The sequence below is a fragment of the Deinococcus sp. YIM 77859 genome, assembly GCF_000745175.1.
GTDB lineage: Bacteria > Deinococcota > Deinococci > Deinococcales > Deinococcaceae > Deinococcus.
The window spans coordinates 480001-592915 of record NZ_JQNI01000002.1 but is presented as its reverse complement, the minus strand read 5'-3'; the positions used below and the strand labels follow the sequence as shown (position 1 = coordinate 592915).

At 68.0% G+C, this 112915-nt stretch carries 106 protein-coding genes, 1 tRNA gene and 1 pseudogene (2 of these 108 running past the window's edge); 58 read left to right on the top strand and 50 right to left on the bottom strand.

What is annotated here, in order from left to right; translation table 11 throughout:
- A protein-coding gene (locus EI73_RS03030) for a DegV family protein (RefSeq protein ID WP_034384093.1) crosses the window boundary here: on the bottom strand, positions 1-32 show its 5' end (the start). 814 nt of this gene lie to the left of the window's left edge; 32 of the gene's 846 nt are visible here — the first part of the coding sequence; its start codon is at positions 30-32; its stop codon lies beyond the left edge, outside the window.
- A gap of 79 nt (positions 33-111) precedes the next feature.
- On the opposite strand from EI73_RS03030, the gene bshA reads away from it, so the two are divergent.
- The gene (gene bshA, locus EI73_RS03025) at positions 112-1260 is read left to right on the top strand and encodes an N-acetyl-alpha-D-glucosaminyl L-malate synthase BshA (RefSeq protein WP_034387624.1); all 1149 of its coding nucleotides are present in this window, start codon (positions 112-114) and stop codon (positions 1258-1260) included.
- A 17-nt stretch (positions 1261-1277) separates the two neighbouring features.
- On the opposite strand, the gene EI73_RS03020 is transcribed toward bshA, so the two are convergent.
- The 3 genes from EI73_RS03020 to sucC form a co-directional block, all read right to left on the bottom strand.
- Positions 1278-1850: a hypothetical protein gene (locus EI73_RS03020; RefSeq protein WP_034384090.1), complete on the bottom strand. Its 573-nt coding sequence runs from the start codon at positions 1848-1850 to the stop codon at positions 1278-1280.
- Positions 1851-1944: 94 nt separating this feature from the next.
- Positions 1945-2856, bottom strand: coding sequence for a succinate--CoA ligase subunit alpha (gene sucD, locus EI73_RS03015; protein ID WP_034384089.1), 912 nt, complete (start codon positions 2854-2856; stop codon positions 1945-1947).
- A complete protein-coding gene (gene sucC, locus EI73_RS03010) occupies positions 2856-4001 on the bottom strand; it encodes an ADP-forming succinate--CoA ligase subunit beta (RefSeq protein WP_034384086.1) in 1146 nt (381 codons plus the stop codon). Before sucC ends, sucD begins: the two co-directional genes overlap by 1 nt.
- 179 nt (positions 4002-4180) lie before the next feature.
- Here sucC and EI73_RS03005 point away from each other — a divergent pair, with 179 nt between their 5' ends.
- From EI73_RS03005 to EI73_RS02995, 3 genes are read left to right on the top strand one after another with little or no spacing between them, the layout of a single operon-like run.
- Positions 4181-5227 carry a Xaa-Pro peptidase family protein gene (locus EI73_RS03005; protein WP_034384083.1) on the top strand — a complete coding sequence of 349 codons (1047 nt, stop codon included), beginning with the start codon at positions 4181-4183 and terminating at the stop codon, positions 5225-5227.
- On the top strand, positions 5224-5547 hold the full coding sequence (locus EI73_RS03000; protein ID WP_034384080.1) for a septal ring lytic transglycosylase RlpA family protein: 324 nt from the start codon (positions 5224-5226) through the stop codon (positions 5545-5547). The genes EI73_RS03005 and EI73_RS03000 overlap by 4 nt, the downstream gene beginning before the upstream one ends.
- 50 nt (positions 5548-5597) lie before the next feature.
- Entirely contained in the window at positions 5598-6059 is a 462-nt protein-coding gene (locus EI73_RS02995; RefSeq protein ID WP_034384077.1) for a YbjN domain-containing protein, read from the top strand.
- Positions 6060-6232: 173 nt separating this feature from the next.
- On the opposite strand, the gene pepF is transcribed toward EI73_RS02995, so the two are convergent.
- Entirely contained in the window at positions 6233-8056 is a 1824-nt protein-coding gene (gene pepF / locus EI73_RS02990) for an oligoendopeptidase F (RefSeq protein ID WP_034384074.1), read from the bottom strand.
- A gap of 131 nt (positions 8057-8187) precedes the next feature.
- On the opposite strand from pepF, the gene EI73_RS15580 reads away from it, so the two are divergent.
- Positions 8188-9723 (top strand): MHYT domain-containing protein, encoded by a 1536-nt coding sequence (locus EI73_RS15580; protein WP_051935395.1) that lies wholly within the window; start codon positions 8188-8190, stop codon positions 9721-9723.
- Positions 9724-9733: 10 nt separating this feature from the next.
- On the opposite strand, the gene EI73_RS02980 is transcribed toward EI73_RS15580, so the two are convergent.
- Together EI73_RS02980 and EI73_RS02975 are read right to left on the bottom strand one after the other, a co-directional pair.
- Positions 9734-10516, bottom strand: coding sequence for an RNA methyltransferase (locus tag EI73_RS02980; RefSeq protein WP_034384071.1), 783 nt, complete (start codon positions 10514-10516; stop codon positions 9734-9736).
- 24 nt (positions 10517-10540) lie between these two features.
- A complete protein-coding gene (locus EI73_RS02975; protein ID WP_034384068.1) occupies positions 10541-11449 on the bottom strand; it encodes an AEC family transporter in 909 nt (302 codons plus the stop codon).
- Positions 11450-11531: 82 nt separating this feature from the next.
- Between EI73_RS02975 and EI73_RS02970 the strand changes: the two genes are divergently transcribed.
- Together EI73_RS02970 and EI73_RS02965 are read left to right on the top strand one after the other, a co-directional pair.
- On the top strand, positions 11532-12419 hold the full coding sequence (locus EI73_RS02970; protein ID WP_034384065.1) for an NAD(P)-dependent oxidoreductase: 888 nt from the start codon (positions 11532-11534) through the stop codon (positions 12417-12419).
- Positions 12416-13282, top strand: a complete 867-nt coding sequence (locus EI73_RS02965; protein ID WP_034384062.1) for a DegV family protein — start codon at positions 12416-12418, stop codon at positions 13280-13282. Before EI73_RS02970 ends, EI73_RS02965 begins: the two co-directional genes overlap by 4 nt.
- 9 nt (positions 13283-13291) lie before the next feature.
- Here the strand turns inward: EI73_RS02965 and EI73_RS02960 are convergent, their stop codons facing one another.
- The 4 genes from EI73_RS02960 to EI73_RS02945 form a co-directional block, all read right to left on the bottom strand.
- Positions 13292-14752 (bottom strand): glycoside hydrolase family 3 protein, encoded by a 1461-nt coding sequence (locus tag EI73_RS02960; RefSeq protein ID WP_369699452.1) that lies wholly within the window; start codon positions 14750-14752, stop codon positions 13292-13294.
- A gap of 36 nt (positions 14753-14788) precedes the next feature.
- A complete protein-coding gene (gene ilvD, locus EI73_RS02955) occupies positions 14789-16483 on the bottom strand; it encodes a dihydroxy-acid dehydratase (RefSeq protein ID WP_034384059.1) in 1695 nt (564 codons plus the stop codon).
- Between the two features lie 99 nt (positions 16484-16582).
- Complete coding sequence (gene secD / locus EI73_RS02950; RefSeq protein ID WP_034384056.1) at positions 16583-18871, bottom strand: protein translocase subunit SecD; 2289 nt, start codon at positions 18869-18871, stop codon at positions 16583-16585.
- A gap of 63 nt (positions 18872-18934) precedes the next feature.
- Positions 18935-19297 (bottom strand): hypothetical protein, encoded by a 363-nt coding sequence (locus EI73_RS02945; protein ID WP_034384053.1) that lies wholly within the window; start codon positions 19295-19297, stop codon positions 18935-18937.
- 217 nt (positions 19298-19514) lie between these two features.
- On the opposite strand from EI73_RS02945, the gene EI73_RS02940 reads away from it, so the two are divergent.
- Positions 19515-19958, top strand: a complete 444-nt coding sequence (locus EI73_RS02940; RefSeq protein WP_051935394.1) for a hypothetical protein — start codon at positions 19515-19517, stop codon at positions 19956-19958.
- A gap of 64 nt (positions 19959-20022) precedes the next feature.
- On the opposite strand, the gene infB is transcribed toward EI73_RS02940, so the two are convergent.
- The 10 genes from infB to EI73_RS02890 form a co-directional block, all read right to left on the bottom strand.
- Complete coding sequence (gene infB, locus EI73_RS02935; protein WP_034384049.1) at positions 20023-21825, bottom strand: translation initiation factor IF-2; 1803 nt, start codon at positions 21823-21825, stop codon at positions 20023-20025.
- A 65-nt stretch (positions 21826-21890) separates the two neighbouring features.
- The gene (locus EI73_RS02930) at positions 21891-22172 is read right to left on the bottom strand and encodes a YlxR family protein (RefSeq protein WP_034384047.1); all 282 of its coding nucleotides are present in this window, start codon (positions 22170-22172) and stop codon (positions 21891-21893) included.
- A gap of 6 nt (positions 22173-22178) precedes the next feature.
- Positions 22179-23369: a transcription termination factor NusA gene (gene nusA / locus EI73_RS02925; protein WP_034384044.1), complete on the bottom strand. Its 1191-nt coding sequence runs from the start codon at positions 23367-23369 to the stop codon at positions 22179-22181.
- Between the two features lie 34 nt (positions 23370-23403).
- Entirely contained in the window at positions 23404-23871 is a 468-nt protein-coding gene (gene rimP, locus EI73_RS02920) for a ribosome maturation factor RimP (RefSeq protein ID WP_034387613.1), read from the bottom strand.
- Positions 23872-24020: 149 nt separating this feature from the next.
- Positions 24021-25172, bottom strand: coding sequence for an LCP family protein (locus EI73_RS02915; RefSeq protein ID WP_034384039.1), 1152 nt, complete (start codon positions 25170-25172; stop codon positions 24021-24023).
- 52 nt (positions 25173-25224) lie between these two features.
- A complete protein-coding gene (locus EI73_RS02910; protein WP_034384035.1) occupies positions 25225-27453 on the bottom strand; it encodes a phospholipase D-like domain-containing protein in 2229 nt (742 codons plus the stop codon).
- A 34-nt stretch (positions 27454-27487) separates the two neighbouring features.
- Positions 27488-28720 (bottom strand): ABC transporter ATP-binding protein, encoded by a 1233-nt coding sequence (locus EI73_RS02905; RefSeq protein ID WP_034384032.1) that lies wholly within the window; start codon positions 28718-28720, stop codon positions 27488-27490.
- Entirely contained in the window at positions 28721-29506 is a 786-nt protein-coding gene (locus tag EI73_RS02900; RefSeq protein ID WP_034384029.1) for an ABC transporter permease, read from the bottom strand.
- On the bottom strand, positions 29503-32163 hold the full coding sequence (locus EI73_RS02895; protein WP_197050736.1) for a glycosyltransferase family 2 protein: 2661 nt from the start codon (positions 32161-32163) through the stop codon (positions 29503-29505). Before EI73_RS02895 ends, EI73_RS02900 begins: the two co-directional genes overlap by 4 nt.
- A gap of 135 nt (positions 32164-32298) precedes the next feature.
- Entirely contained in the window at positions 32299-33453 is a 1155-nt protein-coding gene (locus EI73_RS02890) for an acyl-CoA dehydrogenase family protein (protein WP_034384026.1), read from the bottom strand.
- Positions 33454-33536: 83 nt separating this feature from the next.
- On the opposite strand from EI73_RS02890, the gene EI73_RS02885 reads away from it, so the two are divergent.
- The 6 genes and pseudogenes from EI73_RS02885 (at position 33537) to EI73_RS02860 (ending at position 39277) form a co-directional block, all read left to right on the top strand.
- Complete coding sequence (locus EI73_RS02885; protein WP_034384023.1) at positions 33537-33983, top strand: hypothetical protein; 447 nt, start codon at positions 33537-33539, stop codon at positions 33981-33983.
- Between the two features lie 91 nt (positions 33984-34074).
- A complete protein-coding gene (locus EI73_RS02880; RefSeq protein WP_034384021.1) occupies positions 34075-35109 on the top strand; it encodes an MDR family oxidoreductase in 1035 nt (344 codons plus the stop codon).
- Entirely contained in the window at positions 35106-35798 is a 693-nt protein-coding gene (locus tag EI73_RS02875) for a hypothetical protein (protein WP_034384018.1), read from the top strand. Before EI73_RS02880 ends, EI73_RS02875 begins: the two co-directional genes overlap by 4 nt.
- A 111-nt stretch (positions 35799-35909) precedes the next feature.
- Positions 35910-38155, top strand: a pseudogene (recQ, locus tag EI73_RS02870) (DNA helicase RecQ).
- Between the two features lie 7 nt (positions 38156-38162).
- Complete coding sequence (locus tag EI73_RS02865; RefSeq protein ID WP_034384015.1) at positions 38163-38606, top strand: Rrf2 family transcriptional regulator; 444 nt, start codon at positions 38163-38165, stop codon at positions 38604-38606.
- A 65-nt stretch (positions 38607-38671) separates the two neighbouring features.
- Positions 38672-39277 (top strand): NAD(P)-dependent oxidoreductase, encoded by a 606-nt coding sequence (locus tag EI73_RS02860; RefSeq protein ID WP_034384013.1) that lies wholly within the window; start codon positions 38672-38674, stop codon positions 39275-39277.
- 7 nt (positions 39278-39284) lie between these two features.
- On the opposite strand, the gene EI73_RS02855 is transcribed toward EI73_RS02860, so the two are convergent.
- Positions 39285-40664: an MFS transporter gene (locus tag EI73_RS02855; protein WP_034384010.1), complete on the bottom strand. Its 1380-nt coding sequence runs from the start codon at positions 40662-40664 to the stop codon at positions 39285-39287.
- A gap of 88 nt (positions 40665-40752) precedes the next feature.
- On the opposite strand from EI73_RS02855, the gene EI73_RS02850 reads away from it, so the two are divergent.
- The 3 genes from EI73_RS02850 to EI73_RS02840 are packed head-to-tail and all read left to right on the top strand — an operon-like array spanning position 40753 to position 42861.
- Positions 40753-41436 carry a cytochrome c biogenesis CcdA family protein gene (locus EI73_RS02850; RefSeq protein ID WP_034384007.1) on the top strand — a complete coding sequence of 228 codons (684 nt, stop codon included), beginning with the start codon at positions 40753-40755 and terminating at the stop codon, positions 41434-41436.
- Between the two features lie 11 nt (positions 41437-41447).
- Positions 41448-42122: an ABC transporter ATP-binding protein gene (locus EI73_RS02845; RefSeq protein WP_051935392.1), complete on the top strand. Its 675-nt coding sequence runs from the start codon at positions 41448-41450 to the stop codon at positions 42120-42122.
- The gene (locus EI73_RS02840; protein WP_051935391.1) at positions 42112-42861 is read left to right on the top strand and encodes a heme exporter protein CcmB; all 750 of its coding nucleotides are present in this window, start codon (positions 42112-42114) and stop codon (positions 42859-42861) included. Before EI73_RS02845 ends, EI73_RS02840 begins: the two co-directional genes overlap by 11 nt.
- Positions 42862-42869: 8 nt before the next feature.
- On the opposite strand, the gene EI73_RS02835 is transcribed toward EI73_RS02840, so the two are convergent.
- A complete protein-coding gene (locus EI73_RS02835) occupies positions 42870-43595 on the bottom strand; it encodes a hypothetical protein (RefSeq protein WP_034384004.1) in 726 nt (241 codons plus the stop codon).
- 62 nt (positions 43596-43657) lie between these two features.
- The gene (locus EI73_RS02830) at positions 43658-43876 is read right to left on the bottom strand and encodes a hypothetical protein (protein ID WP_034384002.1); all 219 of its coding nucleotides are present in this window, start codon (positions 43874-43876) and stop codon (positions 43658-43660) included.
- Between the two features lie 53 nt (positions 43877-43929).
- Here EI73_RS02830 and EI73_RS02825 point away from each other — a divergent pair, with 53 nt between their 5' ends.
- The 9 genes from EI73_RS02825 (at position 43930) to EI73_RS02790 (ending at position 51213) form a co-directional block, all read left to right on the top strand.
- Complete coding sequence (locus EI73_RS02825) at positions 43930-45048, top strand: RNA-guided endonuclease TnpB family protein (protein WP_051935390.1); 1119 nt, start codon at positions 43930-43932, stop codon at positions 45046-45048.
- 217 nt (positions 45049-45265) lie between these two features.
- Entirely contained in the window at positions 45266-45979 is a 714-nt protein-coding gene (ccsA, locus tag EI73_RS02820) for a cytochrome c biogenesis protein CcsA (RefSeq protein WP_034387592.1), read from the top strand.
- Entirely contained in the window at positions 45972-46091 is a 120-nt protein-coding gene (gene ccmD / locus EI73_RS15830) for a heme exporter protein CcmD (RefSeq protein WP_081908945.1), read from the top strand. Before ccsA ends, ccmD begins: the two co-directional genes overlap by 8 nt.
- Positions 46088-46546 (top strand): cytochrome c maturation protein CcmE, encoded by a 459-nt coding sequence (ccmE, locus tag EI73_RS02815; RefSeq protein WP_034383999.1) that lies wholly within the window; start codon positions 46088-46090, stop codon positions 46544-46546. The genes ccmD and ccmE overlap by 4 nt, the downstream gene beginning before the upstream one ends.
- A 13-nt stretch (positions 46547-46559) precedes the next feature.
- Positions 46560-48542 (top strand): heme lyase CcmF/NrfE family subunit, encoded by a 1983-nt coding sequence (locus EI73_RS02810; protein WP_034383997.1) that lies wholly within the window; start codon positions 46560-46562, stop codon positions 48540-48542.
- 10 nt (positions 48543-48552) lie between these two features.
- Complete coding sequence (locus EI73_RS02805; RefSeq protein ID WP_034383993.1) at positions 48553-49131, top strand: TlpA family protein disulfide reductase; 579 nt, start codon at positions 48553-48555, stop codon at positions 49129-49131.
- Positions 49128-49616 carry a cytochrome c-type biogenesis protein gene (locus EI73_RS02800; RefSeq protein WP_156103441.1) on the top strand — a complete coding sequence of 163 codons (489 nt, stop codon included), beginning with the start codon at positions 49128-49130 and terminating at the stop codon, positions 49614-49616. The genes EI73_RS02805 and EI73_RS02800 overlap by 4 nt, the downstream gene beginning before the upstream one ends.
- Positions 49613-50653 (top strand): c-type cytochrome, encoded by a 1041-nt coding sequence (locus tag EI73_RS02795; protein WP_034383990.1) that lies wholly within the window; start codon positions 49613-49615, stop codon positions 50651-50653. The genes EI73_RS02800 and EI73_RS02795 overlap by 4 nt, the downstream gene beginning before the upstream one ends.
- Entirely contained in the window at positions 50650-51213 is a 564-nt protein-coding gene (locus EI73_RS02790) for a Rieske 2Fe-2S domain-containing protein (protein WP_034383987.1), read from the top strand. Before EI73_RS02795 ends, EI73_RS02790 begins: the two co-directional genes overlap by 4 nt.
- Positions 51214-51240: 27 nt before the next feature.
- Here the strand turns inward: EI73_RS02790 and EI73_RS02785 are convergent, their stop codons facing one another.
- A complete protein-coding gene (locus EI73_RS02785) occupies positions 51241-52317 on the bottom strand; it encodes an LLM class flavin-dependent oxidoreductase (RefSeq protein WP_034383984.1) in 1077 nt (358 codons plus the stop codon).
- A gap of 210 nt (positions 52318-52527) precedes the next feature.
- On the opposite strand from EI73_RS02785, the gene EI73_RS02780 reads away from it, so the two are divergent.
- Positions 52528-53391 carry a CoA ester lyase gene (locus tag EI73_RS02780; protein WP_034383981.1) on the top strand — a complete coding sequence of 288 codons (864 nt, stop codon included), beginning with the start codon at positions 52528-52530 and terminating at the stop codon, positions 53389-53391.
- Positions 53388-53873: a MaoC family dehydratase gene (locus tag EI73_RS02775; protein WP_034383978.1), complete on the top strand. Its 486-nt coding sequence runs from the start codon at positions 53388-53390 to the stop codon at positions 53871-53873. The genes EI73_RS02780 and EI73_RS02775 overlap by 4 nt, the downstream gene beginning before the upstream one ends.
- Before the next feature lie 17 nt (positions 53874-53890).
- Here the strand turns inward: EI73_RS02775 and EI73_RS02770 are convergent, their stop codons facing one another.
- Positions 53891-54862, bottom strand: coding sequence for an aldo/keto reductase (locus EI73_RS02770; RefSeq protein WP_034383976.1), 972 nt, complete (start codon positions 54860-54862; stop codon positions 53891-53893).
- A gap of 153 nt (positions 54863-55015) precedes the next feature.
- Between EI73_RS02770 and lysS the strand changes: the two genes are divergently transcribed.
- The 6 genes from lysS (at position 55016) to EI73_RS02745 (ending at position 61607) form a co-directional block, all read left to right on the top strand.
- Positions 55016-56185 (top strand): homocitrate synthase, encoded by a 1170-nt coding sequence (gene lysS, locus EI73_RS02765; RefSeq protein ID WP_034383974.1) that lies wholly within the window; start codon positions 55016-55018, stop codon positions 56183-56185.
- 59 nt (positions 56186-56244) lie between these two features.
- A complete protein-coding gene (locus EI73_RS02760; protein ID WP_034383972.1) occupies positions 56245-57057 on the top strand; it encodes a PhzF family phenazine biosynthesis protein in 813 nt (270 codons plus the stop codon).
- A complete protein-coding gene (locus EI73_RS16820) occupies positions 57054-57644 on the top strand; it encodes a benzoate/H(+) symporter BenE family transporter (RefSeq protein WP_255344494.1) in 591 nt (196 codons plus the stop codon). Before EI73_RS02760 ends, EI73_RS16820 begins: the two co-directional genes overlap by 4 nt.
- Positions 57632-58237 (top strand): benzoate/H(+) symporter BenE family transporter, encoded by a 606-nt coding sequence (locus tag EI73_RS16815; protein ID WP_255344493.1) that lies wholly within the window; start codon positions 57632-57634, stop codon positions 58235-58237. The genes EI73_RS16820 and EI73_RS16815 overlap by 13 nt, the downstream gene beginning before the upstream one ends.
- Before the next feature lie 55 nt (positions 58238-58292).
- Positions 58293-59489 carry a cysteine desulfurase-like protein gene (locus EI73_RS02750; RefSeq protein WP_034383970.1) on the top strand — a complete coding sequence of 399 codons (1197 nt, stop codon included), beginning with the start codon at positions 58293-58295 and terminating at the stop codon, positions 59487-59489.
- Between the two features lie 81 nt (positions 59490-59570).
- Positions 59571-61607 (top strand): thioredoxin domain-containing protein, encoded by a 2037-nt coding sequence (locus EI73_RS02745; RefSeq protein WP_034383968.1) that lies wholly within the window; start codon positions 59571-59573, stop codon positions 61605-61607.
- Positions 61608-61680: 73 nt separating this feature from the next.
- On the opposite strand, the gene EI73_RS02740 is transcribed toward EI73_RS02745, so the two are convergent.
- From EI73_RS02740 to EI73_RS02730, 3 genes are all read right to left on the bottom strand, one after another.
- Entirely contained in the window at positions 61681-62508 is an 828-nt protein-coding gene (locus EI73_RS02740) for a PIG-L deacetylase family protein (protein ID WP_231557270.1), read from the bottom strand.
- A 119-nt stretch (positions 62509-62627) separates the two neighbouring features.
- On the bottom strand, positions 62628-63314 hold the full coding sequence (gene rpiA, locus EI73_RS02735; protein ID WP_034383963.1) for a ribose 5-phosphate isomerase A: 687 nt from the start codon (positions 63312-63314) through the stop codon (positions 62628-62630).
- Entirely contained in the window at positions 63307-63804 is a 498-nt protein-coding gene (locus tag EI73_RS02730; protein WP_034383961.1) for a peroxiredoxin, read from the bottom strand. Before EI73_RS02730 ends, rpiA begins: the two co-directional genes overlap by 8 nt.
- Positions 63805-63865: 61 nt before the next feature.
- Here EI73_RS02730 and deoC point away from each other — a divergent pair, with 61 nt between their 5' ends.
- Both deoC and EI73_RS02720 read left to right on the top strand, forming a co-directional pair.
- Positions 63866-64528 carry a deoxyribose-phosphate aldolase gene (gene deoC, locus EI73_RS02725; protein WP_034383959.1) on the top strand — a complete coding sequence of 221 codons (663 nt, stop codon included), beginning with the start codon at positions 63866-63868 and terminating at the stop codon, positions 64526-64528.
- 10 nt (positions 64529-64538) lie between these two features.
- Positions 64539-65153 carry a Maf family nucleotide pyrophosphatase gene (locus tag EI73_RS02720; RefSeq protein ID WP_051935550.1) on the top strand — a complete coding sequence of 205 codons (615 nt, stop codon included), beginning with the start codon at positions 64539-64541 and terminating at the stop codon, positions 65151-65153.
- On the opposite strand, the gene EI73_RS02715 is transcribed toward EI73_RS02720, so the two are convergent.
- The 4 genes from EI73_RS02715 to aroE are packed head-to-tail and all read right to left on the bottom strand — an operon-like array spanning position 65116 to position 70859.
- A complete protein-coding gene (locus EI73_RS02715; RefSeq protein ID WP_034383956.1) occupies positions 65116-65526 on the bottom strand; it encodes an OsmC family protein in 411 nt (136 codons plus the stop codon). The genes EI73_RS02720 and EI73_RS02715 overlap by 38 nt on opposite strands.
- 19 nt (positions 65527-65545) lie before the next feature.
- The gene (locus EI73_RS02710) at positions 65546-66790 is read right to left on the bottom strand and encodes a hybrid sensor histidine kinase/response regulator (RefSeq protein WP_051935389.1); all 1245 of its coding nucleotides are present in this window, start codon (positions 66788-66790) and stop codon (positions 65546-65548) included.
- Positions 66787-70026 (bottom strand): PAS domain S-box protein, encoded by a 3240-nt coding sequence (locus EI73_RS02705; RefSeq protein WP_051935388.1) that lies wholly within the window; start codon positions 70024-70026, stop codon positions 66787-66789. The genes EI73_RS02710 and EI73_RS02705 overlap by 4 nt, the downstream gene beginning before the upstream one ends.
- Positions 70026-70859 carry a shikimate dehydrogenase gene (aroE, locus tag EI73_RS02700; protein WP_051935387.1) on the bottom strand — a complete coding sequence of 278 codons (834 nt, stop codon included), beginning with the start codon at positions 70857-70859 and terminating at the stop codon, positions 70026-70028. Before aroE ends, EI73_RS02705 begins: the two co-directional genes overlap by 1 nt.
- A gap of 258 nt (positions 70860-71117) precedes the next feature.
- Here aroE and EI73_RS02695 point away from each other — a divergent pair, with 258 nt between their 5' ends.
- The 5 genes from EI73_RS02695 to cdd all read left to right on the top strand — a co-directional run bounded on the left by EI73_RS02695 (position 71118) and on the right by cdd (position 75148).
- Positions 71118-72182, top strand: coding sequence for a PhoH family protein (locus EI73_RS02695; RefSeq protein WP_034383952.1), 1065 nt, complete (start codon positions 71118-71120; stop codon positions 72180-72182).
- A 94-nt stretch (positions 72183-72276) separates the two neighbouring features.
- A complete protein-coding gene (gene ybeY / locus EI73_RS02690) occupies positions 72277-72744 on the top strand; it encodes an rRNA maturation RNase YbeY (RefSeq protein WP_034387582.1) in 468 nt (155 codons plus the stop codon).
- Positions 72741-73115, top strand: a complete 375-nt coding sequence (locus EI73_RS02685) for a diacylglycerol kinase (RefSeq protein WP_034383950.1) — start codon at positions 72741-72743, stop codon at positions 73113-73115. The genes ybeY and EI73_RS02685 overlap by 4 nt, the downstream gene beginning before the upstream one ends.
- A 262-nt stretch (positions 73116-73377) precedes the next feature.
- The gene (locus tag EI73_RS02680; RefSeq protein ID WP_034383947.1) at positions 73378-74718 is read left to right on the top strand and encodes a hemolysin family protein; all 1341 of its coding nucleotides are present in this window, start codon (positions 73378-73380) and stop codon (positions 74716-74718) included.
- Entirely contained in the window at positions 74711-75148 is a 438-nt protein-coding gene (gene cdd, locus EI73_RS02675) for a cytidine deaminase (RefSeq protein ID WP_034383944.1), read from the top strand. Before EI73_RS02680 ends, cdd begins: the two co-directional genes overlap by 8 nt.
- 112 nt (positions 75149-75260) lie before the next feature.
- Here cdd and aceA read toward each other — a convergent pair whose 3' ends face one another.
- The 3 genes from aceA to EI73_RS02660 all read right to left on the bottom strand — a co-directional run bounded on the left by aceA (position 75261) and on the right by EI73_RS02660 (position 78170).
- A complete protein-coding gene (gene aceA / locus EI73_RS02670) occupies positions 75261-76574 on the bottom strand; it encodes an isocitrate lyase (protein WP_034383942.1) in 1314 nt (437 codons plus the stop codon).
- Between the two features lie 247 nt (positions 76575-76821).
- Positions 76822-77454, bottom strand: a complete 633-nt coding sequence (locus EI73_RS02665; protein ID WP_034383940.1) for an HAD family phosphatase — start codon at positions 77452-77454, stop codon at positions 76822-76824.
- Between the two features lie 44 nt (positions 77455-77498).
- Positions 77499-78170 (bottom strand): hypothetical protein, encoded by a 672-nt coding sequence (locus EI73_RS02660; RefSeq protein WP_231557269.1) that lies wholly within the window; start codon positions 78168-78170, stop codon positions 77499-77501.
- A 147-nt stretch (positions 78171-78317) separates the two neighbouring features.
- Between EI73_RS02660 and EI73_RS02655 the strand changes: the two genes are divergently transcribed.
- Positions 78318-79340, top strand: coding sequence for a bifunctional oligoribonuclease/PAP phosphatase NrnA (locus tag EI73_RS02655; RefSeq protein ID WP_034383935.1), 1023 nt, complete (start codon positions 78318-78320; stop codon positions 79338-79340).
- Between the two features lie 8 nt (positions 79341-79348).
- Here EI73_RS02655 and EI73_RS02650 read toward each other — a convergent pair whose 3' ends face one another.
- Together EI73_RS02650 and EI73_RS02645 are read right to left on the bottom strand one after the other, a co-directional pair.
- The gene (locus EI73_RS02650; protein WP_034383933.1) at positions 79349-80545 is read right to left on the bottom strand and encodes a serine hydrolase; all 1197 of its coding nucleotides are present in this window, start codon (positions 80543-80545) and stop codon (positions 79349-79351) included.
- Positions 80546-80549: 4 nt separating this feature from the next.
- Positions 80550-81395, bottom strand: a complete 846-nt coding sequence (locus tag EI73_RS02645) for a DegV family protein (RefSeq protein WP_034387580.1) — start codon at positions 81393-81395, stop codon at positions 80550-80552.
- A gap of 345 nt (positions 81396-81740) precedes the next feature.
- Between EI73_RS02645 and ribD the strand changes: the two genes are divergently transcribed.
- The 4 genes from ribD to ribE are packed head-to-tail and all read left to right on the top strand — an operon-like array spanning position 81741 to position 85117.
- Complete coding sequence (ribD, locus tag EI73_RS02640; RefSeq protein ID WP_034383931.1) at positions 81741-82820, top strand: bifunctional diaminohydroxyphosphoribosylaminopyrimidine deaminase/5-amino-6-(5-phosphoribosylamino)uracil reductase RibD; 1080 nt, start codon at positions 81741-81743, stop codon at positions 82818-82820.
- Complete coding sequence (locus EI73_RS02635; RefSeq protein ID WP_034383930.1) at positions 82820-83461, top strand: riboflavin synthase; 642 nt, start codon at positions 82820-82822, stop codon at positions 83459-83461. Before ribD ends, EI73_RS02635 begins: the two co-directional genes overlap by 1 nt.
- Positions 83458-84669, top strand: a complete 1212-nt coding sequence (locus EI73_RS02630) for a bifunctional 3,4-dihydroxy-2-butanone-4-phosphate synthase/GTP cyclohydrolase II (RefSeq protein ID WP_034383929.1) — start codon at positions 83458-83460, stop codon at positions 84667-84669. The genes EI73_RS02635 and EI73_RS02630 overlap by 4 nt, the downstream gene beginning before the upstream one ends.
- Complete coding sequence (gene ribE, locus EI73_RS02625) at positions 84656-85117, top strand: 6,7-dimethyl-8-ribityllumazine synthase (RefSeq protein ID WP_034383927.1); 462 nt, start codon at positions 84656-84658, stop codon at positions 85115-85117. Before EI73_RS02630 ends, ribE begins: the two co-directional genes overlap by 14 nt.
- 60 nt (positions 85118-85177) lie before the next feature.
- Here ribE and EI73_RS02620 read toward each other — a convergent pair whose 3' ends face one another.
- Complete coding sequence (locus tag EI73_RS02620; protein ID WP_034387577.1) at positions 85178-88000, bottom strand: (Fe-S)-binding protein; 2823 nt, start codon at positions 87998-88000, stop codon at positions 85178-85180.
- 218 nt (positions 88001-88218) lie between these two features.
- Here EI73_RS02620 and EI73_RS02615 point away from each other — a divergent pair, with 218 nt between their 5' ends.
- Together EI73_RS02615 and EI73_RS02610 are read left to right on the top strand one after the other, a co-directional pair.
- On the top strand, positions 88219-89241 hold the full coding sequence (locus EI73_RS02615; RefSeq protein WP_034387575.1) for an ATP-binding protein: 1023 nt from the start codon (positions 88219-88221) through the stop codon (positions 89239-89241).
- Positions 89238-90371 (top strand): VWA-like domain-containing protein, encoded by a 1134-nt coding sequence (locus EI73_RS02610; protein WP_034383924.1) that lies wholly within the window; start codon positions 89238-89240, stop codon positions 90369-90371. Before EI73_RS02615 ends, EI73_RS02610 begins: the two co-directional genes overlap by 4 nt.
- 1 nt (position 90372) lies before the next feature.
- Here the strand turns inward: EI73_RS02610 and EI73_RS02605 are convergent, their stop codons facing one another.
- Positions 90373-91086 carry a metallophosphoesterase gene (locus EI73_RS02605; RefSeq protein ID WP_034387572.1) on the bottom strand — a complete coding sequence of 238 codons (714 nt, stop codon included), beginning with the start codon at positions 91084-91086 and terminating at the stop codon, positions 90373-90375.
- A 40-nt stretch (positions 91087-91126) separates the two neighbouring features.
- Here EI73_RS02605 and EI73_RS02600 point away from each other — a divergent pair, with 40 nt between their 5' ends.
- Positions 91127-92530: a hypothetical protein gene (locus EI73_RS02600; protein WP_034387570.1), complete on the top strand. Its 1404-nt coding sequence runs from the start codon at positions 91127-91129 to the stop codon at positions 92528-92530.
- 135 nt (positions 92531-92665) lie between these two features.
- On the opposite strand, the gene EI73_RS02595 is transcribed toward EI73_RS02600, so the two are convergent.
- Positions 92666-94900, bottom strand: coding sequence for an ATP-dependent helicase (locus EI73_RS02595; RefSeq protein ID WP_034383922.1), 2235 nt, complete (start codon positions 94898-94900; stop codon positions 92666-92668).
- 108 nt (positions 94901-95008) lie between these two features.
- On the opposite strand from EI73_RS02595, the gene EI73_RS02590 reads away from it, so the two are divergent.
- Positions 95009-95896 carry a cation diffusion facilitator family transporter gene (locus EI73_RS02590; RefSeq protein WP_034383918.1) on the top strand — a complete coding sequence of 296 codons (888 nt, stop codon included), beginning with the start codon at positions 95009-95011 and terminating at the stop codon, positions 95894-95896.
- A 65-nt stretch (positions 95897-95961) separates the two neighbouring features.
- On the opposite strand, the gene EI73_RS02585 is transcribed toward EI73_RS02590, so the two are convergent.
- The 5 genes from EI73_RS02585 to EI73_RS02565 form a co-directional block, all read right to left on the bottom strand.
- Positions 95962-96156, bottom strand: a complete 195-nt coding sequence (locus EI73_RS02585; RefSeq protein ID WP_034383915.1) for a DUF1540 domain-containing protein — start codon at positions 96154-96156, stop codon at positions 95962-95964.
- 110 nt (positions 96157-96266) lie between these two features.
- On the bottom strand, positions 96267-96785 hold the full coding sequence (locus EI73_RS02580; RefSeq protein WP_034383910.1) for a hypothetical protein: 519 nt from the start codon (positions 96783-96785) through the stop codon (positions 96267-96269).
- Between the two features lie 93 nt (positions 96786-96878).
- A complete protein-coding gene (locus EI73_RS02575) occupies positions 96879-97775 on the bottom strand; it encodes a hypothetical protein (RefSeq protein ID WP_034383900.1) in 897 nt (298 codons plus the stop codon).
- A 70-nt stretch (positions 97776-97845) separates the two neighbouring features.
- Positions 97846-99627: a translational GTPase TypA gene (gene typA / locus EI73_RS02570; RefSeq protein WP_034383898.1), complete on the bottom strand. Its 1782-nt coding sequence runs from the start codon at positions 99625-99627 to the stop codon at positions 97846-97848.
- A 163-nt stretch (positions 99628-99790) separates the two neighbouring features.
- Positions 99791-100387 carry a type 1 glutamine amidotransferase domain-containing protein gene (locus tag EI73_RS02565; protein ID WP_034383895.1) on the bottom strand — a complete coding sequence of 199 codons (597 nt, stop codon included), beginning with the start codon at positions 100385-100387 and terminating at the stop codon, positions 99791-99793.
- Between the two features lie 142 nt (positions 100388-100529).
- Here EI73_RS02565 and EI73_RS02560 point away from each other — a divergent pair, with 142 nt between their 5' ends.
- Positions 100530-102176 carry a methylmalonyl-CoA mutase family protein gene (locus EI73_RS02560; RefSeq protein WP_034383892.1) on the top strand — a complete coding sequence of 549 codons (1647 nt, stop codon included), beginning with the start codon at positions 100530-100532 and terminating at the stop codon, positions 102174-102176.
- Positions 102177-102261: 85 nt separating this feature from the next.
- Here EI73_RS02560 and glgC read toward each other — a convergent pair whose 3' ends face one another.
- Both glgC and miaA read right to left on the bottom strand, forming a co-directional pair.
- Positions 102262-103503: a glucose-1-phosphate adenylyltransferase gene (gene glgC, locus EI73_RS02555; protein WP_034383890.1), complete on the bottom strand. Its 1242-nt coding sequence runs from the start codon at positions 103501-103503 to the stop codon at positions 102262-102264.
- 186 nt (positions 103504-103689) lie between these two features.
- Positions 103690-104601 carry a tRNA (adenosine(37)-N6)-dimethylallyltransferase MiaA gene (gene miaA, locus EI73_RS02550; protein ID WP_034383889.1) on the bottom strand — a complete coding sequence of 304 codons (912 nt, stop codon included), beginning with the start codon at positions 104599-104601 and terminating at the stop codon, positions 103690-103692.
- A 102-nt stretch (positions 104602-104703) separates the two neighbouring features.
- On the opposite strand from miaA, the gene EI73_RS02545 reads away from it, so the two are divergent.
- Together EI73_RS02545 and EI73_RS02540 are read left to right on the top strand one after the other, a co-directional pair.
- The gene (locus tag EI73_RS02545) at positions 104704-105099 is read left to right on the top strand and encodes an Hsp20/alpha crystallin family protein (RefSeq protein ID WP_034383886.1); all 396 of its coding nucleotides are present in this window, start codon (positions 104704-104706) and stop codon (positions 105097-105099) included.
- Positions 105100-105164: 65 nt separating this feature from the next.
- Positions 105165-105239, top strand: a tRNA-Val gene (locus EI73_RS02540).
- 71 nt (positions 105240-105310) lie between these two features.
- On the opposite strand, the gene EI73_RS02535 is transcribed toward EI73_RS02540, so the two are convergent.
- Complete coding sequence (locus tag EI73_RS02535) at positions 105311-106096, bottom strand: substrate-binding domain-containing protein (RefSeq protein WP_231557268.1); 786 nt, start codon at positions 106094-106096, stop codon at positions 105311-105313.
- Here EI73_RS02535 and EI73_RS02530 point away from each other — a divergent pair.
- Entirely contained in the window at positions 106067-106819 is a 753-nt protein-coding gene (locus tag EI73_RS02530; RefSeq protein WP_231557267.1) for a hypothetical protein, read from the top strand. The two genes, EI73_RS02535 and EI73_RS02530, sit on opposite strands and share 30 nt — an antisense overlap.
- Positions 106820-106909: 90 nt before the next feature.
- On the opposite strand, the gene EI73_RS02525 is transcribed toward EI73_RS02530, so the two are convergent.
- The gene (locus EI73_RS02525) at positions 106910-107272 is read right to left on the bottom strand and encodes a hypothetical protein (protein ID WP_197050735.1); all 363 of its coding nucleotides are present in this window, start codon (positions 107270-107272) and stop codon (positions 106910-106912) included.
- A 156-nt stretch (positions 107273-107428) separates the two neighbouring features.
- Between EI73_RS02525 and fdhF the strand changes: the two genes are divergently transcribed.
- The 4 genes from fdhF to EI73_RS02505 all read left to right on the top strand — a co-directional run.
- Positions 107429-110428, top strand: coding sequence for a formate dehydrogenase subunit alpha (gene fdhF / locus EI73_RS02520; RefSeq protein WP_034383883.1), 3000 nt, complete (start codon positions 107429-107431; stop codon positions 110426-110428).
- On the top strand, positions 110428-110919 hold the full coding sequence (locus EI73_RS02515) for a DUF1641 domain-containing protein (RefSeq protein ID WP_034383882.1): 492 nt from the start codon (positions 110428-110430) through the stop codon (positions 110917-110919). Before fdhF ends, EI73_RS02515 begins: the two co-directional genes overlap by 1 nt.
- Before the next feature lie 77 nt (positions 110920-110996).
- Positions 110997-111764: a formate dehydrogenase accessory sulfurtransferase FdhD gene (gene fdhD, locus EI73_RS02510; protein ID WP_231557266.1), complete on the top strand. Its 768-nt coding sequence runs from the start codon at positions 110997-110999 to the stop codon at positions 111762-111764.
- A gap of 34 nt (positions 111765-111798) precedes the next feature.
- Positions 111799-112915, top strand: partial view of an OFA family MFS transporter gene (locus EI73_RS02505; RefSeq protein WP_034383880.1) — the 5' portion only. Its footprint extends 284 nt past the window's final position; the window shows 1117 of its 1401 coding nt (coding positions 1-1117); its start codon is at positions 111799-111801; its stop codon lies off the right edge, out of view.

Genomic DNA, 112915 nt, shown 5'->3' with positions numbered 1-112915 from the left:
TCGCAGGTGGAATCGGTGACGACGGCAAGCATGCTGGTCAGCAGCGTAGCGGTGAGGTTCCAACAGGTTCATGACAGCGGCGCGCGCCGCCTGCGCCTATACTCCGCTCTCATGGGCGTGCCGCCAGAAAAGATTGCCGTGCTGTGCCACACCGGGGCCGGGGGTTCCGGCGTCGTCGCGACCGAACTGGGCTTGATGGTCGCGCGCTCGGGCCTGGAAGTTCACTTCGTGGGCTCCGCCGTGCCTTTTCGGCTGGCGGGACACCAGGGTGTTCGCGGGCCCTTCTACCACCAGGTGAGCGGGTTCGCGTATGCCCTCTTCGATCAGCCCTACCCCGAGCTCGCCGCGGCCAATACCCTGACAGAGGTGATTTTGGAGCACGGCGTTGAGCTCACGCACGCCCACTACGCGATTCCTCATGCGACTGCCGCCATTCACGCCCGGGCGATCACCGGGCGCAGCCGGGTGGTGACCACCCTGCACGGCACAGACGTGACGCTGGTGGGCGCCGAACCCGCCTTCCGGCACACCACGCGGCACGCCATCGAGTGCAGCGACCACGTGACCGCCGTCTCACACTTTCTGGCGGAGCAGACGCGCGAAGTCTTTGGCGTCGACCGGCCCATCGAGGTGATTCACAACTTCGTGGACGCCGCGCGCTTTGTGCGCATTCCCGATCCTCAGGCGCGCGCGCGTTTCGCCCACCCGGATGAGGCGCTGATCGTGCACGTCAGCAACTTCCGCCCGGTCAAGCGTGTCGAAGACGTGGTGCAGGTCTTTGCGCGGGTCGCCAGCGAGATCCCGGCGCGGCTGCTGATGATCGGGGACGGCCCGGAGCGGCCCCGCGCCTTTGAACTCGCCGGACAACTGGGCGTGCTGGGCCGCACCCAGTTCCTGGGGTCCTTTCCCGACGTTCAGACGGTGCTGGGCATCAGTGACCTCTTTCTGTTGCCCAGCAGCAACGAGAGTTTCGGCTTGGCCGCCCTGGAGGCCATGAGTTGTGAGGTGCCGATTGTCGCGGCCCGAGCGGGCGGCATTCCCGAGGTGGTCGAGGACGGCGTGACCGGCTTCCTCGCCCCGGTGGGCGATGTGGACGCGATGGCTGACGCAGCGCTGCGCGTGTTGCGTGACTCCCAGCTGTATTTGAGCATGGGGGCGGCAGGCCGGCAGGCCGCGCTGACCCGCTTTCACCCCGACCGGATCGTGCCGCGGTACCTCGCCGCCTACGCGCAGACGCTGGCCCAGGGCGGCGGAACCTAGCCCCAGGCGTTCTCCCCTCAGCGCCCCAGGCTCAGGCTGACGTCCACCGCGTCCCCGGTGACGGGCGTGACCCTGACCGCGCGGCCCACCTCGACGACCAAGGCATTCCAGCCGCGCTTGAGGGTCGCCTCGTAGCCGCGGCCCGCCCGGACAGTCACGTCGGCACTCACCCAGACGGTCAGGAGCGTGCCGCGCCCGGCGTTCGGGGTCACCTCGCGCAGGGGCTCGCCCTCGTCGCGTTGCCCGTTGCGGTTGGCGTCGCGGTAGATGAAGAGCCGAAGTTCGGTGGCCAGAGCGGAGCCGCTCACCGTCACGGGGTCGAGGACGCCGGGCCAGGCCACATTTTGGGCGGTGAGGGGCACCTGAACGCGGGGGCTGGGTGGAGCGGTCGGAAGGTTTAGGCGGAACTCTCCCCCGCTCTGGACGGGGGCGCTGAGGAGTTCCTGGACCGGCTGGCCGGAGGCGCTGACCGCCCAGGCACCAACGCGGGCCTCTGCGGGGACGCTGCCCGTCACGTTCCCCGTCACCGTGAGGGCGTGGCCTCTGCCCAGAAGCAGGAGAGCCAGCAGGGGAAGGAGGCGCTTGTGCATGGGTTCAGTCTACGCGTTCGCCTGACGCGGATGTGACCGGCACAACAAGAGGAGAGGAGTGCCCAAAGCACTCCTCTCCCCGGCTCGCCCGGCTTCAGGCGGTGACGTTGAGGGCCTTTTTCACCAGCTCCACGATCTCGGGCATGGTGTCTGCCACGGGAACACCGGCGGCTTGAAAGGCGGCGAGCTTGCTTTCCGGCGTACCGACGTTGCCCATGATGATGGCACCCGCGTGGCCCATGCGCTTGCCCTTGGGAGCAGAGCGGCCGGAAATAAAGGCCACGACCGGCTTTTTCATATTCTGCGCGATGTACTCGGCGGCGGCTTCCTCGTCGGCACCACCGATCTCGCCGATCACGACGACGGCATCCGTCTCGGGGTCGGCCTCGAACATGGGGAGCACGTCCGCAAAGGTGGTGCCGATCACCGGGTCACCGCCGATGCCGACGGTGGTGGAGGTGCCCAGCCCCGCGTCCAGCAGCAGCTTGGCCGCCTCGTAGGTCAGTGTTCCCGAGCGGGAGATCAGGCCGACGCGGCCCTTCTCCTGGTAGATCCGGTTGGGCATGATGCCCACCTTGCACTCGCCGCTCGTGACCAGGCCGGGGCAGTTGCCGCCGATCAGGCGAATGCCCTGGCCGCCCTGCGCGCGGCTCTGCGCGTCGAGCGCCTTGACCTCCTGCACGGCACGCATCATGTCCACGGTCGGAACGCCCTCGGTGATCAGCACGATCAGGGGTACGCCCGCGTGGGCGCTTTCCAAGACGGCGTCAGCGGCCCCGGCGGGCGGCACAAAGATGATGGAGACGTCGATGCGGTGCGCGGCCTGCGCCTCCTTGACGCTGTTGTACACGGGAAGGCCCTCGTGTGTCTGTCCGCCCTTGCCGGGGGTGACACCCGCGACGACCTTGGTGCCGAATTCGCGCATCGCCTTGGTGTGGTTGGAGCCCTCGCGGCCGGTAATGCCGACCACGAGTACCTGGCTGTCCTTGTTGACGAGGATGCCCATTACTTGTTCGCCTCCTTGGCGGCCTCGTCGGCGGCCTCGAACATCGTGGGGTACATCTGAATCAGGGGGCTATTCGTGGTCGCCAGCAGCGCCTTGGCTTCCTCCTCGGCGGTCCCGGCGATCCGCATGCGAACGGGCTTGGTGAGAATGCCTTCTTCCAGCGCCTGGATGACGCCCTTGGCGACCTCGTCGGCCCGCGTGATGCCGCCGAAGATGTTGATGAAGATGGACTTGACGTCGGGGTCTTTGCTGACCAGCTTGACCGCGTTGTAGACGATGTCGGCCTTGGCGCCGCCGCCGATGTCGAGGAAGTTGGCGGGCTTGGCTCCGGCGCGGTTCACCACGTCCAGCGAAGTCATCACGATGCCCGCCCCGTTGCCCAGCACGCCGACGTTGCCGTCAAGCTTGACGTAGGCAAAGCCGTACTTGCTCGCCTCGATCTCCAGGGGGTGTTCGGCTTCCAGCTCGCGCCAGTCCGCGAGGTCCTTGTGGCGGAACATCGCGTTGTCGTCGATCTCAAACTTGGTATCAAGCGCGACCGGTGTGCCGTCTGCGTCCACGAACAGAGGATTGATCTCGACGAGAACGGCGTCCATCTTAAAGGCCGCTTCGCTCATCTTGACCATCATGTCAGCGATCTTGTTCAGGTTGCCCTTGAAGCCCGCCTGGATGGCGACCTCGCGCGCCTCGAAGGGACGCAGGCCGGTCACGGGATCAACGCGGTGCTTAATGATCTTTTCGGGGGTCGCGGCGGCGACCTCCTCGATCTCCATACCGCCTTCTGCCGAAGCCATCAGGGTGTAGCTCTGAACATTGCGGTCCACGATCATGCCGACGTAGTACTCGGTGCCCGCATCGATGTCGACGGCCTTGGTGACGAGGACCTTTTTCACGGTGAGGCCCTTGATGTCCATGCCGAGGATGTTCTGGCCATTCTCGTAGGCCTTGTCCGGGGTGGGGCTGAACTTCACGCCGCCCGCCTTGCCGCGGCCACCAACGTGGACCTGGGCCTTGACGACGACCGGTTGCCCGTACTCGCGAGCGATGTCACGCACCTCGTCGGGCGTGTAGGCCACCCTGCCTTCCTGCACGTTAACGCCGAAGCGGCGCAACAGTTCCTTGCCCTGATACTCGTGAAGTTTCACGGACTCTCTCCTCCTTGGGGGCGGCCCCTTCGCGGCTTGCTCTTTGTCCCAAGAGAAAAGTATAAGCCGCCTCACCTTCCGCCGGGCGTTCTGTTCCTGTTCTGGGGACAAGGCGAGTCGAGGACAAAGGCCCGAGCGAAGCGAGCACTCCGGAAGGAAAGCGGTATAACATCGCCCCCATGACCACACTCGACGGACTAAGAGGCGCGATGAACGCCGCGGGCGTAGATGCCCTATGGGTGAGTGATCCCGCGAACGTGCGCGCCCTGAGTGGCTTTTCCAGCGGCGAGGACGGCAAGGTGCTCGTCACCCCGGAGGGCGCCACGCTCTACACCGATGCACGCTATACGGTGCAGGCACAGGAAGAGGCGCGCGTCCCGGTTCATATCGCCCGCCCGCCCGAGACGTACCGAGACGCGGCGGCGCGGGTCAAAGGCCAGCGCGTCGGCTTCGAGGCCGAGCACCTGACCGTAGCGGGTCTGGAGGCACTGCGCGAGCACTGGGACGCCCAGCTTGTGCCCACGCGCGGGCTGGTGGAGCGCGTGCGGCTGGTCAAGACGCCCGAGGAGGTGCAGTTGATCCGGGAGGCACAGGCGCTCGCGGATCGGGTGTTCGCCGAAGTGCGGCCCAACATTCAAGCCGGGGTGCGCGAACTGGACGTAGCCCTGGAACTGGAACAGGGCCTGCGCCGCGCCGGGGCCGAGGTGGGTTTTGCCGTGATCGTGGCGAGCGGGCCGCGCGGGGCAATGCCGCACGGCGTGGCGAGCGATCGGGTGATCGAGGACGGCGAGCTGGTGACGATCGACTTCGGGGCGCGTCTGAACGGGTACCACAGTGACATGACCCGGACGGTGGCGGTGGGAACGCCGTCCGAAGAGCTGCGCCGCGTCTACAACGCTGTGCTGGAGGCCGAGGAGGCGGCGGTGGCGGCGGTGCGCCCCGGCGTCAAGGGCGGCGACCTTGACGCCCTGGCCCGCGAGATACTCAACCGGCACCACCTGGGGGAGGCCTTTGCGCACTCTCTGGGGCACGGGGTGGGCCTGAAGATTCACGAGGGGCCTAGCCTGCGCGCGGGCAGCGAAGATGTGCTGGAACCCGGAATGGTGGTGACGGTCGAGCCCGGCGCCTACCTGCCGGGCGTGGGCGGCGTCCGTATCGAGGATCTGGTGCTTGTTACGGAAGGCGGGTACGAGGTCCTCAGCCGCACCCCCAAGGAGCGCCTGTGAGGGGGACCGTTTTGGCGCTTCTGCTGCTCACCGGGGCCGCGCAGGCCGCGCAGCACGGCCAGGCCGTGTACTACAGCGGCAAGTGGCACCAGTCTACCCGTATGACCGCGGCCCACCGTACCCTTCCGCTGGGAACCTGGGTCCGCGTGAGGCACGTCCGAACGGGCCGCAGCGTCGACGTGCTGATCAATGACCGGGGGCCCTTTGGGAACCGGTCAAGAATCATCGACCTGTCACGGGCTGCCGCCGCACGGCTGGGCATCCTGTCTGAAGGCGTTGCGCCCGTACAGCTTACCGTGCTGTCTCGGCCCCGAGGGTAAACTCGGGTGTTACAATCGTGCGCGGGTTTCACCCTAGAGGAGGAGTTTCAATGACGATGGAAACGGCGCTTCTGACGCTGGACACGCTCGCGAAGTACCTGCGCGACAAGGAAGTTCAGCTCGATATTGAAGAGAACGGCGGCCAGCGCTTTATCCGGATGGGCTGGCGCTTCGAGATGGGCGACGCGGCGGTACTGATCTCCGTCAACGACGGCCCGCAAAACACCAGCCGGCTCGAGATCACCTGCGTTACCCAGAAGCAGTACGCGGACCGCCGCCAGGAAGTGATGGCGCTCCTGAACGACCGCAACCGCGAGCGCGCCTTTAGCCGCTCCATCGACGCGGACGGCAACGTCTGGCTGGAGTACGTGGGCTTCTACCCCACCCTGGCCGAGATGCCCCAGGAAACCTTCGATACCCTGTTCGGCGGCGTCCTGATGCACTTCCAGGATGATTACGCGGCCCTTGAGGGCTACGTGCCGGGGCCGCAACTTCAGCAGCCGCAGGCGTAGCAGAGGGGGCGGGGAGACTCGCCCCTCTTCTGACCATGCCCACTGTGCTTGACCCGCTCCATCCATCTCGTTGGTTGGAGCGGCTTTGTCGTGTTCGTCTGTCGCGAGTGCGATAGCGCTGGGATATGTTCTCTAGACGCTGATCCCCTAACCCGCAGGGCTCAAGGCACCCTTCAGCAGGAGCCACGTGCGGCCAGCAGCTCCTCCAAGCGGTCTACGTACCCAGCGAGCGTGCGGAAGGTGGCCTCTACCGGCTTGGGGCTGAGCATGTCAACGCCCGCTTCCCGCAGGGCGTCGATGGGATCGAGGCTGCCGCCGGACTTCAGGAAGGCGAGGTACCGCTCACGGGCGGCTTCCGGGTCCGCGCCGAACTGCTCGAGGAGTTGGTGGGCGGCGCTGATGCCGGTCGCGTACTGGTAGGCGTAGAAGTTGGCGTAGAGGTGGGTCGAAAACTGTGCCCAGAGGATGCCGCTGCGCTCGCGGTCCATCGTGACGCCTTCGCCGTAGCCCTGCTTGAGGAGGTCAGCGGTGAGGGCGATCAGGTCGGGGGCGCTGAGCGTTCCACCCGCCTCGATGCGGCGGTAACACTCCAGCTCGAAGGCGGCCAGCGTCGGCATGATGAAGAAGTAGCGGTGGAAGTTGGCAAGGGCTTCCTCGATGATCGCGACCTCGAAGGTGGTGTCTTCCGCCTCGCGCGCCCGCCTCAGCAGGTGCTGGCGGACCATCGCCTGGTTAAAGTTGGAGGCGACTTCAGCGTGAAAGAGCGTGTAGCGGGGCACTGCGGCAGGGTGTTCGCGCTGCGAGAGCAGCGAGTGCATGGAATGCCCGATCTCATGGGCCAGGGTAGAGTAGCTGCCCATGGTGCCGTTCCAGGTCATGAAGATGTAGGGCTTGACGCGGGCGCTGCCGTTGGAATAGGCGCCCTGGCGTTTGCCGTCGTTTTCGGCGTAGTCGACCCAGCGCTCGGTCGTCAAACCAGCTCGCATCTCTTGTATATATTCAGAGCCAAGGGGGGCCATGCCCTCACAGATCCACTCCACGGCCTGGGCGTAGCTCACCTCGCGGGGTGGCACGAGAGCAGCCTTGACGTCGTACTCGCGCAGCTCCGCCAGGCCCAGCCACTGCCGGCGGACGTTCCAGTAGCGGTGCCAGGTTGGGGTGTGGGCGCGGTAGGTCTCCAGCAGAGTGGTCACGACCTCCAGCGGGATGCGGTCGGGCGCGAGGGTTGCGGTGATCGCATCGGGGTAGCGGCGGGCGCGAGCAAGAAAGACGTTTTGGCGCACATTCGTGGTGTACATGGCCGCCTGGGCATGACGCACGGCAAGGTGCGCGTCGGCGTAGTGCTCCCAAGCTTCCCGGCGCACCTCGCGGTCAGGGTGGCTGGTGAGGCGGTCCACATTGCCCTGGGTGACTGGTTCACCCCCTGCCGTGCCAAAGCGCAGGTCCATATTGGCGAGGGTGGGGTGAATGCTGCGCTCGGAGGCGAAGGGGGCCTGTAGGGCGCCGAGGAGTTCTTCGACCTCCGCCGAACGGATGTGGGGGCGCAAACGCCAGAGGCGCTCGAGGCGGACCCGGTAGTCCTTGAGGTCAGGACGGGTGAGCCACCCCCGCACCTGGGCCTCGTCCAGCGTGAGGAGTTCCGGGCGGGCAAAGGCGGTGACGCTGGCGAAACGGGCGGCGATGCCACTCGCCCGGTCACGGCGAGCCGCGGCCTCCGCGTCGTGGCCGTCCACACTGGAAGACATGCTGGCGTAGGAGAGCAGGCGCGTGAGGCGCAGTTCCACCGCGCCTTCCTCACGGAGGTAGGCGGAGAGCGCCTCCGGGCTGCTGCCGAGCCGTCCGGCGTGGGCGGCCAGGGCGTCAATCGCGGCGGGCAGGGCCTCCGCCTCGGCCTCCCAGGCTTGAGGCGTCGCAAAGAGGGCTTCGATGTCCCAGGTTTGTTCGCGGGGAACAGCGGCGCGTGACGGCAAAGCAGCCTTCCTCAGGGTTGTGGTCATGCCGCAGGCTAGCACCGCGGGCACCCCGCCTCTGGATCCGCCATTTGACGTAGCTGGAAGGCAACCAAAGGGGGATTGCCGATTTTTTCCCTTTGTGTGAGGAGATACAGCGGTACGCTCAAGGAGCGTTCATGAGCCTCATGCCTGCCCTGTACCGACCCGAACTCGTGGCGCTTTCTGTCGCCGTCGCCTGCCTGGCCTCCTACGCGACCCTCAGCGTCGCGACCCGCGCCTCGAGCAAGGAGGGGCGAGCGCCGCTGTATTGGGCGGTCGGCGGAGCGCTGGTGCTGGGATTTGGCATCTGGGCGATGCACTTCATCGGCATGCTGGCCCTTAGCCTCCCCGTCCCGATCTACTATTCCCTGTCGACTACGCTGCTCTCGTGGCTGGCCGCCGTTCTGGCGGCAGCTCTGGCGCTTCGCAGCATCAACCGTCATGAGGTGGGCCTCCGGGCACTTCTCGTGGGTGGCCTCCTGCTCGGCCTGAGCATCAGCAGCATGCACTACCTGGGGATGCAGGCGATGCGCTTTGCCGGAAAGGTGACCTACGAGCCGTTGGGGGTTGCGCTGTCCGTCCTTGTCGCCTTTAGTGCCGCCACGCTGGCCCTCGGACTGGGCCTGCGGGTGCGGGTCGCTCCCCCCGGACAGCAGGAACGCTGGCGGCTGGCGGGCGCCCTGCTGCTGGGCGGTGCCATTGCCGCCATGCACTACACGGCCATGCACGCCGCGCACTTCCATACCACGGAACAGCCCACCGCCCCCCTAGCGCACGGAATTCTCTCCAGCGCCGGGCTGGCCCGGGGTGTGGCGCTGATCGCGGTGACGCTGCTGGGAGCAGCGGTATGGGCCCTGCTGATGAATGAGCGGGTCGCGCGCTCCACCGCACGCTCGGCCGAGCTGCAACGGCTCAACACTGAACTGGAGTGCCGCGTGGCCGAACGAACAGCCGCCCTCGAGCAGGCCCATGCCGAACTGCTCGCCTATGCGGTAGCGGTCTCGCATGATCTGGCCGAACCCACACGCCGCGCCACCGGTGTCACGCACCTGCTTGAACGGGCCCTGGCGGCCAACACCGATCCCAAGGTCAAGCGGTACCTGGCGCTCCTGCGGCAGGAGGTGGCCCTCGTCGACACCCACGTGACGCAGCTCCGGCAACTGCCGTTTTTCCGGGGACGACCCGTGCAGTTCGCGCCTGTGTCCCTGAACGTTCTCGTCGTTCAGGTGCGCAGCGACCTCGAACCCCTGCTGCGTGGCCGCCGCGTGCAGTGGGTGATGACGGACCTGCCGGGCGTTCGGGGTGACGCGATGCTGCTGCGGCTGGTCTTGACCGAAGTGCTGGCCGGAGCCCTGGAAGCGGCCGGTCAGGAACCGCGCCTAGAGATCAGCGGATGGCAGCAGGGCAATCAGGTGGTGGTCCAGCTGCGGCACAGTGCCCCCGGCACACCGGCGGTCAGACCTTCGCCCCTCTTGCCCTCACGTCCGGGCGAGCGCATCGGCCTGACCACCGCCCGGCGTGTGCTGCAACAGCACGGCGGCAGCCTGCAGGTGGAAGGCAACGTGGTCACGCTGCGCCTGCCGTCCGCGCAGGCCGCTCCGGGCCTTCCTGCCTCCCGGGAGAGCGCAGCGGAGGAACGGGACCTTAAAGCGGTACAGCACCAGCCGACCTGAGCAAGTGGGGTCAGCGGCGCTGGCGCAGGCACTCGTACAGGACGAGCGCGGCGGCTGTGGCGACGTTGAGGCTGTCGGCAGCCCCCCGCATGGGCACGCGCACCGGCAACTCCGCTGCGCGCCACGCCGAGGGTAGCCCCGCGTGCTCGGCGCCCAGAATCAGCGCAACGCGCCCTGTGAGCGGCGCGTCCCAGTACACCCGGGAGGCGTCCGGCGTGCAGGCCACACGGGTAAAGCCGTGCTCGGCCAACCAGGCCAGGGCCTCCTCCTCGGAGAGGGCCGCGACGGGCAGGGTAAAGACGCTGCCCTGCGAGGCGCGAATCACATTGGGGGAATACACGTCCGCACCGCGTCCAAGCACCAGCACACCCGCTGCGCCCGCCGCGTCCGCCGTGCGCAGAATCGCCCCGATGTTCCCGGGCTTTTCGAGGCCATGCAGAACGACGACCACCGCGTCGTCCTGAGGTTGGGGCAGGCGCGCAGGGGGCGCGGGCACCACCGCCAGCAACCCGTCAGGATTCTCGCGGCCACTCACTTTCTCAAAGGCCTCGCGGGCGAGCGCGAGGCGGGGACCAGGCAGCGCAGGCGCCAGCGCACGCGCCTCCGGGCTGTAGAGCGCCTCGCAGGTGTAGAGGGTCGCCGGCCTCAGACCCGCCTGTGTCGCGCGGGCGAGCTCACGGGCCCCCTCGATCAGGATCACGCCCTCGCGGTCGCGCTCGCGGCGGGAACGCAGGCGCACAAGCCGTTTGACGTGCGGGTTTTGCAGGGAGGTGATGGCGCCGGGCACATTCATCAGGGGCCAGTATGGCGGCTTTTCCTACCCCAGCCGCCCGATCAGCGGCAAGGCCGCCACCACCAGCGCCACCGTGAGCAGGCTGGCCAGCGTACTCAGCGCAACGGCGCTCGCCACCGTGTCGGCGTCGGCGTGGTACTCGCGGGCAAGAAGAAAGGCATTCACGGCGGTGGGCATGGCGGAGGCAAGCACCAGCCCCTGGAGGGGCAAGCCACGCAGACCCAGCCCCAGGCCAAGGGCCAGCGCGAGGGCGGGCATGGCGAGGACGCGCAGGCCTGTGGCGGTCAGGACCGGCGGGGTCAGGGCGAGGCGGCCCGCTTGTCCGAGCTGGATGCCCAGCGAGAGCAGCACCATCGGCAGGGCGGCCTGTCCAAGAAGGTCGATGCCGCGGCGCACACCCAGCGGAACAGGCAGATGCAGCACCCGGACCAGAAGGGCAGCGGCGATACACCACACCACCGGGAGGCGCAGGACCGCCCTCAGCCCGGCTCGCGCACCACCCGCCGAGCCGTACAGCAGCGGCCCCAGGGTGAAGGTAAGCAGGACCGAACACAGGAAGATCACGACGGCCTGGTCGAGTCCCGGCTGTCCGAGCGCGAACAGGGCGATGGGCAATCCGAAGTTGCCGTTGTTGCCGATCGCCACACTCGCCATCACGGCGCGGCGGGTGGCGCTGGGCACGCGGGCGGCGGCCAGGCGGGCCAGCAGCGCCCCGGACAGCGCCAGCACGAAGTAGGCGGTGGCCAGGTGCAGGCCCTCGCCCAGGCGGACGGTCGTGCCCAACAGGCTGCTGAGGGCGAGAGCAGGCGTCAGACCGTTGAGGCTCACCTTGCCCAGCGTGTCCTGACTCAGGGTGAAGCGGCGGGCGAGCAGGGCACCGACGCCCGCGACGAGCACAACGGGCAACACCACGTTCAGCAGGGCTTGAACCACGGAGGGCAGGATAGCGCCGCACCTTTCTGGACTCGGTTCAGAGTCGCGGCCTGCTGCGTGGCCGAGCCGTAGGCTGGGCGAAATGAGCAGAACGACAGCATTTCTGGGCCTGGGCGCGATGGGCTGGCCCATGGCGGCGCAGCTCGCGCGGCACGCGAGGGAAACGGGGGGGCGAGCGCTCGTCTGGAACCGCACCCCAGCAAAGGCGCAGGCACACGCCCGCGAGTTCGGGAGCGAGGCCGCCGAGCTGAGCGGGGTAGCGGATGCCGATGTGATCTTTTCTTGCCTCCCCACCAGCGCGGAGGTCGATGAGGTGTTGGGAGCGCTGGAGGGCCAGCTTCGGCCCGGAACAGTCTGGGTGGACTGCACGAGCGGGCACCCGGAGGCGGCCCCGCGGCAGGCGGCGCGGCTGGAAGCGCGGGGGGTGGCCTTTTTGGACGCGCCGGTCAGCGGCGGGCCCATGGGAGCCGAGCGGGCCAGCCTGACGGTGATGGTTGGCGGGGACGCGGCCGCGCTTGGCCGGGTGCGCGCCGATCTGGCCTTTGCCGGGAAGATCGTGTACGTCGGCGAGAGCGGCGCGGGCTTCGCGGTCAAGGCGATCAACAACACCCTGATGGCGGTCAACATGTGGGCGGCGGGGGAAGGGCTTGCCGTCCTGGCACGGCGCGGCGTCGACCTACAGGCGGCGCTGGACGTCATCAACGCGAGCAGCGGGCGCTCCTACCCCACCGAGGCCCTGATCCCGCAGCGGGTGCTGACCCGCGCATTTCCCGTCACCTTTGAGCTGGGCCTGCTCGCCAAAGATGCGGGGATCGCCGCCGACATGGTGCAGGATGCTCGGGCGAGCGCACCCCTGCTGCTGCAGGGCGCGGCGCTGTACCGGGCGGCGGCGCGCCTTATCGGTTCGGACGCGGACTACAGCGCGGCCCTGAAACTGGTGGAACAGATGAACGGCCAGGAGATCAGATGACCTCTCCCCTTTTTGCCGTCGCCACAGATGGGGGCCTAGACGCTTTCGAGGGCCTCAGCAACAACGTGCCGGTTGCGCCCTTTAGCCTGAACTTCGGCACGAAGACGTACCGTATGAACGAGCTCACGCGCGAGGAGCTGTACCGGGAACTCCAGACGAACCCGGTGCACCCAACCTCCAGTCAGCCCACACCCCAGGACTGGGCGCAGGCGGAGCGGGCGGCAAGCGGGGACGGCCTGCCGGTGCTGGCCCTCACGATCAGCAGTGGGCTTTCGGGAAGCCGCAACGCGGCCGAGCAGGCGCGGGCGCTCGTGCCGGAGCTGCCGGTGACCATTCACGACACGCGCACGCTGAGCGCGGCGCAGGCCTTTCAGGTCCATGCCGCCGTCACTGCCGCACAGCGGGGCGAGACGCTGGAAACGGCCCTGGACTGGGTGCGGCGCACCCACGAGGAGACCGAACTCTATTTCACCATCGAGACCCTGGAGTACCTGCGCCGGGGCGGGCGCATCGGGCGGGTACAGGCCACGTTGGGAGGCCTGCTGAACCTCAAGCCGGTGATCACGGTGGACAAGCAGGCCGGCATCTACACGAACGTGGGGCGGGCGCGCTCCTACCGCGGAGCCATCGATGCGGTCGCGGCGCAGGTAACCAGCCGCTACGGCGAGGGCACGCCGCTGCGGGTGGGCCTGCTGTACGGCAGCGTGCGCGAGGATGCTGACGCGCTCCTCGCAGCGCTTCAGGCCCGTCATCCCCTCGTGTGGGTCGGGATGACCGGCGTGAACCCGGTGCTCAATGTCCACACCGGGCCACGGGCGCTGGGTGTGGCCGCCGCCCCAGGCCGCTGGGTCTGGGAACGCTGAGGAAAAGCCCTAGGGGGGAAAGGGAAGGCGGCCCGGGGCACCCGCGTCACCGCGCAGCCAGGCGACCAGGGCGGCCCGGGCTTCGGGGCGAAAGCCGTAGGTGAGGACCGCAGGGGCCTGGACGTCCAGCACGGCGGAAGGGTTGTACAGGGCGAGGTGTAGATCCGGCTGGGCCCCACGCAGGTCGGGCTGCCGGTGCCGGGTGGTGGTCGCGAGGATGACGGGGAGGCCGGACGCCCGGATGGCTCGCCAGTCGAGCTGTGCCGGGTGATCAAAAGCGTGTAGCCGCACGTCGTACACGGCCCCGAGTTCACGGGCGAGCGTGGCGGCGTCCACGCTGGCTTCGCTGACCGTCTCACGCTCCACCCGGTGCTGCGCGACGAGCAGAATGGCCGTTCCGGGAGCGGGAGGCCGCGGGTTGCCGCAGGTGGTCAGGGCACAGGCCCAGGCGCGCGCGAACAGCGCAGCGTCGGCCCAGGGGTCTCGCTCGAGCGCAACCTCTGCTGGATGGGCGGCGGCCAACGCGTGCAGCCGAGCGAGGCTCGCTTCGACCTCCCGCGCGTCCAGTTCGTCCCGCAGAGCGTGCGCCACCGCCTCCAGGGTGGCCTCTTGCGCCTCGCGGCGGCCCAGGGCCATCACCAGATCAGCTCCGGCACGCAGCGCGAGCACCGCCGCCTCGCCCCGGCCGTAGTGAGCGTCGATGGCCTGCATCCCCATGCTATCGGTAACGGTGACCCCCCCGTAGCCCCACTCGCCGCGCAGCAGGTCCGTCAGCACGGCGCGCGAGAGCGTGGCGGGACGCGCGGGGTCAAGCGCGTCATACACGATGTGCGCCGTCATCACGGCGGGCGCAAGGGGCAGGCAGGCGCGGAAGGGCGCCAGCTCTGCTGCGTCCAGCGCCGCACGGCTCTTGGCGACGCGGGGCAGGGCGCGGTGAGTGTCGAGGTGGGTGTCACCGTGCCCCGGAAAGTGCTTCACGCAGCCTGCGACGCCCTCCCGCCGGTGTCCCCGCAGGGCCGCGACACCGTGGCGCGTCACCAGGGCGGGATCAGCGCCGTAGGCCCGCTCACTGATCACCGGATTGGCCGGATTAACGTTCACGTCCAGCACAGGTGCAAAGTTCCAGTTCACGCCGACCGACCGCAACTGCCGCGCCAGGGCTGCGTTCACCTCCTCGGTGAGCACCGGATCATCCGCCGCGCCCAGGGCCATGGCCGAAGGCGCACACGGCCAGAAGCTCGGGCGCACAATTGCGCCACCCTCGTGGTCGAGGGCAATCAGGGCGTTCTCACCCAGCACCTCGCGCAGGTCAGCGCAGAGCCGCCGCAGTTGCTCCGCATCCTGCACGTTCTTCCCAAACAGACAGACGGCCCGAATCCCGTTGCGGCGCAGGTAAGCGGCGGTTGACACGTCGAGCGTGGGGCCGGGGATGTCCACCATCACCAGGGCGCCGGGAAGAGGTTGGTTCACGTCCCTCAGGGTAAGCGAGAAGAGCCCCGCCGTTCCTCAGTCCGTCACGGCGCCCTGCGCGGCGCTGCTGACCAACCGTGCGTACTTGGCGAGCACGCCCCGCTTGTAGCGCGGCTCCGGAGCCACCCAGGCGGCGCGGCGGCGCTCCAGTTCCGCCTCGTCCACAAGCAGGTTGAGCTGACAGGTTTCGGCATTGAGCTCGATGAGGTCACCCTCCTGCACCAGGGCGATAGGACCGCCCACGTAGGCTTCGGGGGCCACGTGACCGACAACGAGACCGTACGTGCCGCCCGAAAAGCGGCCGTCGGTGATCAGCCCCACGCTGTCTCCTAGCCCCTTACCGATGATCGCCGAGGTGGGAGACAGCATCTCGCGCATGCCGGGGCCGCCCTTGGGCCCCTCGTAGCGAATCACCACCACATCACCGGCCTTGATTCGGTCCCCCATGATGGCCGCCATACACTCCTCTTCCGAGTCGAAGACGCGGGCGGGACCGGTGATTTTAATCTGCCGCAGGCCGCTGATCTTGGCCACCGCGCCTTCTGGAGCCAGGTTCCCGCGCAGGATGGCGAGGTGCCCCTGTGGGTAGAGCGGCTGGTCAAAGGGCAGAATAACGTCCTGGCCGGGATCGGGCTGATCGGGCACGCCCGCGAGGTTCTCGGCGACCGTTTGGCCGGTCACCGTGAGGCAGTCGCCGTGCAGCAGGCCCGCTTTGAGCAGCATCTTCATCACGCGCGGGATGCCGCCCACCTCGTGCAGGTCGGTGGCGACGTACTTCCCGCTCGGCTTGAGGTCGCAAAAGACCGGCGTGCGCTCGCGGATGCGCTCGAAGTCTTCCAGGGTGAGGTCAACGCCGCAGGCGTGGGCAATTGCCAGCAGGTGCAGCACCGCGTTTGTGGAGCCGCCCACCGCCATCACCACCGTGATCGCGTTCTCGAAGGCTTCCCGCGTCAGGATGTCCAGGGGCCGGATGTCCTCCTCGATCAGCCGAATGAGGGCGCGGGCGCTGTCTGCGGCAGAAACTGCCTTTTCGGCGTCTACGGCGCTCATGGTGGAGGAGTACGGCAGGCTCATCCCCAGCGCCTCAAAGGCGCTACTCATGGTGTTCGCCGTGTACATGCCGCCGCAGGAACCGTTGCCGGGACAGGCACGCTTCTCGATCTGCTCGAAGTCTTCACGGCTCATCTTGCCCGCGCCGTAGGCCCCGACCGCCTCGAAGACGGAGACGATGGTGAGGTCTTTGCCGTTGTAGTGACCCGGTTTGATCGTGCCCCCATAGACAAAGATGGCGGGAATATTGAGGCGGGCGATGCCGATCATCGCGCCGGGCATGTTCTTGTCGCAGCCGCCCACCACGATGAGGCCGTCGTGCGACATCCCGCGGCTGGCCGTCTCGATGGAGTCCGCGATCACTTCCCGGCTGACCAGAGAGCACTTCATGCCCTCGGTGCCCATGCTGATGCCGTCCGAGACGGTGATGGTGCCGTAGACCTGCGGCATCGCACCGCCCTCGCGCAGGGCACCGGTGATGTGCTCTGCCAGTTCGCCCAAGCCGTTGTTGCAGGGCGTGATGTTGCTCTGGGCATGCGCGACGCCGATGATCGCCTTGTCGAAGTCGCCGTCCTCGAACCCCACCGCCCGCAGCATCGCCCGGTTGGGCGCGCGCTCGTCCCCCTGGGTGACGTGGTGGCTATTCCAATTCATCCTGCGCTTCGTGCGGGTACCGGTCATGCCTTACGCTAGGCCAACGCGGGGGGCGCGGGGCCGGGGCAGCTCAGACAGGCGAGGAGGCGACCCCCCCCGGAAGCCGCCTCCTCTTTCCCTCAGAGCCTACGCCTTGACGGGCTGCTGCCCCCGCTTGCGGCGGGCATTCCACTCTTCAAAGTACACGACCAGCGGCGCGACGATGTAGATGGAGGAGTAGGTGCCCACGATGATGCCGACCAGCAGAATCAGCGAGAAGTCACGCAGCACCGGACCGCCGAACACGAGCAGGCTGAGGAGGGGCAGCATCGTGCTCACTGACGTCATCACCGTGCGCGAGAGCGTCTGGTTGATGGAGGTATTCACGATCTCGCGGTAGGAGCGGCCCCGCATCTCACGCAGGTTTTCGCGAATGCGGTCGGAGATGATGATGGAGTCATTCAGCGAGTAGCCGATCAGGGTAAGGAGCGCGGCCACCGTCGCCACCGTGAATTCCAGCCCCAGCAGGCTGAAGAGGCCCATCGCGATGGCCACGTCGTGAACCGCCGCGATGATGCTGCCCACACCCATGATGAAGTCGAAGCGGAAGCCGACGTAGACGAGGATCAGGCCCAGGCCCAACAACACGGCATAGACGGTCTTCTGCGTGAGTTCACGCCCAACCGCCGGGCCGACCGTCTCGGTGGACTGCACCTCACCCCCCGGCAGCCTGGCGATCGCCGAACTGAGGGTCTGCACCTCGGCGGCGGTCAGTTCGGGCACCTTGACCGTGTACTGCGCGCCGCTGATTCCCGGCGTTACGTCACGCTGAATGGTCGCGCTCTGGGGGTTGACTTTCTCCACGCCCGCCCCGGTGACGGCGGAACGCACCTGCTCGGTGGTCGTCTCGCTCCCCGTGCGGACAGTGAGGGTCGTGCCACTGGTAAAGTCCACGCCGTAGTTCAGGCCGCGTGTGGCGAGCACCAGGCCGCCACCCAGCGCGAGCAGCACGCTGAGGGTGGTCACGACGGGGGCAGCTTTCATGAAGTTGATGTTCGTCTTGCCGATGCGGATGGGCGCGCTCGCATTGGGCTTGCGCTGCGCGAGCTGCTGCATACCCCACTTGGCGAACACCAGGTTAGAGAAGGTGGAGGCAACCACCCCGATGATCAGCGTGACAGCAAAGCCCTTCACCGGACCGGTCGAGTAGTTGTACAGCGCCAGCGCGGAGAGCAGGTGCGAGGCGTTCACGTCCAAGATGGCCGCCGTCGAGTGCTCGTACCCCGCCCCGATCGCGTTCTTCAGGCCCTTGCCCTTGTGCAGCTCCTCCTTGATGCGCTCAAAGGAGATCACGTTGCCGTCCACGGCGGCGCCGATGGTGAGCACCAGACCCGCAATTCCCGGCAGGGTGAGGGTCGCGCCGAAGCCGCCCAGCAGGCCCAGGATCAGGATCGCCGAAAACAGCAGCCCCAACGCCGCGACCAGCCCGAACCAGAAGCCGTAGTACAAGAAGAGCATCCCGAACACCAACCCGATGCCGACAAGCGCGGCGATGGTGCCGCTGCGGATGGCGTCGGCACCCAGCGTCGGCCCGATGGCCCGCTCGGCCTCGGTCTTGATCTTGATGGGGAGCGCGCCGGATTTAAGCACCAGGGCGAGTTGGCTGGCTTCCTCGGCGGTGAAGTTGCCGCTGATCTGCACGTCCCGGAAAAGACGCTGCTGGATGGTCGCCACCGACTGGATCTGATCGTCCAGCACCACGGCCATCAGGCGACCTACGTTCTGACCGGTAAAGTTGCCAAATGTCTCCGCACCCTGTGGGGTGGTTTGGAACGTCACCACCCAGCGGCCCGTCGTGGGATCCGTGGCGGCCGAGGCGTTGGCGATCACCTCGCCGGTCGCCTGCACCGGACCGAGGTCTTCGAGGGTGTACCCGCCCGTCTGGGGCTTCTGCTGGGCCAGCTGCGGGTCAGGCTGCGCCCCCTGGTTCACGATGCGGAATTCCAGGCGAGCGGTGCGCTGGATGATCTCGCGGGCGCGCTGCTGCACCGCGGGCGTCGCGCCGGGAATCTCGACGACCACGCGCCTGCCGCCTGCGACAGTCACCGTCGGTTCAGCCACACCCAGCGCGTTGATACGGTTCTCGATCACGGTCTTTACCCGGTCGAGCTCCTCACGGGTGGCGTTGCCGTCCTCGGGCGCGAGTTCGATCCTCAGGCCCCCCTTGAGGTCCAGCCCCAGCGTCATGAACTGATACTGGTCGTTCCAGAGCGCAAGGGGCGTTTTGGGATGTTCCCAGGGCCGCCAGATATAGAGCAGGCTGGCCAGGAGCGTGAGCAGCAGGAGGAGCCCGGTCCAGGGACTGGGACGGCTGGCAGAGGGAGCCGGACGGCGCGGAGGCGGGCGGCGGTTGCGGTTCGGATTGGTGTAGGTCACGGGAAGACTCCGGGAAAGACAGAAGAGAGGGGGCTGACGGGATAGAGCCGAACCAACCGCTTTTCAGCCGCCGTCCGTCTGTCGCCGGCCGAGCAGTGCCAGGCTGCGCAGCGGGGTGGGAGAAGACCAGGCTGGCAGCGCCACGGCGGCAGCCAGCGCGACCCGAACCAGCCCAAAGGGCTCGGGCGGCGCGGCGGTCAGCAGAAGCGGACCGGGCATGGGCTGCGGCGCGGGGCGGACCTCCGGCAGGGCCGGAGCCACGTTGCCTGCCGTGACGCGCGGTCCCTGGTCGGCCACCGGCTGCGGCGAACCCAACAGCACCGCCAGTACCGACAGCAGCGTGAGCACCCCCGGCCACGCGAGCAGATGGGAGCGCCGCAGGGGCGTCACGTCGGGGCGAAACGGGGGGGGCTGGAACCTGGGCATGGTGGGAGTCGCGTCCGGCCCCCGTTCCGTTCAGACAAGGGAAGCGGGTGCGGCAAGCGCCACAGGATAGCAGAGGGCCACCGCCACGCAGGGGACGGACCCGCATTTTAGCCCCTGTTTAACCGCCCTCCCGCACCCTGCTCGCACCCGGTCACGTTGGCCGGAATCTCATCCCAGGAGTGTGACAACGGTGAAACGTTCCCCTAGACGCGCTGCTTTGGTCGCCCTTGCCGCTGGCCTGCCCCTCACCGCAGGGCTGGTTCTGGCCGCTGGAACCGGAACAGCCTCCCCACCCCAGTCGGCGCAGTCCCAAACCGCGCCGAGCCGCCCGGTACCGCCCAGCACCTCGTACGCTGACGTCTTTCTCCAGAAGCTGGCCGCGCAGCTTGGCATCACGGTGGAACGCCTGCGGGCCGCTGCGCTCGCTGCGGGGAGCGCCACCATCGACCAGGCCGTACAGGCCGGTGACCTCCCCAGTCGCCGCGCCGAAGAGCTCAAGCAGAGGCTCCAGCAAAACCCCTTCGGTTTCGGCGGCCCGCGCGGCTTTGGCCGGGGTGGCCATCACCACGGTGGCCGGGACGGCGGCCCGCGCGATTTCGCTCAGCCTGGCGAGACCGGCCAGAGCACCCCGAGTGCGGGTGCAGACGCTCCCAGCACCTGAAGCGAAGCCAACAACAGGAGAGGGGCGGCCCCTTGGCAGGAAACCGCCCCTTTCTTGTGCCTCCTTACGCCTGCGTGACTTCCACCATCTCGCTGGCCTCGATGATGTCGCCCTCCTGCACGTCGTTCCAGTCGAGGTTGATGCCACACTCGTAGCCGGTCTGGACCTCGCGGACGTCGTCCTTGAAGCGCTTGAGGCCCACAATGGTGCCCTCATACACCACCTGCTTGCCGCGCGTCACCTTTGCCCTGGCGTTGCGCCGCAGGATTCCATCGGTCACGTAGGACCCGGCGATGTTGCCGCTCTTGGGGTGACGAATCACCATACGAACCTCGGCGCGGCCCAGGTAGCGTTCCTCGAAGACGGGTTCGACGTTCCCCTTGATCAGGCGGTCCACCTCGTCGATCAGCTCGTAGATGATCCGGAAGCTCTTGATCTCGATGTCCCGTCCCTCGGCGGCCTTTTTCACCCCCCCCGACGCGGTCACGTTGAAGCAGAGGATGGTCGCGTCGGCAGTGGAAGCCAGCAGCACGTCACCCTCGGTGGGGGCGCCGATGCCCGCAAGCATCACCTCCAGCTTCACGTCCTCGGTTTCCTTTTTGGCGAGGATGCCCTGAATGGCTTCCAGGCTGCCCTGGGTGTCGGCGCGCAGAATCAGGTTGACCGTGCGTGTCTCGCCCAGCGGTCCCATCATCTCTTCCAACGTCCGCTTGCGCTGCACGCGGGCGTTTTCCGCGTCGCGGCGCTCTTCCACGCGCTGCGCCACCAGCTCGCGGGCGGCGTGCTCGTTTTTGGCGCTGACCACCGTTTCACCGCTGGCCGGAGCCTCACTGAAGCCCAGAACCTGCACGGGCGTGCTGGGCCCGGCCTCCTTGACGCGGCCGCCGTTACTGTCGGTCAGCGCCTTGACCTTGCCGTAGTGCTCACCCACGACCAAAAAATCCCCGACGCGCAGGGTGCCCTCCTGCACCATCACGGTCGCGAGGACGCCCGCTTGCCGGTCCACCCGGCTCTCGATGACAACTCCCCTGAATTCACCCTTGGGGTCGGCCCGCAGGTCCTCGAGTTCAGCGGTGAGGGAGATGTACTCCAGCAGGTCCTCGACACCCTCGCCGGTCTTGGCGCTGACCGGCACCACGATCAGATCACCACCGTACTCCTCGGGGACCAGGTTGAGCTGGGTGAGGTCAGTCTTGACGCGCTCGGGGTCGGCCTGCGGCAGGTCCACCTTGTTGATCGCCACGATCATGGGCACCTTGGCCGCCTGCGCGTGGGCGATCGCTTCGCGGGTCTGCGGCATCAACGAGTCGTCGGCGGCAATCACAATCACGGCGATGTCCGCGACGTTCGCGCCGCGCGCCCGGATGGTGGTAAAGGCCTCGTGGCCGGGCGTGTCAATAAAGACGATCTTGCCCTTGCTGGTCTTGGCCTCAAAGGCCCCGACGTGCTGGGTGATGCCGCCCGCCTCCTTGGCGGCGACCTTCGTCTTGCGGATGTAGTCCAGGAGGGAGGTCTTGCCGTGGTCGACGTGCCCCATGATGGTGACCACCGGGGCACGGTGGGGGATCTCGGGCTTCGCGTTCACAGGCGTCTGTGGCGCGCGTTCGGCGGTCGCGGTCGCGGCAGCCTGCGGCGCGTTCTGCGCTTCTGTTGGGGCAGGCGCAGGAGCGGCCTGAACCGGCGCAGCTTCAGCCGTCTGCGGAGCGCGTTCTTCTGCCAGCATCTCCTTGATCAGCTCGACCGTCTCTTCCTCGATGGTGCTGCTGACACTCTTGTACGCCACGCCGAGGTTATCGAGAATCTCGAGCATTTTTGCGTTGTCCACGCCAAGGTCCTTGGCGAGGGTATAGATCCGAACTTTTGACATGCTCACCTCCGGTGAGTCCCGCCGTGCCCCGTTCCCTGGTCGGGAAAGCCGGACGGCGGCAAAGATCAGGTGTTCATAGGCTGATCCGTGTGGGCCAGTAGGGCCTGGAGTTGGGTGCTGATCGCCGGGGCATCCGCCCGAAACGCTCGCCTCAGCCGCTTTTCCTGCCAGCAGTCGGGGGCGTCGGCGCAGACGTAGGCACCCCGCCCCGTCCGCGCCCCCGGCACAACCCGCCAGCCTTCTGCCGCCAGGGTCACCCGCACGAGGTCGGGCTGGGGCCGCTTGCGGCGGCAGGCGACGCAGGTCCGCTCCGGAACGTGCCGGGTGTTGCGGGAAGCAGCAGCCAAGCGGGGTTACTCCTGCGTGTCGTCGGGGCGAGCGGTGGCGACCGACCGGCTGTCCTTGAACAGCGCGTCAAAGGCGGACGCGGCGGCACTGCGGCTCGTGCCGGCGCTCTCCTGTTCCTCCTGAAGCGCTTGCTGCATCGCGGCGTCGAGGTCCTGAATGGCGGCCGTCTCGCGCAGGTCGATCTTGTAGCCGGTGAGCTTGGCGGCCAGCCGCACGTTCTGTCCCCCCTTGCCGATCGCCAGCGAAAGCTGATCGGGCGTGACCGTGACGGTAGCGTCCTTGCTCTCCGGCTGCACCTCGATCGGGCCGACCTTGGCGGGCGAGAGCGCGTTGCGAATGAAGTCGCGCGGGTTCGCGTCCCACAGGATGACGTCCACGCGCTCACGGCCGAGTTCGCCCGTCACCGCCTGGATGCGGTTGCCGCGGTGCCCGATGCAGGCCCCGATGGGGTCCACATTGGGATTATGCGAGTACACGGCGACCTTGGAGCGCTGCCCGGCCTCACGGGCAATGGCCTTGATCTCCACGATGCCGTTGGCAACCTCGGGGATCTCCTGCCGCAGCAGGTATTCCAGCAGCTTCTCGTCGGCGCGGCTGGCGAGGATGGTCGGCCCCTTGGGCGTCTTGCGCACCTCCTTGAGGTAGATCTTGACCCGGTTCCCCGGCACCAGCTTCTCGCCCGGGATCTGCTCACGCGGCGGCAGGATCGCTTCGCCCGCGCCCAGCTCCACGAACCAGTTGCCCTTGTTGTCGCTGCGGACAACCTGCGCGGTCAACACCTGCCCCTCGCGGTCCTTGTACTCGTTGTAGACCACGTTGCGCTCGGTCTCGCGCATCTTTTGCGTGAGCATCTGCTTGGCCGCCTGGAGGGCGATGCGCGAGAACTTCTCGCGGTCCACCGGAAACTCCATCTCCATGCCGATCTCTACGCCGGGATCGAGTTCCAGGGCGTCGGCGAGGGAGATCTGAAGGTTCTCGTTCTCGACCTTCTCGACCACCTCGCGCACGATAAGCACTTCGAGTTCGCCCGTCACGGGATCGAGGTGCACCTCGATGCGCTTGTCGGGCTCCACGTTGCGGGTGTAGGCCTGCGCGAGCGACTGCTCGAAGGCCTCAATGAGTTGCAGCTCGTTGATGTTGCGGGCCTGCGCGACTTCACGCAGCGCCTCCGCAAAATTGACTTCAGGCTGAGTCATACCGTTTTCCTTCCTCTAAGGATGCAAGCGCCACTCAGCGGTGGCGGTCCGGGAACTCCGCGAGGTTCCCCTGAAAGGTGCCGACGGTGAGCGTGACGTCCTCACCGGCGACATCGAAGGTGACCTGATCGCCCTGCACCGCCTTGATGGGCGCCGTGAACGCGTGCCCGTCGCCGCGCACCCTGGCCCTTAAACCGATCATGCGCTCGAAGTGCCGCGCGCGCGTCAGCGGCCGCTTGGCGCCCGGCGATTCGAGTTCCAGGCGGTACTCACCCGCGATGGGGTCCACCCGGTCGAACTCCGCGCCAACCACGCGGCTGGCCCGTTCCAGGTCTTCGAGGGTAACCGGCTGTTCGTCGAGGCGGTCGACGCGAATCACGACGGTAGGCCGGCGACCAGGATTCTGCACCTGCACGTCCAGCACCTCGAAGCCCAGGGTCCGCAGGACGCCGTCTGCCAGGGCGTGCAGATCGTTTGAAGTGTGGGTTGCGTTGTTATTCATATTGTAGGCCACGCGGATTGCGCAGCGAGAAACCACCCCCTCCACGAAAAAAGGTGGGCAAGGCACCCACCTCACTTCGAGGAATGACTGTACAGAGTATAGCTCAAACGGGCGCGCGGGCGCAGCCCGGAGTCACAAAGGGCGGCCCCCTAGTTCGTCCCGCTTCCGGCCGCCGGAGTATCGGGGCCTAGGCGCACCGTCACGTCTGCTCCCGGCAGGCTCGCCTCCTGGCTGAGCTGCCCGTGCCCCACGTCGCGCAGCACCGCCGCCGCGGCCTGGCCGCTCACGGTGGTGGTCGTGGCGGCGCGCGGTCCATTGGAAATCACCACGTGTTGGTACCCCAGGCCCTCGAGCTTCTCTTGAAGGCGGCGAGCGCTGCCGTCCGGCGCGCCCACGTTCACCACCGCGACCCGAAGCGTGCGGGGGTCTTGGGGGTCAAGGAAGTGCTGTTGGATGAGCCCGGCGAGGGCCGCGCGGTCGGGAAGCCAGGTGCCGCCCCCGCCAAAGGAGCCCGGCACCGTGTAGGTGTTCACCTTCAGACCGCTCAGCAGCGCGCCCAGCAGCGCGCCGACCTCCTGCCGGGTGAGGTTCGTCTTGGTGTTGTGGTCGATGGCGGCGGCCATCTGCGGAAGCCGCCAGACGTTGAGGGGGTGTTTGACCTGTTGCAGGAGCGCCGTGAGGTACGCCTGTTGCCGCTCGACGCGCCCGATGTCCCCTAGACCGTCGTGGCGAAAGCGCAGAAAGCCTTCCGCCTGCTGGCCGTTCAGCCGCTGCCGTCCCGGGTAGAGGTCGATGTGAAGGTGCCCGGCGTTGTCGTCGTACTTCATCCTGGCCGGAACGTCCAGGGTCACGCCGCCCGCCGCGTCGGTCAGGGCGCGAACGGCGTTCAGCGAGAGGAGGGCGTAGGCATCCACCGGCAGACCGGTGAGGTCTTCCACTGCCTCCACGAGCAGTTCCGGCCCGCCGTGCGGATTGGCCGCGTTGATCTTGCTCCAGCCCCAGCCGGGGATGTTGACCCAGGTGTCGCGCGGGATACTCAGCAGGTTGGCGGTGCCGTCGGGCCGCACCTGTGCCAGCACGATGGTGTCGGTGCGCTGGCTGTAGTCCTCGGGCAGCGCCGGGTAGGGCCACACCGCCGCCGAGGCGTCGTAATTAACGTCGACCCCGGCCAGCAGGATGTTGAGCGGGCCGTCCGCCTTGCGGGGCAGCGTGCCGTAACGGGTCAGAGCGGGAAACGCGGGGGCAGCGAGCGCCACCAGCCCGGCAAGCAGGATCAGGACGAGGAGAACGGCGCGGCGCACGGGGGGAGTGTAGCGGCCTCACAGATGAGGCACAATCCTGCGCCGCCCAACGTCACTCGCGGCGGCCCACGTCCGCCAGCCACCCCGGCAGCTCGGCGGGCCGCGACTGCCCCCAGAGGAACGCGAACCCACGCGCGTACTCGGCGGCGGCGGCGGGAGCGCTGGTGGCGAGGGTGTACTCGTTCAGGCCGCGCGGAGTCCACGACGAATAGTGCAGGTTCTGGCTTCCCACGGTGAGCATTCGCCCGTCGACGAGCATGGTCTTGGCGTGGAGGCCGCCGGGGTACCAGCGGGCCTCGAAGCGGTCCGCGAGGCCGCGCGCGGCGAGCTCACGGCGCAGCACAGCGAGCGCGATGCGGTTTTCTAGGCCGAGCAGGCCGTGTTCATACAGGATGGCCCGGACCAGAACGCCCCGCTCCGCCGCCCGCACAAGCGCCCGCATCCAGGGCAGGGCGTCGTCAAAGGTGCACAGGCGCGGATTGAGCAGGGCGAGGTTGCAGCGCACGTTCATGCTGAAACTGACGTGCATCAAGTCGATGTTTTCCCGCGCGGCGTCCAGCAGGTTCACCAGGGCTTCGTCGGCGGCCGGAAAACCCGCGCGGCGATACAGGCTGAACACGCGCACGTCACCAGCACGTTGGAGCGGTAGGCGGTCGGTGCCCTGGGGATGGTCGGGAACACCGGCGGCGCCGAGGCGACAGGCCCGGCGGACGGTGCGGGCCGTCACACCGGGGGCACAGGCAAGGACCGTGCTGCGGCTCCACAGGTCATCGAAGACGGTCAGGCCGTCACGGGCGACCGGCCCCCGCACCCACAGGCCCAGGTCACGCAGGTCGCCGCCGTGTCCCCCCGTCGTCGCCGAGGGCAAATGCAGCGTCCCCGCGTTGAAGCCCATCACCGTGAGGTCCGTGCCGTCCGTCACAAGCAGCTTGGCGTGGCTGTGCGGAAAGGTGCCCGCGTAGTTCGCGATCTCCACCCGCCAGCCACGCGCCTCGTCGGTCAGGGGCACACCGGCGGCCAGCAGGTCGCGCGCCGCCGCGTACACCTGCGAGCCCCAGTCGAGGTTAGCGACCAGCGGAAAGTTGCCCAGTGCGAGGCGAACGGTCACGCCGTCCGGGTAGGCCGCTGGCTTTGCCTGAACCTGGCGGTAGAGCCGGGCCACGCCCCCCGCCAGCACCGCGCCCGGCCCACGGCCCGGGTCGTCCGTCCACTCCATCACGGCGTACAGCACCTCGCGCCTCGCCCGGGCGATCTGCCGGCTCAACCCGTCGAAGCCGCCGTGCGGTGTGGGCTGTTCGTTCCCAAAGGCCGGCCCAGGGTTCGGCGTGTGCAGAAAGCCCAGAAAGGCGTTGCCGCACGAGAGGTCGGGCCGCCCCTCCCGGGTGGTGACCTGCCACAGCGTGAGCTCGAGCGGGTCCGTGGGCGGCGGGCAATTCAGGCCGGAAGCGTCGGGCACGGCCAGGGGTGTGGCCGCAGCGGGACGCGACTGCACGAAGTGCACGGCCCGCTCCGCCACCCCCCAGACACCCAGCAGGGCGAGGCCGAGCGCGGCCAGCGTCAGCTTGACCTGCCGGTCATCGGCCACGTCGCGCTCCGGGTGGGTCGCAGCCACGTGAATTCGGCCCGCTACGCTGAGGTCGCCCACCACCTGGAGGGTGACCAGAAAGGCCGCGAGCAGGGCCAGGAGCGCCCAGCCACCGCCCGCGAGCAGGTTCGGCACGCCCAGCCAGCCGATCAGGACGCCTCCCGTCAGGCCCGCCCCCCCGAAGCCCAGCAGGCCGCCCAGGGCGGGCTGCCAGGCGAGCCCGGCCCGCAGGGTCAGCAGACCCAGCACGCCGCCGGAGATCAGGCCATACAGCGCGCAGGCAAGCGTGATCAGCAGGGCCAGTTGTGCTCCGCCCAGCGCGTTCCCCAGCAGTCCCCCCTGATAGATGCCCGCCAGGCCCATCACGGCCCCCAGGGGCACGATCAGCAGGCCAGCCGTCGCGCCCGCGGCCACACCTGCCCGCCAGCGCGCCTGCCCGCGTGTGAGCCCCAGACGCGTCAGCGGCAGCGCCCGCGCGGACAGAGCGCCAGCCAACGCAAAGCCCAGCGTGACGCTGAGAAGGGCACCGAGCGCGCCCGCCAGGGCCCGCAGCAGCGGTTGCCCGGGCGGCACCAGGGCCAGCACGGCGCTCACGGCCCCCCGCGCGAGCAGCGCCCCCAGCAGCAGGCCCGCGAGCGCCGCCAGGGCCAGACGTTCCCCCTGCGCCCGAAGATCGTGGTGGGGAAGCAGCCGCATCCGGGTCAGGATAAGGGCACCCGGCGCTGCGGCTTCAGCGTGCCCGCTCCTGCAGCGCCACGCTCCTCCAGGCGAGGGGCGCGCGAACAATGCCCTTGTCACCGGGCTGCGGGCGTACGCTCAGCGGGTAGGTCTGCCAGTGATAGTCGTAGGCGTAACGCCACTCGCATTCGTAGACGCCAACATTCACGTGGTACCGGCCGCCGATCAGGTCGACTCGCCCCAGCTCCAGCGTGATCTGTCCGGCTCCCCCGGCGAGCGGCACCGCTATCCCGGATGAGGCCGTGTCCACGTCGTAGCAGATCAGGCCGTCTTCCCGGCTGAGGCTGACACCGAAAATCGCGCCGGCCAGCGGGATGTGGGCGACATAGTCCAGTTCGACGCGCAGGGGATCGCCGCTGCTGATCTCGTTCACGGCCAACCCGCTGGCGTCGGTGAGCCGGACCGCCGTGATCTCCACCTCGCGCGAGCCCAGGCGCCGCGCTTCCCCCGTCTCCTCGCGCGCACCGGGCGTGCGCCGCCGCGTCTCGGCGCTCATCTCCGAGACGTACTGCGCGACCACCACGTCGGGGGTGCCCTGCGCCATCAGGCGGCCACCCCGCAGCCACAGCACCCGGTCACACAGGTCCCGCACCTGCGTCATGTCATGCGTCACCATAACGATGGTGCACCCGTCCTCACGAAACTGCCGGATGCGCTCCGTGCACTTGCGCTGAAAGGCGAGGTCACCGACGGCCAGCACCTCATCGATCAGAAGGATGCGGGGATCGGTGTGCGCCGCAACCGCAAAGGCCAGACGCATCTCCATTCCCGAGCTGTAGGTCCGTAGCGGCTGGTCGATAAAGGCTTCCAGCTCGGCAAAGGCCACGATGGCGTCAAAGCGCCGCGTGACCTCCCGCCGGGTGAGGCCCGCGATCACCCCCACGATATAGACGTTCTCGCGGCCGGTCAGGTCGGGATGAAAGCCCGCGCCCAGGTCGAGGAGTGCCCCGATTCGTCCCCCGGTGCGGATGTGGCCACGGTCTGGCCGCCCCACTCCACCGATCAGACGCAGCAGGGTGGACTTGCCCGCCCCGTTGTGCCCAATGAGCCCCACCATCTGCCCCGGCTCGACCTCGAAACTCACGTCGTGCAGGCCCCAGAACACCTCGTCTGGCCCCAGCGGACGCAAGCCGCTCAGCACCCATTCCTTGAGGGTGTGTGGCCGGTCCCGACGGTAGCGCCGAAAGCGCTTGCTGACCCGCTGGACCTCAATTCGGCCCTCCATCTACAGTTCCTCCGCAAAGCGCTGGCTGGTGCGGGTAAAGACGGCATACCCCAGCGCGAGGACGGCGAGGGCAAGGGTCCCCACCCCCAGCAGTTGGCTCCACGCCGGCCACTGACCTTCGAGCAGGACGCGGCGCAGGGCCGCCAGGATGGTCGCCACCGGATTGACCTCGAAAAGGCCGTGGTACTGCTCGGGCACGTTGCGCGGCGAGTAGAACACCGGTGTGAGATAAAAGAGCAGCATCAGCAGGATACCCAGCAGGTGTTGCAGGTCGCGGAAGGTCACGTGCAGGCTGGCCAGCAGGTACGTCAGGCCCAGCGTCAGCAGGAATTGCAGGGCGACGATCAGCGGAAAGGCCAGCAGGGCGGGTGTGAGGGGAACGCCGCTGACCGCCGCAAAGACGAGCAGCACCGGCAGGGCCAGCAGGTAGTGAATCAGGCCGGTCATCACCGTCACAGCGGGCAGGATCGCCGCTGGAAAGCCGGGGCGGCGGATCAGCATCCGGTTGTCGGTCACCGAACCCGTCGCGAGCAGCAGCGACGACTGAAACCAGTTCCAGCTCAGGAGGCCGGTGAACACAAAAACCGGATAGTGGGGAATCTCGAGCCGCAGCACCGAGCGCGACAGAAAAACGAACACCAACAGTTGCGCGAGCGGCACGATGAGGGACCAGGCCGCTCCCAACGCTGACCGCTTGTAGCGCAGCTTCAGCTCGCGCCCGACCAGTTCACGCAGCAGGTCGCGCAGGTAGGTCACCCGCTGCCAGCGCCCCGCAGCAAGCGTCATGGAAGGCTTTCTGCTCCGGCAGAGCGCAGGGGCAGCGGGAGCCCGGCAGGCAGCGGCACCTCGCGCTCCACGGGCGGACGGCTGCGGCCCTCGCGCTGCACCCGAGCAGACGAGCGCCACAGGGCCCAGGGTCCGGCCAGGTTGCCCCGGATCTCCAGGGCCAGCAGCGAGAAGGGGAAGTGCTCCTGCCCACGCGCCGCCCGCCGCAGGCTCCCCGCGACCTGCCGCACCCGCCACCACGGCACGTGGACAAGGAGGTGAAGGAGGCCCCGGGCATCACCGTCACGCAGCCAGGTCGTCAGGTGGTACGCCACGTGCCCCTTGCTGTAGGCGTACATCTGCCGCCGCAGGGCCGCCATGTCCCGGCGGTGCTTGTGCCACAGGTACGCCGCCGGTTCGTAGACCAGCGTGCCTCCGGCTTTCAGGACCTTGTAGTACAGGTAGGTGTCCTCGCCCACGCCGGAAGGCATCCCGGGGCCCAGCGCCTCGTCCATCAGCCCGATCTCGGGATCACGGAAGATGCTCGCCCGGAAGGCAGAATTGGCGGTTGCGCCCAGCTCCCAGGTGGGAACGGCTCGGCGGCGAAAGGCGCGGAACCACGCCCCGTCCACCTCCCGCCGGAGAAAGCCCCGGCCCAGTCCCCCGTACTGCTCGAAAAAGCGCTGAGCAGGCGTATCGAGGGTGAGGGGCAGCACGTTCCCGGTCACGGCCAGCACGTCTGCCCGCGCAAAGGGCGCGGCGAGCCGCTCGATCCAGTCGGGGGGAACGATCACGTCGTCATCGGTGGTGGCCACGATCTCTCCCCGGCTGGCGAGAAAGCCCGCGTTGCGCGCGTACGCCAGGCCCTGCCGCCGCTCCTCGATCAGCCGCACCCCGGGGAATTCGGCCACGACGGGCGGCGTGCGCCCCGATGCCGGGTTGTTGTCCACCACGATCACCTCCAAGGGCCGTGGCGTGTTCTGTGCGGTCAGGCCCCGCAGCGCCTCCCGCAGGTCATCCGGCCGGTCGAGGGTGGCGAGGACCACCGATACCGGTACATCGGGGGCCAGCGCCTCCGGCTCCTCGGCGGCCTCCGGCACGTACCGCTCTTGGAGGGCCACCGCCCAGCGCGCATAGACCAGGTCAGCCGGTTCACCGGGATGAAGCAGGCTAAGCCCCAGGGCGTCCACGATGGCCTCCCGCAGCCGCCCGCCGCTCACGGGCTGTCGGCGGTTGTTGATCTCCACCGTGCCGATGGGGCGCCCCTGGCGGAAGACCACCACCCGCACGTCGCTGAACTCGGTCACGTCGCCCAAGTCTTCGGGCAACTCTTCGAGGTGGACGTGCCGCATGGCGACGCCCGGGGCGCGGGGGGCGTTCCCCCGGTTCCTTGCGTTGGTGGGAGATGCCGGCGGATCCCCGGACCGCGCCAGGGCTTCGGCCTGCCGCCGGGCGCGCGGGTAGCGAAAAAGGCCCTGGACTGCCCCCTTCAGCTCGGCCACGATCAGGTCACGCGGCACAGCGGGTGGACGCACAAACGACCCGAGCAGCCGCCGGACGTCCCAATACCCGAACCACCATGCCCCCAGCCGCAGCAGCTCGGCCCGTTCGTCCGGGTAGGCCAGGGCCGACCGAACGAGGTACGAGTAGAACCCCACACCGTTGTTGGCGATCTGGGTTCGCAGCGCCCCATAGTCGCGGCGATGGCGGTGGCGCACGATGGCACGCGGCTCGTACACCAGCGGGTAGCCTTCCTTGATCACCCGGAAGAACATCTCCAGGTCGCCGCCCCCGTTGGTGACGGTGCCCACGTCCAGGGCTGGGTCAAAGAAGCCGATGCGGTCAAAGAGGCTGCGGCGGTAGGCCATGTTGGCTCCGGTGCCGAATTGCCCGGCTCCTCCGGCGTACAGCCCGGCCCCCTGGCCGCTCGACGGGTCGTGCACGTACCAGCGCCGCTCGAAGCCGCGACCGAAGCCGCCGTACTGCTCGAAGAGCTGCTGTGCCCCCGTTTCCAGCTCAAAGGGGACCACCAGACCCGTCACCGCCATCACGCCGGGGTTCTCCGCGAAGACTTCCCCCAGGGCGCGGGCCCAGCCGGGGTCGACGATCACGTCGTCGTCGGCAAAAGCCACCACCTCACCGCGGGCCTCGAGCACGGCGCGGTTGCGGGCCCAGTCGAGGCCTGGGCGGTCTTCCCGCACGTACCGCACCAAAGGGGCATAGTCACGCACCACCCGTTCAGTCGCGTCGGTGCGGCCCGCGTTGTCCACCACCAGCAGATCGAGGGCCGGGTACTCCAGCCCCATCAGGGCCTCGAGGCAGCGCCGGAGGTCCTCCGGGCGGTCCCGGGTACAGACGGCCACCGTGATGGCGGGCAAGGGAAGTGTCCGGGGGGTAGGCCGGGCATCCAGGGCGTCCTCCACCCGCCACCGGGTCTGTGGTGTCGCGCTCGACAGCAGGTTGAGCAGGTGTTGCCGCAGGAGTGGCCCGGCCAGTCGCTCTACCGCTGCGGCGCGAACCGTGTGGGCAGAACAGGTCCCGTTCTGAAGAGGCACCTCGATGTAGCCCAGGGGCATGCCGTGCAGCCGCACCAGGCAGCGCGCCTTCGCCGCCCTCCCCAGTCCGGTCAGGGGCTGCGGGGGCTGAGACAGCTCGACATCAAGGACAGCAGTGGGCATGAACATCACGGGGCCTCCTTCGGACAGGGAAACGTGGACACGGCGTCAGGGCAGGCTTACCCGCCCCCCGAACGGTACCTGCCCCCTTGTGTCTTCACCCTAGAAAACCGGCCGTCAACAGAACGTAAAACCGCTTCACCGCCCGGCTGCGGTGCCCAGCAGCGCTGCCCCCAGGTGGGCATACCCCACCTCGTCCGCCGGGGGATGCGTCAGGCCCGCGCGGGCGTCACGCAGCAGGCGCCCAAGCGGCAGCGCAGGCGTGAGGGCCGCTCCCCCCGCGGTTCGCACGGCGAGGTCAGTGGCCCAAACCGCTGCGTTCGTCGCCCGGGCCTTGGCGGCAGCAAGCGCGGGCACGCTGTCCGCTCCCGGTGCCGCGTCCCAGGCCCGCGCCGCCGCCAGCAGCAACGCATCAGCAGCCCGCACCTCGCTGGCGATTCGCCCCACGTTCTCCTGCACGCGCGGCAGGGTCGCGATGGGGGCACCCAGGGCGGTCGGCACCCGCTCCTGAGCGTAGGCGATTAGGGCATGCAGGGCGGCGAACCCCACGCCCAGGTAGGTCGCCGCGACCGCTGTCCAGAACCACGCGCTGCTGGCCGGCTGTCCGGGAGCGGGCGGCGCGGTGTGGGCAGCAGGAACGTAGACGCCCGCAAAGGTCACGTCGTGACTGCCGCTTCCGCGCAGGGCGAGGGGGTCCGTCCAGGTCGGCTCAATCTGCACGCCGGGCGCGTTCATAGGAATGAGCAGCCGCAGCACCTCCCCCTGTGGCGTCGCGGCCGTGACCAGAGCGAGGTCCAGCGCGCGGGCCCCCGTTGCCCAGGTCTTGCGCCCGGTAACCCGCCAGCCGCCCCCCTCCGGCAGGGCAGCCGTGCGCGGGAGCCCGCCGCGGGAGGGGCTCCCCAGCTCGGGCTCACTGGCGAGCGAGTTCACCAGGCGGCCCTCCCGGCTGGCCTGTGCGAGGACGGCGAGCAGCGGTTCGGGGAGGGTCTGTCCCTGAAAGGCCGCGCCGACGACGTGCGTATGCATCGCCAGGATCAGCCCTAGGGCGGCATTGGCCTCGCCCAGCCGGAGCTGCGCTGCGGCGTACTGCTCCAGCGTCGCGCCCAGCCCTCCAGCCTCACGCGGCAGGGTCAGGCGGGTGTACCCGCTGTCACGCAGGGCCGCCGCGGCCGCCTGCGTCACGTCCTGGGCAGCCTCGCAGGCAGCGGCGTGGGCACGGATGGCCTGGGCGGCCCGGTCGGTCACGGCCTGCATCTCCGGCAACAGAGCGGAGGGCGAGAGGAGGCATCTCATGGGGCGCAGGCTAGCGCGCGCCGAACAGGCCCCGGCCCGCGCCTTCTCCTTATTCGCTAAAAACAGAATATAGTATTACTGATATGTCAAAAGCTGCACGTGACTCTGCCCGCGCGGTGATTCAGGCTCGTTTCCAAGAGAGCGTGGACCGCGATATCAGCGGCCTGGCCGCCCAGCACTGCCAGGAACAGCAGTGGCGCGCGCCGGACGGCACGCCCGCCGCTCAGCTGTGCCGGGGGAGCCACGAGGCGGTCACCCGCCTGATCTGGCGCGACTTCGAGCCGGTCTGGGACGAGGTGGTGTACGTCTACGACGGCACGCGGGGCGAACAGGCGCGATACTTAAGCGCAAAGCTACACTTGACCGTCACGCTGGCTGCGGCGGGAGACGAACTCACGCCCGGCGTGCAGGCGGCCCTGATCGCGGCGCGCCAGGCCCTGCACGCCCTCTGGCTCGTGTGGGCGGGCTACCAGGCGACCACCACAGACGCCCTGGCCCACGCGGTCACCGAGTTCGAGGACGTGCGCTAGAGGCGGCGTACCTCCCCGGTAACGCGCCCGGGCGGCGGCACCGAGGTAGGCTGAACGGGCACTTTGCCAAGCCGCTTCCCGGAGGTTTTGCATGACTCAGCCTGCCCCTCACCTGCCCGAGCAGTTCCGTGCCCTGCGCGCCGTGAAGGACGAAACGGGCGTCCGCACCGAGTTTCAGCAGCTCACCCCCGCGGACCTGCCGCCCGGGGACACCGTGGTGCGGGTGACGCACTCCAGCCTGAACTATAAAGACGGCCTCGCGGTTGCAGGCCGCCCCGGCGTCTTGAAGTCGTATCCCATCACCCCCGGCATCGACCTGGCGGGTGAGGTGGTGCACGACGAGACGGGCACCTATGCACCCGGCACGCCCGTCCTGCTGACCGGCTGGGGCATCGGCGAGCGGCAGGACGGCGGATACGCCGAGTACGCGCGGGTGCGGTCCGAATGGCTCGTGCCCCTTCCCGAGGGCACGGATGCCGAGTGGGCGATGAGCGTGGGGACCGCGGGCTTTACCGCGATGCTCGCCGTGCTGGCTCTGGAGGAGCACGGCGTGACCCCGGCACAGGGAGAAGTGCTTGTCACGGGCGCAGCGGGCGGCGTGGGCAGCACCGCCATTTCCTTGCTCGCGGCTGCCGGGTTCACCGTCACCGCCAGCACCGGGCGGCCGCAGGAGGCGGACTACCTCCGTTCCCTTGGGGCGGCAAAGGTGATCGGCCGCGAGGAGCTCCCCGCCCTCCAACGGCCCCTCGAAAAGGAACGCTGGGCGGGCGTGGTGGACACCGTGGGCGCTGAGACGCTCGCCGGAGCCCTCGCGAGTACGCGCGTTCACGGCTCTGTGGCGGCCTGCGGCCTGGCGGGTGGAAGCGCGCTTCACACCACGGTCTTCCCCTTCATCCTGCGGGGCGTGAACCTGCTGGGCATCGATTCGGTGACCTGCCCCACGGAAAGGCGGCGCGCGGCCTGGGCCCGGTTGGCGCGCGACCTTCCCGCTGCCCGGCTCGCGGAGGTGACGCAGGTCCGTCCCCTCGCGGACGTGCCCGCCCTTGCCGAAGAGATTCTCGCCGGGCGGGTGCGGGGCCGAACGGTGATTGCGGTTGCCGCCTCCCCTGATAAGCTGTCGAGGTGAATCCCCTTCCCCGACTCACGCTGCTCGCCTGCGCTGCCCTCGCCCTGACCGCCTGCGGCCGTACCGCTCCGCCCCAGGCCTCCGATCAGCCGCCGGTGACGGTCATCAACGGGAAGGTCGCGACCTGGAGCGGAATAGGCAGCATCGCCGTCCCCGACCTGCTGCTGGTCAGCGCTCCAGTGAACGCGGACGGCACCTTCACACTGACCCTGCCCGGCGAGGCGGCGCTGACCGGCCGGACCCTGACCGCTTCGGAAGTGATGACCAATCTGGACTGCACGGGATCACTGAGCAGCAGCGCTCCGGGAACGCGCGGTTTTCTGCTGGCGGTCCTGAACGCGCAAGACGCGTCTGGGGTCCGGCAGGTGAGCGCGGTAGAGGGAACCAAGACCGGCGCGCTCAGCCGCAGCGTTCATGTTCGCGCCTGGCTGTACACCGATGGTCCGACCCAACTGCGCGGCACGGTCAACTGCGCCCGGATGTTGAACATGCCTCAGCTCAGCAACCTGCCCGTTGACGTGGCCGTGAATACCCAGCGCGGCTGGAACGTGCTGGATCTGACGCTCAACCTCAGCGCCACCATCTTCGGGCAGGTGAGCGGCTCGGGAGGAGTGGCCAACTCAGCGGGGGGCACCGCTGTCACGACCTGGCGGACCCTCGCGGAGCTTCAGGCACAGCTCGGGTTCTAAGCCCTGACGCCAATAGGCCAATAGGGACGAGTCGCCGCAGGACCTGCCTGACTCGTCCTTTTGGCAAAGATTTTGTTCTGTCTTCAGCGTAACGCGCTATCCTGCCGCCGGATGACCGCTGCTTCCTCGCCCACTGACCAGCGTGCCCGGCAGGTTCTGAAGGCCGTGTGGGGCTACGACGCTTTCCGCGGCGTGCAGGCCGAGATCGTTCGTACCGTGACGGAGGGTGGGAATGCACTGGTTCTGATGCCGACGGGCGGGGGCAAAAGCCTCTGTTACCAGGTGCCTTCTCTCCTGCGGGCCGGTGTGGGCATCGTGGTGTCTCCGCTGATCGCGCTGATGAAGGACCAGGTGGACACGTTGCGGCAGCTCGGGGTGCGGGCGGCTTTTTTGAATTCCACCCTTCCAGCGGAGGGGGTGCGGGAGGTGGAAGCGGCCCTGCTGGCGGGTGACCTCGATCTGCTGTACATCGCGCCCGAGCGGCTGCTGTTGCCCCGCACGCTCGACCTGCTGGAACGCGCCCCGCTGGCGCTTTTCGCCATCGACGAGGCGCACTGCGTCAGCCAGTGGGGGCACGACTTTCGGCCCGAGTACGGGCAACTTGGAGTACTGCCCGAACGCTTTGGGCACATTCCGCGCGTGGCCCTCACCGCGACGCCGACGAGCGCACGCGCGCAGACATCCTGCGGGTGCTGGGCCTTCACGGTGCGCCGCAGTTCGTCTCGTCCTTCGACCGCCCCAACATTCAGTACCGCGTGGCCCGGAAGGCCGGCCCCAAGACGCAACTCCTGGACTTCATTCGGGCCGAACACGCGGGCGATGCGGGCATCGTGTACTGCCTCTCGCGCAGGTCGGTGGAGGAGACGGCCCGCTGGCTACAGGCACGGGGGATCGACGCCGTGCCCTACCACGCGGGCCTTTCTTCCCGCGAGCGCGACTGGGCACAGGAACGCTTCCTGAACGAGGAGGGGCTGATCGTGGTCGCGACCGTCGCCTTTGGCATGGGCATCGACAAGCCGAACGTGCGCTTCGTGGCGCACCTCGACCTGCCCAAGAGCCTGGAAGGGTACTACCAGGAGACGGGCCGTGCCGGACGCGACGGCCTCCCCAGCACGGCCTGGATGGTCTACGGCCTAGCGGACGTGGTGAACGTCAAGCGGATGCTCGCCCAAAGCCACGCTCCAGAGGACGTGAAACGCGTCGAGGCGGCCAAGCTCGACGCCCTCCTTGCCTACTGCGGGGCGGTGACCTGCCGCCGTCAGGTGCTGCTTGCGTCCTTTGGCGAGAGGCTTGAGCAGCCCTGCGGCAACTGCGACGTGTGCCTGAATCCTCCGCGGGTGCGCGACGCCACCCGGGAGGCACAGATGGCCCTTTCCGCGGCGATCCGCACCGGCAACCGCTTCGGCGCGGGGCACCTCACCGACGTGCTGCTTGGCCGTGACACCGAGAAGGTGCGGGCGATGGGCCACCACCTCCTGCCCACCTTTGGCGTTGGCAAGGAGCACGACGAGAAAACCTGGCGCGAGCTGCTGCGCCAGCTGGTGAGCCTGGGCTATCTCGCGGCGGATAAGCATTACGGGCTGCGGGCGACCGGCCGGGCCCGGCCGCTTCTGCGCGGTGAGGAGCCCTTTGAGCTGCGTGAGGAGACGCTCGCTTCCAAACCCGTCCGGCCGGGTCGCTCCCCGGTCACCCCCCGGAACCAGCCGCTCTTCGAGGCCCTGCGCCGCTGGCGGCTCGCCAAGGCGCGTGAACAGGGCGTTCCCCCCTACGTGATCTTTCATGACGCGACCCTGCACACCGTGGCCGAACTGCGCCCCAGCAGCCTGCACACCCTGGGAAGCGTGAGCGGCGTGGGCACACGCAAGCTGGAGCAGTACGGGCAAGAGGTGCTGGCGGTCGTGCGAGCACACTCGGGGAGTTTCAGCCGTCAGCGGGCAGAAGCCGCGCGGGGGACCGCGGAAAACGCGGCGGTGCTGGGGGTTTTGCGGGGAAGCGATCAGCGTTCAGCCCTCAGCACTCCGCCGGAAGCGCGCCCCGCCACCCTCTTCGCGCCTCCCCCACAGGCCCCCAACCCCCAGGTGGCCGGGGCCCTGCGCGCCCTCCGCAAGGAACTCGCCGGGGAGACGGGCCACAGCGCCTTTGTGATTTTCCCGAATGCGGCGCTGGAGGCCATCGCCGCGCGGCAGCCGCGCACGCGGGCCGAGCTGCAGGACGTCCCAGGGCTGGGACCAAAACGCATCGAGGCGTACGGTGACCGGATTCTGGGCGCAGTCCTCTCCGCGCTGGACCGGGAGCAAAGACTGGAAGAGCGAGGCTTGACGGCAGCAGAAGTTGTAAATGGCATCGCTACAGGTTGATGATGTGATGACGGAGCGCGCCCACACGGGAAAACTCAGCACGCGAACGGCGATGGCGGTTCATCTCCTCACGCTGGTGGAGGCCGAGCCCGCGGCGGCCCATTCGAGCGAGTGGCTGGCGGGCAGCCTGGGCGTTCATCCGGTGGTGGTGCGGCAGATCACATCCCGGCTGCGCGCGGCTGGACTGGTCGAAACGCGCCGGGGCAAGGCGGGGCTGCGCCTGACTCGCCCTGCCCGCGAGATCACCCTGCTCGACGTGTACCGCGCCGTCGAGGCCGAGGATGCCCTGCTTGCCCTGCACGTCCGCCCCAACCCGTCTTGCCCGGTCGGCTCGAGGATTCAGGCTGCCCTGGAGGACGTGTTCGAGGACGCCCAACGGGCCTTCGAGCGTTCCTTGGCCGCCCACAGCGTCGCGGACGTGACGGCCCGGGTGCTCTCCCGCGCTGGGTGAGCGCCGTTTTCTTATGCTCAACCTGTAAGCCTTTTGCCTACACGTCTTGCTCTGGAGGTCCACCCATGAAGATTCTGCTGATCGGCGGTACCGGTATGGTCGGTTCCCGCATCCTCGCTGAAGCGCAGTCGCGCGGCCACGACGTCACCGCCGTTTCCCGTCACGGGGAAAGACGTCTGGACGCGAACGACACCGAAGCCCTGCGCGCCGCCCTCACGGGCCAAGACGCCCTCGTCGTCGCCCTCGGGCCCAGCCGGACCGACCAGGATGCGCCGAGGCTCGTCGACACCTACCGCCGCATCCTCGACGCGGTGCGGGGCAGCGGGGTTCGTGTTCTCTTCGTGGGTGGGGCGGGCAGCCTGTTCGCCGCCCCCGGGGTCCGTCTGGTGGACACCCCCGAGTTTCCAGAAGCCTACAGGGCCGAGGCGCTGCAGGCGGCGGAGGCCCTCGACCTCCTGCGCGGGGTGCACGACGTGAACTGGACCTACTTCAGCCCCGCCATCGTGCTCGCGCCCAGTGAACGGACGGGACGCTACCGGCTGGGCCGCGAAGAACCCGTCTTGAACAGCGCGGGAGAGAGCTTCATCAGCGCCGAGGACTACGCGGTCGCCCTGCTGGACGAACTCGAACAGCCCCGCCACGAGCGGCAACGCTTCACGGCCGGCTCCTGATCCCCCCTCAGGGCGTCTGCGGGGCCGGTTTCACCCTGAGCCGCGGGAGGGTCAGGCTGAGCACCAGCCCAGCGGCGACAAGGCCCAGCGCGAGGAGGTACGCGCGCCCTAGCCCCTCTGCCAGGGCGCGCCCGCCCGTCGCGATAGCAGCGGAACCGATCAGCAGCGCCATGAGTGCGACCCCCAGCGCGCCGCCCATCTGCCGCGCAAACAGCACGCCGCTCGTGACGGCCCCCAATTCGGTGCGGGCCGCCTGTTCCTGCGCCGAGAGGAGCAGACTCAGCATGGCAAAGCCCATGCCCATGCCCACCACGAATCCCAGCGCGGACGTGACCCACAGCGGCTGATGAACCGCGAACGTGAGGGCTGCAAAGGTGGCGGTCAGGACCAGAAAACCGAGCTGAGCCAGCCGCGCAAGGGGCACCCGGGTCAGCAGCCGCGCGCCCAGGATGCTCGCCAGCGTCCACCCCACCAGCATGGGCGTGAGGATGGCCCCCGCTCCGGTCGCGCTGCCGCCGCCCACGCCCTGCGCGTAGAGCGGCAGGTACGCGATCACCCCGAAGTACGCCGCGCCGCCCAGCAGGTTCCCGGCAAAAGCGACGGCGGTGGTGCGCTGCCCCAACGCACGCATGGGCAACAGGGGGTCCGGGTGCCGCCGCTCGACCGCCACCGCCGCCAGCAGGATGAGCAGGCCCAGCCCGACCAGCAGCCACGCCCGGCCCTCCAGGCCCCACACGGTCAGGCCGCTGCCCAGCGTAAAGAGCGCAGCGCCCGCCCAGTCGAGCCGCGCAGGCCGGGTGTTCGCTGTCTCGCGCAGGTGCCGGGCGGCGATCAGCAGGGCTGCCAGCCCAAACGGCAGGCTGGCGTAGAAGGTCCAGCGCCACGACAGGGTATCGGTCAGCCAACCGCCCAGCAGCGGCCCCAGCAGGCCCGAGAGACCCCACACGCCGCTGATGAACGCCTGGACTCGCCCGCGTTCCTGAAGCGAGTACGTTTCCCCCACGATGGTCATGGTGAGGGGCAGCACGGCGCCTGCCCCCAGGCCCTGGAGGGCCCGCGCGGCCACCAACCAGCCCATGCTCTGCGCGAGGCCGCACAGGGCACTCCCCAGCAAAAACAGCACCACGCCGGTCAGGTACAGCCGTCGCCGTCCCAGCATATCCGAGGCGCGGCCCCACAGCGGGCTACTCACCGTGCTTGTCAGCAGGTACACCGCAAAGGGCAGCGCATACATCCGCTGGCCACCGAGATCGGCGATCACGCTGGGCATGGCGGTCGCGACCACGCTGGATTCGAGGGCGGCCAAAAAGACGCCCAGGATCAGGCCGGTCGTCGCAAGCTGCCGGGCACGCCGCGCGGCAGGAGAAAGGGTCGGCGACTCCGTCATGGAGAGCAGGCTAGCGCGCCCTGGGCCCACAGGGGCAAAGGACGCTGCGGGGACGCCCGCCCCCTCCCTCCTGGGCTAGACTCACCCCATGTTCGCCCCCTCCGGTGCCCCGTCCGTCACGGTGGCTTTCTTAGCGGGCCTGTTCTCCTTTCTGAGCCCGTGTGTGCTGCCGCTGGTGCCCAGTTATCTGGGCGTGATCGGCGGGGCGCGGGCACCGCTTGCGCGCGCGCTGGGCTTTATCCTGGGCTTCGGGCTGGTCTTTATCGCGCTGGGTGCGACCGCGAGCAGCCTGGGGGCGCTCCTGGCGCCGCACAAGATCGTGCTGGGGCGTCTGGCGGCGGTGCTCATCGTCTTTTTTGGGCTGGTGATGCTGGGCGTGATCCGCCTGCCCGGGCTGATGCGGGACACACGGGCCCTGGCGAAGGCGGACGGGTACGGTCCCGTCGCGCTGGGTGCCGCCTTTGCCTTCGGCTGGAGTCCGTGCCTGGGCCCGGCGCTGGGCAGCATTCTGGGGTTGGCCGCGAGCAGCGCGAGCCTGAGCACCGGCGTGGGCCTGCTCGCCGCGTACACGCTGGGCCTGGCCCTGCCGTTTGGGCTGGCGGCCCTGCTGTGGCACCGCCTGAACCTGCGCCGCCTTCACCGCTACGCGGGCGTGTTCGAAAAGGTGGGCGGCGCCGTGCTCGTGCTCGTCGGGGGGCTGATGCTGACCGGACAATTCACGCGCCTGGCGACATTCTTCTATGAGGTGATGCCGGCGTGGCTGAGGGTGTAAGACGGCTTCCGGTGGAACAGGAACGCCGTCCCGGTCAACCCCGATTCCCCACGCACGCTCTTCAGCTGCGCGACGTCTGGCTCCGGCTGGGCCGAGAGGTGATCCTGCGCGGCGTGACGCTCGACGTACCGGCAGGAGAGGGCGTGACCCTGCTGGGTGAGAACGGGGCAGGCAAGACGACGCTGCTGCGGCTGCTCGCCTCGGGCCTGCGGCCCACGCGGGGGGAGGGGCGGGTGCTGGGCTTCGACCTGCGGGACAGCCGGGCGGTGCGCGACTGCGTGCACCTCATGCCGGTGGACGGCGGGCTGTACCCCGACCTCACCTGCACGGAAAACCTCGACTTTGCCCTGAGCATGCACGGGCAGCGCGGGGACGTGGCGGGGGTGCTGCGGCGGGTGGGCCTGGAACGGGCGGCGAGTCGCCGAGTCCGTTTCCTCTCGGCGGGGATGCGCAAGCGCCTCGCCCTGGCACGGGCCTCCCTGCTCGCCCGGCCCCTCACCCTGGTGGACGAGCCCTTCGCCAACCTGGACGACGGCGGGCGGCAGCTCACCCTGGAGTTGCTCGGGGACCTCGCCGCGCAGGGCGTGACGCTGGTGGTCGCCGCGCACGAACCGCAGCTTGCGGTGCAGATCGCTCCACGAGCGGTGCGGCTGGCCGCGGGGAAGGTGGAGGAACGTGCAACCTAGAGCCTGGACCGCAGAAGAAGACACGCCCCACGCTTCGCCCACTGGGCTTCAGTCCGCCCTCACCGTCGCCCTCAAGGACCTGCGCGTGGCCGGGCGCACCCGCGATACGCTCCTTGCCACCGCCTTTTTCGCGGGGCTGGTGCTGTTGGTGCTGGGGCTGGCGCTGGGCGGAGAGGGTGCGGGACGAACCCCGGCGCAGACGGCAGATGTGGCGACGGGTGCCGTCTGGACGGCGCTAGCGCTCGCCGCCGCCGTGGGCGCGCAGCGCGCCTTTGCACAGGAGCAGGAGGCGGGGGCACTCGAACAACTCACCCTGTATCCGGGACCGCACGGGGCGCTGTACGTGGGCAAGCTGCTGGGCGTGGCGGGGCCGCTGCTGCTGGTCACGGCCTTGATTCTCCCGGCGGGTCTGATCCTGTTCGGGGCGGCGGGGGCGGGGCGGGCGGTGCCGTGGGCCGAGCTCATCTGGCCCACCGTGCTGGGCGTGATGGGGTTCGCGGCGGCAACGACCTTTTACGGGGCGATCACCGTGAACCTGCGGGCAAGGGAGGCGCTGCTTCCGGCGCTGGCTTTTCCCATCCTCGTCCCCGTTGTGATCGCCAGCGTCAAGGCCACCAGCCTGCTGCTGACGAGCGGCTGGACACCCGAGGTGACGACCTGGGTGACGTTCCTGGCCGCCTTCGACCTGGGAACGGTGATTCTGGCAACGCTGCTGTTCGGGTACGCCGTGGAGGGGTGAGGGCGCAGCTACATGCCGCTTGGCGGCTCTGCCACCAGCAGCACCGCCCGTCCGTCGTGATCCCCGGTCGTCTCGGTCGGCGTGTCCAGCCGTGACCCCAGGTCCACGTAGCCGGCCCGCCGGTAGCGGCCGCCGCGGTTCAGTCGGTCGGCCAGGTCTTCGCGGGCCACCTGGAAAGAGCGGTAGGGGTGGCCGGGCTTTGGAAAGAGGCGTACCCCCTCCAGGCTAAAGGCCCCAGGAAAGGCGTAGCCCCGCGCCAGCGGCACCGGGCCGAAGAGGCGCCCGTGGTTGTTGGGCACCCAAAAGGGGCCGTCACTAAAAGCCTCGCCCGGCCCGCTGGGCAGCATGGGATACAGCTTGCCTCCCACCTCGCCCCAGTAGCCGGTGGAGTGGCCGCCCTTGGGGCCGTAACCGGCGGCCTCCATGGCGGCCAGGAGGCGGGCGGTGGCTTCCTCGGGCGTGCGGGCAGCGCGGTCGATGAGCAGGACGTTGATGGGCTCGCGCAGGGTCCGCCCGCCCAGCTTCTCGCCCAACCAGGTGGCGGGGACGAGGTCTTTCGTGATCATCCAGCGGCCCACCTCACCCACCTCGGGCACCGGAACGGGTGAATCTGCGGGCCGGTAGGTGGCCGGGTCAGGCAGCGGCCCGGCGGGCACCGCAGGAGCACAGGCGGCCAAGAGCGCAGCGGACAGGGCGGCGAGGGCCAGCAGGGGCAGGACGCGGGAACACTTCACGAGTTGACCTCCGGGAATGGGTGGCCTTACAGAAAAGGGGTCTGGGTGGAAAGCCCACGGTTTTAACCGTGGGATGCAGAACCCAGGCCGCCCAACGGGCGGCGGTGCCCAAGCGGCTCGCCGAGTGCTGAAGCCTCGCCCTGGAACGTGGGCAACAAGGGCCCCTCCAAAACCCAGTTCGCCCGCCGCCGCTCAAAGGGCGTGAGTTCTGCTTCCAAATGGAGGCGCTGGCACTCCCGCACCGCCTCCACGATTTCCGAGACCCGCCGCTTCTTCGCCATGTCCCAGTCTTCCGTATCTTGCAGACCTCCGCAAGTTCTATCATTCTTCGTCTGTGGCTACGGCAACCCTCACCCTCAAGCTCCCTTTTCTCGACCTGAACGCGGTCAAGGGGAGGGAGTTCGAGAGGTTGCAAGCCCTCAACACCGAGGTCGCCAACGGAATTCTTGGGTTGCCCCACGAGGTGCGGCGCAAGCTGACCACGAAGGGCTTCGGACATGTTGAGATTGGCTCGGCCTGGATGAATCAGACCATCCGCAACGTCAACGCCCAGAAGAAGGCCAAGTCCTTCCGCCGTATGCCCCTGGAGACGAACAATCAGGGTTGGACGCTCCATAGGGTCGGGGATACCTACTCGGTTGGGTTTGGACTGCTGCGCGGCGTGAAGCGTCGGATTCCTCTACAAGTCCATCAGAGCAAACACGGCGAGGTGCTGGAGCGGATTCTCAGCGGCGAGGCCAAGCAAGGCACGCCGCGACTGACCCGTTCCAAGCGCGGCGTCTGGTACGCCTGCATCTCGGTGAGTTGGGACGTTCCCGACCCGTCGCAGACCACCCGATTCATCGGAGTGGACAGGGGCCAGAACCACCTTGCCGTGGCAGCAACACCCGAAGGGACTCCGAAGTTCTGGACGTTCGCCCGTATCCGGCAGATTCGCGAACACTACGCCAATAAGCGGCGCAGGCTGCAGAAGGCCGGGAAGTATAAGACGGTGAAGCGTCTGGAACAGAAGGAAACCCGCACGGTGCGTCATATCAACCACATCATCAGCAAGGAAGTCGTGGCCTACGCCGTCGGGCACGGGTGCGGGATGCGCCTCGAGGACTTGTCTGGGATTCGTTCCAGCAAGCAGCCCAGGGGAGTGAAGCGCAACGCCGCCCACAACCGGGACTACTGGCCGTACTACGACCTTGAACAGAAGATTCTGTACAAGGCGGGTTTGAGCGGAGTCGCGGTGGAGAAGGTGCCGCCGCAGTACACGTCCAAGACGTGCTGCAAGTGCGGGGCCATCGGAGAGAGGCAGCGCCATGACTTCCGTTGCGAGAGATGTGGCTACCGAGGCCACGCCGACCACAACGCCGCTAGAAATATCGGCGCGTGGCTGGGGATGGCCTGCCTGCTGGAGCTTCATGTTGCGGCAGGCGGGGTGCATGGCACACCCTGGGCTGGGTAAGTGAAACCAGTCCGAAAGGGCTGGCGTAGCGAGAACCAGAATCCCACGGATTCATCCGTGGGAGTGTCAACGTAGCAGCTTCCCTCCGGGGACACTCGCACTTGCCTCCTCGCCTTCTGAGCGCGATGCTGGCGACACGAAGGCTTCTTGCGCCTGTGCTCCTCAGGTCCAAGCATCACGGTACCGGGGATCAGGGCAAGTCAGAATGGAGCTCAACATGAGACAAGACCGCATGACGACGCTGCTGGGGGCCGCCACCCTGCTCGCCTTGGTGACCACCGCAGTGCTGGGCCTGCGCACGCCGCTCGATGTGAATCAGGGGTCACTGGTGCGGCTGATGTTTGTACACGTGCCCACGGCCTGGCTGAGTTACCTCGCCTACGGCGGGACGGGCCTTTTCGGGCTGCTGTACCTGCTGACCCGAGCGAGGCGCTGGGACCGCCTGGCGATGAGCAGCGCAGAGATCGGAGTGCTCTTTACGGTGGCAACCATCGTGGGTGGAATGCTGTGGGCCAAGCCGACCTGGGGGGTGTATTGGGTGTGGGACGCCAGGCTCACCACCACCGCGCTGAGCCTGGTCGTGTACGGCGGTTATCTGCTGATTCGTTCCCTGATCGACGACCCCGAGCGCCGGGCACGGGTGTCGGCGGTGATCGGCCTGGTGGGCACGCTGTACGTGCCGGTCAACTACATGGCGGTGGAGTGGTGGCGGGGCGTGCACCAGACCCAGACGCTCAAGCTGCTGGGGGACATCCGCTTCGACGCTGCGCCCATCTACGGCTGGGTGCTGCTGGCCGCCACCCTGGCCTTTACCCTGCTGTATCTCTACCTGCTGCGTGTGCGGGGCATCCTGGCCGCGCGCGAGGAAGCGCGTGAGGAACGTGAACTGCGAGAAGACCTCGCGAAGGTGGAGGTGCCGGCGCGTGGATAAGTACAGCGGTTACGTGGTTATCGTGTACGTGGTGACGTTTGTGCTGCTCGCGGCCTATCTGGCCTGGATAGGGCTGCGGCTGCGCGCGCTGCGTGAGGAGGAACGGGAATGACGGCCCCCTCTCCCCTGCCACGAGCTCGGCGGCACCGGCGTAGCCCCCTTCCCGCCGCGCTGGGCGTGCTGGCGCTGGTGGCGCTCACCGCCTTCATCGCCTTTGGGAACCTGGGGAGGAGCCTGGAATACTTCGTGACGCCAACCGAGTACCTGCAGCAGCGCGCCGAGTTCGAGGGCCGTCCCCTGCGCATCGGCGGTCTGGTGAAGGCCGTTCGGTACGACCCGCAGACGCTGGAGCTGAAGTTCAACGTGACGGACGGCGGCGCGACTTTCCCGGTGGAGTACCGCGGCGCGGTGAGCGACCTCTTCAAGGAAAACCAAGGCGTGGTTGTGCGCGGCGAATTCCAGGGAAACACCTTCCACGCCACTGAACTTGTCGTCAAGCACTCCGAGGAGTACCACGTGCCGCAGACCCAGGCCGAACTCAAGGACCTGCTGCGGCAGAGCGAGTGAGGCGAGCCGAACGGTGCTGAACCTGATCTCCTTTGAGGCGAGCGCGCTGGGAGCCCTTGGGCAGCTCAGCCTGCTGGGGGCCCTCGCCTTGACGCTGGGCGGCACCTGGTTGGCCGCGCTGGGGGGCTTCCGGGCCGACCCCCGCGCCACCGAGGCTGCGCGGCGGGCGACGTGGGCCGTCTTTGCCCTCGTCAGCCTGGGCACGCTGGTGCTGATGGTGGCCCTGCTGCGCGACGACTTTTCCGTGCGGTACGTGGCGGAACACTCCATGCGCGCCTCTCCGACCTGGGTCAAGGTCACGAGCCTGTGGGGCGCGCTCGAGGGCTCTATCCTGCTGTGGACCTGGCTGCTTTCGGGGTACGCCTTTCTTCTCAGCCTCACGCTGCGGCGCGACGCGCTGCGGCCCTGGGCGCTGGGCGCGATGTTCGTCAGCCTGCTCTTTTTCGTGGGGGTCTGCGCGACGGTCGCCAGCCCCTTTACGCCGCTGGCACAGCTTCCCGCCGACGGTCGTGGGCCGAATCCCGCCCTCCAGAACCACTGGATGATGGCCGTTCACCCGGTGCTGCTGTACCTGGGTTTCGTGGGCCTCAGCGTGCCCTTTGCCTATGCGGTTGCCGCCCTGATCACGGGCCGCCTCTCGGATCACTGGGTCGTCGTCACGCGGCGCTGGACGCTCACCGCCTGGGCGTTCCTCACCGCCGCGATTGTCGCGGGTGGCTGGTGGAGCTACGAGACGCTGGGTTGGGGCGGCTACTGGGCTTGGGACCCGGTGGAGAATGCCTCCTTCATCCCCTGGCTGCTGGCGACCGCTTTTCTCCACAGCGTGCAGATTCAGGAGCGCCGGGGGCTGATGCGCTCGTGGAACGTGTGGCTGATCGTGCTGGCGTACGCCTCCACCGTGCTGGGCACATTCCTGAACCGCTCGGGCATCGTGCAGAGCGTCCACGCCTTTGCGGGAGGGCCGGTGGGACCGGTCTTTCTGGGCTTTCTCGCCTTCCTGCTTGTTCTGGGGATCGGCCTGGCGGCCTGGCGCGCGCCCCTGCTGCGCGACGAGGCCGACCCCCCGGCCCCGGTGAGCCGCGAGGGGGCCTTTTTGGCTGGGAACTGGCTCTTTCTGGTGTTCGCCGTGATGGTGCTGATCGGGACCCTCTTCCCAACCTTTGTCGAGGCGCTGCAGGGGCGGCGGGACACCTCGGTCGGCCCCGCCTTCTACAACGCCTTTGCCATCCCGCTGGGGCTTGGCCTGCTGCTCTTGATGGGTCTAGGACCGCTGCTGCCGTGGCGGCGGGCCGACGGGCAAAGCCTCTGGCGGGCGCTGCGGCCCCTGCTGCTCGCCGGGCTGGGGGTAGCGCTGGTCGCGTTCCTGCTGGGCGTGCGGGCCTGGGGTGTGCTGGGCACGGTGGCCCTGGCGGCCTACAACCTCGCCGGGCTGGGCCTGCTCACCGCCCGCGCCGCGCGGCAACGGGGGGGTGACGTTTTCGGCCTGATGCGCGAGCAGCCTCGGCGCTACGGGGCCTACCTCGCCCACGCGGGCCTGGTCGTGATGGCGCTGGGCATCGCCTTTTCGGGCGCGTACCGGCAGGACGCGCAGGTCACCCTCAACGTCGGTGCGGCCCCGGTGCGGCTTCTGAACGAGACGCTGGCGCTGCAGGGCACCCGGCAGGACACCAAACCCTACGGAAACTCCGCGGTCGCGCGCGTCCTGATTGACGGGCAACCCTTTGAGGCGCGGCTGAACACCTACGTGCAGGGCGGGAACACGTCCTTTCCCGCCCCCGCCGTGCGCTACGGCCTCCTGGGGGACACGTATCTCGTCGTCACCGCCTTCGATCCGCAGGGCCGCTGGGCCAGCGTGCGCCTGATCGAAAGCCCGCTGGTGTCGTGGATCTGGTGGGGCACGCTGATCGTGGTGCTGGGCGCGGGCCTGACCCTGCTCCCCCCACGGCGAGCGCCGACGCGTGTGCCCAGCGTGCGGACCGCTCCCGCTACCGACTGAGTGAGGACCTATGACTGACCTTTCCTCCCCTTCCAAGACCAGCGCCCCCGCTCCGCTGTGGCGGCGGCTGCTGCCTCCGCTGATCGCCGCCGCGCTTGTCGCCGTGCTGGGCGTCGCCCTGCTGAGTCCCGCGCGAAACGCCACGACCGGCGGCCCGCTCGTCGGAAAACCCGCCCCCGAATTCACGCTGACCAGTCTTGACGGCGCGCAGGTCAGCCTTGCCGCCCTGAGGGGCCGGCCCGTCGTCCTCAACTTTTGGGCGTCGTGGTGCGGGCCGTGCCGCGAGGAAGCGCCCCTCTTTCGCGAACTCAGCGAGCGGCAGGGGGCGGGCACGGGCCTGGCCGTGATCGGCGTGCTCTTTCAGGAGACGAACGAGCAGAATGCGCGCGACTTCATCCGCGAGTACGCTCTCGCCTACCCCTCGCTGCGCGACCCGGGGATCAAGACCGGCATCAACTACGGCGTCGCGGGCATTCCCGAGACCTTTTTCATCGACCGCGAGGGCATGATCCGGCACGTGGACCGCGGTGGTCTCACCCGCGAGCGGCTGAACGTGGGGCTCTCCAAGATCGGGGTGGCGGGGCTGTGAGACGGTCGGCCGCCAGCGGGCGGTGGGCACTGCCCACGGCGCTCTGCCTGCTGCTCTCGGCTTCCCTCGCCCTCAGCCCCGCGCAGGAGGCCCGCGCCGAGCAGTTGGGGCGCAACCTGCGCTGCCCGATCTGCACCGGCGTGCCGATCACCGAAAGCACGAACGACATCAGCCGGGAGATGCTGCGGGAGGTGCGGGAACAGGTGGCGGCGGGGCGCAGCGACCGGGAGATCTACGCCTACTTCGCGGCACGCTACGGGAACTTCGTGCTGCTCGATCCGCCCAAGGAGGGGAGTAACCTCGTGCTGTGGGGTGCCCCGGTGGTGGCGCTTGTGGCGGGGGGCGCAGTGCTGTGGCGCGTTCTGCGGCGCAGGCCCGCGGCGGGGCAGGCAGCTCCGGCAGCCCTTCCTGCCACCGAGGAACCCTTTGACCCCTATCTCGCCGAGGTGCAGCGGAAGACCCGGCGGCCCGGGGAGAAGATATGATCCTCAGCCTGATTCTGCTCGCCCTCATCCTGCTGGCGTCGCTGGGGCTGGTGCTCGCGCCGCTGCGCGCCTCGGTTCCCCAGGACCCTGACGCGGCGGAGCGTGACCGCCTGCTCGCGGAGCGTGACCGCCTGTATGCCGAACTCACCGCGCTCGAAGACGAGCAGCGGCGGCCCGACCTCGAACGCCGCGCCGCACTCACCCTGCGCGCGCTGGACGCCCTGCCGCCCGCGCCTCGCTCGGGCCAGACGCGCGCGCTGGCGCTGGGGGGGGTCGCGGTGGCCGCGCTGCTGACGGTGGCGGGCGCGCTGACCTTTGTGCCGCGCTGGCAGCTCGCCGCCTTGGGACCGGGCGAGGCGCAGAACGTGCGGGACGCGCTCGCGCTCCCTGAGCTCCGCCGCCGAGCGGAGACCACGGGCGACCGAGCCGCGTACCTGGCCTGGGGCAAGGCCGCTTTCGACAGCGGGCAGTACGCTCAGGCGGTCACGGCCTACGGCAACGCGCTCAAGCTCGATCCCCGGCAGCCGGAGGCGCTGCGCCGCCTGGGCATTCTGCTCCTCACCCGCCCCGAGCAGACCGGGCAGCCGCTTAGGCCAGAGGACGCGCAGCAGGCCTTTTTGCTGATTCGCACCGCCGCGCAGCTCGCCCCCCAGGACCCAGAGTCGCAACTGCTGCTGGGCTTCGCACTGGCCCGCTTTGGCCAGGACGAGGAGGCCCTCACGGCGCTGGAACGCTACCGAACGCTCGATCCCAAGGGCCGAGACGCGGACGAACTGATCACGGCCATCCGCGCTCGCCAGAACGAGGCGAATCCGGGCCTACGCGTGTATGCCGCCAGCTGCGCGAGCTGCCACGGCGCAAGCGGTGGAGGCGGCGCACTCGGCCCCAGCCTGCGCGCCTCCTCCCTGTCGCGGGACGCGCTGCGAGCGGTGATCGTCAACGGCAAGGGCGCGATGCCCGCCTTTCCCAACCTCGGCGCCGCTGAACTCCGTGCTCTGCTGGACGTGCTGGAACGCTGGCAGAAGGAAGGCCCATGAGGCTGAGCCGCCGCGCCCTTCTGGAACGCTGGTGGGTGCTGCCGGTCGCGGGCACGCTGGGTGCCTTTGGCTACATGGGCTGGTATGCCAGCCGCGTGACCTGGGGCAAAGAAAGGGTCGGCCCGCCGGACTTCCAGCCGGGGAAGGCGGTGCGGGTCGCCGCGCTGGAGGCCCTTGCGGAAGAGTGGACCGAGGTGGCCTTCCAGTACGCGGGGCGGCCCTGCGTGGCGCTGCGGGTACCCGGGCCGGTGCCGGGCGGCCTCAGCGTCGGGGACGCCCATTACGCGGCCTACTCCCGGGTCTGCACCCACCTGGGCTGCGCCGTGAACCTGGTGCGTGACCCGGAGGTGCTGGCCTTTGCGTACAACTACCGCCCACCACCGGGCGAACGTCACCCGCAACTGGGCTGCCCCTGTCACTTCAGCGTCTTTGATCCCCTGCAGGGTGGAGTCGCTGTCTTCGGCAAGGCGAACGCACCCCTTCCCCGCGTGCGGCTCGAAGCGCGGGGGCAGGATCTGTACGCGACGGGCATCGAGCCCGCGCCGGCGCTCGGGACCTGAGGGGGCAACGGGTCAGCCGACCGTCCGCTACGCCGTGCCGGTCTGAAGAGCGCCCCGCCGAGCCACCTCTGCCCGCACCGCCGGGGCGACGACTGTGCCGTACAGTTCGATCGCCCGCATGATCTGCGCGTGCGGCAGGGTCCCCACACTCAGCTGCATCAGGAAGCGCTGGTGCCCAAACAGCTCGTGCTGGAAGAGGATCTTTTCGGTCACCTGCTGCGGATCACCCACGAAGAGGGCGCCGCGCGGCGAGCGGTCACCCTCGAAGTGCGCGCGCGTGATGGGCGGCCAGCCCCGTTCACGTCCGATGCGGTTCATCACCAGGGCATGGGCCGGGTAGGCTTCATTCGCTGCCGCCTGGGAGGTTGGCGCGATGTAGCCGTGCGCGTTGATCCCCAGGGGCAGCTCGCCGTGCCCGGCCGTGCGGGCCGCCTCGCGGTAGAGCTCGACAAAAGGCCGGAAGCGCTCCGGGAGGCCGCCGATGATGGCCAGCGCCATCGGCAGGCCGAGCGTCCCGGCGCGACGTGCGGAAGCAGGGGTGCCGCCCACCGCCAGCCAGATGGGGAGTTCGGGACGGGTGCGGGGATAGACACCCTCGCCACGCAGCGGAGGACGTGTGCGGCCCTGCCAGAAGACATGCTCGTCCTTGCGCACCTTGAGCAGCAGCTCCAGCTTCTCTGCAAAAAGCGCGTCGTAATCGAGCGGCGGCCCGCCCAGAAACAGCGGAAAGGACTCTGCAAAAGAGCCGCGCCCCACCATGATTTCCGCTCGACCGCCCGACAGGAGGTCAAGCGTGGCGTACTGCTGGTACACCCGAATGGGATCCTCGGTCCCCAACACCGTGACGGCGCTGGTGAGGCGAATGCGGCGCGTGCGTGCAGCGGCCGCCGCAAGCACGACGCTCGGCGCCGAAACGAGATAGTCGGGCCGGTGGTGCTCTCCGATGCCGAACACGTCTAGGCCCACCTGGTCGGCCAGCTCGATCTCTTCCAGCAGGTCTTTGAGCCGCTGCTCGGGGCTGAGGGTCGCCCCGGTCACGGGGTCGGGGGTGAGTTCGCCGAAACTGTACAACCCAAGTTCAAAGGGGGGGAGGGGTGGATTCATGGCTTCTCCTGTGTAGAGCTTGAGGCCTGCTGCGTCCCGTATGCTGAACGCCGTGCCAACGAACGCTTGTTTGATCCGGCTTCCGGCCCTGGCCGTTCGCCCTTGGGAAAGCGCCCAAGGCAACCGCCATTCTGGCTGTCCTTTTCCTTCTTCCGCCGGTCGGAGTTCTTCAACTGGAAGCCGTAGGGTGGGGTGGAGGGGGAAGACCGGATGAGTACGGCGGTCCTCCAGCCCCGCAGCGTGCTGTTTGCGCCGGGAAACCGCCCGGACCTGATCGCCAAGCTGCCCCGCGCCCAGCCTGACGCCGCCGTGATCGACCTGGAAGACGCCGTGCCGAGCACGCCCGAAGCCAAGGCCGCTGCCCGTCCGGTGGCCCGTGACGCGGCCCGCGACCTGATCGCTGCCGCCCCGCACCTCGCGGTATTCGTGCGGGTCAACGCGGTGCACTCCCCCTTTTTCGAGGAAGACCTGGGGGTGCTCACGCCGGAACTGGCGGGCGTTGTGGTGCCCAAGCTGGAGTCAGCGGCGGACGTGCAGCGGGTGGTGGGCGCGCTCGCCGCACGGGACCTGCGCCTTCCCGTGCTGGCGGGCCTGGAAACCGCTGCGGGGGTGTGGCACGCGCACGAGATCATGACCGAACCGGCGGTGTCCTGGGCCTACTTCGGTGCGGAGGATTACACGACCGATCTGGGCGGACAGCGCACACCGGGAAACCTCGAAGTGCTGTACGCCCGCTCACACGTCGCGCTCGCAGCGCGGCTGGCGGGCGTGCACGCGCTGGATATCGTCGTGACACGACTGAAGGATGAGGCGGCTTTCCGAGAGGACGCCGCGCAGGGCCGCGCGCTGGGCTACGGCGGGAAGCTGTGCATTCATCCTGCCCAGGTGGCCCTGGCCCACGAGTGTTTTGGGCCCACGGTCGCCGAGGCAGAACGCGCCCGCCGCCTGCTGGACGCAGCCCATCAGGCCGCGCTGGAGGGCCGCGGCGCCTTTTCCTTCGAGGGGCAGATGGTGGACGAACCCATGCTCGCTCGAGCACGGGCCATTCTACAGGCGAGAGGAGAAACACCGTGAACGAGGATCTCAACCGCCCGCAGGGGCGCTACTTCGAGGAACTGACACCCGGCACAGTGATCCGCCACCGAGTCACCCGCACGGTCACCGAAGCGGACAATGTCTTGTTCACCACGCTCACCATGAACCCGCAGCCACTGCACCTCGACCGGGAGTACGCCGCCGGGACCGAGTTCGGGCAGCCGCTCGTCAACAGCATGCTCACGCTCAGCCTGCTCGTGGGCCTCAGCGTGCACGAGCTCACGCTGGGCACCCTGGTCGCCAACCTGGGCCTCAGCGACGTGGTGTTTCCTCAACCCGTCTTCCAGGGGGATACCCTCCGCGCCGAGTCGGAGGTCCTTGAGGCCCGCGAGAGCCGCAGCCGTCCGAACGCGGGCATCGTGGTGGTGGAGCACCGGGCGATCAACCAGCGCGGCGAGGTGGTGGCCCGCTGCCGGCGGACGGCACTCATGCAGAAAAAGCCGTCTGCCTTTCACCCCTAGCGCCCGCAGCTCCCGGCCTATGCCGGGTCGTACCAGTTGCGGTCCCAGCGATGCGCGTGCAGCTTCTGCAACTGCTCGGCGGGCAGCCCCTGCCCGTCCGCAAGGACCGCGTTGCGCTCCACGTTGCGCACGCTGCGCATCCCCACGATCACCGTGCTGACCGCCGGGTGACTCAGGACGAACCGCAGGGCCACCGCGGGCAGTTGGGCGGTCGTGATGCCCAGATCCGCCTCGATCGCGCGCAGGCGGGGTTGCAGTTCAGCCTTGCGGTTGCCGCCAAAGTAACGGTGACGCCAGTCGCCTTCCGGGAAGGTGGTCTCCGGGGTGATCGTGCCGGTTAGACTGCCCTCATCGAGGGCCACACGGACGATCACGCCCACTCCATTGGCCTGGCAGGCGTCAAGCAGCCGGTCCTGCGGCGACTGGTCAAAAATGTTGTAGATCACCTGCACGGTCTCCACAGCCCCAGCCTCCACCGCTTTGACGGCGTTGTGGGGTTGATGGTCGTTGATGGAGATACCGAAATGGCGGATCTTGCCGTCCCGCTTGAGCTGCGTGACCGCGTCCTGCCAGTCGCCCTGCCCCAGCCAGGTGTCGTTCCAAACGTGCAGCTGCTGGACGTCGATGGCGGGGAGACCCAGACGCTCCAGGCTGGCCTCGGTGCAGCGAATCACCCAGTCACCGGGATACGCCTCCTGGGCGGTGGTGTGGGGCGCGGCAGGCCATTCCATGTTCTGCGGGCTGATCTTGGTCGCGACGAGGGTGCCGGGGTGCTCGCGGGCCACCTCTCCCACCAGCCGCTCGGAGTGGCCGTTCCCGTAGCCCATCGCCGTGTCGATGAAGTTGCCACCCAGTTCGATGTAGCGGCGCAGCGCCCGGAGGCTCTCGTCGTCCCGTGCGCCCTTCCACATGTCGGCCCCAATGCCCCAGGCACCGTACCCGATTTCTGCGACGGAGAGGCCCGTACGGCCCAGCGGACGCTTGTGCATGCTCACGGGCGTACCCTACTCGCGGTGCAGGCGACCGGCATGAGGGCCGTCTTCACCGGGAGGCCACTCTCCGCTTGTTTTCAAATGATAGACAAGAAGGGCAATACATTTGACATTCGCTAAGCCAACAGGCAAAATACCTCGCAAGAGGCTATGACCCCAGATGCTCCTGCCCCCCTCATTCCTGCCCGTTCCTGGGCCATCATCGACTCCACCCTGCGGGAGGGCGAGCAGTTCGCGCGCGGGAACTTCAAAACGGGGGACAAGATCGAGATCGCTCGGGCGCTGGACGCTTTTGGCATCGAGTTCATCGAAGTCACCACCCCCATGGTGGGGGCGCAGACGCAAGCGGATATTCGGCAGCTCACGCGCCTGGGCCTGCGAACGAAGATCCTCACGCACGTGCGCTGCCACATGGAGGACGTGCAGCGGGCCGTAGACCTAGGCGTCGACGGCCTAGACCTGCTGTTTGGCACGAGTTCCTTTCTGCGGGAATTCAGCCACGGCAAGAGCATTGGGCAGATTATTGACACGGCGCGCGAGGTCATCGGCTGGATCAAGCAACACCACCCTGATCTACAGATCCGCTTCAGCGCCGAAGATACCTTTCGTTCGGAGGAGGCGGACCTGATGGCGGTGTACCGCGCCGTCTCTGACCTGGGGGTCCACCGCGTCGGGCTTGCAGACACGGTGGGTGTCGCGACGCCCCGGCAGGTGTACACGCTGGTGCGCGAGGTCCGCAAGGTGATTCACGCGAACTGCGGCATCGAGTTTCATGGGCACAACGACACCGGCTGCGCCGTCTCCAACGCTTACGAGGCGATCGAGGCGGGGGCGACCCACATCGACACGACCATCCTGGGGATCGGCGAGCGCAACGGCATCACGCCGCTGGGAGGCTTCCTGGCGCGGATGTTCACCTTTGACCCGCAGGGGTTGATCGACAAGTACAACCTCGAATTGCTCCCGGAACTCGACCGCATGATTGCCCGCATGGTGGACCTGCCCATTCCCTGGAACAATTACCTGACCGGCGAGTTCGCCTACAACCACAAGGCCGGGATGCACCTCAAGGCGATCTACCTCAACCCCGGCGCGTACGAGGCCATTCCGCCCGCCGTCTTCGGTGTGGGCCGCCGCATTCAGGCCGCCAGCAAGGTGACGGGCAAGCACGCCATCGCCTACAAGGCGCGGGAACTGGGCCTGCACTACGGCGAGGACGCCCTGCGGCAGGTGACGGACCACATCAAGGCGCTGGCCGAACAGGGCGAACTGGATGACGCCCATCTGGAACAGGTGCTGCGCGAGTGGGTCAGCGCCTAGGAACCGGGACAGGCAAGGGCCGTTCTTCCCCCGGCAAAAGGTGCTGAAATGGGCCGCAGATGGACTCGCTCGTTGTCCCCACCCATTACCGTGTCCTCTCCCCTCCCCAGGCTGAAGGGGGCAAGACGGTCGCCGTCTTTCCCGAGGCCGCCGGTGACCTTCAGGCCCGTGCGGCGGCCTCGGGAGCACCTCTGAGCGTGTTTGTGGAGGCGGTGGACGCAGGAAGCGTCACCCTCCGCGTCTTCACGCCCCTCAAGGAAAAGGGCAGCTCGGATTCAGGCGCCCTGGCCGCGCTCGCCTTCCTGCACGGTCAGGGCGAGCTGCTGGACGTGGTGGACGTGCGGATGGGTGAGGAGGTGCTGCCCGCACAACTGTGCGGCGGCGAGTGGCTGCTGCGGCAGGGCGAGGTGCAGGTGACCCAGGCGCCGCCTGTGGACCTTTCCCCGCTCGGGCTAGAGGCCAGGAGCGTGCAGGTGGCCTCGGCAGGCCGCCCCAATCTGATGGTGGAGACGTCCGACACGGCGGCGCTGGACGCCCTCACGCCGAACGCGGAGGCGGTCGCAGCGGTGAACCGAGCAACCGGCACGACGGGCCTGGTGCTGTACGCGCCCGGCGGCCCCGGGCGGGCAGAGGTCAGCTTCCGAGCATTCGGGCCGCTGAGGGGCTTTGAGGAGGACGCGGCCAGCAGCCAGATGTTCGCCTGCCTGGTGGGAGCCCTGGGGGCGCAGGGACGTCTCCCGGAGGGAACGAACCTGCTGAGGGGTGCGCAGCGAATGCCCGGCACACCGGCGCGCCTCACCGCGCAGTATGCGGAAACGGGCGGCGGGTTCGAAGTCTGGGTGGGCGGCTCGGCGAGAAGGCGTGACCCGTGACGGCCCTGGCCGATCTGCGCCGGGACGCCTCCGCCTCTGCCGTCACCGCGGGCTTCGTCGCCGTGGTGGTGGGCGCGGCGAGCAGCATCGGGCTGCTGGTGGGCGCGGCACGGGACCTGGGGCTGACCCACGACCAGACCGTCAGCTGGGTGCTGAGCTGCTACCTGGCCATCAGCCTGTCCGGCGCCCTGCTGACCTGGCGGCACCGCGCGCCCGTAAAAATGGCCTGGACCACACCGGGCCTCGCGCTGGTGGCCTCGCTGGCGGCTGCACGCGGCCTGCACTACGCGGAGGTGCTGGGGGCCTACGTCCTGAGCGCCCTGCTGATGACCGTGCTGGGCGTGACGGGCGCTTTCGAGCGGGTCACCGCGCGCATTCCACCCGCCCTGGCAAACGCGCTCCTCGCCGGGGTGCTCCTCCCCTTCGTGCTCGGGGCCTTTAGGGCGCTCCCCCAAGCCCCTGTCGCGGTGGGCGGGATGCTGCTGGTGTTCTTGACGGGCCGCGTGTGGTTTGCACGCTGGGCGATTCCGGCGGCACTGCTGGCCGGGGCCACCCTCTCGCTGCTGGTGGGGGGGTGGGGCCGCTGACGGGCGGCGGCCTGGGAACCCTCGTCTGGACCACACCCGAATTCACGGTGCGGGGCCTGCTGACGCTCGCGCTGCCGCTCACCGTGCTGAACCTCGCGTCGCAGCAGCTTCCCGGCGTGGCCGTGCTGCGCGCCTGCGGGTTTGCACGGGTGCCCACCTCGCCCCTCATCACCTGGTCGGGCGTGGCAAGCCTGCTCTCGGCGCCGTTCGGCGCGCACACCACCACGCTCGCGGCGATCACGGCGGCCATCGCGGCGGGCGAGGAGTCGCACGCAGATCCCGAACGGCGCTGGGTGGCGGGGCTGAGTGCGGCCTTCTTCTACCTGCTGTTGGGGGTGTTCGCGGGCTGGGTGGTGGGTGCGGTCGCGGCGGTCCCCGCACCCGTGGTGGCGGCCTTGGCCGGTCTGGCCCTGGTGTCCACCACGCTGACGAGCGTGACGGCCGCGCTCGCCGACGAGCGGGGACGGGAGGCCGCCTTCCTCACCCTGGCCGTCACCGCAAGCGGCGTGACCTTTCTGGGGGTGGGAAGCGCCGTGTGGGGCCTCCTCCTGGGGGGCGGGTTGGTGTGGGTGAGCCGGCAGCGCCGCCCGTAGGCCGCCACGAACGGCGGTGGAGGAGCAGAGCGCCCATGCCCTTACACTGCCCTCCATGAAGCTCGCTGCCATCCGCGCCCAGTTTCCGCCGCTCGCCTCCGGCCGCGCGTACCTCGACAACGCGGCGGGCGGGTTGTTGCCGGCTCGGTCCATCGCCGCGATCACAGACCACCTCACCCGTTACGGGGCCACGAACGCCATGCCCGGGCACCGGCCGGGACGGGAGGTGCTTGCCCTAAAACAGCGCGCGCGCGAGGCGACGGCCCTCCTCCTGAACGCAAACCCCGAGGATGTGGCCCTGGGGCCGAGCGCGACCGCCCTCAGCTTCCGGCTGGCCGCGGCCTTCGGGCGGCTGTGGGGGCCGGGGGACGAGGTGATTCTCAGCGGCCTGGAACACGAGGCGAACGCGAGTCCCTGGCGCGAGCTTGCACAGGTGGGGGTCACGGTACACGTCTGGCACGCGCGGCCGCCCGAAATGTCCCTGCACCCGGACGACCTCGCCGCGCTCCTCTCGCCCCGCACCCGCCTGGTGGCGGTCACAGCGGCGAGCAACGCCCTGGGCGTGAGCGTGGATATCCCCGCCGTCACGGCACAGGCGCGCGCGGTGGGGGCGTGGACGGTGGTGGACGCCGTGCATGCCGCCCCTCACGCCTTCCCGGATGTGGCGGCCTGGGGAGCTGACTTCGTGACCTTGAGCCCGTACAAGGTGTGGGGACCGCACCTGGGGGCCCTGTGGGTCTCGCCCGAACGCCGCGCGCATCTGCCCTGGCCACGGCTGAGCTTCGTGCCGGAAGGCGACATCACCGGCCTGGAACACGGCACACCGCCGTTTGAACTGCTGGCCGGGTGGCTGGGTACGCTGGACTACCTGCGCGACCTCGGCGGGCACGAGACCCTCTCCCGCGCCGCGCTGGAGGCGGCGTCCGCCCGGATCGGCAGGCTCGAACAGCCCGTCGCGCAGCGCCTCCTTTCCGGTCTGCTGGAGACGCCCGGCGTCACGGTCTACGGGCCGCAGACGACGGCTGGCCGCGTGGGCACGGTCGCCTTTCGGCTGAAGGGAGAAGCCCCGGAAGTGACGGCAGAACGCCTCTCGGAAAAGGGCGTAGACGTCGCCGCCGGGCACTTCTACGCCGTGCAGCCCCTCAGGGATCTGGGCCTGTATCCGCAGGGCGTGGTGCGGGCCAGCATCGCCCATTACACGAGCCTGGAGGACGTGGAGCGGCTCCTGAGGGGTCTGCTGGAGTGGGGTTGAGGAAGCTACCGCCCCCAGGCGTGAAGCTTCTCCCCAGCGGCCTTCATCCCCCCGGAGGGGGAAGAACAGTACCCTCCCCCCATGAACCGCCTCGCGCAGGAAACCAGCCCGTACCTCCTTCAGCACGCGGATCATCCGGTGGACTGGTGGCCCTGGGGGGAGGCCGCGTTCGCCGAGGCGCGGCGGCGGGACGTGCCGGTGCTGCTTTCGGTCGGCTACTCGACCTGCCACTGGTGTCACGTGATGGCGCACGAGAGCTTCGAGGACCCGGTGACCGCCGAGTTCATGAACGAGCACTTCGTCAACATCAAGGTGGACCGCGAGGAACGGCCCGACGTGGACAGCATCTACATGACGGCCACCCAGCTGATGACCGGGCAGGGCGGCTGGCCCATGACGGTCTTTCTGACCCCGGACGGCGAGCCCTTCTACGCGGGCACCTACTTCCCGCCGGAAGACCGCTACGGCATGCCGGGTTTTCGGCGCCTGCTGGCCAGTGTGGCCTACGCCTGGAAGCAGGACCGCGACAAGCTGACCGGAAACGCGCGGGCCCTCACCGAGCACCTGCGCGAGGCCAGCCGCCCCCGCGCGCCGGGAAGCGACCTGCCGAAAGACTTCCTGCGCCGCGGGGTAGAGAACCTGCGCCGGGTGTACGACGCCAACCTGGGCGGCTTTGGGCGCGCACCCAAATTTCCCGCGCCGACCACGCTGGATTTCCTGCTCACACAAGCGGACGGACGGGACATGGCCCTCCACACGCTGCGCATGATGGGCCGGGGCGGCATCTACGACCAGCTTGGCGGGGGCTTTCACCGCTACGCCGTGGACGAACGCTGGCTGGTGCCGCACTTCGAAAAGATGCTGTACGACAACGCACAGCTGACACGGACCCTCCTGCGCGCCGCTCAGTACACGGGCGACCCGACCTGGACGCGCCTGGCCCGCGAGACCCTCGCCTACCTGGAACGCGAGATGCTCTCGCCGCAGGGCGGCTTCTACAGCGCGCAGGACGCAGATACGCAGGGGGTGGAGGGCCTCACCTTCACCTGGACGCCGCAGGAGATCCGCGAGGTGCTGGGCGAGGGACCGGACGCTGACCTCGTGCTGCGCGTGTACGGCGTGACGGAGGAGGGCAACTTCGAGGACCCGCACCGCCCCGAGTACGGGCGGCGGAACGTGCTGCACGTCCGCACCGCCGTGGCGGACCTCGCGCGCGACCTGGGCGAGCCTGCGGAGAAGCTCAGCGAGCAGCTGGAGCGTGCCCGCCGGCGTCTGCTGGAGGCTCGCGCCCAGCGGCCCCAGCCCGGCACCGACGACAAGGTTCTCACCTCGTGGAATGGCCTGGCGCTGGCCGCCTTCGCGGACGCGGGGCGGATTCTGGGCGAGGCGCATTACCTACAGCTCGCTCGGCGCAACGCGGCCTTTGTGCGCGAGCACCTGCGCCTCGAAGGCGGCACCCTGCGGCACACCTACAAAAACGGTGAGGCGCGGGTAGAGGGCCTGCTGGAAGACCACGCGCTCTACGGCCTAGGGCTGGTGGCGCTCTATCAGGCGGGCGGCGACCTCGCGCACCTGGAGTGGGCCCGCGAACTGTGGGAGATCATCCGCCGTGACTTCTGGGACGAGGAGGCGGGCCTCTTCCGCTCGACCGGGGGCCGGGCCGAGGCGCTGCTCACCCGGCAGGCCCAGGGCTTTGACTCGGCCATCCTCAGCGACAACGCCGCTGCCGCCCTGCTGGGCCTGTGGATGAGCCGCTACTTCGGCGACGAGGAGGGAGAGCGGCTGGCCCGCTCAGTCGTCCGCGCGTACCAGGGCGATATGCTCGCGGCAGCGAGCGGCTTCGGTGGGCTGTGGCAGGCCGCGGCCTTTCTCGAAGCCCCACACGTGGAGGTGGCCCTCATCGGCACACCCCAGGAACGCGCTCCCCTGGAACGCGTGTTGGCCCGTTTTCCCCTCCCCTTCGCGGCCATCGCGCCCGCAGAGCGTGGAGAAGGGCTCCCTGTGCTGGAGGGGCGGCCGGGAGGGGGCACCGCCTACGTCTGCGTCGCCCACACCTGCGACCTGCCCACACGGGAACCGGAGGGGCTGGCGGGGCAGTTGGAGCGGCTGCCAGGGTAAGCTCGGAGCTCTGGGAGCTGCCCTGTTGGCCGGGGTCACAGGGATGGTATCCCTCCACCGAAACCCGTAGCAGTCACTTCGCAGGCGACGCGAGGAGTTCATTCGAGCGGACAAAGGCCGTGAGAAAACGCGGCATCACCGCCATCTGGCTCGCGTGGGCCCGCAGGGCACGCAGTTTGATGTTCTGCTCCTGGGGCGTGAGGTCCACCCGAGTCCAGGGCAGACGGTGGCCGCGTGGGGGAATCAGCAGCGGGAACCCCTCGTGCAACCCCTTGGGAACGGGCCATTCCAGACCGCCGTGGACGATCCAGAACCGCTCGCGGCCCTGCTCGCCGCGTGCCGCCAGCAGGCGCTGGGTCACCAGGCTGGTGGCCTGGTGATCGTGGTGAAAGTCAGCGGTGGAGGGCAGGAGCACCACGTCAGGCCGTACCCGGTCGAGGACCGTTCCCAGGTCGCGCTCCAGGCTGGCGGCGGTGTACGGGGCACCGGGCGAGAGCGCCTGGGCATAGGGCACATGCGTCGCCCCTGTGTACCGCGAGCGGGTGGGGGTGGCCGAGTGGGCGCGCAGCAGTCTCAGCAGGCTGCCATCGGGGTAGCCCAGGAAAAACAGGTGGTCACGCGGCACACCGAGCACACTGGCCGCGTGGGTGGCCTCCGCAAGGCGGTCCTGGCCCAACCGTTCCAACGCTCGGCCACGGGGGTGGGGCGTGTGTTCGTGCAGCGCCGCATCGAGCTCGAACCCGTCGCCGCTCGTCAGCCACACAATGTACACCTGTGCTCCGGCAGCCAGGGCATGTTGAATACTGCCCGCACAGCACAGGCTCTCGTCGTCGGGGTGGGGGCTGACCACCAGGACACGCTGCCCGGCGCGGTAGCCGGGGGCGGCAGGCAGGGCCGTCACCTCAGCCGCCGCACGCGGGTACAGCAGGCGCAACGCCGAGGGGGAGTTGATCCCAAAGGCGGCCAGCCATGCGGCAAAGAGAACCGCCCCGGTCCACGGGAACCGCCCGCGCTTCTGGATTAGGGGCAGCGCAACTCGCGTACGCCCTCCGGAGCCGCCACAAAGGCCCGCTGCGCCATGCCCAGGAAAAACCCCGTTTCCACCACGCCCAGCGTGCCCTTGAGCTGCCGTTCGAGCCCGGCGGCGTCAAACCGCTCCGGAAGCTGCGCGTCATAGATGTAGTTGCCGTTGTCTGTTACGTAGGGCTGCGCGCCGGGTTGCCGCAGTCGCCCGCCAGGAACGAGTTGGCGTAACCGCTCGATGGTGGACAGAAAGCCGAAGCGGGCGATCTCGACCGGCAGGGGTGCTTTCTCGCCCAGCCGAGTGACGAGCTTGGTGTGATCCGCGATGATCACGAGCTCGCGCGCCTGCACCTCGGTCAGCTTCTCGCGCAGCAGCGCCCCGCCCAAGCCCTTGATCAGGTTGAGCTGGGGATCGATCTCGTCTGCGCCGTCGATGGCGAGGTCCAGGGGCCGGGGGTCGAGCGGTTCAACCGGAATGCCGACCCGCCGCGCGAGCGCTTCCGAAGCGTCGCTGGTCGCGACCCCCACCACACCGCGCAGGTCGCCGGACGCCAGGCGTTCTCCAATCGCCTCAATCGCGTATTTCGCGGTGCTGCCGGTGCCCAAACCGACCCGCATGCCGCTTCTGACCAGCGTGACCGCGCGCAGGGCCGCCTCCTGTTTCAGCGCCTCCAGCTCAGGCATCGCGCCTCGCCTTCTGATCAGCTTCGATGGCGGCAGCAACGGCATCCGCATGCCCGTCCACAGACACATTTCGCCAGGCTTTGACCAGCCGCCCATCCGGGCCGATCAGGAAAGTCTCTCGCTTCACGCCCTCCACGACTTTCCCGTAGAGGTTCTTGGGACCAAAGGCCCCCAGGCTCCTCAGGAAGCTTGCGTCCACATCGGTCAGAAGCGGGAAGGGCAGGCTGTGCTTCTGGGCAAAGGCGCGGTGGCTCTCCGCGTCGTCGCGGCTCACACCCAGAATCACCGCGCCGAGGGAGTGGAGCCGGGCGCTGTCGCGGAAGTCGCAGGCTTCCTTGGTGCAGCCGGGTGTGTCGTCCTTGGGGTAGGCGTACAGGACGACGTAGCGGCCCGCGTAGTCGGAGAGGCGGTGGGTGCGGCCCTCAGCGTCGGGAAGGGCGAAGTCAGGAAAGGGGTCACCGGGTTGGAGGCGAGGGGCAGGGCCAGTCATGCCCTGAGGGTAACAGGCGGGAACACAGCAGGCCAGACAGGACGCGGGTATCCTGGGAAACGTGAATCTCGCGCCCTACATCGACCACACCCTGCTCAAGGCCACCGCCACCGCCGCCGACATCCGTCAGCTTTGTGCCGAAGCGCGGGAGCATTCGTTCTACGCGGTGTGCGTCAACCCCGTCTATGTGCCGCTGGCCAAAGCCGAACTCGCAGGAACGGCCGTCAAGGTCGCCACCGTCTGCGGCTTTCCGTTGGGCGCGGTCCTGCCCGAGCAAAAAGCGGTCGAGGCCCGCCTGAGCGTGGAGGCGGGGGCAGACGAGGTGGATATGGTCATCCACATCGGCGCGGCCCTAGAGGGGGACTGGGACGCCGTGGAGGCGGACGTGCGCGCGGTGCGGCAGGCCATTCCAGGTACGGTGCTCAAGGTCATCATCGAAACCTGCTACCTGGATGACGCACAAAAGCGGGCCGCGACAGAGGCGGCGGTTGCGGGTGGAGCCGATTTTGTCAAGACCAGCACCGGCTTCGGTCCGGGCGGCGCGACGCCTGCGGACGTACGGCTGATGGCGGACGTGATCGCGGGCCGAGCGCAGCTCAAGGCGGCGGGCGGCGTTCGCACCCCCGCCGACGCCCGAGCGATGATCGAGGCGGGCGCAACGCGGCTGGGCACGTCGAGCGGCGTGTCCCTCGTGCAGGGCGGGGAGGCCGGTTCTGGCTACTGAGGGCGTGGAGGTGATTCTTGCCTCGGGCAGTCCGCGTCGGCGAGAGCTGCTGGCACATCTGGGCGTGCCGTTCCGCGTCGTGGTGAGCGGCGAGGCGGAAGACAGCCCAGAACGTGACCCCGCGCGGCTGGCCAGAGAACTCGCCTCGCTCAAGGCTTGGGCCGTTGCGCGAGGCCACCCCGGCGCCGTGGTCATCGCGGCGGATACGGTGGTGGCCGCCGGCGGCGACCTGCTGGGCAAGCCGCGGGACGAGGCCGAGAACCGCGCCTTTGTGCAGCGGCTCTCGGGACGAACCCACCAGGTGTACACGGGCGTCACGGTCGTGAGCGGCGGACAGGAGTCCGGGGGCGTGGAACGAACGGACGTGACCTTCCGCACCCTCACCGAACCCGAGATCGCCCACTACGCCGCGACCGGTGAGGGCCGCGACAAGGCGGGCGGCTACGGCATTCAGGGCGCTGGCATGGCGCTGGTGGAGCGCGTCAATGGGGATTACTCGAACGTGGTGGGCTTTCCGCTCGCGCTGGTGATCCGGCTGCTGCGCGGCGCGGGCGTGGCGGTATGGGGGGAGGGGCAAGCCCCCAGGGCTATTCGACCCGCGTCTCCACCACGATCTCGCTGTTGAGGCTGGCCGCGACCGAGCAGTACTTCTCGTGGCTGAGGTGGGCGGCCCTTTCTAGCGCGTCCTCCGTCACGCCCTCGCCGCTCGCGATATGGCGCACCGTGATCCGGGTGTAGCGTTTGGGGTTGGTGTCGGCACGTTCGCCTTCCACCTCGATGCGGTAGCTCGCCAGGGGAGTGCGGCGCTTTTTCATGATCTCCACCACGTCATAGGCGGTGCAGGTCGCGAGCGCCCCCAACAGGGCCTCCATCGGGGAGACGCCCACCTTGACGGGACTGTTGTCGATCAGGAGCTGATGGCCGCTCTCGCTGACGCCGACGTACCGCTGCTCGCCCAGCCAGGTGACGTGCATGGTTTTCTTGTGGGGTGTCGTCATGCCAGCAGCCTAGCGCGGCTCAGGCCGTCTGGTCTTCTGGGTCCAGCTCGGACAGGCGGTCACCGAGGTCGAAGTCTTCCTCATCCTCGTCGGGCAGGGGGAGGCACACGCGGAAGGTCGCGCCGCCACCAGGTGTGTCCAGCACCTCGATGGTGCCCCCATGCGAATGAACGACCTGTTGGGCGATGGTCAGGCCCAGCCCCGTCGAGCCCGCCTCCTTGCCGCGGTAGAACTTGTCGAAGATGCGCGGCTTGACGTGATCGGGAATCCCAGGACCGCGGTCGACCACCGTGGCGCAGGCCCGCCCGTCTTCCTGGGTCACGCTCAGGCGCACCAGATCGGGCGTGCCGCAGACGCGGATAGCGTTACTCACCAGGTTCACGAACACCTGGGTGAGGCGGCCCGGATCGCCGATGATCTCCAGGTCAGGGGCGTCGGCCTGCACGCCGTAGTCGCGGCCCACCTGCCGGACGATATTGCCCAGGTTCACAAAGTGCATCTCGATGCCCTGCACGAGTTCGCCGCGGGAGAGTTGCAGCAGATCGTTGACCAGCCGGGTCATATTCTCAGCGACGCGCTGGGCGTCTTGCAGGGTCTGCGAGCCCCCCACCTCACGCTCCGCGCGCCGCAGGTACCCCAGCAGGGCGGTCAGGGGCGTACGCAGCTCGTGGCTGGTTTCGGCCAGAAAGGTCTTCTGGAGTTTCAGGGCTTCTTCCAGCTGCTCGGCCTGGACTTCCAAGCGTTGCCGCTGGGCTTCCGCGATGCCGCGCAGCCGCTCGACCTCCTCCAACCGGGCCTGGAGGGAGAGGTTGAGCTCCCGGATTTCCTGCTCGGCCCGCTCGCGGCGGTCGCGGGCATCCGCCTCGGCAACAGCACGCCTCACGCTGGGGGGCAAGCGCTCCAGACGCTGCTTGAGGATGTAGTCGGTCACGCCCTCACGCAGCGTATCGACCGCCGTTTCCTCGCCCATCGCGCCGGTCACGATGATGAAGGGAAGGTGCGGGGACCGGGCGTGCGCGGCGCGGAAGGCCGAGAGGCCGTCATAGCTGGGCAGCGCGTAGTCACTCAGGACGAGATGTGGTTGGAACGTCTCCAGGGCCTCCAGGAAGCCCGCCTCGTCCTCCACGCGGCGGATGTCAAGCGGCCAGGGCAGCTCGCCATCCAGGCTCATCACCACCAGTTCATGGTCGAGCTCGTTGTCTTCGAGGTGCAGAACCCGCAGGGGCTGCCCGGGTTCCGGCATGGCGAGTCCGGTGCTGGTCATGGGGTGCCTCCACCAAGGGGCAGGGTCACGTGAAAGGCGGCTCCCTGTCCGGGGAAGCCCTCGGCACGAACGCGGCCCCCGTGGCGGGTCACGATGCGGCGAACGTTCGCCAGACCAATCCCGGTCCCTTCGAACTCCTCGGCGCGGTGCAGACGTTGGAACACGCCAAACAGTTTATCTGTGTAGCGAGGGTCAAAACCTACGCCATTGTCACGGACGGTGACCGTCACTTCGGGGCCGTTCAGCTGGGCCGTGACCTGAATGCGGGCGTGCTCGCGGGTCCGGGTGTACTTGATGGCGTTGGCCAGCAGGTTGGTAAACACCTGGGTGAGCAGCCCCGCATCACCCTGCACCGTGGGGAGCGGCGCGAGCTCGAGCGTTATGTCGCGGTCCGCCCGGTCGGGTTCCAGGTTGTGCCACGCCTCCTGCACGACTGCGCTCAGATCGACCGGCCCGCGGCGCAGCTCGCGGCGGCCCATCCGCGAGAACTCCAGCAGGTCGTCGATGAGCTGGCTCATCCGGCCCGCCGCATCGGTCATCACCGAGAGGTACCGCTCGCCCTTGGGGGAGAGTTGCCCGGCCGCGTCCTTGCGCAGCAGGTCTCCAAAGCCCACGATGTGCCGCAGCGGCGTGCGCAGGTCGTGCGAGACGCTGTAACTAAAGGCTTCGAGTTCGCGGTTGGCGTCCTGGAGTTCCAGGGTGCGCTGCATCACCCGTTCCTCCAGCGACTGGTTGAGCGCTTCTAGATCCGCGCGGGCCGTCTCGGCCTGAGCCCGCAGGGCGTCGTTGTCGAGGGCCGTGGCGAACCGCTTGGCGAGTTCGTGGGCCAGCTCGTGGTCACGGTCGGTGGGAGGCTGGCGGTAGGTCAGGCCGAGCACACCCCGCACCGACCCATCCCGGCCGACCAGCGGGTACAGGGCCGCGCCGGAAGCGTTCACCTCATGCAGCCCAGGATGGCTCGCGTCCTGAACAAACAGCGGATCCTCGTGGCGCAGCACCTGATCCAAGGCCTGACGAATGGCCTCACGGGTCGCGGGTGATACCCGGCGGGGGTCCAGGCGGGAGGCCGCGAGCAGGGTCAGGTCGGGGGTGGTGCTCCACAGCCCCGCACTCTCGGCCAGGCGAGCGGTAATCCGGTCGAGCGCAGCCTGGTAGTGATCCCCACGAGAGGCGAGGGGATCGTTGGCGGGCGCGGAAAGCTGTTCCGACACGTCGGCGAGGAGACGAGCAGCCGCTTCCGCGTACACCTGGTCATCTACGTCGGTGCTTGTGCCCACCCACTCGATCACCTGTCCCTGCGCGCCCCGCACCGGTAGGCCGCGGGTGACAAAGGTGCGGTAGCGGCCATCCTGGCCCAGCAGGCGGTGTCCCGCCTCAAAGGGCCGCTCCGCCTGCACCGCCGCCGCCCAGCGGGCCTGGTACTCGCTGCGGTCGTCGGGGTGCACCAGGCTGAGGAACCCGTACCCCGCGCGGTCTGCCCCCACATACTCCTCCCAGCGGCGGTTGAAGTAGGTGGGCTGGCCCTGCGGGTCGGTCAGCCACACGATCTGCGGCATGCCCTCCAGCACGGCGCGGTAGCGTTCCTCACTTCGCTGCGCGAGCCGCTCCGCGACCAGGCGGTCATGGATGTCGGTGGCCGAAGCCACCCATTCGGTCACGCGACCTTCTCCCCCGTGACCGGCCTCGCTGGAGATGGGCGCGACGCGCACCACGAACCAGCGGTACTGACGGCCCTCCCCCACCGCCAGGCGAACCTCACACTGGGTGCGCGCGCCGCTGGCGTAGGCATCCCGCCACAGGCGCTCGTAGACGGGGCGGTCTTCCGGGTGCACGCGGTCATGAACGTGATCCCCACCCAGGCGCTCACGGTGCTGGGCGTTGACGTACGTGACCTGCCCCTGCGGATCGCTCACCCAAAGGACATGCGGAATAGCGTCCAGCACCGCGCGGGAGCGGCGGTCTCCCGCTTGAAGGGCGCGCTCAGCCTCGACGCGCTCCGTCACGTCCCGCACCACCTCCAGAAGCCCCAGCAGTTCGCCTTGCGGCGCCGTCACCTCGCTGCGCTGTCCTTCGCCCCAGAACACACTCCCATCCGCGCGGCGGTACGGGGTGGTGAGCGCCTGGAAGGTCGCCCGGCCCGCGAGGCGGCGGTCGAGGTGCAGGTCCGCGAGGGGCTGGCCGATCAACGCCTCCGGGGTGTACCCGAATTGCCGACCCAGCGCTCGGTTGACCAGCCGCACCCGCCCCTCGGGATCCGTAAAGGCCGCCGCGTCCTGGATGGCCTGAAAGATCGCCTCGAACTCGGCGCGGGAGCGCTCCAGACGCGCCTGAGACTCGGCCACCGCCGCCGCTGCGCTCTCGGCGCGTTCCCGCGCCTGCACCTGCTTTTGCATCAGCAAAAAGGCCAGGCCCGCCACGAGCAAACCGGCCACCAGCAACAGCACCGGGACGGCCGCCGCCGCATCCCGGCCAAAGGTCGCAGGCGCGCCCAGCACCAACGTCCACTCGGCTCCGGCAAGGTTCAGAAGAACGCGCTGAGAAAAGCCGTCCTCCGGTGCTGCGGGGCCCGGGCTGAGCCGCTCTCCGTTCAGCAGCACCCGCACGTTGACACCTGCGACCGCATCCGGGGGCACCAGGGCCGCCAGAAACTGGTCCGTACGCAGCGCGAGGTACACCAGGCCCCGCAGGGTGTCGCCCTGGCGCACCGGGAGAAAGAGCAGCATGCCGTCCAGCGGCCTGCCCTCCTCGTCGCGCTGCACCAGCTTCACCGGGCAACTGATCTGGGTCATGCCGTGGGCCAGGGCCCGGAGGATGCCAGCCCGGCGGCAACGCTCGGTCATCATGTCAAAGCCCAGGGCAGCGCGGTTGGTGGCGTGCAGGGGCGCGATTCGTTCGATCACGGCCCGCGGTCCAGCCCGCCCCTGCGACCACTCGACAAAACCCACCGCGAGCACGCCCGGATAGCGGTGGGAGAGCGCCAGGTTGTCCACATAGGCCGAAAAGGCGGCCTGGTCAGGCGTCCCCTGCATCTGCCAAAAGGCGCGGACGCCGCGCAGCAGATTCTCGTAGTCGCTGAGGCGGCCCTCCAGGCTGGAGGTATAGGCGCTCACCTCCCGCTCAAAACGGGCCTCCTGCTGGTCCAGCACGAAGCGGTGCAGCAGGGCCGCCGCACATAGGCTGAGCAGCAGCACCAGCAGCAGCACGGCGAGCGGCCACCTGCGGCGACGGGAGAGCATCAGGCGGCCTCCTCCAGCGCCGCCAGAAAGACGCCGACCGGTACGCGGACGCCCGTCCAGGCCACAAAGGCCAGGCGCGCCTGATGGGCCAGCATCGAGAGGCCATTTTCCGCTTGGAGGCCGCCGCGACGAGCTTCCCGCAGCAGCCGGGTCTCGCGCGGCTTGTAGACCATGTCGTACACCAGCGCGCTGGGCGGCAGGGCCGCAAAGTCGAAGCCGGGTAGCGGCGTTTCGTCCTGATGGGCGAGACCTGCGCTGGAAGCGTTCACCACCAGGCTCACCTGTTCCCAGGGCACCTCCTCCCGCGCTTGGGCCAAACCGCCCAGGTCACGGGTCAGCGCCTGAGCGCGGCCCGGCGTACGGTTGACCACCCGCACGTCCCACCCCTGCGAGCGCAGCGCCCACACCGCCGCCCGCGCCGCACCACCCGCGCCCAGCACCACCGCCACACCCGCCGCGGGTGCGCCCGCATCCGCCAGAGCCGCGAGAAAGCCCGGCGCGTCAGTGTTCTCTCCGATCAGCCGCCCTCCGCGGTGAATGACCGTGTTCACCGCCCCTATCGCCTGCGCAGCCTCCGACAGGCTGTCGAGCAGCGGCAGCGCGGCCTCTTTATGCGGCAGGCTGAGGTTCGCGCCCAGCACGTCCGGAGCGCGCAGCCGTTCCAGTGCGGCGGGCAGGGCCGCGGAGGGCACCCGCACCGCCGCGTACTCGCCGGACAAGCCGGCGTGCGCAAAGGCCGCACGGTGGAGCGCTGGAGAGAGGGAATGCGCGGCCGGATCAGCGTACAGAAAGGCACGCCACACGCCAGAAACAGGCCTACCAGAAAGGGTCATGCCGGAGTCCACGCGTTCGAGTCTAGTGTACGGTTCCGTTGGGGAGGGCGCGAGCGCGGCGAGCCTTTGCGCCCCCGTTCACACTTCCCTTAGGCGGCCCCGCAGGGCCAGAGATTGTGTACCGGCCCACGCCTCCCCCAGCCAGCACGCCAGAAAATAAGCGTGTCCGAATGACGTCTTTCCTCCCCGACTCCCCCAGACCACGCGTGGGGGGAGAGTGCGCCTTGCCGCACCCCAGCACCAACGACAGGAGCCACATTGACAGACCGTACTCCCGGCCGGCCCAACACCACCCCCACCCCCTCGCCCACTGCCAGCAGCACCGCGACGGTGCAGCTCGCCAACCAGCGGGAAGCCTTTGCGCTGCTGGGCGCAGGCGACGCGAACCTGCGCCGGATGCGTGAACTCACGCCCGCCAAGATCATCGCGCGGGGCGAGACCGTCACCATCACCGGAGACCAGGCCGACGTGCAGGCCGCCGAACGCATGGTCCGTGACGCCCTCGACGTGGTGCGCTCCGGCAGCGAGCTCACGCCCGAGAGCCTGCTGCGCTCGGCCCGCCTCAGTGGCGAGGGCCGCAGCCTGGCCCAGGAAACGCAGGTCACGGGCCTGAGTCTTCCGCGCAGCCTGAAACCCAAGACGCCCGGCCAGCGGGCCTATCTCGAAAAGATCGAGTCTTCCGACATCACCTTTGGTGTCGGTCCGGCTGGAACGGGGAAAACCTACCTCGCCGTGGCCATGGCCGTGCAGGCCCTCAAAGCCAGAAAGGTCAAGCGCATCATCCTGACCCGCCCGGCTGTGGAGGCGGGCGAGCGGCTGGGCTTTTTGCCCGGTGACCTTCAGGCGAAGATCGATCCCTACCTGCGTCCCCTGTACGACGCGCTGTACGACATGCTCGACCAGGAAAAGTTCGAGTCGTACCTCACGAGCGGCGTGATCGAGGTGGCCCCGCTGGCCTTTATGCGCGGCCGGACCCTCAACGACGCCTTTATCATCCTCGATGAGGCGCAGAACACCACCGGCGAGCAGATGAAGATGTTCCTCACGCGCATGGGCTTTTCCTCCAAGGTCGTCGTGACCGGCGACGTGACGCAGATCGACCTGCCGCGCCACGTGACCAGCGGGCTCGCCATCGCTAGGCGCGTGCTGGGCAACATCGAGGGCATCGCCTGGCACGAGTTCAGCGATGTGGACGTGGTGCGTCACCCGCTGGTTGGCCGCATCATCAAAGCCTACGAGAAGGCCGAGGAGGCCGAACAGGACAAACGCGCCGCGCGGCGGGGCGAGTTCGCGAGCATTCCAGAGGACGAAGGGGACCGGTAACCGGGGCACGCCGGGGGCAGAGAGCCAGCAAGGCTCCTGCTCCCGCCTGTTGAGGCCGCGCTGCTCCGTACCCCTGCTGCCCTATGCTGCGAACGTGATCGACCTCATTGCCCGCAAGACGCCGCCCCCCGGTCTGCGTCCAGCCCTGCGCGCCGCTCTTACCGCCGCGATGCGGCATTTCGGCGTGGAGGACCGCGAGGTGACGGTGGTGCTCGTGGGAGACCGGACCATTCGCCGCCTCAAGCGCGAGCATTGGGGCGAGGACGCACCCACCGACGTGCTGAGTTTTCCAACCTGGGAGCCGGGGGACCCCTTTATGCCGCCGCACCTGGGAGACATCATCATCAGCCTGGACACGGCGGGGCGACAGGCGCAGGCGCGGGGGCATTCCCTCACACGGGAGGTGGCCCTCTTGGCCAGCCACGGCCTTACCCATCTCGTCGGGCACGACCACCCGCACGCGGAGGGCCTGGGCTTCGAAGAGGGCGCGACCGGGCCGGAATGGCAGGTGTTTCATGACGCCTGGGCGGCGGCGCGAGCGGCCCTCCCCGAGGGGGCATGAGCGGCGGCTCCGCGCTCTCCCTGCGCCGCTGGGTGCGCTCGGCGGGCTTTGCGTGGGCGGGCATCGCGCATACCTACCGCACCCAGGCGAATTTTCGCATCGAGGTATGGGCCGCCGTCCTGGCCCTGGGGCTGGCGCTGGGGCTGCGCGCGCCGCTCGCACCCATCCTGCTGGCCTGCGCGCTTGTGCTGGGCCTGGAACTGCTCAATACCGCCCTGGAAGCGGTGGTTGATCTCGCGAGCCCGGGGCTGCACCCACTCGCCAAAGCGGCCAAGGACGCCGCCGCGGGGGCTGTCCTCGTCGGCAGCCTGGGCGCACTGCTTGTCGGAGTGGCCGTGCTGGGGCCAGCGCTGCTGCGCCTGCTGACCTAGAGCACGCCTCTCGCCCGTTCCCTGGCCTTTTCAGAAGGTTCATCAAGCGCCCTTTCCCCAAAGGAGGCTGTGCTAGACTCTGTCGCATCTATGGAGCCTCCCAGTTCTGGCTCTGAGCGGATGCCCGGCCTTCACCGCCTGCGGGCGGGTTTTTTGCTGACGGGCACCACAGATTCCGGCGACCGACACCCGGCTTCCTGCGAAGTGGGGTGGGCAGCATGGGCCTTGCGGAACGCCGGGGCGCGAAGGAGCGCGCCCATCCATGAATGACATTCTCGGTATCGTTGCCCTGTTCGTCCTGGTCCTGATGAACGGCTTTTTCGTCGCGGCGGAGTTCGCCTTGGTGAGCGTGCGGCGCACCCGCATCGATCAGCTCGCCGAGGAGGGCAACTCGACGGCTCGGGCCACCCAGAGTGCCCTGCAAAACCTCGACCTGTACATCGCCGCGACGCAGCTGGGCATCACCATGGCCAGCCTGGCGATCGGCTTTGTGGCCGAGCCCGCCATCGAGCATCTGGTTCACCCGCTGCTGGGGGACACCACGCTGACCGAAGGGCAGATCACCGCGATCTCGTTTGGCGTTGCCTTTACCATCAGCACGGTCTTGCACATCGTCTTCGGGGAGCTCGCGCCCAAGTCCTGGGCCCTGCAACGCAGCGAGCAGGTGGCACTGCTGGTGACCCGGCCCCTGCTGGTCTTTACCAGCATTTTCCAGTGGGCCATCCGGGGGCTGAACGCGCTGGGCAACGGGGTGGTGCGCATGTTTGGCCTGAAGGGTGTGGCGGGACACCACACGGCCTACTCCGAAGAGGAAATCCGGATGATCGTCAGCGCCTCCAGCCAGGAAGGCGTGCTGGAGGACGAGGAAAAGGAACTCGTCTACAACGTGTTTGACCTGTCCGACACCACGGTGCGCGAGGTCATGACGCCGCGCATTGACATGGTGATGGTGGACGCGTCTTCCCCCCTGCGGCGCCTCCTCGAACTGAATGCCGAGCACGGGTACTCGCGCGTGCCCGTGTACCAGGACAGCCCTGACAACATCGTGGGCATCGTCCATACGGGTGACGTGCTGCACCACCTTGACCAGCTTGACGAGATCCTGATCGCAGACGTGATGCGGCCGGTGTACTTCGTGCCGGAGGGCATGAAGATCAACGACCTGCTCGCCAAGATGCGCGAGAAAAAATCGCATATGGCCATCGTGGTCGACGAGTTTGGCGGTACCGCCGGACTGGTCACGCTGGAAGACGCCCTAGAAGAGATTGTAGGGGAGATCTATGACGAGACGGACGAGGAGGAAAAACCTCTGATCGAGGTGCTCGCAGAAGGGGTCTACCTGATGGACGCCAGCCTGACCGTGGGCGAGGTCGAGGAGCGCCTGGGCACCAACCTCGAAGACGGCGAGGGTGAGTACGACACCCTCTCGGGGTTCATGACCAGCCACTTCGGGGACATTCCGGAGGTCGGACAGAGCTTTGTGCACAGCGGTTGGGTCTTCACGGTAGAGGACGCCGACCAGCGCCGCGTGACCCGCGTGCGGGTGGAACGCGCTCCCACGGTGATGCTTTTTACCCCTCAAGAGGAACAGCCCCATGAGTAAAGTTTCTTGCAGCCTCCCTGACCCGCAACTGCTGGAGGGCGCCAAAGCCGCCTTCAAGCAGGCCTACGCCCCCTACAGCCGCTTCCGGGTGGGCGCCGCGCTCCGGACCAGCGACGGCCGCGTGTTCTTCGGCGCGAATGTCGAGAACGCCAGCTACGGTCTGGGCCGCTGCGCCGAACAGAGTGCCGTGCAGGCGATGGCGACAGCTGGAGCGCGCGAGTTCACCGAGATCGTGGTGTACTCGGAAGCCACGCCGCCGGCCAGCCCCTGTGGTGCCTGCCGCCAGATTCTCTTCGAATTCAGCCCTGAGGCCCGCGTAGTTTGCGTGAACCAGCATGGCGACGTGGTGAGCGGGCGGGTCGCGGAGTTTCTGCCGCACGGCTTCCGACTGGAACAGCGGGACGATGGCCACGAGGTGGGAACGCTCTAGGCGCTCCTGCTCCTACGAGCGGCCCAGCCGGTTTTGCTCCGCATAAGCGCCGGGAGGGGAGAACCCTGGGCGGCTCTCCCCTCTTCCGACGGTCATGACGTGGTGCGGAGGTTCAGTCGTGGGCGGCAGCCACCTCCTTTTCCCCGTGGAACTGCTGCTCTTCTGTGCTGCCGGTCAGGGCCGTGGTGCTGCTCTGGCCGCCGCCCGCCGCCGTGCTGACGAGGTCGAAGTAGCCGGTGCCCACCTCGCGCTGGTGCTTGACGGCGGTAAAGCCCCGGTCCTGCGCGGCAAATTCCTTTTCCTGCAGCTCCACAAAGGCGCTCATCTGCTGGCGGGCGTAGCCATAGGCGAGCTCGAACATGGAGTAGTTCAGGGAGTGGAAGCCCGCCAGGGTGATGAACTGGAACTTGTAGCCCATCGCTCCCAGTTCGCGCTGGAAGCGGGCAATCGTCTCGTCGTCGAGGTTCTTCTTCCAGTTGAAGCTGGGCGAGCAGTTGTAGGCGAGGAGCTTGCCGGGGTACTTCGCGTGGACGGCTTCGGCAAAGCGGCGAGCGTCCTCGAGGTTGGGCACCGAGGTTTCGCACCACAGCATGTCAGCGTAGGGCGCGTAGGCCAGGGCGCGGCTGATCGCCTGCTCGATTCCGGGACGGACGTAGAAAAAGCCTTCGGGGGTACGCTCGCCGGTGCAAAAGGGCTTGTCGTTGTCGTCGATGTCGCTGGTCAGCAGGTTGGCAGCGTCGGCGTCGGTGCGAGCGATCAGGACCGTGGGCACGCCGCACACATCGGCTGCGAGGCGAGCGGCGTTCAGGGTACGAATAAACTGCGAGGTGGGCACAAGCACCTTGCCGCCCAGGTGGCCACACTTCTTTTCCGAAGCGAGCTGGTCTTCGAAGTGAACCCCGGCGGCCCCTGCCTCGATCATCGCCTTCATAAGTTCAAAAGCGTTCAGAGGACCGCCGAAGCCCGCTTCCGCGTCGGCCACGATGGGCACGAAGTAGTCGATGTCGTCCCGGCCCTCGGCGTGCTGAATCTGGTCGGCGCGGCGCAGGGTGTTGTTGATCCGGCGCACCACGTCCGGCACGGAGGAGGCGGGATAAAGGCTCTGGTCCGGGTACATCTGTCCGGCGTTGTTGGCGTCGGCCGCCACCTGCCAGCCGGAGAGGTAGATCGCCTTGAGGCCCGCTTTGACCTGCTGCATCGCCTGGTTCCCGGTGAGGGCCCCGAGGGCATTCACAAAAGGTTCTTCTTTCAGCAGGCGCCACAGCTTCTGTGCGCCGTGCCGCGCCAGGGTGTACTCGATGGGCAAGCTGCCGCGCAGGCGAACGACATCGGCAGCGGAGTAGTTGCGCCGAATGCCCTGCCAGCGCTCCTCGGTCTGCCAGGTTTTTTCCAGGATTTCGGCGGGCGTACGGGGCGTTGGGGTCATGGGAGCCTCCTTGCTCAGAAAAAGAGGGACGGTCCTGCCTACGGGCAGGAGCGGAAAACGCTTCGGTGAGGCTGGCGGCCTCGGGGTGACGAGGCCATTGTGGGCAAGCGGCGCCCGCCGGAAAGGTGGTGTACTCGTGTGGAGGGGAGGTACACCACTTTGTCAGGTACACCACCACGGTGGCCCAGCACAACGCCGCCTTGTCCCCGGAAAGGGCAGGCGGCGCAACGGGGCAACCCAAAAGACGCTAGGTTCCTACCGCCAGACCGAGCCACCGCCCCAGTTCGCGCTCAAAGGCGGCGTGCTGCTCGTGGTGATAGAGCAGTCCGTGAAAGCCCGCCGCCCGCGCCGCCTCGACGTTCTCTTCCACATCGTCCACAAAGGCGACCCGCGAGGCGGGCACACCCATCGCCTCCGCGAGCGCCGCAAAGGCATGCGGGTGCGGCTTTTTGTGCCCGATTTCGTTGCTGAAAACCAGGGCGTCAAAGCGCGCAAACCGGGGATCGCGGCGCAGGTGGTCACACACCACGGGGTAGTTGTTGCTCAACAGACCAACGCGCACCTCACGGGGCAGGCGCTCCAGTGTGGCGTACATGGGCAGGTTGTCGTGGATGCTGCCCAGGTACAGCGCCTCAAACTCCCCGTAGGAAAGGGTGATGCCGGTCTCCTCCCGCAGCACCTCCCAAAACTGCGGGAGGCTCCACGCCCCCACTTCCAGTTGGCGCACGTGCCGGAAGTAGCTCTCGCGCACCTGCTCGACGGGAATGCCGCTGCGGTCAGCCAGGTTCTGGGTAGAGCGGCCATCAAAGGTGCCGACCGTAAAGACGCCGCCCCAATCGAAAGCGACGTGACGGGGGGCGTGGGAGGTGGGAAACGTCATGGAGCGATTGTGGCGCAGGACCGGCCTGCCCCGGGGCAGGCGGGCTAGCCCTCCGCCTCGTGAAGCAGCAGGCCCCGGCGGGCCCAGGCGGCCATATTCAGCGCGTGGAGTTCCTGCCAGGCCCGCTTCCAGCCCTCCTCGCCATGGATCCTGCCCCCGCGCCCGTGGTGCAGCACCGCCCGGCGGTGGAGGGTCAGCAGTTCTGTGGGAGAGGCCCCCGGCAGCACGCGCACATCAGCCGCCTCGCTGGGGGCCGGAACGGGCACTGCGGCCGCGGAGGTGCTGAATACGCAGGCGACGCCGCTCGCTCGGTCACGCAGCCAGGTGACGGCCTCGACAAAGGGCTGGCCGCTGCGGGGCAACTCCGGCGTCTCGCTCCAGCGCAGGGCAGCGGCGACCTCCGGGCCGAACAGGTAGGCCCGGAGGTGACGCGCAGCCCGCTCCTGCGGCACGTAGTACACCCCCAGCGGTTCGGCTCCGGCCGCACGCAGCTCGGCGTCCAGCGCGGTCAGGCGGCGGCTCTCCTCGGGCGTCGCGCCCCAGGGGCGCTCGGCCAGCGGCTCAAAGGTCAGGGCCGCGGGCAGGAGCGGGCCGAGCAGGGGACGGCCCTCCAGGCGAGCACGGCTCACGTCCGGCAGGCGGCTTTGTGCGCCCTCCTCCCCGAGCAGGGCCTGAAGCTCTTCGGTCGTGAGGGCCGCGAGATTGAGAGCGGGCACGTGGGCGAGCATAGCGCGGCTCTGCCCGGTACGGATTTCATTCCCGTACCCAGCCGCACATTCCCACTCGCTTTGCTCCGCTGGAGCCCTGTCCAGGGAGAACAAGCCGAACAGGCCTCCGCTGGAATCGGTCTTATACTCGGCCCCATGACCGGCATGAACGAAGCCGCCCCCACGTACCTCCAGGATGTCGCGGCGGTCGCGGCCAAACTGCGGGCGCATTCCGGGCCCATCGTGGTTCTCTCGCACGAGAACCCGGACGGGGACGCCCTGGGCAGCGTCCTGGGGCTCACGCGAGCGCTGCGGGCGCTGGGCAAGCTGGTGGTGGCGCCGATCGACGTGCCGCGCTACCTGCGTTTTCTGCCCGAGGAAGGAGAACTGAGCGGGCCGCTCGGCGAGTGGCCTGAGGGAGCGCTTGCCGCCGTGCTGGACGTGGACAACAACGATCCCACACGGGTGGCGGGGGCAGACCTGACGACCTTCACCGGCGAGGTGGTGAATATCGACCACCACGGCACGAATGCTCGCCGGGCCGCCGCGTTGGTCGTGGACCCCGGGCAGCCCGCCACGGCGATGATGGTTGCAGACGTGGTCGATGCCCTGGGCGCACCGTGGTCGGAGGCCATTGCCACGCCGCTGCTGCTGGGGCTCTCCACCGATACGGGGTCCTTCCGCTTTGACAGCGTCACGCCGCGTGCCTTTGAGGCTGCCGCCCGGCTCCGCGCTCACGGCGCGCGGCTGGGCTGGCTGAGTGACCAGCTCGGTCAGAACCCCCGCAGCTACTACACCCTGCTGCGCGAGGTGCTCGGCACGCTGGAATTCCTGCACGGTGGCCGCGTGGTGCTCGCCCGGGTGGACGAAGCCATGCTGGAGCGCACCGGTGCCACCTGGGAGGATGCCGAAACCTACGTGAGCCTCCTGCGCAGTGCCGAGGGCTCGGTCCTCGCCGTGCTGGCCAAGGACTACGGGGACCGCGTGAAGTTCTCGCTGCGCTCGCGGGGTCACGTCAGTGCCCAGAACATCGCTGTAGCGCTCGGCGGCGGAGGCCACGTCCCGGCCGCCGGGGCCACCGTCCCCCTCCCCTACCCCGAAGCGCGTGCCCGGCTGGAGGAGGCCGCCTCGCAGGAACTCGCCCGGGTGGACGCGGCGGCGAACGGCAGCAGCATCTAAGGGGGGCATCAGTGCCCGGCGGTGCTCGCGAGGGGCGCTTTCTGCTCGCCCAGCACCACATCTACTGCGGCGTTGATCCAGGCAAAGGCGCGGCGGGTGTTGGGCATGGTATATGTCTCGTTCGCGCCGTGCTGCATCAAGGCGTACACGACGTGACGGCCGTCCTTGGTCTGGAAGTACCCGGTGTACGTGAGAAGCCGCCAGCCGTTTCCACCCTTCCCGTAGAACGCGGCGACGTTGTGCGCGGCCGCGGCGTTCAGAGCGGAGCGGCCAAAGCCCAGGGCGGCGACCTCGCGCTGCCACTGCTGGGCGCGGGGGCTTAAGCCGGGGCGAAGGTACTCGTGCACCAGGAGGGTGGCGAACTCGTAGGGCGTGCTGAGGTTGTGGACGCGCAGGTCATCCCGCGGGTCCGGCTCGCCCTCGAAATACTCATCCAGCCTGCGCTGGAGATAGTCCGCGCGGTACTGCTGCGCGTCGGCGTCGATGGCGGCCGCGAGGCGCTCGCGTTCCTCGCCGGTCGCAGTGTCCCAGCGGTGGGTGCCGTTGAACGTCTTCGAGAGCCCGGCCTGCGCCACCCACCAGGTCTTCGTGGGCAGGATCAGGCGGGTGCGGCAGAGCCCCAGCTCGTCCGCGACCGCCTGTACAGCCCGCAGGCCAACACGGCGGTGCAGGATATCCGTGGCCGTGTTGTCACTGTTGCGAATCATGCGGACGGTGAGGTCCTTGACGTTCGTGCCGTCGTAGGGATAGGCCCCCAGACTCTGGTTTGCGCGCGTCACGTCAAACCGCTCGGTGGGCTGTAGGGTTCCCGCGTCAAACTGCCGCAGCACCGCCCACAGCACCGCCTGCTTGTACGTGCTCGCCAGGGGAAACACCGCGTCGGGATTGCGGGCGACGGCCCGCAGGGGCCGCAGCGTTCGGGGATCCACCTCCGCCACCCACAGCCCCAGACGCCCACTCAGGGGAAGGGGTGGCGGCGGGGCCTGCGCCGCAGCGGGCGCGTTTCCCAAGCAGCCGGGCCGCTGGGGACCCGGCTCCGTGGAGGGAGGCGCGGGGATCACTTCGGGCGGGGCCGGAGCGGTCGCGTGGGCGGGCACGGGGGGAGCGGCTGCCTCCGGGCGGCGGCAGGCCCACAGGCCCCCAGCGGTTGCCAGTGCCAGCAGCACGTACCGGCCCTTGTTCCGCAGGGCAGGAGGTGGGGCCATGCCCTTAGGCGGTGATGGGTTCCAGCGTCGCGCCGACGGTCCCGGGCCCCGCGTGGGTCGCGACAACTGCGCCGATAGGGTGATCACCCATGTCCTCAAAGGGCACGCCGCTCAAGCCCGCGCGCACCTCCCGCAGGTACTCTTCGCCGCCCACGGTGGCCAGGAAGGCGACCCGCGCTCCCCCGTGCGTCTCCACGTACCGGCGAACGTGGTCCACAATGTCCTGAATCGCCTTTTTGTGACCCCGCACGCGCCCGCCGGATTCCACCCGGCCCTGCTTTACCGTCAGAATCGGCTTGATGTTCAGCAGGCCGCCCAGCAGCGCCGCCGCACCCCCGATGCGGCCATTGATTCTCAGAAACTCTAGGGTATCCACCGTAAAGCGGATGTCCGCCTGAGCCGCCACCCGTTCCAGCTCGGCCACGATCTCCGGCACGCTGCGGCCCTCCGCCACACGCTCAGCAGCGCGCAACACCTGCATGCCCAGGCCCATACTGACCGAGCGGCTGTCCACCACCGTCACGCGGTCCCCGAACTCCTGCGCGGCCAGACGCGCGCTTCCCACCGTGCCCGACAGTTGACCGCTGATGTGAAGGCTAAGCACCTGATCCGCGCTTTCTAGCGCCTCGCGGTAGACCGCCGCGAATTCTGCAGGACTGGGCTGGGAGGTCGAGGGCGTCTTCTTTCCCTCTTTGAGTCCCCGAAAGAGGTCTTCAGGCTGGATCTCCACGCCGTCCCGGTACATCTTGCCGTCAAACAGCACATACAGGGGTACGCTCCGGATGCCGTACGGCGCCCGCAGCTCCGGACGGAGGTCACTCGTGGAGTCGGTGACGATGGCGATGGTCATAAACGTCATCTTAACGCGGGTGGTCTGGAACACCGTCTCCCCCGGCGGGGCCGCCATGCGCTAGAGTGCGCGCGGCGACACGCCATCCTTCGGGGCGGGGTGCAATTCCCCACCGGCGGTGATCGCGCCGCACAGCAGGTGCGTCCGCGTCAGCCCGCGAAGCCCGGCCAATCGAGCAGCACGGCCCGGCCCGACCCGGTGCGATTCCGGGGCCGACGGTGAAGCGGTCATACCCTGCGGGGAACCGCGCAGTCCGGATGAGAGAAGGAGGAAGCCGGGCCCGCTCCCCGCGGGCTGGCGTCACTGTTGGGGAAGTATCTACCGGATGTACCGGATGAAGTTTGGATGCGTGAGGCGCTTGCGCTCGCCGCGCAGGCCCTCGGGCGCACGGCGCCCAATCCGCCGGTGGGCTGTGTCCTCGTGCAGAGCGGTCAGGCGGTGGGCCGCGGGTTCCACCCGGCGGCGGGCCAACCACACGCCGAGGTGTTCGCGCTGCGCGAGGCGGGCGAGCAGGCGCGGGGGGCCACCGCCTACGTCACGCTGGAACCCTGCGCCCACCACGGCCGCACGCCGCCCTGCGCGGATGCCCTGATTCGGGCGGGCGTCGCACGCGTCGTGATCGCGGCGCTCGATCCTCATCCCCTCGTGGCCGGACAGGGCCGCCAGAAGCTCCTGAACGCGGGAATACAGGTCACGACCGGCGTGCTGGAGGCAGAAGCCCTCCGTCAGCAGGCCGGGTTCCGCAGCCGCGTGACCCGCGGGCGACCCTGGACGGTGCTGAAGTACGCGATGACCCTCGACGGGAAGGTCGCGGCGCCGAACGGCCACAGCCGCTGGGTCACGGGCGAGGCGGCCCGGGCAAGGGTCCACCGCTGGCGAAACGAACTCGACGCCATCGCCGTCGGAAGCGGCACGGTCTTGGCCGACGATCCGGCCCTCACCACCCGCGGCGTTCCCGGTGGGCGCGATCCCCGCCGAGTGGTGTTTGACCGGCGCGGGCGTGTTCCCGCGACCGCACGCGCCCTGGGACCGGGGAGCATTCTCGTGACGGGCCCACAGACCTCGCCGGACCCCTACGAGGCGCGGGGCGTCACTGTTCTGCCTGCGGCGGACCTGCTCGAGGCCCTGCTGGGGTTGGGCGAGCTGGGCGTGAATGACCTGCTGCTCGAAGGCGGGCCGCGCCTTGCCGGAGCCTTTGTGGAGGCGGACGCCGTGGACGAAGTGCGGGTCTTTGTCGCCCCCAAACTGCTGGGAGCCGGTCTGCCCCCGCTGGACCGCCCCCCGCGGGAGGCGATGCACCTCGCCCGCACCCTCCGGGACGTAACCACCGAACAGCTCGGCACGGACACGCTGATTCAGGGCTTTTTGCACGATATTCCCACCCTGTCGCCTGAGGCGGCAGCGGCCCTTCTCGGGAGAAGTTGATGTTTACCGGAATTGTCGAACAGACCGGGCGCGTCACCCACGCCGTGGACCATCAGGGGCATCTGCGGGTGACCGTCGCGCCAGACCGGATGTGGCCGGATGTGGCTCTGGGGGAGAGCATCGCCGTGAATGGTGTGTGCCTCACCGTCACCTCCCGGGACACGGCGGGATTCACCACAGAGCTTTCCCGCGAGACGCTGGCAAAAACTGCCCCCCGCTGGCGGCCGGGCGAGCTTGTGAATCTGGAGCGGGCCATGCGGGCAGACGCGCGGTTCGGCGGACACATCGTCTCGGGGCACGTGGACGGCGTGGGGGAAGTCCTGGCGATCGAGGCCCAACCCGGCGCGTTCACGGTCACGGTGAGCGCTCCCCTATCCCTGGCGCGGTATCTCGTGCCCAAGGGCAGTGTCACGGTGGACGGCGTGAGCCTCACCGTGGTCGATGTCGGGGGCCCGGCAGGAAGCCGCGCCGACCTTGCTGCCCATGAGTTCACCCTCTGGCTGGTGCCGCACACCCTGGAGGTGACTGCCCTACGAACCTGGCAGGTGGGGCAACAGGTCAACCTGGAAGCCGACCAGCTCGCCAAGTACGTTGAGCGGCTGCTCGCGACGACTGCCCTCACGGCAGGAGGCACGCCATGAGCCTGGCCCCCGTCGAGACCCTGCTCGCCGAGCTGCGAGCGGGCCGCCCTGTCCTGATGGTGGACGACGAGAGCCGCGAGAACGAGGGGGACGTGGTACTGCCCGCCGCCACCGTCACGCCCGAATGGATCAACTTCATGGCCCGTGAGGCGCGCGGTCTGATCTGCGTGGCCCTCACGGAGGAACGCGCGCGCGAACTCGACCTGCCGCCGATGGTCACGCACAACACCGACGCACACGGCACCGCCTTTACCGTCAGTGTGGACCACGTGAGCAACACCACCGGCATCAGCGCCTTTGACCGAGCGGCGACCGCCGCAGCTCTGATCGACCCGGCCGCCCGAGCAGAAGACTTCCGCCGCCCCGGGCACATCTTTCCGCTGGTCGCCCGTCCCGGCGGGGTGCTGCGCCGCACCGGTCACACCGAGGCGGCGGTTGACCTCGCACGCCTGGCCGGTTTCGCGCCCGCTGGAGTGATCTGCGAGGTGATGGGCGACGACGGCACGATGAGCCGCCTGCCCGACCTGGAGGTGTTTGCCGCGCGGCACGGCCTGCAGATCGGCAGCATCGCGGACCTGATCGCCTACCGCATGACCCACGATCCCTTTCTGCGAATGGTGGCCGAAGCCCGGCTGCCTACCCCGTACGGCGAGTTCCGCCTGGTGGGTTTTGAAGACACCCTCAGCGGCGCAGAACACGTCGCGCTGGTGATGGGCGAGATCACGGAAGAGCCCACCCTGGTGCGGGTGCACAGCGAGTGCCTCACCGGGGACGCCTTCCATTCGCTGCGCTGCGACTGCGGCGCGCAGCGGGACGCCGCCCTGGCCGCGATCGCCCACGAGGGCCGGGGCGTGCTGGTGTACCTGCGGCAGGAAGGCCGCGGCATCGGCCTGCTGAACAAGATCCGGGCCTACGCCCTCCAGGATGCCGGAGCGGACACGGTGGAGGCCAACCTGCGGCTGGGTTTCCCCGCCGACGCCCGCGATTTCGGGATCGGCGCGCAGATGCTCGCACTGCTGGGGGTCAGGCGGCTGCGCCTGCTCACGAATAACCCCCGCAAGCTGGCCAGCCTCAGCGGTTTCGGGCTGGAGGTGGTGGAGCGCGTTCCCCTCCAGGTCGGCCACAATCCGTACAACGACCACTACCTCCGAACGAAGCAGGCCCGGCTCGGCCACCTGCTGGACAAGGAACAGCATGCACAGGATTGAAGCTCACCTCATCGCCACAGGCCTCAAGATTGCCCTGGTGAATACCCGCTGGAACCATTTCATCGTCGACCGCCTCGTCGAGGGGGCCGAGAGCGCCTTTGTGCAGCACGGGGGAAACCGCGAGGACCTCACCCTTGTCACGGCTCCCGGCAGCTTTGAGGTGCCGCTGGTCGCCAAGAAGCTCGCGGAGAGTGGCCACTACGACGCCGTGGTTTGCCTTGGGGCAGTCATCAAGGGAGCGACCGACCACTACGACTTCGTGGCCGGCAGCGCGACCAGCGGCCTGGCCCGCATCGCACTCGACAGCGGCGTTCCCGTCACCTTCGGCATCCTGACCACCGATACCATCGAGCAGGCGATTGAGCGCGCTGGAACCAAGGCGGGCAACAAGGGGGCCGAAGCCCTCCTCGCCGCCGTGGAGACAGCGAACCTGCTGCGGCTGCTGTAAAGTGTTCAGCCTCAACCAATAACGCCGCCCCTGTGGACGGCGTTTTTTCCTCAGGGGCGTTCAGGCCTTGTTCTTGGGCACCCACTTCTTGCGCCCACCTTCGCTCGAGGTGGAGGGCTCCTCCGCGGGCGCCTGCGCTTCGGCCACCGGCGCGGGTTCCGGTGCCGCTTCGGCCTTCGCCTTGGGCTGCCACTTGCGCCGCTCGCCCGGGGCGGGAGCAGGCGTGGCGACGCTCACCGGAACGGCGTCTGCTGTGGGCGCCGCCACCTGTTCCTGCGGTGCCGCCGGAGCTGCGCTCGCCGCCTGCGCTTTTGGCTTCCAGGCTTTGCGCGTGGGCGCGGTCTCCACGGGAGGTGCCTCGCTGGCTGCTTCCGTCACCGGCGCAGGATTCACGTCATCCGCAGCAGCTTTCGGCTTCCACACCGGACGAGCGGGGGGAGCCTTTGCAGGCGTCTCGCTGACCGCTGACGGCTGATCGTTGACCGCTTCCTTCACCACGTCATCCCCGCTGCTCTTCGGCCTCCAGGCTTTGCGCGGCGAGGCGTCGGCCGAACTGGAAGTCGCCGGGCTGGGCGCGGCAGCCTGCGCTTCGGGCTGGGTCTCGGGAGTCGTGACGGGACTCCCAGGCTGGGCATTCTCCACATCGGCGTTGGTGGGACCAGCGGTGACGGCCAGACCGGCAGAGGGCGCGGCTCCGGTGCGTTCCATCGGCAGCTCGGCGTTGGGGACGACGGGCTGGGCACTCGCTTCCAGCGTGCTTTCGGGCGCAGCCGTCGGAACCGCCCATTCGCCCGCCGCACGCCCCACGCTTTCCAGCAGCAGCTCGGCCACGTCCTTGACCACGATGTCATCACGCTTCGCCTTTTCGGGCGTGGAATTCATCATAGACTTGCAAAAGGGGCAGCCCACGGCGAGCACCTTGCCTTCTTTTGCGGCATCGAGGCGGGCCTGAATCTCGCGGAAGCGGTTGTCGCTGACGCGCTCGCGGCCTTCTTCCTCCTCCTTCCAGAACTGCGCCCCCCCAGCCCCACAGCAAAACGAGTTCTCGCGGCGGCGCTCCAGTTCCAGCACCTCGCCCGCCATTCGCGTGATGAGCGCTCGAGGCGCGTCGTACACGCCGTTATGACGACCCAGGTAGCAGGGGTCGTGGTAGGTCACCGCGCCCTCGAGCTGCGCGAGGGGCAGTTTCCCAGCCGCGACAAGGTTTTCGAGGTACTCGGTGTGGTGAATCACCTGGTAGTGCCCGCCGATCTGGCGGTACTCGTGGCCGATCGTGTTCATGCAGTGCGGGCAGGTGGCGACGATCAGCTTTGGCCGCACGCTGTTGAGCGTCTCCACATTCTCCGCAGCGAGCTGCTGGTACAAAAACTCATTCCCGGCGCGGCGGGCGCTGTCGCCGGTACAGGCTTCCTTCTTGCCCAGCACGGCGTAGTTGACGCCCGCCTTATCCAGCAGCTGCACAAAGGCGCGGGCCACCTTCTGCGCACCGGGGTCATAGGAGGCCGCGCAGCCCACCCAGTACAGCACGTCGGGTTCGGGGTTCTCGTCGATGGTCGGCACACGCAGCCCCTCGGCCCACTCCAGGCGCTTGTCCCGGGAGATGCCCCAGGGGTTGGCCGCGCGCTCCATGCCCCGAAAAGCCGTCTGAAGCTGCGCCGGGAACTCTCCGGCCACCATCACCTGATGCCGGCGGATGTCGATGATGTCGAGCATCTGCTCGTCCTGCACCGGACAAACCTGCATACACGCGCCGCAGGTCGTGCAGGCCCACACCGACTCCTCGTTGATCGCGTACTCCAAGAGGGGCTGCGCCGTGCTTGCTCCCGTCTCGAAGGGGGCGGGCTTCAGGGTAAAGGGGCTGGGATGGGCACCGATCACGTTCAGCTCCATGCGCTTGTTGATCTCGAGCGCGGCGGGCGAGAGCGCCTTGCCGGTGGCATTCGCCGGGCACACATCCTGGCAGCGGTTACACTGAATGCAGGCGTAGGCGTCGAGCAGGCGGGGCCACTCCAGGTCCTCGAGCTTGTGGGCACCCAGCTGGGGTTCCTCGGCCTCCATCGCCTCTTCCAGCCCCTTCATGGGCGGAAGGACCCCCGAGCCGACGGGACGCTTCAGCGCGTAATTCACGGGGGCCATAAAGATATGGATGTGCTTGGTATACGGGAAGTAGGCCAGGAAGGCGAGCACGCTGCCCAGCGCCCCCCAGTACCCAAAGATGCGCCAGCCCTCCAGCGCCGCCTCGGAGGCACCGCCAAACAGCGTCGCCCCCACGAACGAAGAGAAGGGCTGAAAGGCGTCGAAGTGCCCAAACTCACGCGCCTCCTGCACCATCTTGGCCCCCTGGCCCAGCACGCGGCTGCCCACGTGGAAGGTAATAAAGGCCGAAACAATCAGGCTGTCACGCAGGATGTACCGGTTTCTGACCAGCGGGTGCAGCAGGGTTTTTTCGTTGAAGCGAAAGTCCCGTTTGCGCGGCGTCCACAGGCGGCGGATCAGCAGCCCCAGCACGCCGACAAGCACCAGCAGGCTCAGGACGTCGGCCAGCAGGTTATACACCGCCCCCAGCGGGTGGGTGGACAGGATATGAAAGGTGAAGTACCCCTCCAGGCCGTCAACGACGTTCACCAGGAGGTAATAGACAAAGCCGTAAAAGATGAAGGCGTGCAGCACGCTGATCCAGGGGCGGCGGCGAAAGGTGCGCTCCTGCGTCAGCGAAGTTTTGAGGGCGTACCACAGGCGCGATCCCGGCTCGTTCCAGCGCACTTCCGAGGCGGGAGCACCCCGGCGGATCCGCAGATACAGGCGGTAAAAGCCCCAGAGACCGAACACGGTCGCAACCAGAGCAAACAGGAAGAACAGGATTTTGTGTTCAAGCGGCAGCAAGGCAGTCTCCTTGGGCAGAGGGCAAAACAGCAAACCCAGAAATTTGAACTCGGCCAAAGTATAGCGGGATGCGGTTCACTCGGAGTTGACCCAGTGTACGCGGAGAGAAACGGGGAGAGGGCGCCGCGCTCAGCCTGAGCGTATGCCCCTTGCTCGGTTGTTGCCCGCAGAAGCCTTTCCTCCGGCGCTGAGGCTTCTTGGCACGCTACCCTCTGGGGGTGAGCCTCACCCCCGCCGAACTGCAACGCTACCTCGAAGCCCTGGTCACCGAAAATCTCAAGCTCTCCACCATGATCTGGGGGCCGCCCGGAGTGGGCAAAAGCAGCGTGGTGGCGCAGGTGGCCCGCAAGCACGGCCTCGACTTCGTGGACGTGCGCCTTTCGCAGCTCGCGCCCACGGACCTGCGCGGCCTCCCGGTGCCGGAACCCGACGGCCAGGGGGGCGGCGTGAGCCGGTGGTACCCACCGGAATTTCTTCCCCGCCGCGGCCAGGGCATTCTCTTTCTGGACGAGGTGAATATGGCCCCGCCCACCATGCAGGGCATGGCGCAGCAGCTTATCCTGGACCGGCGGGTGGGCAGCTACGTGCTCCCCGAGGGCTGGTTCGTGTGGGCGGCAGGAAACCGCAAGGAAGACCGTGCCAGCGTGTTCGACATGCCTGCGCCGCTCGCCAACCGCTTTCTGCACCTCACCGTGCGGCCCGACTTCGACGCCTGGCGAGCGTATGCGCTGGGCCGGGGCCTGCACGAACACATCATCGCCTTTTTGACCTTCCGCCCCGAGCTGCTGCACCGCCTTGATCCCACCGGGCCCGCCTGGCCCAGCCCCCGCGCGTGGGAAATGGCCTCGCAGCTCCACCGCGCTCGCCTGGAGGTCGCTCCGGCCGTGGGGGAGGCCGCCGGGGCCGAGTTCGGCGCCTTTGTGCGCCTGTACGAGCAGCTTCCCGACCTCCGAGCAGTGCTGCGCGGTCAGGGTGGAGGACTGCGCCTTCCCGCAGAACCAAGCGTGCGTTACGCCGCGGTGGTGGGCCTCGCCGCCCGTGCCGCCGATGCGGATGAAGCCTACGCCGCCTTTCAGTGGCTCGCCGAGGCCGCCGGACCGGAGTGGCTGCAACTGTACCTCGCCACCCTGGTGAGCAAATTCCAGGCGCTTGGCCAGTTGGGTGAACTCGCCGAGCTGCTCGCGCGTGACGAGCGCCTGGCGGAACTGCTTCAGGGAACGCTGGCGCTCGCCGAGGGATGAACGTGCCGCCGCTCCCCGTCACCCCCGACTTCCAGCGCCTGATCTCCGGCACGCGGCTGCGGCTGCGCGGCAGATCCGCCTTTTTCGCTACGCTGCTGCTGCACGCGGAGTTCGTGCCCTCGCGCGAGGTGGCGGGGGCAGGAACAGACGGCGAGCGGGTCTACGTCAACCCCGAGGTGGCGGCCAGCCTGCCCCCGGATGTGCTCGACGGCCTGCTGCTGCACGAAGTCCTGCACGCGGCCCTTTCGCACGTCGAGCGGCGCGGTCCGCGCGAGAAAAAGCGCTGGAACCGGGCCGCTGACCTCATCGTGAACGGTCTGGTGGCCGCGGCTGGCCTTCCTACGCCGCCGGGCAGCCCACGCGACGAGCACCTAGAAAAGCTCAGCGTGGAGGAGGTCTACACCGCACTGGAGGGAGAGGCGGGAGAGGAAGGCGACGAGGCCGCCCAGGATCTGCTGGACGGGCCGCCTGGCGACGCACCGCCAAAGGGAGGCCGCAACGGGCAGCAGGCCGCGCGGCAGTGGCAGCAGGCCCTTGCCCAGGCCCGCAGCGTCGAGGCGATGAGCGGCGGCGAGGGGAATGATCCCCTTGGTGCCCACCGCGAACTGGCCCGCCTCTCCCCTGCTCGGCTGGACTGGCGCGCACAACTGTGGCGCTTTCTGGCCCGCACCCCCGTGGACTTCGGGGGCTTTGACCGCCGCTTTGTGGGCCGCGGCCTCTACCTGGAGGCGCTCGATGACGAGAGCCTCACGGCTTTGGTCGCCGTAGACACTTCCGGCAGCGTGGATGACCAGGCCGTGCGCGCGCTCGTGGGCGAGGTCCAGGGTGTGCTGGGCGCTTACCCACACGTCAAAGCGGTGCTGTACTACGCGGACACGGCCGCCTATGGCCCCTTCGAACTTCGCCCCGGCGACACGATTCCCGCACCCATCGGCGGCGGCGGCACCGACTTCCGGCCCATCTTTCAGCTCGCCGAGCAACACGAGCCCGACGTGCTGATCTACCTGACCGACGGCTACGGTGACTTTCCGGAAGAGGCCCCCCGGATGCCGACGATGTGGGTGGTGCCTCCCGGCGGCCTGGAGGACGAGGGCTTTCCTTTTGGGGACGTGCTGCGGCTGGAGGAGTGACCTAGCCCATTCGTCCGGTCCGCAACTGCCGCGCCTCGCTCGCCCCGTTCGGCGCGTGTGTCTCGGCCCAGCGGGCGGCGGCCTCCGCGTCGTAGGGCGTGCGGCGAAAGCTGACATTCCACGCTCCCGCGTGACGCTCCAGCAGCACCCAGCGGGCGGCCGGGTCCCCGTGCATCTGGCGCGATACCGAACCGGCATTGACAAAGGTGACGCGGTCTTGCGAAACGAGGTTTTCCCGGTGGGTATGCCCCACGACCACCACCCGGGCGGGCCACTGGGCCACCCGCTCCAACAGTTCTTCCGGCAGGGCGGGGCGCGTCCGGTCTCCTTCCGCCGTCAGAAAGAGGGCGTCCCAGGCACTGGTCGGGCTGCCATGCGCGAGCAGCACCTCGCCCTCCGCCACGGTGGCGGTCAGGGGAAGCGCGGCCAGTTCCGGGGGCACGCCGCCGAGCTCGCGTTCCACAAAGGCGCGGTAGTCGCGGGTTGGCGCGTGCAGTTCGGCCGGGTCCGCCAGCAGAAATTCTTCTGTGTTGCCGCGCACCGTGGGCGGAGCCGCCTCCTGCTGCATGGCCCAGGCTCCGGCCGGGTCCGCTCCTCCCCAGACGCTATCACCCAGGTTGCAGATCAGGTCGGGCGCAGCACGCCGGATGTCCGCCAACACCGCTTCCAACGCGAAGCGGTTCCCGTGCACGTCACTCAGGAGAGCCACTCTCATGGGCACCATCTTGCCACCCGCCTTCTGCGATATTGACCCCATGACCTTCCCTAAGCTGGACACGCGCACCCTCACGCTGCTGGAGGCGGAGCAGGCGCTAGCGATAGCGAGCGAGGGACGGGCGACGGCCGAAACATTGGCGGGCCTCAGCACCCACCCCGACAGCCGGGTACGAGCACAAGTGGCGCGGCACCCCAACACGCCGGTGGAGGTGCTGGCGAGCCTGGCGGCCACCTTTCCCCGCGAGGTGCTGGACAACCCCGGCCTGCCGCTCATGCGCCTTGCCCGACCCCACCTGCTCAACGTCTTTCCCGCCGAGGGCGTGACCGCGCTGCTCGCCCTGCCGAACACTCCGGGCTGGGTGCTCGATGGAGCTGCACGACACGAGGATTTCAGTGTCCGGGCGGCCCTGGCAGCGCGCTCGGAGCTGGGGGCCCAGTCGGTCGAGACCCTCGCGGGGGACCCCAGTTGGCAGGTGCGCGAGGCGGTCGCGGGACGGCCCGACCTCCCCGAAGCCCTGCTGCGTCAACTCGCCGCCGACGAGGACTACGACGTGCGCAAGGCCGTCGCTGCCCGGCCCGACCTCCCCGGCGACGTGCTGCGAACGCTTGTGGGGGACGCACACGGCACCGTGCGAGCCAGTGTGGCCCGGCGGCTTGACCTGCCGCTGGACTGCCTGCTTAACCTCGCCACCGACGAGGACACCGATGTCCTCACGACCCTGGCGCGGCGAGTTGACCTCCCGCGCAGCGTTCGCGCGTGGCTGGCCGAACACGAGCACCCCAGCGTGCGCGCCGCAGCCCTGCAAGCCTGGAACGTGCCCGGCCCCTGGCTCAACCGCGCCGAACATGACGCCGAAGCCGAGGTTCGTGCGGCCCTTGCCCGCCGCCCCGATCTCCCCCCCGACCTGCTGATTCGTCTCGCTGCCGACGAGGCCGAGATGGTCCGCCGCGCTCTGCTCGAGCGCAATGACCTCCCCGAGGAGGCCACCGTGTTCCTCGCCCGCGCGCCCGAGCAGGACATCCGCCTGCATGTTGCCAGCGCCGAGGGCCTCACGCCCGCCGTGCTGAACGTGCTGCTCGAAGATCCTGACACCGCCATCCGCACCATCCTCGCCGTGCGGCCCGACCTCGGCTCGGAGCGACTCGCTCGGCTTGCCGGTGACCGGGAAGCGGAGGTGCGCCGCGCCGTCGCCTACGCCGAACACCCCGGCGAGCATGTGCTCACCACGCTGGCTGCCGACCCCAACGCCGGGGTACGCCGCGCCGCGGCCCGTCACCGCGACCTCCCCCCAGCTCTGCTGCCCGCCCTGGCCGCCGACCCCGACGAGGGCGTGCGGCTGGCCGTGGCCGGACGCGAAGACCTGCCCGCCGAACTGCGCGAGCTGTTGAGCCGGGACCCGGATGAGAGCGTGCGGGCGGAGGTGGGAGGCGGCTCCGCCTAAAGCGGGATGCCCGCGCGGACGAGCAGAACAGACGGCCGGAGCCCTCCTCGTGGTTGGGGTGCCGCTGGGAAGCGTTCGCCCTGCTTGCCCCCCAGCCGTACCGAAGCTTCTGCCCTGCCGCCTCAGCTCGCGCGCTCAGGCCTTCGCCAGATTGGCGAACTTCACCAGCAGCTTCTTGGTGCCCGCCGACGGGAAATGCACCGTCACCTCCTGCCGGTCCCCCACCCCCGCCACGGCGAGCACCTGACCTTCCCCGAACTTGGGATGCCGGACCTTCTCGCCGCCGCGGTAGGCCAGGCTCTCGGTCATGGGGCTGGTGTTTTTCACGGCGCTGGGGCGCGCGGGGGCCGTGGGGCGGTACTCCTTCCAGCTCCTCGCGCGCTGATCGATCACCTGGCCGTAGGCGTCCACCGTGTCGAAGCCGCCCCCGATCTCCTCCAGAAAGCGGCTGTCCTCGGTCGCGACCGTCTTGCCGTACTGCAGGCGGTTTTGCGCGGCGGTCAGAAAGAGGCGTTCCATCGCGCGGGTAATGCCCACATAGAACAGGCGCCGCTCCTCCTCGATGCCGCCCGGCTCGATCAGGGCATTCCTGCTGGGAAGGAGGCCCTCTTCGACCCCCACGATAAACACCACCGGGAATTCCAGCCCCTTGGCATTGTGCAGGGTCATCAGGGTGACGGCATCTTCGGGCACGTCCTTGTTTTCCCGTCCTGCGCGCAGATCGTCGACGCTGGAAAGAAGCGCCGCGTCATCGAGAAAATCGGCTATGGTCCCCTCGTGTTCTTGTGACCACTCCTCAGCGGCGTTCACCAGTTCGTCAAGGTTCTCCATCCGCACCTGACCCTCTTGCCCTTCTTGCCGCAGGAGGTCAAGGTACCCACTTGTCTCGATCACGTAGCGCAGGAACGGCGCCGGTTCATAGTTATCGGCGGCCTCGCTCATCGCGTGCATCAGTCCTGCAAACTCCACGGCCTTCTGCGCGCCCCGCTCCAGGATGTGGAGGTTTTGGGCTTGGGCACAGGCGGTCAGGATGGACGTGCCGTTCACCCGCGCCCACTCCATCAGCCGTTCCAGCGCCGCGTCCCCGATGCCGCGCTTGGGCCGTCCGATGATGCGCCGCAGCGCCACATCATCCTCCGGGTTGATGGCGAGGCGGGCGTAGGCCAGGATGTCCTTGATCTCGCGGCGGTCATAGAAACTCACGCCCCCCACGATTTTCGCTGGAATCTGCACCCGGCGCAGCGACTCCTCCAGGACGCGGGACTGGGCGTTGGTGCGGTACAACACCGCGATGTCCGAAAATGGCCGACCTTCGCCGTGCAAGCGGGTCACCCACTCGGCCACAAAATCGCCCTCGGCTCGGTGATCGCTCGCACGGTGAAAGAGGACCGGGTGTCCATCTTCCTTCACGGCACGCAGAGTCTTTTCCAAGCGTTCGGCATTGTTCTCGATCAGCTTGTTGGCAAGGGCGAGAACGCGGGCGCTGGAGCGGTAGTTGTGCTCCAGCATGTAGACCTTGGCATCGGGATAATCTTTTTGGAAATCGAGGATATTTTGAATATCGGCACCTCGAAAGCGGTAGATCGACTGGTCGGGGTCGCCCACCACAAGCAGATTTCTATCCCTTGAGGCCAGGAGCCGTGTCAATTCATACTGCGCCCTATTCGTATCCTGGTACTCGTCCACATGGATAAAACGGGCACGGTCTTGCACGCGCTCGAGGACAGCGGGAACTTCTTGAAAAAGCCGGACGGTTTCCGTAATCAGGTCGCCGAAATCAATCGCGTTCTGCCCCTTCTTGCGCGCCTCGTAGCGGCGGTAGGCTTCGGCGGCCGCCTCACGCGGCAGACCACTGATCCAGGGCTCAGGAGAGCGGGCGAGGTCAGCCGGTGTGTGCAGGTTGCTCTTGGCGCGGTCAAGAATGGCGCGCAGAACGCGGGGGTTGCTGTCCGGACCGATGCCGGGAATGCTCCCCATGATCTCCTTGAGGACGTCAAGCTGATCGTCGTCGTCGTAGATCACGAAGCCGCGCTTGAGGCCGATGTACTCGCCGTAGGCCCGCAGAATCCGGACGCCCGCGCTGTGAAAGGTGCTTATCCACAGGCGGTCTGCGCCCTTGACGAGGTGCTGGGCGCGTTCGCGCATCTCGGCTGCCGCCTTGTTGGTAAAGGTCACGGCCAAGATCTCGCTGGGGTCTACGCCGTAATGCCCGATCAGGTGCGCGATGCGGTAGATCAGCGTGCGCGTCTTGCCGCTGCCCGCCCCGGCAATCACCAGGGCGGGGCCGGTGTAGTGGTTGGCAGCCTGCGCCTGATTGGGGTTGAGCTGGGACAAGAGGGAAGATTCAGGCAGGTCCGGCGCGAGAGTCACCGGGGAATTCTAGCAGGGCCGGTTCTGTCTGCGACGTAACAACAAAGGGGAGCTGTTCCCCTCGCGGTGCCGCCTTTTGCCGTGCCTAACCCTGTTACCCTCCCCTGCATGGAGCGCACGACGAGCATCGCCCTGGGCAGCGTGGGGGTGGCCGCCGTCGTGCTGGCCCTGAAGTTTCTCGCCTACCTGTTGACCGGCAGCGTCGCCCTGTACTCGGACGCCCTAGAAAGCATCATCAACGTGGCGGCGGCCCTTGCCGCGCTGATCGCCCTGCGGGTGGCTGCCCGGCCCGCCGACGCCAACCATCCCTATGGCCACAGCAAGGCTGAATACTTCAGCGCCGTCGCCGAGGGTGTCCTCATTGTGCTGGCGGCCTTGAGTATCGCGCGGGAGGCCGTTCCCGCCCTGCAACACCCTCGCCCGGTGGACGCGGCCCCCGCCGGCCTGCTTGTCAATCTCGGTGCCAGCGTGCTCAACGCGCTGTGGGCCGGCGTGCTGCTGCGGGCGGGACGGGCCGCCCGGTCACCGGCCCTGCTCGCCGACGGCCGCCATGTTCTGGCGGACGTGGTGACCAGTGTGGGCGTGCTGATGGGCGTCCTGCTCGCGCACCTCAGCGGCCTGCACTGGCTGGATCCGGCGCTGGCCCTCCTGGTGGCCCTGAATATCCTTTGGAGCGGGTGGGCCCTGATGCGCGAGAGTGTGGGGGGGCTGATGGACGCCGGAGTCGATCCGGCCACCGAAGCCCGCCTGCGGCAAGCGATGAGCGAACATGCCGAAGGAGCGCTCGAGATGCACGACCTGCGCACCCGGCACGCGGGCCGCATGACCTTTATTGAGTTTCACCTGGTCGTGCCGGGCCAGATGACGGTACAGGAGGCACACGCCATCTGTGACCGCCTAGAGGACGCTATCCGCGCCGAGATCGCGGGTGCGGCCGTGACCATTCACGTGGAACCGCAGGACAAAGCCAAGCACCATGGCGTGCTCGTGCTCTAGGCCCTGCGCCGAGAGCCCAAAGGGCGGCCAGGAGTCATCCCGGCCGCCCCCTCACCCGGTTGGCCTCAGTGGGTGCCCTGGCTGGGCCGCTCGCTGTCACCCCTGCCCTCTTCGGGGGTGTAGGTCAGGCACTGGGCCATCTGGCCACTCATAGCCACTTCAATCTGCCCGGCGTGGCACTCATGACTCTCGTTGTAACGGCAACTGGTGGCGTCACAACGGCCCACAATGCTCGTCTCGTTGCTGCGATGGTCATTCATGGGGTGACCTCCTGCGCGTAGGGTGCCCCAGCCCTCCCCCGACAACCGTAAGCCGTCCCGCAAAATGAAGCTTAGACTACAAATCTGACTTTCCCGCTCTGTTTTGGGGCTCAGTTCATCAGAGAACCGCGAATGCCCTGAGCGCAGGCGATGCGGTGAGCGACCGCCTGGGCATCGAGGAGGCCGTGTTCACGCAGGCCCGCTGCGACGACCTCCACTTCTGCCCAGTGTCGGCGCAGGGCAGCTCGGGCCCGCGCTTCCAGCACCGTCAGGTAGGCTTCTTGCACCTCCGCCTCTTCAGGCTGGATCAGGGCTGCGCCGAGGAGGGCGCGAGCAGCGCGTTCGCCTGCGCCTTCTGGCTGGGGCAGCCCCAGCAACCGCGCCGCCGCCGACTCCGCAAGAGACACCAGCACCACGTCTTCGAGCAGGCCGCGGTTGAGCGCCAGCGCCTGCGGGTGTGGCTGTGCAGCAAACGTCACGCCCCCTTCCAAAGCCACCTGCTTCAGGCGCAGGGGCGCACGCGGGTGCAGGTGGGCCAGCACCGCCTCGGCTGCCAGCAGCAGCGAGCGGGTGCGAAGATCAGCCGAAAGCTGGGTCTGAGGCAGGGAAGCAGGCAACGTTCTGGTCATAATCCCGAGTCCTGCACTAGGATATAGAGCAAATCTTGAGAAAACAGCACCCCGGCCCCGCCTGTCCAGGCAAGCGGGCCACCCGTGCCGGAGCTACACCTTCAGCTCGTCCTTCACTGCCCGAAAGCGGTCTTCCAAAAAGCGCTGATGGGTGAGCAGTTCCTGACCGCTCGTCCGCAACGCCACCTCGAGGAGATCCTGTACGGCATTGAGCAGGAGGTCGAGCTGTTCGCGCAGCAGGTCACGCCCCGTCTTGCCGTCTCGCAGAGGGGCAGTGTTGGCCAGCGTGGGCGGCAGCTTGAGGTAGGCCTGAACTGCCGTCGGGGTGTACTCGTCGCGTATGGCACGGGCCAGATAGGCCGCCTCACTGCCCGACTGTCCTAGGTGATTCAGCGTGGCCAGCGCCTCGCGGGTTCGCAGGTCGAGGGCGGCGAGCTGCGCGCGGGCCTCTCCCGGCAGGCGTTCGTCACGCAGAAAGGAGGACAGGAGGTCCGGCGCAGCGGACGAAGGCGGCGGCTTTCGGGCCCCGGCCTTCTTACGCGCCGCTCCAGCTGCCACCCTCTCTGCACGGGTGTTCCAGCCCGGCAAACTGCCCCCCTGCTCGAGCGGCGCCGGGGACCTCTGCAGGGCACCAGACACTCTGCGGCTCCCGCTGAGGACGGCGGTGAGCAGCCAGATCACGCCCATCACAGAGAGCGGAAAAAGCAGCCACCCGGCCCCCAGCGCCATGAACAACACGCCCGCCGTCCATCCGGCCAGCAGCGCCGGACCGTGTGTGCGCCAGCGGTGAAAGGACCGGGCACCGAAAAAGCCCAGGAGCATCCCCGCCGCCGGGTGAACGGCCCACTCTGCACCCAGCAGGCGCGCGAGCACCAGCCCAGCCGCCGCCCATACCACAGCCGGCCACTCCCGGCTCCGCCCCCCGAAGAGCACGGAGGCCCAGAACACCAACGCGAGGGCGGCGAGCGGGTGCACCATCCATTCGAACATGCTCCACCCTACGCCCTCTTCTCACCGGAAGTTTCTCAAGCAGAAGGAGCCGGGCCCGACGCCCCATGCCTTATTTGCGGAAGCTGGGGTTGAGAATCTTTTTGCGCAGGCGAATGCTCTGTGGGGTGAGTTCCACCAACTCGTCTTCGGCGATGTATTCCAGAGCGTCTTCCAGGGTGAGACGCCGGGGCGGCGTCAGGGTGAGCGCCTCGTCCGAGCCCGCCGCGCGGATGTTGGTGAGCTTCTTGTTCTTGCAGACATTCACGTTCATGTCCTGCTCGCGGGCGTTTTCGCCCACGATCATGCCCACGTAGACCTCTTGGCCGGGCTCGATGAAGAAGGTGCCGCGATCTTGCAGCTTAAAGATGGAGTAGGCGAAAGCCACCCCGTCTTCCATGCTGACGAGAGAACCGTTCTGGCGGGTCTTGAATTCACCGGCCCAAGGCGCGTACCCGTCAAAGATGTGGCTCATGATGCCCTCGCCCTGGGTCATGGACAGAAACTGGGTCCGGAAGCCAAAAAGCGCGCGGGAAGGAATCTTGAATTCCACGCGCACGCGGCTTCCCTGGGGCTCCATGTTCACCATCTGGCCCTTGCGTGCGCCCAGCACGCCGATCACACCGGAGGCAAAAGCTTCCGGCACGTCAATCACGAGGTGCTCGACCGGCTCATGCTTCACGCCGTCAATCTCGCGGGTAATGACCTGCGGCGCGCCCACCTGCACCTCGTAGCCTTCCCGGCGCATCGTTTCGAGCAGGATGGAAAGGTGCAGCTCACCGCGGCCCGAGACCTTGAACTCGTCGGGCCGGATTTCTTCGACCCGCAGGGACACGTTGGTCATCACCTCGCGCCGCAGGCGATCGCCGAGGTGACGGGAGGTGACGTACTTGCCCTCGCGGCCCGCAAAGGGCGACGTGTTCGGCTGAAAGATCATGCTGACCGTCGGCTCGTCCACCGTGATCACGGGCAAAGCCTCGGGATCGGCCAGGTCAGCGACCGTCTCCCCGATCTGCGCGTCCTCAATCCCAGCGAGGGCCACGATATCCCCGGCACCCACCTCGTCCACCTCGATGCGGCGCAGACCCAGGTGGGTAAAGGGCTGAATCACGCGGGTCTTGGTCATCGTGCCGTCCTTGTGGATCAGCTGCACGAATTCGCCCTTCTTTACCCGGCCGCGCTGCACTCGCCCCAGCACGATGCGGCCCAGGTACTCGGAGTAGTCGAGGTTGGTGACGAGCATCTGAAAGGGCGCGTCCAGGTCGACCTTGGGCGCAGGAATATGCTCGAGCACCATGTCAAACAGCTCGTGCATATCGGGCTGGGGGTTGTCCAGGTCCTTAAAGGCCCTGCCTTCGCGGGCGACGGCGTACAGGATAGGAAAGTCGAGCTGATCCTCATTGGCCCCCAGCTCGGCCATCAGGTCGAACGTGAGGTTGACGACCTCTTCCGGACGGGCGTCCTGGCGGTCAATCTTGTTCACCACAACGATGGGCTTAAGGCCGAGTTCGATGGCCTTGCGCAGCACGAAACGGGTCTGGGGCATCGGGCCTTCGGCTGCGTCCACCAGCACGAGGCAGCCGTCCACCATCCCGAGCACGCGCTCGACCTCACCACCGAAGTCGGCGTGGCCAGGCGTGTCCACGATGTTGATCTTGACGCCCCTGTATTCGACCGCCGTGTTCTTGGCGAGGATGGTGATCCCGCGCTCGCGTTCGAGGTCGTTAGAGTCCATCGCACGTTCAGCGATCTCCTCGCCGTGCTTGAGTTCGAGTGTCTGCTTGAGCATGCCGTCAACCAGCGTGGTCTTGCCGTGGTCGACGTGGGCGATAATGGCGATGTTGCGGTATTCCATGATTTGGCTCCCTTGCTCGGAGCGGCTGGCTCTCAGCGCTTAGCTTTCAGCCATCAGCTCGGTTGTTGGCACGAAAAAGCCCGCCGCACGGCAACGCTTGGACCTCGTTGCGGGCGTGGGCGGGATACCCAAAGGGAGAGTTTAACAGATTTGTGCGGCGCCGTCAGCGGCCAGCTGCAGCTCCCGCCGAGGAGGCGCGGCGGCTGGAGTGGTCTCCTTCGGCAAACTCCTCGATGATCTTGCGGTTAAAGGCAGGAAGATCGTCCGGATTGCGGCTGGTCACGACGCCCTTGTCGGTCACACACGGCTCGTCCACCCACTCGGCCCCGGAGAGGGTCAGCTCGCGCCGCAGGCTGGGCCAGCTCGTCATGCGCAGGCCCTGGCTGATGCCCGTCTCCGAAAGACTCCAGGGGCCGTGACAAATCGCGGCGATGGGCTTACCCGCGTCGTACATCGCACGCACAAAGCGCATCGCCGCCTCGTCCAGCCGCAGCTTGTCGGGGTTGACGGTGCCGCCGGGCAGCAGCAGGCCGTCATAGTCTTCGGGCTGTGCCTGCGCGACCACCCGGTCGACTCGGTAGGTGCCGGCAGGCTTCACGTCCCCGTTCATCGCCTGAATCTCGCCCGGCTTGAGGCTGAGGAGCTCGGTGGTCGCCCCCGCCTCCTCAACCGCCTGACGGGGGCTGGTCAGTTCGATTTCCTCTACACCATCGGCCGCCAGGATGGCGATCTTTTTGCCCTGCAAGCGCTGCGTCGTCATGTCCCTAGGTTGACCGCCCCAGATGGCAAGACGCCGAGAATGGGCTTCAGCCAGGCTTGAACAAACCTCGCCCCAGGCACCACCACTTCTGCTACCCTATCTCCACCTAACGAGCGTTTGTTTCTGCCCCTGGAGGTCCGGCATGAAAAGCAAAAACGAGTGGCTAGCGAGCGTCTATCAGCCTGCCATCCAGAAGTTTCCCGAGCGCAAGTACAACTTCAAGAACCTGTCGGACATGGAGCCCGACCCGATCTACACGGCGGATGACCTGAAAGACTGGGACGCAGAGCGTGACCTGGGCTATCCCGGCGAGTTTCCGTACACGCGCGGGGTGCAGCCCTCGGTGTACCGCGGCAAGCTCTGGACCATGCGCATGTTTGCGGGCTTCGGCAGCGCCGAGCAGACGAACGAACGCTTTCACGCTCTCCTCAAAGCCGGGCAGACCGGTCTTTCGACCGCCTTTGACCTCCCGACCCTGATGGGCTACGACTCCGACCACCCCTTCTCCAAAGGCGAGGTGGGCAAGTGCGGCGTCGCGGTCAGCAGCCTGGCGGATATGGAGATTCTCTTCCGGGGCATCGATCCCGAACAGGTGACGACCTCCATGACCATCAACAGCCCTGCCAACGCGATCTGGGCGATGTACATCGCCAATGCCCAGAAGCAGGGCAAGGACCTGACCAAGATCGGCGGCACCATTCAAAACGACATCCTCAAGGAATTCATCGCGCAAAAGGAGTTCATCTTTCCGCCCGCTCCCAGCGTGAAGCTGGTGATCGACACCTTCGAGTGGGGGCCGCGCGTGGTGCCCAAGTGGAACTTCATCTCCGTGAGTGGCTACCACATCCGTGAGGCGGGCGCAACGGGCGTGCAGGAACTCGCCTTTACGCTCGCGGACGGCTTTCACTACGTCGAAAAGGCGCTGGAACGTGGCCTGGACATCGACGAATTCGCGCCGCGCATCTCCTTTTTCTGGGACATCCACAACGACTTTTTTGAGGAGATCGCCAAGCTGCGGGCCGCCCGCCGGATCTGGGCGCGGCAGATGCGGGACCGCTACGGGGCCAAAAATCCGAGGTCGTGGATGCTGCGCACGCATTCACAGACCGCCGGGGTGTCTCTGCCCGCGCAGCAGCCGCTCAACAACATCGCCCGCGTGGCGATTCAGGCCCTTGCCGCCGTGCTGGGCGGCACCCAGAGCCTACACACCGACGCCTTTGACGAGGCGCTGGCCCTTCCTACCGAGGAGGCCGCCACCATCGCCCTGCGCACCCAGCAGATCATCGCCTACGAGACCGGCGTGGCCGGAGTAATCGATCCCCTCGCGGGCAGCTACTACGTCGAGAAGCTCACGAACGACATCGAGGCCGCCGCCATGGGCTACATCGAGCAGATTCGCGCGATGGGTGGCGTGGAGGCGGGCATCGAGAACGGCTTTTTCCAGCTCGAGATGGCCGAGGCCGCCTACCGCTATCAGCAGGAGGTCGAGCGGAAAGAACGCATCATCGTCGGGGTGAATGAGTTCGTGCAGGACACGGTAGAGGTGCCCATCCAGCTCATCGACCCGGAAGTCGAGCGCGTCCAGGCAGCTCGTTTGGCCCAGGTGCGCCGTGAGCGTGATCCCCAGCGGGTCGAGGCGGCCCTGAATGCCCTGCGCGACGCCGCCGTGACGGGTGCCAACACCATGCCTGCCTTCCTGGAGTGTGCTCATGCCTACGCCACCCTGGGCGAACAGATGGACACCCTGAAGAAGGTGTACGGGGAGTACGTGGAGCCGGTGCTGGTGTAGTCGCCCGCAAAGACAAGAAGGGGGGCATTCCAACCGGAATAGCCCCTCTTCCTTCGTTTCGCCGGTATCTGTCTGCTGGCCGCGCTCAGAACGTATAGCTCTTGGGCACCACCACCACCCCGTTTTCCGTGACGGTAAAGCCGCGCCCGCGGTCCTCGTCGTGGTTGAGGCCGATTCGGGTTCCGGGGGGAATGGTCACGTCCTTGTCCACGATCACGCGGCGTAGGTGGGAGTGGCGACCCACCTCGACGTTATCGAACAGCACGCAGCTTTCGACCAGGGAATAGGAGTGGGTACGGACGTTGCGGCTGAGGATGGAGTCACGTACCGTTCCGCCGCTGACGATCACGCCCCCGGCCAGGATGGAGTTAAAGGCTTGACCCTTGCGGCCTTCGGCCTCGTGAACAAATTTGGCGGGCGGGCTGAATTCGCTGCTTGTCCGCAGCGGCCACTCGGGGTTATAGATGTCAAACTCCGGATTGACACTCACCAGGTCCAGGCTGGCCTCAAAGTAGGCGTCCAGTGTGCCCACGTCGCGCCAGTAGAGGTTAGGCCCGCTCTGACCGGGAATGGGGTTGCGGTGAAAATCATAGGCCTGGACGTGGTAGCCGTCGGCCAAGGCGCGTGGCAGCACGTTATGGCCGAAGTCAAAGCCCTGCTCGTCACCGCTGATGCTGGTATGCAGGAGCTCTTCGAGCGCCCGGCGCGAGAAGATGTAGTTGCCCATGCTGGTGAGGCTGGTGTTCGGGTCATTCGGCAGGCCCGGTGGGTCCTGGGGCTTTTCCAGAAATTCCGTCACGCGCCAGCGGTCGTCCACCTGCATGACGCCAAACTGGTGCGCCCGGCTCCGGGCCATCGGATAGGCCGCGATGGTGACGTCAGCGCGGGCATCCATATGGGCCTGAAGCATGTGCTCAACATTCATCTTGTAGATGTGGTCACCGCTGAAGATCGCCACATAATCGGCGTTAAAGTTGTCGATCAGATGCATATTCTGATAGACGGCATCGGCGGTCCCGCGGTACCACACGGCGCCGAGTTCCTCATAGCGGTACATCTGGGCAGGCACCAGGGTGATGAAGTAATCCTGCAAAAAAGTCCCAAAGCGCCAGCCGCGCTGAATATGCTCGGTCAGGCTCTGCGCCTTGTACTGGGTCAGGACATAGATCGAAAACACGCCGGAGTTGATGAAGTTGTTGATCGCGAAGTCGATGATGCGGTACTTGCTGCCAAAGGGCACGGCGGGCTTGGAGCGCTTGAGGGTCAGGGGCGCAAGACGGGAACCCTGACCGCCCGCCAAAATCATGCCGAGAACGCGTGGCTTCATGTGCTTCCCCCCTAAACGCCGCCAGGAGGCGGGATGACCGGACCTGCCGGGGTCCTATGGGCTGAATATCCCCCTGGAGGCGCAGAAACGGTGCTGCTCGGCGTTCAGTGTAGCGGGTTGACGGCCACAGCAGGAGCGGCCTGCGGAAAAGCAGGCAAAACGTAAAGAATGCATGGGGATGTTCGCTCAGGTGCTGCTCGCCTCCTGCAAAAAGGCCGTCAACGCCGCCGCGGTCTCTGCGGGTGAAGCAGGAACGCTGCCCAGTTGGGTCCGGATCCAGGTCAGTTGCCGTTTGGCATACTGCCGCGTGGCGAGCGTGATCCGCTGGGCCGCCTCCTGCGGGTCAAGCAGCCCCGCATGAAGGGCGAGCGCCTCATGGTAGCCCAGAGCCTGCCAAACGGTGGGGCGCGGTTCCCGATCAGGGGGCACCTGCCGGGCGAGCCAGGCAGCCTCCGCAGGCCAACCCTGGGCCAGCATCGCCCGGGTGCGGGCGGCAACGCGCGCCTCCAGCTCTGGCCAGGGGCGCGTGAAGGCAAACAGGCGGTAGCGGAAGGCGGGCGGGCTGTACCCGAACTCCCCCGGAAAGCGGCCCGTTCGCCGGTACACCTCCAGCGCCCGGACCACCCGGCGCGGGTTACGCTCCAGCCGAGCCGCCTCCGTGGGATTGACCGCCGCCACCTCCGCAAGCAGAGCGTCCAGGCCGCGCGCCTTGAGTTCAGCTTCCACCTCGGCCCGCACCAGCGGATCAGCGGGAGGCGTGAGCGGCAACCCGCGCACCAGGGCCGAGAGGTAAAAGCCGGTGCCGCCCACCACCAACGGCAGCCGGCCACGAGCGAGCACAGCGGCAATTGCCCGTTCTGCCTCGCGGGTGTAGCGGGCCACATCGTAGTCCTCTGTCACCTCAGCCACGTCGAGGAGGTGATGCGGGACTTCGGCGCGCTCGGCAGGGGTAGGCTTGGCCGTGCCGATATCCAGACCGCGGTAGACGGTAAAGGCGTCCGCCGCGATCACCTCCACGCCGAACTGCCGCCCCACCGCGAGCGCAAGGGCACTTTTCCCCGCCGCGGTCGGGGCCGTCAGGAGAGGAACGGCAGGCACGGGCGCGATTCTAGAGGTTTTCCGGGCCAGGATGAGAAACCGTTGGTTGTTCTGTGTTCCGAACTGAACCACCGCGCTGGAGACGAATGGTAGCGTACAGGCATGAACGAACCCGTTCTCGCCCGTCTCCAGCACCTGATGAACCTCCGCGAGGAGGTCGAGACGCTTGGCCTGGGCGGACCATGGACGCCGCCTGCCGACTGGGTGGATGAGGGTACCCACCTGCGGCTCCTTCTCGACGTGCCGGGTGTCGATCCGGAAACGCTCGAACTGCACACGGAGGGGCACAGCGTGACGGTCGCGGGCCGCCGCGAATCCCCCGAGCGCACCCTCAGCGCGGAGCGGCCCAGTGGCATCTTTACCCGCACGCTCACCTTTCCCGAACCCGTTCTCCCGCAAAGCGGCCAGGCGAACCTAAGCGCCGGCGTGCTGAGCGTCCGCTTCGAGAAACGTCATCCCACCATCGATGTCAACGCCAGCGAGCCCAATCAGGCATGACACCCTGGGTTGACCTGTCGCGCGCCGCCCACTACCATAAGCAGGTTGCTGACAGCAGCCGCAACGGGCGGTTAGCTCAGCGGTAGAGCGTTCGCCTTACAAGCGAAGGGTCGGGGGTTCAAATCCCTCACCGCCCACCATCAGGTTGCAAAACCCCACCCCTACGGGTGGGCTTTGTTTTTGTGATCATAAATCTGTCTTGACGTCTTGCTCACCCTGTCGGGGAAGGAGGCCCAACCGATTGCCGCTGGACAAGGATGGTGGGCACGACGAGGGTCCGCGCCGCTCGCTGGCCCGCGATTCCGGCAAGGAGAACCTGGATTGCTTCCCGAGCCAACCGGCTGTAGTTGTGGCTCACGCTGGTGAGCGGCGGAGACACGATCTGGGCGGGGAACACGTCGTCGAAGCCCACCACCGAGAACGTTTCAGGCACCGCCATTCCAGCGGCGCGGGCCGCCTGCAGGACGCCCGCCGCCACCAGATCGTTGATGCACACCAGAGCCGTGGGCCGCTCTGGAGCCCGCAGGAGGTGGCCTAAGGCGTTCACGCCCGCCTGAATCGTCAGCCCCGTGAAGTGCACCCAGGTGTCGGGTGCCGCCGGACAGAACTCGCGGTACACCCGCAGTTTGGCAAGGCTGCTGGTGACATCCTCCTGCCCCCCCAAAAACGCGATCCGCGTATGCCCGCGCTCCCGCAGGTGCCGCAACACCTGGCGCATGCCGCCTTCCTCATCGGAACTCACACTGGACAGAAGGTCCACGTTCGGCAGATCGCCGTTGACTGCGACGACGGGAACGCGCTCGGCCACCTCCTGCACGATCCGCAGGCTCTCCGGCTCAGGGCGCGGATGGTTGGTGAGGCCTCCCAGGAAAAGCAGGCCGTCAACCTGCCGCTCAAGCAGGCTGTGCAGGTAGGTACGTTCCAGTTCCGGGTTGCTGGTGGTGTTGCCCAGCACCACGGAATAGCCATGCTCGAAGGCGTGCACTTCGAGTTGCAAGAAAAGCTGCGCGAAGTACGGGTTGGTGATGTCCGGCAGGATGCAGCCGATGGTGTTGGAGCGGCGGTGATAGAGGGTCTGTGCGACGCGGTTGGGGCGAAACCGCAGCTCGTGTATGGCGTGCTCGACCCGCGAACCTTTTTGCTGGGCTGTGGAGCTCCGCTCGCGAGCAGCATTGGTCTGGTGGATGCCATGCGTACCGGCCCGGATGTCGCGCCCTTCTGGGACGAGGAGTCACGCCGGATCTGGTTGGGTGACGGCACCGGTCCCAGCGCACGAAATGCGCTGCACACCGCGCTGAGCCGCTGGTACCAGCACACCTGGTATCAGCCCGACCCCGACGTGATGATCGCTCGGCGCGAACTTAGCCTGCTGAACAACGATGAACGCGGCGCCCTGCTGGGTCTGCTTGACGTGATCGGCGGGCTGCGGGCAAGCAGCGATCCCCTCCAGCTGCTGGACGCCCCGGCGCTGGAGCTGCTGCGCCGCAGCCTGGAGCTGAGCCGTCCAGACCGTCCCCGGACCCTCACACGCAGCTTCGGCCCGGCCGTCACCCATTTCACCCGTGGCACATTCAACCTGCTCGACGTGCCTACAGGCGGCCTAGCACCGCACAGCTACAGCAGTGCGCCCCTCCCCGCCGGTGGGCGAGAAGCGCTGAGGTGCCGTTCCGGGCCGGAAGGAGTGGCCTCAGCACTGGAAGAGACAGATCCTTTCGCCTGATCGCCCCGTTTGCCCTTCCATAGCTATGAAAATGCGGTTTCCTTCGCCTCATGTTAGAAGGCTGGGGAACGAATCAGCCTCCGGCCAACCTCAAGGCCGCTCGTCCCCCGGCGCCTCCGACTCATCCGCACCGCTGGTCCCCCGCCCCGCGAAGGTGCTGCGGGTGTCCTGCGGAGTGACGCTCGTTCCCGAAGTGGCGTCCGTCCCGGTGCTGTAGGGGCTGGCGGCGTGGGGCAGGTCCGGGTTGTCCTGAGGGGAACGGGTGCCGCCCCGCATGTGCTGCATATTCGCCCCAAAGGGGCCGTCTCCCTCATCCCGGTGCTGCTCTACGGCGTCACGGTCCGGGGGTTCAGGCCGTTTGAGGGCTTCTCCGGGGTCAGTGTCGTGCTCCGGTTCTCGCCGTTCTTGATCCTGGTCCACCTGCTCCTCCCCGTACTCCCTGTCTTTGGTCACACCGCCCCGCTATCACGCTGAAACCAGTCGATCGTACTGCGGTTTTGCTGCCTAGCTTCGGCACACTAAAGGAACGATGTATGTCTGTGGCAGGACGGCCAGCTCCTGGCTGGTTAGAGTTGGGGGGTCCAAAAAGTACACCTCCAGGAGGCAGTTTTGACACCGACAGACATCGAAGTGCGCGTGAACGGCGTCACACAACGCGCGCGGCTGGGCGAACCGCTCATCGAGGTTCTGGGCCGCTCCGGGCTGGAGTTGCCGCAGGTGTGCTATCACCCGCAGCTCGGCCCCATCCAGACCTGTGACACCTGCCTCGTGGAGGTGGATGGCCACCTCGTGCGGGCCTGCGGGACACCAGCCGCAGCGGGCATGAGTGTGCTGACCGAGACCAGCGGAGCGCGGGAGGGGCGAGCGGCTGCGTTTGACCGCCTGCTGGGAAATCACCTGCTGTACTGCACCGTCTGCGACAACAACAACGGGAACTGCGTGGTCCACAACACCACCGCCCTGCTGAAGGTGGATCACCAGGTCACGCCCTATCACCCCAAGCCGTACCCCAAGGACGAATCCAACCCCTTCTACCGCTACGACCCGGACCAGTGCATTCTCTGCGGACGCTGCGTGGAAGCCTGCCAGAACCTTCAGGTAAACGAGACCCTGACGATCAACTGGGAAGACCCGCACCCCCGCGTGCTGTGGGACGGCGGGCGACCTGCGGGCGAAAGCAGCTGCGTGAGCTGCGGTCACTGCGTCTCGGTCTGCCCCTGCAACGCATTGATGGAAAAATCCATGCTGGGCGAGGCGGGCCTGATGACCAACCTGCCCCTGCCGGTATTTCAGTCCGCGGTAGACCTGGTCAAGGCCGCCGAACCCAGCATCGGGTACGGGCCGATTCTCCAGCTCTCGGACACCGAGGCGGCGATGCGCGAAGGAAGCATCAAGCGCACCAAGACGGTCTGCACCTACTGCGGCGTGGGCTGCTCCTTTGAGGTGTGGACCAAAGAACGCCACATCCTGAAGATCGAGCCGACACACGGCCCGGCAAACGGCGTCTCGACCTGCGTCAAGGGCAAGTTTGCCTGGGACCACATCAACAGTGACAAGCGCCTCACCACGCCGCTGATCCGCGAAGGCGAGCGCTTCCGCGAGGCCAGTTGGGAGGAGGCCATCTCGTTGATCGCCCGCCGGTTCACCGAGGCGCGGGCGAAGTACGGTCCGGACGCCCTGGCCTTTATCGCCTCCTCGAAGTGCACGAACGAGGAAGCGTGGCTGATGCAAAAACTCGCGCGGGCCGTGATCGGCACAAACAATATGGATAACTGCTCGCGTTACTGCCAGTCCCCGGCCACCATGGGTCTGTGGCGCACCGTTGGGTACGGCGGCGACAGCGGCAGCATCACCGATCTGGAACAGGCAGGCCTGGTGATCGGCATCGGCACGAACACCGCCGAATCACACCCGGTGCTCGCCACCCGCGTCAAGCGCGCCCACAAGCTGCGCGGACAGCGGCTGATCGTGGCGGACCTGCGCGAGCACGAGATGGCGCAGCGCGCTGACCTCTTCATCCGCCCCAACCCCGGCACGGACATGGTGTGGATCGCGGCGGTCACGAAGTACATCCTTGACGAGGGCCTCGAGGACCGGGACTTTTTGCAGAAGTGGGTGAACGGCCTGGACGAGTTCCGTGCGAGTCTGGCGCCGTATACGCTGGCCTACGCCGAGGAGGTCACGGGCATCCGCCAAGACACCCTCAAGCAGATCGCTCATGAGATTGTGCAGGCGGACGGTACCTGCATCATGTGGGCGATGGGGGTCACGCAGCAGTGCAGCGGCTCGGAAACCTCCACTGCAATCAGCAACCTGCTGCTGGTGACCGGGAACTACATGCGGCCCGGCGCCGGCTCGTACCCGCTGCGCGGCCATAACAATGTACAGGGGGCTTCGGACATGGGGGCCATGCCCAACTTCGTGGGGGGCTACCAAAGCGTCGAAGATCCCGCCGTGCGCGCCAAGTTCGCCGCGAAGTGGGGCGTAGAGCTGCCGACCAACAAAGGCCTGGATAACCACGAGATGGTCCACGCGATCCACGAGGGCACCCTGAAGGTGATGTACCTCAAGGGCGAAGAGATGGGCATCGTGGACTCCAACGCCAACTACGTGGACGCCGCGTTCGAGAAGCTGGAATTCTTTGTCGTGCAGGACATGTTTTTCTCGCACACAGCCTCCTTTGCGGACGTGGTGTTGCCCGCCAGCCCCTCGCTGGAAAAGGACGGCACCTTTACCAATACCGAGCGGCGCATCCAGCGCCTGTACCGTGCCCTGGAACCCTTGGGAGACAGCAAGCCCGACTGGGAGATTCTCCAGCTCATTGCCAACGCGTTGGGAGCGGGCTGGAACTACACGCACCCCGCTCAGATCATGGAGGAGGTCGCCAGCCTCGTGCCGCTGTATGCGGGCGTGACCTACGAGCGGCTGGAGGGCTTCAGATCGCTGCAATGGCCCGTCCTGCCGGATGGGAGCGATACCCCCCTTCTCTTTACCGAGGGTTTTCCCTTCCCCGACGGCAAGGCGCGGCTGTACCCGGCCCGGTTTATTCCGCCCCTGGAGACACCGAACGACGAGTACGACCTGCATCTCAACAACGGGCGGATGCTGGAACACTTCCACGAGGGCAACATGACCTTTAAGTCCGCTGGAATCACCGAGAAGGTGCCGGGCACCTTTGTGGAGGTCTCGCCGGAACTCGCGGCCGAGCGTGGTCTGGAAAGCGGGCGGGAGGTACGCTTGGTGTCGCGGCACGGGGCGGTACGGGTCAAGGTCCACGTCACGAACCGCGTGCAGGGCAAGCAGCTCTACATGCCCATGAACACGCCCGACGCGCGGCAGGCGGTCAATCGCCTCACCGGCAGCCACACCGATCCCAGCACGCACACCCCTGCCTACAAGGACACGGCGGTGCGGATGGAACTTCTCCCCGAGGTGGGCGAGAATCCGTTGCCCCGGGTCAACCACCGCTACGGGCATCCCACGCCGCAGCGGGGCGTTGAGGTGGAGCGCAAGTGGCGGCGCGCGGACTACCGCTTCCCGGGCAGTGACCCCAACCGCACCCGTATGGCCCACCACGACGCGCCCCAGCTCACGGGAGGGGATGACTGATGGCCAAGCCGCTCGACTTCGATCCGCGTGAGCTGCTGCCCACCCCACAGGAGCGCGTCGCGGCGAGCACCGCCGAGAGTGCCGACGCCATCGCAGAAGCCCTGGAGCTGCTACGCGAGCTGCATGAGCACCGCGTTCTGCACACCCTGGTTCGCGTGGTGCGGGGCGGCGAGGGGCTCAGCTTCCATGCCCTGGAGATCCTCAACGAGCCGGGCAGCGTACGGGCCATTCGCAACGGGCTCGAACTGATCAAGGCGCTGGGAAGCATCGAGCCGGGTGCTCTCTCGGCCGTTACGGGCGCGCTCGCTCAGGGGATGCGTGAGGGCGCCCGCCGGGTCGAGGCGGGTGAGCGGGCGGGTCTGGGGGACATCCTTTCTCTCGCCCGTGACCCGGATGTAGGGCTCGCCCTGGCCGCCCTGCTCGGCGTGCTGCGGGGCTTTGGCCGAGCACTGCGTGAGGAGCAGGCCCCCCCGAACGTTCCGCACACCTGACCCCTATGTCTCGGTCCACCGGCCGCCCCGTCCTTACCTTCCGTAGAGGTGAGGTCACCCCTCGCACCGACGAAGTGGTGACCGAAGAACCTCTTGAGCTTCGCCTGCTGCACGGTGGGGAGGAATATCCCGTCAGCGTCACCATGCGGACGCCCGGCCACGACGAGGAACTCATCCTGGGCCTCCTGCACGCCGCGGGCGTGATCGAGCGTGCCGCCGACGTGCTTGCCCTGGAGCCCTGGCGGTCGGAGCACGTGACGCAGGACAACGTGTTGCGGCTGCGGCTGCGTTCCGGTCTGGACGCCCTCACGGTCCTTTCCCGCCCTACCTTCACAAGCAGCGCCTGCGGCGTGTGCGGCAGCGGCAGCATCGAGCGCCTCGCCCTACGGGCCGTGCCCCCCCGCTGGACCGCCCCACCCCTCTCGCCTGAGCTGGTCTGTGACCTGCCGCGCCGATTGCGCGAGGAGCAAGCTCTCTTTAGCGCAACCGGTGCCCTACACGGCGCAGGTCTCTTTACCCCGGTGGGTGAGTGCCTGGTGGTTCGGGAGGATGTCGGGCGACACAACGCCGTCGACAAGGTGGTAGGCTGGGCGCTACAGCGTGACCTGCTGCCCCTTTGGGACCACGTGCTCGTTGTGAGTGGCCGGGTCGGCTTCGAGATCGCGCAAAAGGCGGCGCTGGCGGGAATTCCAGTGGTCTGCGCTGTTTCTGCACCCAGCAGCCTCGCCGCGGACGTGGCAGAGAGCTTTGGTCTCACACTCGCCGGGTTCATTCGCGACGGGCGCTTCAACGTCTACACCCTGCCGGAGCGGCTTGCCCTTCCTGCGGTCCCCGCACCGACCTGACTCGCACTCTTCCCAGCCGTGACAAGGAGGTCACATGTCGTTTCTAGACCGTGAGCATTCCGTCGCCGAACCCGGCTTCAATCGCTGGCTGGTGCCGCCCGCCGCCCTCGCCGTTCACCTCTCCATCGGGCAGATCTACGCCTACAGCGTCTTCAACAAGCCGCTCAGCGAGTACGGGGGCTGGAGCCTGCTCGCCGTCGGCGTGATTTTTCAGATCGCCCTGGCGATGCTGGGCGCGTCTGCCGCCCTGTTCGGCAAATGGGTGGAGCGGGTCGGCCCACGTCAGTCGATGTTTACTGCCGCGTGCTTCTTCGCGGGCGGGTTTCTGGTCGCGGCACTGGGCGCTGCGACCAAGCAGCTGTGGCTGATCTACCTGGGAAACGGCCTTCTAGGGGGGATTGGCTTGGGCATCGGCTACATCTCGCCCGTCTCTACCCTGATCAAGTGGTTTCCCGACCGTCCCGGCGTAGCCACCGGCATGGCCATCATGGGCTTCGGGGGCGGCGCTATGATCGCCTCGCCCCTCTCTGTGGCCCTGATGAACCGCTTCGGCGGGGGCGTCCCCACCAACGGCATCACCGCGACGTTCCTGACCCTGGCCGTGATCTACTTCGCGTTCATGATGTTCGGGGTCTTCACGGTCCGGGTGCCGCGGGAGGGCTGGAAACCCGCGGGGTACGTGCCCCCGACCAAGGCCGGTAACAGCATGGTCACCACGGCGAATGTCACCGTTGAAAACGCTATGCGGACCCCGCAGTTCTGGCTGCTGTTCGCCGTGCTGTTCCTCAATGTGACGGCGGGGATCGGCATCCTGGGTCAGGCCTCTGTGATGATTCAGGAGATGTTTTCGGCCGAGGTGGTCGGAGCCGCCGGAGTGACGGCCGCCGCTGCCGCAGGCTTCGTGGGTCTGCTGAGCCTCTTTAACATGGGAGGGCGCTTCTTCTGGTCGTCCCTGTCCGACCGAATAGGGCGCAAGCCCACCTACGCCGTCTTCTTCTCGCTGGGAGCGGTGCTGTACTTCCTGATTCCCCTCACCCAGGAGCTGCGCAGCGTCGCGCTGTTTGTGGCCTGCTGTGCGGTCATCCTCACCATGTACGGCGGCGGCTTCGCCACCATCCCCGCCTACCTGCGGGACCTGTTCGGCACGCTCA

Excerpts from the sequence above, each read along its gene's own strand:
- EI73_RS02895 (WP_197050736.1), bottom strand. The coding sequence starts at position 32,163 with ATGCCCACTGCTGTCCTTGATGTCGAGCTGTCTCAGCCCCCGCAGCCC.
- typA (WP_034383898.1), bottom strand. The coding sequence starts at position 99,627 with ATGGAATACCGCAACATCGCCATTATCGCCCACGTCGACCACGGCAAG.
- glgC (WP_034383890.1), bottom strand. The coding sequence starts at position 103,503 with ATGAAGCCACGCGTTCTCGGCATGATTTTGGCGGGCGGTCAGGGTTCC.
- EI73_RS02605 (WP_034387572.1), bottom strand. The coding sequence starts at position 91,086 with ATGAGAGTGGCTCTCCTGAGTGACGTGCACGGGAACCGCTTCGCGTTG.
- cdd (WP_034383944.1), top strand. The coding sequence starts at position 74,711 with ATGAGTAAAGTTTCTTGCAGCCTCCCTGACCCGCAACTGCTGGAGGGC.
- ribD (WP_034383931.1), top strand. The coding sequence starts at position 81,741 with ATGCGTGAGGCGCTTGCGCTCGCCGCGCAGGCCCTCGGGCGCACGGCG.
- infB (WP_034384049.1), bottom strand. The coding sequence starts at position 21,825 with ATGTCAAAAGTTCGGATCTATACCCTCGCCAAGGACCTTGGCGTGGAC.
- EI73_RS02830 (WP_034384002.1), bottom strand. The coding sequence starts at position 43,876 with ATGGCGAAGAAGCGGCGGGTCTCGGAAATCGTGGAGGCGGTGCGGGAG.
- EI73_RS02885 (WP_034384023.1), top strand. The coding sequence starts at position 33,537 with ATGTCAAAAGCTGCACGTGACTCTGCCCGCGCGGTGATTCAGGCTCGT.
- EI73_RS02580 (WP_034383910.1), bottom strand. The coding sequence starts at position 96,785 with ATGACCAGAACGTTGCCTGCTTCCCTGCCTCAGACCCAGCTTTCGGCT.
- EI73_RS02645 (WP_034387580.1), bottom strand. The coding sequence starts at position 81,395 with ATGACCATCGCCATCGTCACCGACTCCACGAGTGACCTCCGTCCGGAG.
- aceA (WP_034383942.1), bottom strand. The coding sequence starts at position 76,574 with ATGACCCCAACGCCCCGTACGCCCGCCGAAATCCTGGAAAAAACCTGG.
- EI73_RS02890 (WP_034384026.1), bottom strand. The coding sequence starts at position 33,453 with ATGAGATGCCTCCTCTCGCCCTCCGCTCTGTTGCCGGAGATGCAGGCC.
- rpiA (WP_034383963.1), bottom strand. The coding sequence starts at position 63,314 with ATGCCTGAGCTGGAGGCGCTGAAACAGGAGGCGGCCCTGCGCGCGGTC.
- EI73_RS02880 (WP_034384021.1), top strand. The coding sequence starts at position 34,075 with ATGACTCAGCCTGCCCCTCACCTGCCCGAGCAGTTCCGTGCCCTGCGC.
- EI73_RS02745 (WP_034383968.1), top strand. The coding sequence starts at position 59,571 with ATGAACCGCCTCGCGCAGGAAACCAGCCCGTACCTCCTTCAGCACGCG.
- EI73_RS02610 (WP_034383924.1), top strand. The coding sequence starts at position 89,238 with ATGAACGTGCCGCCGCTCCCCGTCACCCCCGACTTCCAGCGCCTGATC.
- EI73_RS02790 (WP_034383987.1), top strand. The coding sequence starts at position 50,650 with ATGAGGCTGAGCCGCCGCGCCCTTCTGGAACGCTGGTGGGTGCTGCCG.
- EI73_RS03005 (WP_034384083.1), top strand. The coding sequence starts at position 4,181 with ATGACCACACTCGACGGACTAAGAGGCGCGATGAACGCCGCGGGCGTA.
- pepF (WP_034384074.1), bottom strand. The coding sequence starts at position 8,056 with ATGACCACAACCCTGAGGAAGGCTGCTTTGCCGTCACGCGCCGCTGTT.
- EI73_RS02785 (WP_034383984.1), bottom strand. The coding sequence starts at position 52,317 with ATGAATCCACCCCTCCCCCCCTTTGAACTTGGGTTGTACAGTTTCGGC.
- EI73_RS02715 (WP_034383956.1), bottom strand. The coding sequence starts at position 65,526 with ATGACGACACCCCACAAGAAAACCATGCACGTCACCTGGCTGGGCGAG.
- EI73_RS02655 (WP_034383935.1), top strand. The coding sequence starts at position 78,318 with ATGACCGGCATGAACGAAGCCGCCCCCACGTACCTCCAGGATGTCGCG.
- EI73_RS02680 (WP_034383947.1), top strand. The coding sequence starts at position 73,378 with ATGAATGACATTCTCGGTATCGTTGCCCTGTTCGTCCTGGTCCTGATG.
- EI73_RS15580 (WP_051935395.1), top strand. The coding sequence starts at position 8,188 with ATGAGCCTCATGCCTGCCCTGTACCGACCCGAACTCGTGGCGCTTTCT.
- ccsA (WP_034387592.1), top strand. The coding sequence starts at position 45,266 with ATGAGACAAGACCGCATGACGACGCTGCTGGGGGCCGCCACCCTGCTC.
- EI73_RS02865 (WP_034384015.1), top strand. The coding sequence starts at position 38,163 with ATGACGGAGCGCGCCCACACGGGAAAACTCAGCACGCGAACGGCGATG.
- EI73_RS02685 (WP_034383950.1), top strand. The coding sequence starts at position 72,741 with ATGAGCGGCGGCTCCGCGCTCTCCCTGCGCCGCTGGGTGCGCTCGGCG.
- EI73_RS02600 (WP_034387570.1), top strand. The coding sequence starts at position 91,127 with ATGACCTTCCCTAAGCTGGACACGCGCACCCTCACGCTGCTGGAGGCG.
- EI73_RS02515 (WP_034383882.1), top strand. The coding sequence starts at position 110,428 with ATGGCCAAGCCGCTCGACTTCGATCCGCGTGAGCTGCTGCCCACCCCA.
- EI73_RS02585 (WP_034383915.1), bottom strand. The coding sequence starts at position 96,156 with ATGAATGACCATCGCAGCAACGAGACGAGCATTGTGGGCCGTTGTGAC.
- bshA (WP_034387624.1), top strand. The coding sequence starts at position 112 with ATGGGCGTGCCGCCAGAAAAGATTGCCGTGCTGTGCCACACCGGGGCC.
- EI73_RS02965 (WP_034384062.1), top strand. The coding sequence starts at position 12,416 with ATGACCTCTCCCCTTTTTGCCGTCGCCACAGATGGGGGCCTAGACGCT.
- EI73_RS02630 (WP_034383929.1), top strand. The coding sequence starts at position 83,458 with ATGAGCCTGGCCCCCGTCGAGACCCTGCTCGCCGAGCTGCGAGCGGGC.
- EI73_RS02995 (WP_034384077.1), top strand. The coding sequence starts at position 5,598 with ATGACGATGGAAACGGCGCTTCTGACGCTGGACACGCTCGCGAAGTAC.
- rimP (WP_034387613.1), bottom strand. The coding sequence starts at position 23,871 with ATGAATAACAACGCAACCCACACTTCAAACGATCTGCACGCCCTGGCA.
- EI73_RS02665 (WP_034383940.1), bottom strand. The coding sequence starts at position 77,454 with ATGACGTTTCCCACCTCCCACGCCCCCCGTCACGTCGCTTTCGATTGG.
- lysS (WP_034383974.1), top strand. The coding sequence starts at position 55,016 with ATGACCCCAGATGCTCCTGCCCCCCTCATTCCTGCCCGTTCCTGGGCC.
- ribE (WP_034383927.1), top strand. The coding sequence starts at position 84,656 with ATGCACAGGATTGAAGCTCACCTCATCGCCACAGGCCTCAAGATTGCC.
- EI73_RS02635 (WP_034383930.1), top strand. The coding sequence starts at position 82,820 with ATGTTTACCGGAATTGTCGAACAGACCGGGCGCGTCACCCACGCCGTG.
- EI73_RS02565 (WP_034383895.1), bottom strand. The coding sequence starts at position 100,387 with ATGACGACGCAGCGCTTGCAGGGCAAAAAGATCGCCATCCTGGCGGCC.
- sucD (WP_034384089.1), bottom strand. The coding sequence starts at position 2,856 with ATGGGCATCCTCGTCAACAAGGACAGCCAGGTACTCGTGGTCGGCATT.
- EI73_RS02795 (WP_034383990.1), top strand. The coding sequence starts at position 49,613 with ATGATCCTCAGCCTGATTCTGCTCGCCCTCATCCTGCTGGCGTCGCTG.
- EI73_RS02705 (WP_051935388.1), bottom strand. The coding sequence starts at position 70,026 with ATGCTCTCCCGTCGCCGCAGGTGGCCGCTCGCCGTGCTGCTGCTGGTG.
- EI73_RS02575 (WP_034383900.1), bottom strand. The coding sequence starts at position 97,775 with ATGTTCGAATGGATGGTGCACCCGCTCGCCGCCCTCGCGTTGGTGTTC.
- EI73_RS02710 (WP_051935389.1), bottom strand. The coding sequence starts at position 66,790 with ATGACCAGCACCGGACTCGCCATGCCGGAACCCGGGCAGCCCCTGCGG.
- EI73_RS02945 (WP_034384053.1), bottom strand. The coding sequence starts at position 19,297 with ATGCCCAGGTTCCAGCCCCCCCCGTTTCGCCCCGACGTGACGCCCCTG.
- EI73_RS02770 (WP_034383976.1), bottom strand. The coding sequence starts at position 54,862 with ATGCACAAGCGTCCGCTGGGCCGTACGGGCCTCTCCGTCGCAGAAATC.
- EI73_RS02860 (WP_034384013.1), top strand. The coding sequence starts at position 38,672 with ATGAAGATTCTGCTGATCGGCGGTACCGGTATGGTCGGTTCCCGCATC.
- EI73_RS02530 (WP_231557267.1), top strand. The coding sequence starts at position 106,067 with ATGCTCGAAGGCGTGCACTTCGAGTTGCAAGAAAAGCTGCGCGAAGTA.
- EI73_RS02760 (WP_034383972.1), top strand. The coding sequence starts at position 56,245 with ATGGACTCGCTCGTTGTCCCCACCCATTACCGTGTCCTCTCCCCTCCC.
- EI73_RS02910 (WP_034384035.1), bottom strand. The coding sequence starts at position 27,453 with ATGCGGCTGCTTCCCCACCACGATCTTCGGGCGCAGGGGGAACGTCTG.
- EI73_RS02545 (WP_034383886.1), top strand. The coding sequence starts at position 104,704 with ATGAACGAACCCGTTCTCGCCCGTCTCCAGCACCTGATGAACCTCCGC.
- EI73_RS02780 (WP_034383981.1), top strand. The coding sequence starts at position 52,528 with ATGAGTACGGCGGTCCTCCAGCCCCGCAGCGTGCTGTTTGCGCCGGGA.
- EI73_RS02905 (WP_034384032.1), bottom strand. The coding sequence starts at position 28,720 with ATGGAGGGCCGAATTGAGGTCCAGCGGGTCAGCAAGCGCTTTCGGCGC.
- EI73_RS02855 (WP_034384010.1), bottom strand. The coding sequence starts at position 40,664 with ATGACGGAGTCGCCGACCCTTTCTCCTGCCGCGCGGCGTGCCCGGCAG.
- EI73_RS02805 (WP_034383993.1), top strand. The coding sequence starts at position 48,553 with ATGACTGACCTTTCCTCCCCTTCCAAGACCAGCGCCCCCGCTCCGCTG.
- ccmE (WP_034383999.1), top strand. The coding sequence starts at position 46,088 with ATGACGGCCCCCTCTCCCCTGCCACGAGCTCGGCGGCACCGGCGTAGC.
- aroE (WP_051935387.1), bottom strand. The coding sequence starts at position 70,859 with ATGACCCTTTCTGGTAGGCCTGTTTCTGGCGTGTGGCGTGCCTTTCTG.
- EI73_RS02900 (WP_034384029.1), bottom strand. The coding sequence starts at position 29,506 with ATGACGCTTGCTGCGGGGCGCTGGCAGCGGGTGACCTACCTGCGCGAC.
- EI73_RS02980 (WP_034384071.1), bottom strand. The coding sequence starts at position 10,516 with ATGAATGTGCCCGGCGCCATCACCTCCCTGCAAAACCCGCACGTCAAA.
- nusA (WP_034384044.1), bottom strand. The coding sequence starts at position 23,369 with ATGACTCAGCCTGAAGTCAATTTTGCGGAGGCGCTGCGTGAAGTCGCG.
- EI73_RS02590 (WP_034383918.1), top strand. The coding sequence starts at position 95,009 with ATGGAGCGCACGACGAGCATCGCCCTGGGCAGCGTGGGGGTGGCCGCC.
- EI73_RS02650 (WP_034383933.1), bottom strand. The coding sequence starts at position 80,545 with ATGGCCCCACCTCCTGCCCTGCGGAACAAGGGCCGGTACGTGCTGCTG.
- EI73_RS02750 (WP_034383970.1), top strand. The coding sequence starts at position 58,293 with ATGAAGCTCGCTGCCATCCGCGCCCAGTTTCCGCCGCTCGCCTCCGGC.
- ilvD (WP_034384059.1), bottom strand. The coding sequence starts at position 16,483 with ATGACCGGTACCCGCACGAAGCGCAGGATGAATTGGAATAGCCACCAC.
- EI73_RS02730 (WP_034383961.1), bottom strand. The coding sequence starts at position 63,804 with ATGACTGGCCCTGCCCCTCGCCTCCAACCCGGTGACCCCTTTCCTGAC.
- EI73_RS02560 (WP_034383892.1), top strand. The coding sequence starts at position 100,530 with ATGAAAAGCAAAAACGAGTGGCTAGCGAGCGTCTATCAGCCTGCCATC.
- EI73_RS02850 (WP_034384007.1), top strand. The coding sequence starts at position 40,753 with ATGTTCGCCCCCTCCGGTGCCCCGTCCGTCACGGTGGCTTTCTTAGCG.
- EI73_RS02970 (WP_034384065.1), top strand. The coding sequence starts at position 11,532 with ATGAGCAGAACGACAGCATTTCTGGGCCTGGGCGCGATGGGCTGGCCC.
- EI73_RS03020 (WP_034384090.1), bottom strand. The coding sequence starts at position 1,850 with ATGCACAAGCGCCTCCTTCCCCTGCTGGCTCTCCTGCTTCTGGGCAGA.